This window comes from Methylibium sp. (genome assembly GCF_965279545.1).
GTDB lineage: Bacteria > Pseudomonadota > Gammaproteobacteria > Burkholderiales > Burkholderiaceae_C > Methylibium.
The window spans coordinates 1,296,879-1,408,125 of sequence record NZ_OZ257250.1 but is presented as its reverse complement, the minus strand read 5'-3'; the positions used below and the strand labels follow the sequence as shown (position 1 = coordinate 1,408,125).

At 67.8% G+C, this 111,247-nt stretch carries 106 protein-coding genes and 1 tRNA gene (2 of these 107 only partly in view); 56 read left to right on the top strand and 51 right to left on the bottom strand.

The genetic code is table 11. The features are described 5' to 3' along the window. On the bottom strand, positions 1-342 hold the 5' portion of the coding sequence (locus ACQY9S_RS06550) for a Csu type fimbrial protein (RefSeq protein WP_428424079.1). Its footprint begins 189 nt before the window's first position; only the first 342 of its 531 coding nucleotides appear in the window; the start codon lies at positions 340-342; its stop codon lies off the left edge, out of view. Between the two features lie 209 nt (positions 343-551). Between ACQY9S_RS06550 and ACQY9S_RS06545 the strand changes: the two genes are divergently transcribed. Continuing rightward, the gene (locus ACQY9S_RS06545) at positions 552-1,100 is read left to right on the top strand and encodes a hypothetical protein (protein WP_428424077.1); all 549 of its coding nucleotides are present in this window, start codon (positions 552-554) and stop codon (positions 1,098-1,100) included. Between the two features lie 465 nt (positions 1,101-1,565). On the opposite strand, the gene ACQY9S_RS06540 is transcribed toward ACQY9S_RS06545, so the two are convergent. Further along, a complete protein-coding gene (locus ACQY9S_RS06540) occupies positions 1,566-1,940 on the bottom strand; it encodes a hypothetical protein (RefSeq protein WP_428424075.1) in 375 nt (124 codons plus the stop codon). A gap of 384 nt (positions 1,941-2,324) precedes the next feature. On the opposite strand from ACQY9S_RS06540, the gene ACQY9S_RS06535 reads away from it, so the two are divergent. After that, complete coding sequence (locus ACQY9S_RS06535) at positions 2,325-2,777, top strand: cupin domain-containing protein (protein ID WP_428424073.1); 453 nt, start codon at positions 2,325-2,327, stop codon at positions 2,775-2,777. 57 nt (positions 2,778-2,834) lie between these two features. Here the strand turns inward: ACQY9S_RS06535 and ACQY9S_RS06530 are convergent, their stop codons facing one another. Then, complete coding sequence (locus ACQY9S_RS06530) at positions 2,835-3,818, bottom strand: MDR family oxidoreductase (RefSeq protein WP_428424071.1); 984 nt, start codon at positions 3,816-3,818, stop codon at positions 2,835-2,837. A 234-nt stretch (positions 3,819-4,052) separates the two neighbouring features. Here ACQY9S_RS06530 and ACQY9S_RS06525 point away from each other — a divergent pair, with 234 nt between their 5' ends. Next, positions 4,053-4,268, top strand: coding sequence for a hypothetical protein (locus ACQY9S_RS06525; RefSeq protein WP_428424069.1), 216 nt, complete (start codon positions 4,053-4,055; stop codon positions 4,266-4,268). Between the two features lie 37 nt (positions 4,269-4,305). Here the strand turns inward: ACQY9S_RS06525 and ACQY9S_RS06520 are convergent, their stop codons facing one another. The 4 genes from ACQY9S_RS06520 to ACQY9S_RS06505 form a co-directional block, all read right to left on the bottom strand. Beyond that, a complete protein-coding gene (locus ACQY9S_RS06520; protein WP_428424067.1) occupies positions 4,306-4,581 on the bottom strand; it encodes a hypothetical protein in 276 nt (91 codons plus the stop codon). Between the two features lie 144 nt (positions 4,582-4,725). Further along, positions 4,726-5,082, bottom strand: coding sequence for a DUF2237 family protein (locus ACQY9S_RS06515; protein ID WP_428424065.1), 357 nt, complete (start codon positions 5,080-5,082; stop codon positions 4,726-4,728). An 8-nt stretch (positions 5,083-5,090) separates the two neighbouring features. Beyond that, positions 5,091-6,008, bottom strand: coding sequence for an SPFH domain-containing protein (locus ACQY9S_RS06510; RefSeq protein WP_428424063.1), 918 nt, complete (start codon positions 6,006-6,008; stop codon positions 5,091-5,093). 24 nt (positions 6,009-6,032) lie between these two features. Next, entirely contained in the window at positions 6,033-6,461 is a 429-nt protein-coding gene (locus ACQY9S_RS06505) for an NfeD family protein (RefSeq protein WP_428424061.1), read from the bottom strand. Between the two features lie 161 nt (positions 6,462-6,622). Here ACQY9S_RS06505 and ACQY9S_RS06500 point away from each other — a divergent pair, with 161 nt between their 5' ends. Then, a complete protein-coding gene (locus ACQY9S_RS06500) occupies positions 6,623-8,890 on the top strand; it encodes an Orn/Lys/Arg decarboxylase N-terminal domain-containing protein (protein ID WP_428424059.1) in 2,268 nt (755 codons plus the stop codon). Between the two features lie 207 nt (positions 8,891-9,097). Here the strand turns inward: ACQY9S_RS06500 and glk are convergent, their stop codons facing one another. Continuing rightward, the gene (glk, locus tag ACQY9S_RS06495) at positions 9,098-10,060 is read right to left on the bottom strand and encodes a glucokinase (RefSeq protein ID WP_428424057.1); all 963 of its coding nucleotides are present in this window, start codon (positions 10,058-10,060) and stop codon (positions 9,098-9,100) included. Between the two features lie 131 nt (positions 10,061-10,191). Then, a complete protein-coding gene (fabI, locus tag ACQY9S_RS06490; protein ID WP_428424055.1) occupies positions 10,192-10,986 on the bottom strand; it encodes an enoyl-ACP reductase FabI in 795 nt (264 codons plus the stop codon). Between the two features lie 234 nt (positions 10,987-11,220). Between fabI and rimP the strand changes: the two genes are divergently transcribed. From rimP to ACQY9S_RS06445, 9 genes are all read left to right on the top strand, one after another. Further along, positions 11,221-11,754 (top strand): ribosome maturation factor RimP, encoded by a 534-nt coding sequence (gene rimP / locus ACQY9S_RS06485; protein ID WP_428424053.1) that lies wholly within the window; start codon positions 11,221-11,223, stop codon positions 11,752-11,754. Next, complete coding sequence (gene nusA, locus ACQY9S_RS06480) at positions 11,751-13,229, top strand: transcription termination factor NusA (RefSeq protein ID WP_428424051.1); 1,479 nt, start codon at positions 11,751-11,753, stop codon at positions 13,227-13,229. The genes rimP and nusA overlap by 4 nt, the downstream gene beginning before the upstream one ends. A gap of 61 nt (positions 13,230-13,290) precedes the next feature. Beyond that, complete coding sequence (gene infB / locus ACQY9S_RS06475; RefSeq protein WP_428424049.1) at positions 13,291-16,134, top strand: translation initiation factor IF-2; 2,844 nt, start codon at positions 13,291-13,293, stop codon at positions 16,132-16,134. A gap of 81 nt (positions 16,135-16,215) precedes the next feature. Beyond that, positions 16,216-16,608, top strand: a complete 393-nt coding sequence (gene rbfA, locus ACQY9S_RS06470; RefSeq protein WP_428424047.1) for a 30S ribosome-binding factor RbfA — start codon at positions 16,216-16,218, stop codon at positions 16,606-16,608. 1 nt (position 16,609) lies between these two features. Further along, a complete protein-coding gene (gene truB, locus ACQY9S_RS06465) occupies positions 16,610-17,626 on the top strand; it encodes a tRNA pseudouridine(55) synthase TruB (RefSeq protein WP_428424045.1) in 1,017 nt (338 codons plus the stop codon). Then, on the top strand, positions 17,623-19,455 hold the full coding sequence (gene typA, locus ACQY9S_RS06460; RefSeq protein ID WP_428424043.1) for a translational GTPase TypA: 1,833 nt from the start codon (positions 17,623-17,625) through the stop codon (positions 19,453-19,455). Before truB ends, typA begins: the two co-directional genes overlap by 4 nt. A gap of 16 nt (positions 19,456-19,471) precedes the next feature. After that, on the top strand, positions 19,472-20,362 hold the full coding sequence (locus ACQY9S_RS06455) for a DMT family transporter (protein ID WP_428424041.1): 891 nt from the start codon (positions 19,472-19,474) through the stop codon (positions 20,360-20,362). A gap of 67 nt (positions 20,363-20,429) precedes the next feature. Continuing rightward, positions 20,430-20,669: a hypothetical protein gene (locus ACQY9S_RS06450; RefSeq protein ID WP_428424039.1), complete on the top strand. Its 240-nt coding sequence runs from the start codon at positions 20,430-20,432 to the stop codon at positions 20,667-20,669. Positions 20,670-20,703: 34 nt separating this feature from the next. Continuing rightward, positions 20,704-21,114, top strand: a complete 411-nt coding sequence (locus ACQY9S_RS06445; protein ID WP_428424037.1) for an alpha/beta fold hydrolase — start codon at positions 20,704-20,706, stop codon at positions 21,112-21,114. Here the strand turns inward: ACQY9S_RS06445 and ACQY9S_RS06440 are convergent. Both ACQY9S_RS06440 and ACQY9S_RS06435 read right to left on the bottom strand, forming a co-directional pair. After that, complete coding sequence (locus ACQY9S_RS06440) at positions 21,111-22,085, bottom strand: hypothetical protein (protein ID WP_428424035.1); 975 nt, start codon at positions 22,083-22,085, stop codon at positions 21,111-21,113. The two genes, ACQY9S_RS06445 and ACQY9S_RS06440, sit on opposite strands and share 4 nt — an antisense overlap. Before the next feature lie 10 nt (positions 22,086-22,095). Continuing rightward, positions 22,096-22,518, bottom strand: a complete 423-nt coding sequence (locus tag ACQY9S_RS06435; protein ID WP_428424033.1) for a hypothetical protein — start codon at positions 22,516-22,518, stop codon at positions 22,096-22,098. Positions 22,519-23,060: 542 nt separating this feature from the next. Here ACQY9S_RS06435 and ACQY9S_RS06430 point away from each other — a divergent pair. Both ACQY9S_RS06430 and dusA read left to right on the top strand, forming a co-directional pair. After that, positions 23,061-23,441, top strand: coding sequence for a transposase (locus ACQY9S_RS06430; RefSeq protein ID WP_428425612.1), 381 nt, complete (start codon positions 23,061-23,063; stop codon positions 23,439-23,441). Positions 23,442-23,761: 320 nt separating this feature from the next. Then, complete coding sequence (gene dusA / locus ACQY9S_RS06425) at positions 23,762-24,766, top strand: tRNA dihydrouridine(20/20a) synthase DusA (RefSeq protein WP_428424031.1); 1,005 nt, start codon at positions 23,762-23,764, stop codon at positions 24,764-24,766. 173 nt (positions 24,767-24,939) lie between these two features. Here dusA and ACQY9S_RS06420 read toward each other — a convergent pair whose 3' ends face one another. Both ACQY9S_RS06420 and galE read right to left on the bottom strand, forming a co-directional pair. Further along, positions 24,940-25,869, bottom strand: a complete 930-nt coding sequence (locus ACQY9S_RS06420) for a DMT family transporter (RefSeq protein WP_428425610.1) — start codon at positions 25,867-25,869, stop codon at positions 24,940-24,942. Between the two features lie 26 nt (positions 25,870-25,895). Beyond that, entirely contained in the window at positions 25,896-26,903 is a 1,008-nt protein-coding gene (gene galE, locus ACQY9S_RS06415; RefSeq protein WP_428424029.1) for a UDP-glucose 4-epimerase GalE, read from the bottom strand. Positions 26,904-27,098: 195 nt separating this feature from the next. On the opposite strand from galE, the gene ACQY9S_RS06410 reads away from it, so the two are divergent. Then, complete coding sequence (locus tag ACQY9S_RS06410; RefSeq protein WP_428424027.1) at positions 27,099-28,181, top strand: type II asparaginase; 1,083 nt, start codon at positions 27,099-27,101, stop codon at positions 28,179-28,181. A gap of 46 nt (positions 28,182-28,227) precedes the next feature. Here the strand turns inward: ACQY9S_RS06410 and ACQY9S_RS06405 are convergent, their stop codons facing one another. The 14 genes from ACQY9S_RS06405 to ACQY9S_RS06340 all read right to left on the bottom strand — a co-directional run bounded on the left by ACQY9S_RS06405 (position 28,228) and on the right by ACQY9S_RS06340 (position 45,824). Further along, complete coding sequence (locus ACQY9S_RS06405) at positions 28,228-29,127, bottom strand: HDOD domain-containing protein (RefSeq protein WP_428424025.1); 900 nt, start codon at positions 29,125-29,127, stop codon at positions 28,228-28,230. Positions 29,128-29,329: 202 nt separating this feature from the next. Next, positions 29,330-30,691 (bottom strand): type III glutamate--ammonia ligase, encoded by a 1,362-nt coding sequence (gene glnT, locus ACQY9S_RS06400; protein WP_428424023.1) that lies wholly within the window; start codon positions 30,689-30,691, stop codon positions 29,330-29,332. A 52-nt stretch (positions 30,692-30,743) separates the two neighbouring features. Then, on the bottom strand, positions 30,744-32,024 hold the full coding sequence (gene gabT, locus ACQY9S_RS06395) for a 4-aminobutyrate--2-oxoglutarate transaminase (RefSeq protein ID WP_428424021.1): 1,281 nt from the start codon (positions 32,022-32,024) through the stop codon (positions 30,744-30,746). Between the two features lie 38 nt (positions 32,025-32,062). Continuing rightward, positions 32,063-33,562 carry an aldehyde dehydrogenase gene (locus ACQY9S_RS06390; protein WP_428424019.1) on the bottom strand — a complete coding sequence of 500 codons (1,500 nt, stop codon included), beginning with the start codon at positions 33,560-33,562 and terminating at the stop codon, positions 32,063-32,065. Between the two features lie 78 nt (positions 33,563-33,640). Continuing rightward, positions 33,641-35,050 carry a DUF3138 family protein gene (locus tag ACQY9S_RS06385; RefSeq protein WP_428424017.1) on the bottom strand — a complete coding sequence of 470 codons (1,410 nt, stop codon included), beginning with the start codon at positions 35,048-35,050 and terminating at the stop codon, positions 33,641-33,643. A gap of 51 nt (positions 35,051-35,101) precedes the next feature. Then, entirely contained in the window at positions 35,102-35,965 is an 864-nt protein-coding gene (locus ACQY9S_RS06380; protein WP_428424015.1) for an ABC transporter permease subunit, read from the bottom strand. After that, the gene (locus ACQY9S_RS06375) at positions 35,962-36,930 is read right to left on the bottom strand and encodes an ABC transporter permease subunit (protein ID WP_428424013.1); all 969 of its coding nucleotides are present in this window, start codon (positions 36,928-36,930) and stop codon (positions 35,962-35,964) included. Before ACQY9S_RS06375 ends, ACQY9S_RS06380 begins: the two co-directional genes overlap by 4 nt. Further along, a complete protein-coding gene (locus ACQY9S_RS06370) occupies positions 36,927-38,042 on the bottom strand; it encodes an ABC transporter ATP-binding protein (RefSeq protein WP_428424011.1) in 1,116 nt (371 codons plus the stop codon). The genes ACQY9S_RS06375 and ACQY9S_RS06370 overlap by 4 nt, the downstream gene beginning before the upstream one ends. A 29-nt stretch (positions 38,043-38,071) precedes the next feature. Then, positions 38,072-39,205 (bottom strand): polyamine ABC transporter substrate-binding protein, encoded by a 1,134-nt coding sequence (locus tag ACQY9S_RS06365; RefSeq protein ID WP_428424009.1) that lies wholly within the window; start codon positions 39,203-39,205, stop codon positions 38,072-38,074. Positions 39,206-39,298: 93 nt separating this feature from the next. Beyond that, positions 39,299-40,672, bottom strand: a complete 1,374-nt coding sequence (locus ACQY9S_RS06360) for an aspartate aminotransferase family protein (RefSeq protein WP_428424007.1) — start codon at positions 40,670-40,672, stop codon at positions 39,299-39,301. Between the two features lie 18 nt (positions 40,673-40,690). Beyond that, a complete protein-coding gene (locus tag ACQY9S_RS06355; protein WP_428424005.1) occupies positions 40,691-42,058 on the bottom strand; it encodes a glutamine synthetase family protein in 1,368 nt (455 codons plus the stop codon). Positions 42,059-42,153: 95 nt separating this feature from the next. After that, entirely contained in the window at positions 42,154-42,957 is an 804-nt protein-coding gene (locus tag ACQY9S_RS06350; RefSeq protein WP_428424003.1) for a gamma-glutamyl-gamma-aminobutyrate hydrolase family protein, read from the bottom strand. Positions 42,958-43,096: 139 nt separating this feature from the next. Then, positions 43,097-44,446: an NAD(P)/FAD-dependent oxidoreductase gene (locus ACQY9S_RS06345; RefSeq protein ID WP_428424001.1), complete on the bottom strand. Its 1,350-nt coding sequence runs from the start codon at positions 44,444-44,446 to the stop codon at positions 43,097-43,099. A gap of 70 nt (positions 44,447-44,516) precedes the next feature. Further along, positions 44,517-45,824, bottom strand: a complete 1,308-nt coding sequence (locus ACQY9S_RS06340; protein ID WP_428423999.1) for an aspartate aminotransferase family protein — start codon at positions 45,822-45,824, stop codon at positions 44,517-44,519. Positions 45,825-45,982: 158 nt separating this feature from the next. On the opposite strand from ACQY9S_RS06340, the gene ACQY9S_RS06335 reads away from it, so the two are divergent. The 7 genes from ACQY9S_RS06335 (at position 45,983) to ACQY9S_RS06305 (ending at position 52,208) form a co-directional block, all read left to right on the top strand. Next, entirely contained in the window at positions 45,983-46,474 is a 492-nt protein-coding gene (locus ACQY9S_RS06335) for an Lrp/AsnC family transcriptional regulator (protein WP_428423998.1), read from the top strand. Positions 46,475-46,580: 106 nt separating this feature from the next. Next, positions 46,581-47,603 (top strand): AAA family ATPase, encoded by a 1,023-nt coding sequence (locus ACQY9S_RS06330; protein WP_428423996.1) that lies wholly within the window; start codon positions 46,581-46,583, stop codon positions 47,601-47,603. Between the two features lie 79 nt (positions 47,604-47,682). Continuing rightward, complete coding sequence (locus ACQY9S_RS06325; RefSeq protein ID WP_428423994.1) at positions 47,683-48,531, top strand: DUF58 domain-containing protein; 849 nt, start codon at positions 47,683-47,685, stop codon at positions 48,529-48,531. Between the two features lie 98 nt (positions 48,532-48,629). Further along, positions 48,630-49,535, top strand: a complete 906-nt coding sequence (locus ACQY9S_RS06320; RefSeq protein WP_428423993.1) for a hypothetical protein — start codon at positions 48,630-48,632, stop codon at positions 49,533-49,535. Then, complete coding sequence (locus tag ACQY9S_RS06315) at positions 49,535-50,587, top strand: vWA domain-containing protein (protein ID WP_428423991.1); 1,053 nt, start codon at positions 49,535-49,537, stop codon at positions 50,585-50,587. Before ACQY9S_RS06320 ends, ACQY9S_RS06315 begins: the two co-directional genes overlap by 1 nt. A 53-nt stretch (positions 50,588-50,640) precedes the next feature. Then, complete coding sequence (locus ACQY9S_RS06310) at positions 50,641-51,126, top strand: MxaK protein (protein WP_428423989.1); 486 nt, start codon at positions 50,641-50,643, stop codon at positions 51,124-51,126. Next, the gene (locus ACQY9S_RS06305; RefSeq protein ID WP_428423987.1) at positions 51,123-52,208 is read left to right on the top strand and encodes a vWA domain-containing protein; all 1,086 of its coding nucleotides are present in this window, start codon (positions 51,123-51,125) and stop codon (positions 52,206-52,208) included. The genes ACQY9S_RS06310 and ACQY9S_RS06305 overlap by 4 nt, the downstream gene beginning before the upstream one ends. Here the strand turns inward: ACQY9S_RS06305 and speB are convergent. Beyond that, positions 52,126-53,061: an agmatinase gene (speB, locus tag ACQY9S_RS06300; protein WP_428423985.1), complete on the bottom strand. Its 936-nt coding sequence runs from the start codon at positions 53,059-53,061 to the stop codon at positions 52,126-52,128. The genes ACQY9S_RS06305 and speB overlap by 83 nt on opposite strands. Between speB and ACQY9S_RS06295 the strand changes: the two genes are divergently transcribed. From ACQY9S_RS06295 to ACQY9S_RS06250, 10 genes are all read left to right on the top strand, one after another. Then, complete coding sequence (locus tag ACQY9S_RS06295) at positions 53,060-53,194, top strand: hypothetical protein (protein WP_428423983.1); 135 nt, start codon at positions 53,060-53,062, stop codon at positions 53,192-53,194. The two genes, speB and ACQY9S_RS06295, sit on opposite strands and share 2 nt — an antisense overlap. Before the next feature lie 162 nt (positions 53,195-53,356). Further along, on the top strand, positions 53,357-54,655 hold the full coding sequence (gene aceA, locus ACQY9S_RS06290) for an isocitrate lyase (RefSeq protein WP_428423981.1): 1,299 nt from the start codon (positions 53,357-53,359) through the stop codon (positions 54,653-54,655). A gap of 245 nt (positions 54,656-54,900) precedes the next feature. After that, positions 54,901-56,820, top strand: a complete 1,920-nt coding sequence (gene thrS / locus ACQY9S_RS06285; RefSeq protein WP_428423980.1) for a threonine--tRNA ligase — start codon at positions 54,901-54,903, stop codon at positions 56,818-56,820. 96 nt (positions 56,821-56,916) lie between these two features. Further along, positions 56,917-57,474 (top strand): translation initiation factor IF-3, encoded by a 558-nt coding sequence (gene infC / locus ACQY9S_RS06280; protein WP_428425608.1) that lies wholly within the window; start codon positions 56,917-56,919, stop codon positions 57,472-57,474. A gap of 134 nt (positions 57,475-57,608) precedes the next feature. Further along, a complete protein-coding gene (gene rpmI / locus ACQY9S_RS06275; protein WP_428423978.1) occupies positions 57,609-57,812 on the top strand; it encodes a 50S ribosomal protein L35 in 204 nt (67 codons plus the stop codon). Between the two features lie 46 nt (positions 57,813-57,858). Then, positions 57,859-58,215, top strand: coding sequence for a 50S ribosomal protein L20 (gene rplT, locus ACQY9S_RS06270; RefSeq protein WP_428423976.1), 357 nt, complete (start codon positions 57,859-57,861; stop codon positions 58,213-58,215). Between the two features lie 102 nt (positions 58,216-58,317). Then, on the top strand, positions 58,318-59,355 hold the full coding sequence (gene pheS / locus ACQY9S_RS06265) for a phenylalanine--tRNA ligase subunit alpha (RefSeq protein WP_428423974.1): 1,038 nt from the start codon (positions 58,318-58,320) through the stop codon (positions 59,353-59,355). Between the two features lie 27 nt (positions 59,356-59,382). After that, positions 59,383-61,803, top strand: a complete 2,421-nt coding sequence (gene pheT, locus ACQY9S_RS06260; RefSeq protein ID WP_428423972.1) for a phenylalanine--tRNA ligase subunit beta — start codon at positions 59,383-59,385, stop codon at positions 61,801-61,803. 27 nt (positions 61,804-61,830) lie between these two features. Then, positions 61,831-62,172 carry an integration host factor subunit alpha gene (locus tag ACQY9S_RS06255; protein WP_428423970.1) on the top strand — a complete coding sequence of 114 codons (342 nt, stop codon included), beginning with the start codon at positions 61,831-61,833 and terminating at the stop codon, positions 62,170-62,172. Positions 62,173-62,208: 36 nt separating this feature from the next. Then, entirely contained in the window at positions 62,209-62,676 is a 468-nt protein-coding gene (locus ACQY9S_RS06250) for a MerR family transcriptional regulator (RefSeq protein ID WP_428423968.1), read from the top strand. A 132-nt stretch (positions 62,677-62,808) separates the two neighbouring features. Here ACQY9S_RS06250 and ACQY9S_RS06245 read toward each other — a convergent pair whose 3' ends face one another. Continuing rightward, positions 62,809-63,447, bottom strand: coding sequence for a cation transporter (locus ACQY9S_RS06245; RefSeq protein ID WP_428423966.1), 639 nt, complete (start codon positions 63,445-63,447; stop codon positions 62,809-62,811). A gap of 143 nt (positions 63,448-63,590) precedes the next feature. Here ACQY9S_RS06245 and cadR point away from each other — a divergent pair, with 143 nt between their 5' ends. Continuing rightward, positions 63,591-64,079 (top strand): Cd(II)/Pb(II)-responsive transcriptional regulator, encoded by a 489-nt coding sequence (gene cadR / locus ACQY9S_RS06240; RefSeq protein ID WP_428423964.1) that lies wholly within the window; start codon positions 63,591-63,593, stop codon positions 64,077-64,079. Between the two features lie 99 nt (positions 64,080-64,178). On the opposite strand, the gene ACQY9S_RS06235 is transcribed toward cadR, so the two are convergent. Together ACQY9S_RS06235 and ACQY9S_RS06230 are read right to left on the bottom strand one after the other, a co-directional pair. Then, positions 64,179-64,255, bottom strand: a tRNA-Pro gene (locus ACQY9S_RS06235). Positions 64,256-64,388: 133 nt separating this feature from the next. After that, a complete protein-coding gene (locus ACQY9S_RS06230; RefSeq protein WP_428423962.1) occupies positions 64,389-65,867 on the bottom strand; it encodes a TolC family outer membrane protein in 1,479 nt (492 codons plus the stop codon). A gap of 289 nt (positions 65,868-66,156) precedes the next feature. On the opposite strand from ACQY9S_RS06230, the gene ACQY9S_RS06225 reads away from it, so the two are divergent. Next, positions 66,157-66,834: a transglutaminase-like cysteine peptidase gene (locus ACQY9S_RS06225; RefSeq protein ID WP_428423960.1), complete on the top strand. Its 678-nt coding sequence runs from the start codon at positions 66,157-66,159 to the stop codon at positions 66,832-66,834. Between the two features lie 31 nt (positions 66,835-66,865). Then, positions 66,866-68,785, top strand: a complete 1,920-nt coding sequence (locus ACQY9S_RS06220; protein WP_428423958.1) for a bifunctional diguanylate cyclase/phosphodiesterase — start codon at positions 66,866-66,868, stop codon at positions 68,783-68,785. 70 nt (positions 68,786-68,855) lie between these two features. Here the strand turns inward: ACQY9S_RS06220 and ACQY9S_RS06215 are convergent, their stop codons facing one another. The 4 genes from ACQY9S_RS06215 to ACQY9S_RS06200 form a co-directional block, all read right to left on the bottom strand. After that, positions 68,856-73,229: a tandem-95 repeat protein gene (locus tag ACQY9S_RS06215; protein ID WP_428423956.1), complete on the bottom strand. Its 4,374-nt coding sequence runs from the start codon at positions 73,227-73,229 to the stop codon at positions 68,856-68,858. Between the two features lie 211 nt (positions 73,230-73,440). Next, a complete protein-coding gene (locus ACQY9S_RS06210) occupies positions 73,441-74,877 on the bottom strand; it encodes an HlyD family type I secretion periplasmic adaptor subunit (RefSeq protein ID WP_428423954.1) in 1,437 nt (478 codons plus the stop codon). A 1-nt stretch (position 74,878) separates the two neighbouring features. Then, positions 74,879-77,044, bottom strand: coding sequence for a type I secretion system permease/ATPase (locus ACQY9S_RS06205; RefSeq protein WP_428423952.1), 2,166 nt, complete (start codon positions 77,042-77,044; stop codon positions 74,879-74,881). 16 nt (positions 77,045-77,060) lie between these two features. Then, positions 77,061-77,606 (bottom strand): NUDIX hydrolase, encoded by a 546-nt coding sequence (locus tag ACQY9S_RS06200; protein WP_428423950.1) that lies wholly within the window; start codon positions 77,604-77,606, stop codon positions 77,061-77,063. 122 nt (positions 77,607-77,728) lie between these two features. Here ACQY9S_RS06200 and ACQY9S_RS06195 point away from each other — a divergent pair, with 122 nt between their 5' ends. From ACQY9S_RS06195 to pgeF, 3 genes are read left to right on the top strand one after another with little or no spacing between them, the layout of a single operon-like run. Further along, complete coding sequence (locus tag ACQY9S_RS06195; RefSeq protein ID WP_428423948.1) at positions 77,729-78,427, top strand: fumarylacetoacetate hydrolase family protein; 699 nt, start codon at positions 77,729-77,731, stop codon at positions 78,425-78,427. Between the two features lie 9 nt (positions 78,428-78,436). Beyond that, a complete protein-coding gene (gene maiA / locus ACQY9S_RS06190) occupies positions 78,437-79,078 on the top strand; it encodes a maleylacetoacetate isomerase (protein ID WP_428423946.1) in 642 nt (213 codons plus the stop codon). Between the two features lie 59 nt (positions 79,079-79,137). Continuing rightward, positions 79,138-79,848, top strand: a complete 711-nt coding sequence (gene pgeF / locus ACQY9S_RS06185) for a peptidoglycan editing factor PgeF (protein WP_428425606.1) — start codon at positions 79,138-79,140, stop codon at positions 79,846-79,848. Here the strand turns inward: pgeF and ACQY9S_RS06180 are convergent. Further along, positions 79,762-80,058, bottom strand: coding sequence for a hypothetical protein (locus tag ACQY9S_RS06180; protein WP_428425604.1), 297 nt, complete (start codon positions 80,056-80,058; stop codon positions 79,762-79,764). The two genes, pgeF and ACQY9S_RS06180, sit on opposite strands and share 87 nt — an antisense overlap. 126 nt (positions 80,059-80,184) lie before the next feature. Between ACQY9S_RS06180 and ACQY9S_RS06175 the strand changes: the two genes are divergently transcribed. The 4 genes from ACQY9S_RS06175 (at position 80,185) to ACQY9S_RS06160 (ending at position 84,459) form a co-directional block, all read left to right on the top strand. Next, positions 80,185-81,864 (top strand): PHA/PHB synthase family protein, encoded by a 1,680-nt coding sequence (locus tag ACQY9S_RS06175; protein ID WP_428423944.1) that lies wholly within the window; start codon positions 80,185-80,187, stop codon positions 81,862-81,864. Positions 81,865-81,951: 87 nt separating this feature from the next. Next, positions 81,952-83,133 (top strand): acetyl-CoA C-acetyltransferase, encoded by a 1,182-nt coding sequence (locus tag ACQY9S_RS06170; RefSeq protein WP_428423942.1) that lies wholly within the window; start codon positions 81,952-81,954, stop codon positions 83,131-83,133. Between the two features lie 133 nt (positions 83,134-83,266). Continuing rightward, on the top strand, positions 83,267-84,004 hold the full coding sequence (phbB, locus tag ACQY9S_RS06165) for an acetoacetyl-CoA reductase (protein WP_428423940.1): 738 nt from the start codon (positions 83,267-83,269) through the stop codon (positions 84,002-84,004). A gap of 236 nt (positions 84,005-84,240) precedes the next feature. Next, positions 84,241-84,459: a hypothetical protein gene (locus ACQY9S_RS06160; protein ID WP_428423938.1), complete on the top strand. Its 219-nt coding sequence runs from the start codon at positions 84,241-84,243 to the stop codon at positions 84,457-84,459. A 97-nt stretch (positions 84,460-84,556) separates the two neighbouring features. On the opposite strand, the gene lexA is transcribed toward ACQY9S_RS06160, so the two are convergent. After that, on the bottom strand, positions 84,557-85,234 hold the full coding sequence (gene lexA / locus ACQY9S_RS06155) for a transcriptional repressor LexA (RefSeq protein WP_428423936.1): 678 nt from the start codon (positions 85,232-85,234) through the stop codon (positions 84,557-84,559). Positions 85,235-85,331: 97 nt separating this feature from the next. On the opposite strand from lexA, the gene ACQY9S_RS06150 reads away from it, so the two are divergent. Next, positions 85,332-86,279: an asparaginase gene (locus tag ACQY9S_RS06150; protein WP_428423934.1), complete on the top strand. Its 948-nt coding sequence runs from the start codon at positions 85,332-85,334 to the stop codon at positions 86,277-86,279. A gap of 16 nt (positions 86,280-86,295) precedes the next feature. On the opposite strand, the gene ACQY9S_RS06145 is transcribed toward ACQY9S_RS06150, so the two are convergent. From ACQY9S_RS06145 to ACQY9S_RS06135, 3 genes are read right to left on the bottom strand one after another with little or no spacing between them, the layout of a single operon-like run. Beyond that, positions 86,296-87,267, bottom strand: coding sequence for an NRDE family protein (locus ACQY9S_RS06145; protein WP_428423932.1), 972 nt, complete (start codon positions 87,265-87,267; stop codon positions 86,296-86,298). Beyond that, positions 87,255-87,569, bottom strand: coding sequence for a DUF4936 family protein (locus ACQY9S_RS06140; protein WP_428423930.1), 315 nt, complete (start codon positions 87,567-87,569; stop codon positions 87,255-87,257). The genes ACQY9S_RS06145 and ACQY9S_RS06140 overlap by 13 nt, the downstream gene beginning before the upstream one ends. 8 nt (positions 87,570-87,577) lie before the next feature. Further along, a complete protein-coding gene (locus ACQY9S_RS06135) occupies positions 87,578-88,549 on the bottom strand; it encodes a YgfZ/GcvT domain-containing protein (protein ID WP_428423928.1) in 972 nt (323 codons plus the stop codon). A 44-nt stretch (positions 88,550-88,593) separates the two neighbouring features. Here ACQY9S_RS06135 and mltG point away from each other — a divergent pair, with 44 nt between their 5' ends. From mltG to ACQY9S_RS06090, 9 genes are all read left to right on the top strand, one after another. Beyond that, positions 88,594-89,613 (top strand): endolytic transglycosylase MltG, encoded by a 1,020-nt coding sequence (gene mltG, locus ACQY9S_RS06130; RefSeq protein ID WP_428423926.1) that lies wholly within the window; start codon positions 88,594-88,596, stop codon positions 89,611-89,613. Beyond that, positions 89,610-90,254, top strand: coding sequence for a dTMP kinase (gene tmk, locus ACQY9S_RS06125; RefSeq protein ID WP_428423924.1), 645 nt, complete (start codon positions 89,610-89,612; stop codon positions 90,252-90,254). The genes mltG and tmk overlap by 4 nt, the downstream gene beginning before the upstream one ends. Beyond that, positions 90,251-91,324: a DNA polymerase III subunit delta' gene (gene holB, locus ACQY9S_RS06120; protein ID WP_428423922.1), complete on the top strand. Its 1,074-nt coding sequence runs from the start codon at positions 90,251-90,253 to the stop codon at positions 91,322-91,324. The genes tmk and holB overlap by 4 nt, the downstream gene beginning before the upstream one ends. Beyond that, positions 91,321-91,704 carry a PilZ domain-containing protein gene (locus ACQY9S_RS06115; protein WP_428423920.1) on the top strand — a complete coding sequence of 128 codons (384 nt, stop codon included), beginning with the start codon at positions 91,321-91,323 and terminating at the stop codon, positions 91,702-91,704. The genes holB and ACQY9S_RS06115 overlap by 4 nt, the downstream gene beginning before the upstream one ends. Positions 91,705-91,779: 75 nt before the next feature. Next, positions 91,780-92,595: a TatD family hydrolase gene (locus tag ACQY9S_RS06110; RefSeq protein WP_428423918.1), complete on the top strand. Its 816-nt coding sequence runs from the start codon at positions 91,780-91,782 to the stop codon at positions 92,593-92,595. Further along, positions 92,595-93,230, top strand: coding sequence for an ankyrin repeat domain-containing protein (locus ACQY9S_RS06105; protein ID WP_428423916.1), 636 nt, complete (start codon positions 92,595-92,597; stop codon positions 93,228-93,230). Before ACQY9S_RS06110 ends, ACQY9S_RS06105 begins: the two co-directional genes overlap by 1 nt. Before the next feature lie 170 nt (positions 93,231-93,400). Continuing rightward, positions 93,401-93,649, top strand: a complete 249-nt coding sequence (locus ACQY9S_RS06100; protein WP_428423914.1) for a hypothetical protein — start codon at positions 93,401-93,403, stop codon at positions 93,647-93,649. A gap of 502 nt (positions 93,650-94,151) precedes the next feature. Continuing rightward, complete coding sequence (locus ACQY9S_RS06095; protein ID WP_428423912.1) at positions 94,152-95,615, top strand: methyl-accepting chemotaxis protein; 1,464 nt, start codon at positions 94,152-94,154, stop codon at positions 95,613-95,615. Positions 95,616-95,784: 169 nt separating this feature from the next. Continuing rightward, the gene (locus ACQY9S_RS06090; protein WP_428423910.1) at positions 95,785-96,819 is read left to right on the top strand and encodes a DUF72 domain-containing protein; all 1,035 of its coding nucleotides are present in this window, start codon (positions 95,785-95,787) and stop codon (positions 96,817-96,819) included. Positions 96,820-96,841: 22 nt separating this feature from the next. On the opposite strand, the gene ACQY9S_RS06085 is transcribed toward ACQY9S_RS06090, so the two are convergent. The 3 genes from ACQY9S_RS06085 to ACQY9S_RS06075 form a co-directional block, all read right to left on the bottom strand. Further along, on the bottom strand, positions 96,842-97,933 hold the full coding sequence (locus tag ACQY9S_RS06085; RefSeq protein ID WP_428421182.1) for an IS630 family transposase: 1,092 nt from the start codon (positions 97,931-97,933) through the stop codon (positions 96,842-96,844). 69 nt (positions 97,934-98,002) lie between these two features. Then, entirely contained in the window at positions 98,003-100,444 is a 2,442-nt protein-coding gene (locus ACQY9S_RS06080; protein ID WP_428423908.1) for a penicillin acylase family protein, read from the bottom strand. A gap of 57 nt (positions 100,445-100,501) precedes the next feature. Further along, complete coding sequence (locus tag ACQY9S_RS06075; RefSeq protein WP_428423906.1) at positions 100,502-101,011, bottom strand: DUF1993 domain-containing protein; 510 nt, start codon at positions 101,009-101,011, stop codon at positions 100,502-100,504. 106 nt (positions 101,012-101,117) lie between these two features. Here ACQY9S_RS06075 and ACQY9S_RS06070 point away from each other — a divergent pair, with 106 nt between their 5' ends. Continuing rightward, the gene (locus tag ACQY9S_RS06070) at positions 101,118-102,128 is read left to right on the top strand and encodes a D-2-hydroxyacid dehydrogenase family protein (protein WP_428423904.1); all 1,011 of its coding nucleotides are present in this window, start codon (positions 101,118-101,120) and stop codon (positions 102,126-102,128) included. Beyond that, a complete protein-coding gene (locus ACQY9S_RS06065) occupies positions 102,121-103,371 on the top strand; it encodes an MFS transporter (RefSeq protein ID WP_428423902.1) in 1,251 nt (416 codons plus the stop codon). Before ACQY9S_RS06070 ends, ACQY9S_RS06065 begins: the two co-directional genes overlap by 8 nt. Before the next feature lie 45 nt (positions 103,372-103,416). On the opposite strand, the gene upp is transcribed toward ACQY9S_RS06065, so the two are convergent. From upp to ACQY9S_RS06050, 3 genes are all read right to left on the bottom strand, one after another. After that, positions 103,417-104,046: a uracil phosphoribosyltransferase gene (gene upp, locus ACQY9S_RS06060; RefSeq protein WP_428423900.1), complete on the bottom strand. Its 630-nt coding sequence runs from the start codon at positions 104,044-104,046 to the stop codon at positions 103,417-103,419. 34 nt (positions 104,047-104,080) lie between these two features. Further along, the gene (gene rlmB, locus ACQY9S_RS06055; RefSeq protein ID WP_428423898.1) at positions 104,081-104,821 is read right to left on the bottom strand and encodes a 23S rRNA (guanosine(2251)-2'-O)-methyltransferase RlmB; all 741 of its coding nucleotides are present in this window, start codon (positions 104,819-104,821) and stop codon (positions 104,081-104,083) included. A 93-nt stretch (positions 104,822-104,914) separates the two neighbouring features. Beyond that, a complete protein-coding gene (locus ACQY9S_RS06050; RefSeq protein ID WP_428423896.1) occupies positions 104,915-105,589 on the bottom strand; it encodes an ABC transporter ATP-binding protein in 675 nt (224 codons plus the stop codon). Positions 105,590-105,603: 14 nt separating this feature from the next. On the opposite strand from ACQY9S_RS06050, the gene ACQY9S_RS06045 reads away from it, so the two are divergent. Beyond that, a complete protein-coding gene (locus tag ACQY9S_RS06045) occupies positions 105,604-106,251 on the top strand; it encodes an arylesterase (protein WP_428423894.1) in 648 nt (215 codons plus the stop codon). Between the two features lie 26 nt (positions 106,252-106,277). Here the strand turns inward: ACQY9S_RS06045 and def are convergent, their stop codons facing one another. From def to smc, 5 genes are all read right to left on the bottom strand, one after another. Further along, positions 106,278-106,811 carry a peptide deformylase gene (gene def / locus ACQY9S_RS06040; RefSeq protein ID WP_428423892.1) on the bottom strand — a complete coding sequence of 178 codons (534 nt, stop codon included), beginning with the start codon at positions 106,809-106,811 and terminating at the stop codon, positions 106,278-106,280. 4 nt (positions 106,812-106,815) lie between these two features. Beyond that, positions 106,816-107,439, bottom strand: coding sequence for a hypothetical protein (locus ACQY9S_RS06035; RefSeq protein WP_428423890.1), 624 nt, complete (start codon positions 107,437-107,439; stop codon positions 106,816-106,818). 81 nt (positions 107,440-107,520) lie between these two features. Further along, positions 107,521-109,581 (bottom strand): NAD-dependent DNA ligase LigA, encoded by a 2,061-nt coding sequence (gene ligA, locus ACQY9S_RS06030; protein ID WP_428425602.1) that lies wholly within the window; start codon positions 109,579-109,581, stop codon positions 107,521-107,523. 53 nt (positions 109,582-109,634) lie between these two features. After that, positions 109,635-110,702, bottom strand: a complete 1,068-nt coding sequence (locus tag ACQY9S_RS06025; RefSeq protein WP_428423888.1) for a cell division protein FtsZ — start codon at positions 110,700-110,702, stop codon at positions 109,635-109,637. A gap of 2 nt (positions 110,703-110,704) precedes the next feature. Continuing rightward, positions 110,705-111,247, bottom strand: the 3' portion of a protein-coding gene (gene smc, locus ACQY9S_RS06020; RefSeq protein WP_428423886.1) for a chromosome segregation protein SMC. It continues 2,985 nt past the right edge of the window; the window shows 543 of its 3,528 coding nt (coding positions 2,986-3,528); its start codon lies beyond the right edge, outside the window — the gene reads right to left on this strand; its stop codon occupies positions 110,705-110,707.

Sequence of the window (111,247 nt, the reverse complement as noted above, 5' to 3'; positions counted from 1 at the left end):
CGTGTTGTTGCCGACTGCGGCGGTAGCACTGGTCATCAGGCGATTGGTCACGCTGGCACCTGTACCGGTGCCAGCGTTCAGGCCGACCGAATAGGCCGTGCCCACGGTGCACGTCACGTTGAAGGTTGTCGTGCCGGTGGTCGGTGTCGGCGTCGAGGGCGTGTACGCGCCGAAGGCCAGGGTGGCCGGGGTCGATACCGCGCACGCCTTGAGCACGGTGGCTGTGACCTGAAAGGTCGCCGTGGCGGTCAGCGCATGTGCTGGTTGCAGGTCGAGGGCGGCCAGTGCGGCCACGGCTGCGATCCCGAGGAAGTGGCGGGATGGCAAAGTACGCAAGCGCATGATTTGTCTCCTTTGTTTTCTACGGTGCTTTGCCGGATGGAAGCAATGTCGACACATTGCCCAGAATGAGCCGTGCGAAATTCCTTGCGATTTGTCGTTCTGTTGACAATTCGACGCAAACTGTGAACTAGCGCCGGTATCGCTTGCGTGGTACCCGCAGCCTGTCTCGCGGTTCGCATCTGGCCGGCGACCGCTATCTCGGGGACATCATGACCACTGCAAAAAAGGACAAGGTGCATGGCACCGCCCCGGAGGGAAACAAGGCCTTCACCGGGGCCGAGTTGCTGGCGGTGTTCTCAGCCGTTGTTGCCGGTGGGAAGTCCGCACAGGAAGCCGTGAAGCTGATCGCTCCGCTGATCAAGGGGGATGTGACGCTGCTGGTTCAGGTGCTGCGCGGCGGGACGAAGGACGGCAACCATCAGGTGAGTTTTCGGTTGACGAACCCGACGGCGCACGGCGTCTACCTGCAGCGTGTTTCTCTCGTGTCTCCGGAGAGCGTGCCCGTTGCTGTCATGCAGTACCAGTCCGGACAGATCGGTCTGGGCGGTGGGGCGGGGCATCTCGTTGCCTTGACGCTTCCGGGCTTCATCGAGCCGGGGGCCAGTCTCGATATCCGGTGCCTGTTCGATGCCGCCGAGACCAGGAAGCGGATATTCAACAAGGGCTTCGGCAAGATCAAGTTCACCTGCGACGCGATGACGGCGATGGACCCGTCCGACACCGTCGTCGGCTTTCTGATCAGAGAAGAAGCGCTGTGAGCGTCTCGATCCTTCGGCCGCTCACCGTGGGGAAACATCTGCCGCACGTGGACCGGTCTGCGCGGAGACGACGGGCCGGTGGTGGCGATCACCGACGTGTGCGACCAGGCGCGAGCGTGGACTGACGCGCCTCTCTCGCCCTGCCAGGACGACCCTGACGGGTTCTGCGAGCGCCGACGTAAACAGCACCCGCCGCTGCGGCAATGGCGATGCGCCAGACCGGCAACCGATATCGACAGCGAATCGCAACGGGAAGCCTGCAGCGCCTTGCGCTTCATGTGCGTCCACGCTGGCTGATTCCTGCGGCGTAGAAGTCTCACCGCAAGCCGTCAGGCCGGAGAGCATGGCAACTGCAAGCAGCAGGACCAATGCAAGCCACAACTGGGGGCGTGATCTCATGGTTTTGTCCTTCGCTCGACCGCTGCGAGGCAACGCGAGCATGGCCGCACATCGGGCCGGCTGAGGTCAACTGCGTGCAATTGCGCAAAGGTCGTGGATCAGTTCGTCCACCGTACATCGCCCGACGCCATGGTTTTTCGCCATCTGACTTGGCGACGGGCAGATCACCATCTGCGCGTGAACTGAAGCGGACAGATACTGACCCAAAGCGACCGCGTCCAATGCACAGCGGAGGTGAAGCTCCTCCCACCTGTCCGGCTCTCGCTCCTCTTGTTTGATGTGAAGCAGTGCCTTTGCAATGGCAAACTGCGCCGCTTCCTTCATCTCCCGCCCGGATTGATCCGGATCTTTGCCTGTCAACGGTTCTCTCGCCACAACCGCCCTTTCGAAGAGCCGGGTGAAGAGTGAGCGGGGTCGGGTGTCGTGTGTCAAAGCGGTCATGGCTTGCATCCTCTTCGGTGAGCACGCCAAGAGGTGTGCTGGACGGGTAGGGCACGTAGACAGCCTAATGCGCGCAACGCAAATAAAAAGGGCCCGCACGCGCAAAGCGCGCCGGACCTACGCCGCCACGGCATGTCCTCCTACGATGGGGCTGACGACGTCCATTGATATCCCCCTCCAGTCGGATGCTGGGCCGTTGTCAAAGCGGAAAACCACCCCGAACGGCGCGGGAAATTTGCCCTGCTTTCGAGGCTGCCTCGAAAAAATCAGCGCAGGCAGAACGCACCGGCTACCGCGGGCAAAGTTCCCTGTGGAAATGGTCTGCTGTCATGTTCAATGACGATGGCAATTGACCTGTCAACCAATCAGAAGGAGATATTTCAGATGACCACCTATCATTTCGATGATCACGCCATTCACTGGAATCGCTTTGGCGACTTCGTTCCCGGTTTTCACTACACCATCCTCGATGTGGACGAGAAAAGCCGGGTCGTCGACGTGCTGTTCAGGTTGCCTGCCAACGAGCAAATCGTTCTGCACCGTCATCGGGTTCTCAACCACACCTTCGTCGTACAGGGGGAACACCGACTTTATGAATCCGATGGCGGCCTGCGTGAGACCCGGTTGACAGGGAGCTACACCGTCTCACCCGCCAGCGAAAAACCCCATCGGGAAGGGGGTGGAGAACAGGATGCCATCGTCTTCTTCAGTATTCGGCCCAGTGATGACGAAGTGCTCTACGAACTCCTCGATGACGCACTCAATCCGATCGGAACGATCACCTTCCAGACGCTGGTGGAGCTCTATCAGGCTCAGCGGGCGAGTACCCCGGGCTGAGAGCGGTTTCGCAGGCAAGCCTCTGACCGCCTTCGCAACATCGTCCGGAATCTCTCGTCAACGGTTCACGTCGATCACCACGCGCCCGCGCACCTTGCCCGACAGGATGTCATGAGCCGCGGGGATAGCCTGCTGGAGTCCGAGGACCTGCGTCACCGCATCGAGTTTTTCCACGTCGAGATCGCGGGCCAGCCGCTCCCAGGCCTCGGCCCGCAGGTCGTACGGGGCCATGACCGAGTCGATACCGCACAGCGTGATGTTGCGCAAGATGAACGGCAGCACGGAGGTGGGGAAGTCCAGGTCCTGCGCGAGACCGCAGGCCGCCACCGTGCCGCGGTACCTGATCGAGGCGCACACGTTGGCGAGGGTCGCACTGCCGACGGTATCGATCGCCCCGGCCCATTTCTCCTCCCCTAGCATTTCGCCGGGGCTGGCCAGCGCCGCCCGGTCGAGGATCTGGTTCGCCCCGAGTCGCTTGAGGAAAGCCGCCTCTTCGAGCCGGCCCGTCGAAGCCGCGACATCGAACCCCAGCTTGGCCAGCACGGCGATGGAAATCGTGCCCACGCCGCCGGCGGCGCCGGTGACGAGGATCGGCCCCTGGTCCGGCCGCACGCCGTGCCGCTCGAGTGCCAGCACGCAGAGCATCGCGGTGTAGCCAGCCGTGCCGATGGCCATCGCGTTCAGGGTGGAGAACTGGCGCGGCACCGGGATGAGCCATTCACTCCTGACGCGCGCCTTCTGGGCCAGACCGCCCCAGTGGCTGTCGCCAAGGCCGTAGCCGTTGATCAGCACCTTGTCGCCCGGCTTGAAGCGTGGGTTCGTGCTCGACTCCACCGTACCGGACAGGTCGATCCCGGGCACCATCGGCCAGCTTCGCACCACCGGGAACCGCCCGGTGATCGCCAGCCCGTCCTTGTAGTTGATGGTGGAGTATTCGACCGATACGAGGACATCGCCTGGCGGCAAGCTGTCCTCGGAGAGGTCTCTCACTTCGGACAGGACGGCGGTATCGGTCTTCTGCAGGAAAACAGCGCGAAACATGGGGACTCCTCCGGTAGCGGAAAGCGGCCAAGGCAAGGCTTCTCGAACTGAAGCCGTGGCTTGCGGACAGGGCCGAACTATCTACGCTCATGCCTGTATTCGAGGTCTTGCGTGACCCCGTGCGCCTGATCCGCGGATGAGTGGAGGACTCCCCGTCGAAGATGCTACTACCCTGGGCCATCCTGTCCAGCGGGAGTAAGCTCACAAGCTGTTGCAATCAACGGGGTGCTTCAGATGGCTTCGTACAGTTCAGGTCCACGCCGGCCTCCCGCCAAGCCGATACGCCCGCTGTCATCGCTGGCGGTCGATCTCGACTTGAGTGATCCGGAGCCGAGCGACGAGGGTGACTGGATCGATTCGACCTTCGAGCTGCGCAGCGGCTTGACGGTGATCGAGCACCCGATCGACACGCTGCCGGGCGAGTTGCAGGACGCCTTCAAGAAGCGCTGAGTCGCGGGCCGCGCAGGCACGCGACCCTGCGGTGGCGTCAGCAGCGGCGGTCGGAGTTCCGCCGCTGGGTCCTGCGCTGATCGGCCGCGGCCACGCCACGGGGCCGACGCTCGCGATCCACCGTCTGCTGAATCAGCACTTCCAGCTGATCGCTGGCCAGGCTGTCCAGCGGTCGCTCGCACACGTCGAGCCCGCATTTCAGATCGAACGACGAAGCCAGCCAGCCGCTGGCTTCCGTCTCGCTGCCGCCGGCGACGGACGGCTCGGAGGAAGACTCGCCCGCACCGAACGGGCGAGACTTGGCGTTTGACAACGACATCGATACCTCCAGTGGCGCAGGCGACAGCCGGCGATGGGCAAGCTTCGTCGATCTGCGTCGCCAGCGCGTCCCGACGGTGGGGTGGCTCCGATGGGGGAGCCGGGCCGTTGCCGGGTTGCCGACGCGAGCCTGCGTGCGTCACAGGGCGTGGGCTTGGAGCTGCTCCAGCTTCACGAAGGCGAGCGCGCGCTCGTGGGTGCTCTCCAGCACCACGGGCGGCGCGACCCCGGCTTCCAGGGCCTCTTTCCAGCGCAGTGCACACAGGCACCAGCGGTCGCCCGGTTTCAGGCCGGCAAAGCGCCATTGCGGCCGGGGCGTGACGAGGTCGTTGCCGCGTTCGCGCGAGAACGCGAGGAAGGCGGCCGTGACGCGGGTACAGATCACGTGCGTGCCGCTGTCCTCTGCGGTGGTGTTGCAGCAGCCGTCGCGGGAATAGCCGGTCAGGGGGTCGAAGGAGCAGGCGCGCAGCGCGTCGCCGAGCACGTTCAGCGCCATCGGGCCGTTCACTTCGCGGGCACACCCTTGTTGAGCAGGGCCATCGCGGTGCCGATCAGCGCCGAGACCTCGCTCATGTTGCCGGGCACGATCATGGTGTTGTTCTTCTGTGCGAGCTGGCTGTAGGCCTCGACCGCGCGCTCGGCCACCTTCAGCTGCACGGCCTGCTCGCCGCCGGGCTCGCGGATCGCCGCGGCAATCTGGCGGATCGCGCCTGCCGTGGCTTCGGCCACCGCCGTGATGGCCGCGGCTTCGCCCAGGGCGTTGTTGATCTCGGCCTGCTTCTCGCCCTCGGAGCGGGCGATGAAGGCCTCGCGCTCGCCGGTGGCGATGTTGATCTGCTCCTGGCGCCGGCCCTCGGAGGCGGCGATCAGCGCGCGCTTCTCGCGCTCGGCGGTGATCTGCGCCTGCATCGCATGCAGGATCGCGGCCGGCGGCGTCAGGTCCTTGATCTCGTAGCGCAGCACCTTGACGCCCCAGTTCAGCGCCGCCTCGTCGAGTGCGTTGACAACGGCGGCGTTGATGGCATTGCGCTCCTCGAAGGTCTTGTCGAGTTCCATCTTGCCGATCACGCTGCGCAAGGTGGTCTGCGCCAGCTGGGTGATCGCGACGATGTAGTTCGAGGCGCCGTAGCTGGCGCGCATCGGATCGGTGACCTGGAAGTACAGGATGCCGTCGACCGTGAGCTGGGTGTTGTCGCGGGTGATGCAGACCTGGCTCGGCACGTCCAGCGGGATCTCCTTCAGCGAGTGCCGGTAGGCGAGCCGGTCGACGAAAGGCACGAGGAAGTTCAGGCCGGGCACCAGCGTGGTGTGGTACTTGCCGAGCCGCTCGACGACCCAGGCGCTTTGTTGTGGTACGACCTTGATCGAGCGGGCGATGAAGATGGCGGCGATGAAGAAAAGGACGATGGCGACAAATTCCATGGAGTGTCTCGGGAAAGGGCTGTTTCAGCGGACCAGCAGCAGGCGGCTGCCATCGATGGCATGGATGACGTGCTCGCCGGGAGCGGGCGCGCCGTCGCCGGCGTAGCGCACACTCCACTGCGCGCCGCGGTAGTGAACGGTGGCCGAGCCGTCGGTCTGCCATTCGCTCACGTGCACGCGCTCGCCGATGTCGAGGTTCACGTCGCGGTTGGCGCCGGCCGGCGTTGCCGGCGGTTGGCGCAGGCGCCGCAGGTGCCAGGCGATCACCGCGCCGCCACCGACCAGCGCCGCAGCGAGCAACTGGGCGCTGAAGCCGAGGCCGGCGTGCGCGGCGAGGGCCGCGGCCCCGAGCCCCAGCGCGAGCATCAGCAGGTAGAAGGTGCCGGTGGTGAGTTCAGCGGCGATCAGCGCGCCGCTCGCGATCCACCACCAGGTGGCGGCACTCCAGTCCATCGGGGGCTCCTTGGTGCGGGCTTGCGCCTGATGAAGATGTTGCGTTCAGTGTACGACGCGGGTTTTCACGCCCGGGGACATCAGGGGCGCACGGGTGAAGCCCTAAACTCCGCGCTTCCTTGAGCGGGGTGGTCCCGCCAGCGCCCGCCGGAGGCTCCGAGATGCTGCATTTTCGTTTTCCCATCGTCATCATCGACGAGGACTTCCGCTCGGAGAACACCTCGGGTCTGGGCATCCGCGCGCTGGCCGACGCCATCGTGAAAGAGGGCTTCGAGATCCTCGGCGTCACGAGCTACGGCGACCTGAGCCAGTTCGCGCAGCAGCAAAGCCGCGCCAGCGCCTTCATCCTGTCGATCGACGACAACGAGTTCACGCACGACGGCCCCGAACTCGCGCCGGCGGTCGTGAACCTGCGCCAGTTCATTCGCGAGATCCGCCGCAAGAACCTCGAGATCCCGATCTACCTGTACGGCGAGACGCGCACCTCGCAGCACCTGCCCAACGACGTGCTGCGCGAGCTGCACGGCTTCATCCACATGTTCGAGGACACGCCGGAGTTCGTGGCGCGCCACATCATCCGCGAGGCCAAGAGCTACCTCGACGGGTTGGCGCCGCCGTTCTTCAAGGCGCTGGTCGACTATGCGCAGGACGGCTCCTACTCCTGGCACTGCCCCGGCCACAGCGGTGGCGTGGCCTTCCTGAAGAGCCCGGTCGGGCAGATGTTCCACCAGTTCTTCGGCGAGAACATGCTGCGCGCCGACGTCTGCAACTCGGTCGACGAGCTCGGCCAGCTGCTCGACCATACCGGCCCGGTGGCGCAGAGCGAGCGCAACGCGGCGCGCATCTTCAACGCTGACCACTGCTTCTTCGTCACCAACGGCACCAGCACCAGCAACAAGATCGTCTGGCACCACACGGTGGCGCCGGACGACGTGGTGGTGGTGGACCGCAACTGCCACAAGTCCATCCTGCACGCGATCATCATGACCGGCGCGGTGCCGGTCTTCCTGCCGCCGACGCGCAACCACCTCGGCATCATCGGCCCGATCCCGAAGGCCGAATTCGAGCCGGCGGCGATCCGCAAGCGCATCGCCGCCAACCCGCTGCTCGCGCACGTGGACCCGGCGACCGTCAAGCCGCGCATCCTCACGCTCACGCAGAGCACCTACGACGGCGTGCTCTACAACACCGAGACCGTCAAGGGCCTGCTCGACGGCTGGATCGACACGCTGCATTTCGACGAGGCCTGGCTGCCGCACGCGGCCTTCCACAAGTTCTACGGCAGCTACCACGCCATGGGCAAGAGCCGCCCGCGGCCGAAGGAGGCGGTGGTCTACGCGACGCAATCGACCCACAAGCTGCTGGCCGGCCTCAGCCAGGCCTCGCAGGTGCTGGTGCAGGACGCGCAGAACACCAGGCTCGACAGGCACCTGTTCAACGAGGCCTACCTGATGCACACGTCGACCTCGCCGCAGTACGCGATCATCGCGAGCTGCGACGTGGCCGCCGCGATGATGGAGCCGCCCGGCGGCACCGCGCTGGTGGAGGAGAGCATCCAGGAGGCACTCGACTTCCGCCGCGCGATGCGCAAGGTCGACAAGGAGTTCGGCAAGGACTGGTGGTTCAAGGTCTGGGGCCCGGACAAGCTGGCCGAGGACGGCATCGGCAAGCCCGAGGACTGGATGATCAAGGCCGACGCCAAGTGGCACGGCTTCGGTCCGCTGGCCGAAGGCTTCAACATGCTCGACCCGATCAAGTCGACCATCGTGACGCCGGGGCTGGACGTGGCCGGCAAGTTCGCCAAGACCGGCATCCCGGCCTCCATCGTCACCAAGTTCCTGGCCGAGCACGGCGTGATCGTCGAGAAGACCGGGCTGTACTCGTTCTTCATCATGTTCACGATCGGCATCACCAAGGGCCGCTGGAACACGATGGTAACGGCGCTGCAGCAGTTCAAGGACGACTACGACAAGAACGCGCCGCTGTGGCGCATCCTGCCGGAGTTCTGCGCCCAGCATCCGCGCTACGAGCGCCTGGGCCTGCGCGACCTCGCACAGAGCATCCACGAGGCCTACGTGAAGGGCGACATCGCGCGACTCACGACCGAGATGTACCTGTCCGACCTGCAGCCGGCGATGAAGCCCAGCGAAGCCTACGCCCACATTGCGCACCGCAAGACCGAGCGGGTCGAGATCGAGGCGCTCGAAGGGCGCATCACGACCTCGCTGCTGACGCCTTATCCGCCGGGCATTCCGCTGCTGATCCCGGGCGAGCGCTTCAACAAGAAGATCGTCGACTACCTGCGTTTCACGCGCGACTTCAATCACCGCTTTCCCGGCTTCGACACCGACGTGCACGGTCTGGTCGAAGTCGAGATCGAAGGCGACGGTGGGCCGCGGCGCTACTACGTCGACTGCGTGCGCGACTGAGCCCCGCCACCGGCGGTGCGAAGCCGGGCCGTCGGGCATCCGGACCGGGACGACGCCTGGCCGTTCGCTGCGCGTCATGGTGCAGAACCATGCGCTCCAATTGCTGACGATGGATCGCGATCCCGGCGCTCTCGCCGGCGGGGCAGCGCGTCGCGGCAGCGGGGCTCGTGGATCCGCCGCGCGGCTGGGCCTTTGCCGGCCGCCGGCTCACAGGAGCGCGCGCGATGCGCCGAGCAGCGCCGGCGAGGTCGGGCTCTGGATGACGAACACCGGGATGGCGGCCAGATAGGGAGCGAAGCGGCCCTTCGCTTCGAAGCGCGCACGGAAGTCGGACCGTTCGAGCGCATCGGCGATCTGCGGCACGATGCCGCCGCCGACATAGATCCCGCCGCGCGCCCCGAGCGTCAGCGCGAGATTGCCGGCCACACAGCCGAGGAAGCCGAAGAACATCTCCAAGGCCTCGACGCTGTGGGCATCATGGGCCGCGATGGCACTTCGGGTGACGAGTGCGCCGGTGAGGCCGGCCGGTGCGGGCTTGCCATCGAGCCGACAGAGCGTCTCGACCAGCGAGACCAGCCCCGGTCCCGACACGGCCCGCTCCGCGGAGGCGTGGCCGAAGCGCCGGTGCAGCGCCAGCAGCACCGCGTTCTCGCGCTCGGTGGTCGGGCTCAGCGTCACGTGGCCGCCTTCGCCCTGCAGCGGCACCCAGCGGTCCAGGCCGGGCACGGGCAGCAGGCCGGAAACACCGAGCCCGGTGCCCGGCCCCACCAGGCCGATCGGGGTTTCGGGCACGGCCGCAACGCCCCCCACCTGGCGCAGCTGGTCCGGCGCCAGGACCGGCAGGGCCAGCGCGAGCGCGGTGAAGTCGTTGACCACCTCCAGCCGCGCGAAGCCCAGTGCACGCCGCAACCCGGCGATCGAAAACGACCAGGCGTGGTTCGTCATCTGCACCCGGTCCCCGGTGATGGGGTTGGCGATGCCGATGGCACACCAGGGCGGGGCCGTCCGCTGCAGATCGGCGAGGTAGCGGCGCAGCGCCAGCTCGAGCGAGGGGTGGTCGCGCACGGGATAGCTGCGCACATCGGTCAGCGGCGCGTCGGCGTCGTCCTGCCAGGCGAAGCGGGCATTCGTGCCGCCGATGTCGGCCAGCAGACGGGCGGCTTTTTCCACGGAGGCTAGTGTGCACGCCACCCGGGACATTTCGCCGTGCCGCTGCGGGGTGCGGGTCGCCATCCGCCGCACGGGTGCCTCCGGCCGTCGGCGGGCAGGTGCGTGCCCGAGGCGCCGACGCGCTGGCCGGGTCAGCCTTCGCTCAGCGCGGCACCACCGCCCATCACCCGGCTGAAGCCGGCATCGACATAGGTGATCTCGGCCGTCACGCCGGCCGCCAGGTCACTGAGAAGGAAGGCCGCGACGTTGCCGACGTCGTCGATCGTGACGTTGCGCCGCAGCGGCGCATTGCTCTCGACCAGCTCCAGGATCTTGCCGAAGCCCTTGATGCCCGAGGCGGCCAGCGTCTTGATCGGGCCGGCCGAGATGCCGTTGACGCGCACGCCCCTGGGGCCGAGGCTACCTGCCAGGTAGCGCACGCTGGCTTCGAGCGACGCCTTGGCCAGACCCATGGTGTTGTAGTTCGGCACCACGCGTTCGGCGCCGAGGTAGGTCAGCGTCAACAGGGCGGCCTGCGGCGCCAGCAGCGGCGCGGCGGCCTTGGCCATCGCCGGGAAACTGTAGGACGAGATGTCGTGAGCGATGCGGAAGGCCTCGCGACTCAGGCCGTCGAGAAAATCACCCGCGATCGCCTCGCGGGGCGCGAAACCGATCGAATGGACGAAGCCGTCGAACTGGGGCCAGGTTTCCCCGAGCTGCTTGAACATCGCCTCGATCTGGGCATCGTCGGCCACGTCGCAGTCGAAGAGGAGCGTGGAGTCGAACTCCCTCGCGAAGTCGGTGGTCCGCTCCTTGAAACGTTCGCCGACATAGCTGAACGCCAGCTCGGCGCCCTCGCGCCGGCAGGCGCGGGCGATGCCGTAGGCGATCGAGCGGTTGGACAGCAGTCCGGTGATCAGCAGCCGCTTGCCGGCAAGAAAGCCCATGTCGTGTCTCCATCCGCACTGTTTTCAGCCTGAAATTCTGGCACGGCGCGGTGCCTCCGGAGCGCTCTTGACACCCCAGTCTCTTGTCGGTACTGCGTGCTCCAGCTACAATCGACCCTCGCTAGACCAGATTTCGCTAAACAGAAATTGGGCCGGAGACTCCAGCCCTTTTTTTTTGCTCGATTCTTTTTTGCAGTCCATTGGAGCGGGTTTCACCCCAGGGTCGTCCAGACGATGAGTTGGCAGGCAGCCGTTGAAAAGACCGTGACCGGTTTCGGTTACGAGTTGGTGGAATGCGAGCGCAGCTCGCAGGGGCTGCTGCGTGTGTTCATCGACCGTGTTCCGGGGCAGGCCTACGACAGCGGTGCGGGCGACTTCGTGACGGTCGAGGACTGCGAGAAGGTGACGCGCCAGTTGCAGTATGTGCTCGAGGTCGAGGGTTGCGACTACACGCGGCTCGAGGTCTCGTCGCCCGGCCTGGACCGGCCCCTGAAGAAACCGGCCGACTACGCACGTTTCGCCGGCGAGCGCATCGACATCACGCTGAAGCTGGCCTTCCAGGGACGCAAGAAATACCAGGGCGTGGTGGCCGCCGCCGGCGACGCGTGGGAGCTTCATTTCAACGACGGCAAGGACGATCAGGTCTTGGGATTCACGCTCGAGGAAGTCCGCGAAGCCCGGCTGGTGCCGGTCGTGGATTTCAAGGGCCGCAAGGGCAAGGAGCAAGCCGAGCCCGCGGCACAGGTACCCGGAGGTTACGAACAATGAACCGCGATCTGTTGGACTTTGTGGATGCAATCGCTCGCGAGAAGAGCGTGGAGCGCGACGTGGTGTTCGAGGCCGTCGAGGCGGCGCTCGCCTCGGCGAGCAAGAAGCTGCAGGGCGGCGAGGTCGACATTCGCGTCTCGGTGGACCGCGACACGGGCGAATACGAAACCTTCCGCCGCTGGCTGGTCGTGCCCGACAGCGCCGGCCTGCAGAACCCGGATGCCGAGGAGTTGCTGACCGACGCGCGCGACCGCCTCGAGGACATCGAGGAGGGCGACTACATCGAAGAGGCGATCGAATCGGTGTCGATCGGCCGCATCGGTGCGCAGGCCGCCAAGCAGGTGATCCTGCAAAAGGTGCGCGATGCCGAGCGCGAGCAGCTGCTCAACGACTTCCTGTCGCGCGGCGACAAGATCTTCGTCGGCACCGTCAAGCGCCTCGACAAGGGCGACCTGATCGTCGAGAGCGGCCGCGTCGAAGGGCGCCTGAAGCGCAGCGAGCTGATCGCCAAGGAGAACCTGCGCACCGGCGACCGCGTGCGGGCTTACATCACCGAGGTCGATACCACGCAGCGCGGCCCGCAGATCCTGCTGTCGCGCAGCGCGCCGGGCTTCATGATCGAGCTGTTCCGTCACGAAGTGCCGGAGATCGAGCAGGGCCTGCTCGAGATCAAGAGCTGCGCCCGCGATGCCGGTTCGCGCGCCAAGATCGCCGTGCTGTCGCATGACAAGCGGGTCGACCCGATCGGCACCTGCGTCGGTGTGCGCGGTTCGCGCGTCAACGCCGTCACCAACGAGCTCGCCGGCGAGCGTGTCGACATCGTGCTGTGGTCGGCCGACCCGGCCCAGTTCGTGATCGGTGCGCTGGCGCCGGCCAACGTGCAGTCGATCGTGGTCGACGAGGAAAAGCACGCCATGGACGTGGTGGTCGACGAGGAGAACCTCGCCATCGCCATCGGCCGCGGCGGCCAGAACGTGCGGCTCGCCTCCGAACTCACCGGCTGGCGCATCAACATCATGAGCGCCGAGGAGTCGCAGGACAAGCAGGCCGTCGAGTCGGAGTCGATCCGCAAGCTGTTCGTCGACAAGCTCGACGTCGATGCCGAAGTGGCCGACATCCTGATCGCCGAAGGCTTCACCAGCCTCGAAGAGGTGGCCTACGTGCCGCTGCAGGAAATGCTGGAAATGGACGCTTTCGACGAGGACACCGTCCACGAGCTGCGCACGCGGGCCAAGGATGCGCTGCTGACGATGGAGATTGCCCAGGAAGAGAAGCTCGAGCGCGTTTCGCAGGACCTGCGCGACCTCGACGGGCTGAGCCCCGAGCTGATCGCCAAGCTGACCGAAAGCGGCATCCACACGCGCGACGATCTCGCCGACCTGGCGGTCGACGAGTTGACCGAGCTGACGGGGGTCGCGGAAGACGATGCGAAGGCGCTGATCATGAAGGCGCGCGAACACTGGTTCACCGCCTGAGTCGCCACCTGCACTGCACTTCGCCCCACCGTTCGCACCGATACACCAAGGACACTCCACAATGGCTGTGACTACCGTCGCACAGTTTGCCGCCGAGCTGAATCGCCCGGCCGCGGCGCTGCTCGAGCAGCTTCACTCCGCCGGCGTCGCCAAGGCGTCGACGGACGACGCGCTGACCGAAGCCGACAAGGAGCGTCTGCTCGATTTCCTGCGCTCATCGCACGGGACCGGCAGCGCCGAGCGCAAGAAGATCACGCTGACGAAGAAGTCGACCACCGAGATCAAACAGGCCGACGCTTCGGGCAAGGCACGCACGATCCAGGTCGAGGTGCGCAAGAAGCGCACCTTCGTCAAGCGCGACGACGCGCCGGCGACGCCTGAAGAGGTGGAGGTTTCCGCGCCCGTGATCGACGAGGTCGAGCTGCAGAAGCGCGAGGAGGAAGCCAGCCGCCAGGCCGAGCTGCTGCGCCGCCAGGAGGACGATCTGGCCGAGAAGCGCCGCGTGCGCGAAGCACAGGAACAGGCCGAACGCGAGGCGGCCGAAGCGCGCCAGCGCGCCGCTGCCGAAGCGGCCGCTGCCGCGCTCGCCGCGGCGGCCGCCGAAGCGCCCGCCAAGAAGGTTGAAGCCCCTGTCGCGAACGACAAGCCGCCGGTGACCGTGGCAGCGCCCGCGGCGCCGGCCGAAGCGCCGAAGCCCGCCCTGCGCGTGGTCAAGGCGGCCGACATCGAGGCCGAAGAGAAGCAGAAGGCCGCCGACCTTGCCAAGCGCCGCAAGGCGGCCGAAGACGAAGCCTCGGCGATCCGCGCGATGATGAACGCGCCGAAGAAGGTGCTCGTCGCGAAGAAGCCCGAGGAGCCGAAGCCGGCCGAAGGCATCAAGGGCACGATCCACAAGCCCACGGCCAAGCCGGGTGTTGCCGCGGCGCCAGGTGCGCCGGGGGCTGCCAAGCCGGGCGACAAGAAGTCGGTCAAGTCCGAGAAACTGTCGTCGAGCTGGGCCGATGACGCCGCGAAGAAGCGCGCCGCGCTGCGCGGCGGTGGTGCCCGCCCGGACAACAGCCGCGGCGGCTGGAAGGCGCCGCGCGGCGGCCGACGCGGTGGCGACCGGGGCGACAGCCCGTCGAGCTTCAGCGCGCCGGTCGAGGCCCAGGTCTACGAAGTGCACGTCCCCGAGACCATCAGCGTGGCCGACCTGGCGCACAAGATGTCGGTCAAGGCCTCCGAAGTCATCAAGCAGCTCATGAAGCTCGGTCAGATGGTCACCATCAACCAGCAGCTGGACCAGGAGACCGCGATGATCCTGGTCGAGGAAATGGGCCACAAGGCCTTCACGGCCAAGCTCGACGACCCGGATGCCTTCCTCGAGGAGGACGTGGAGGTGACCGACGTGCCGCTGGAGCCGCGCGCTCCGGTGGTCACGGTGATGGGCCACGTCGACCACGGCAAGACCTCGCTGCTCGACTACATCCGCACCACGCGCGTGGCGGCGGGCGAGGCCGGTGGCATCACGCAGCACATCGGCGCCTATCACGTCCAAACGCCGCGCGGCATGATCACCTTCCTCGACACGCCGGGCCATGAGGCCTTCACGGCGATGCGAGCGCGTGGCGCCAAGGCCACCGACCTGGTGATCCTGGTCGTCGCGGCCGACGACGGCGTGATGCCGCAGACCAAGGAAGCGATCCACCACGCCAAGGCGGCCGAGGTGCCGCTGATCGTGGCGATCAACAAGATCGACAAGCCGGGCAGCAACCTCGAGCGCGTGCGCAGCGAGCTGATTGCCGAGCAGGTCGTGCCCGAGGACTTCGGCGGCGAGTCGCCGTTCGTGTCGGTGTCGGCCAAGACCGGGCAGGGCATCGACGAGCTGCTCGAGCAGGTGCTGCTGCAGGCCGAAGTGCTGGAGCTCAAGGCCCAGGTCGCCGCGCCCGCCAAGGGCCTGGTGATCGAGGCCCAGCTCGACAAGGGCCGCGGCCCGGTCGCGACGGTGCTGGTGCAGTCGGGCACGCTCAAGCGCGGCGACGTCGTGCTGGCCGGCTCGACCTACGGCCGCGTGCGCGCGATGCTCGACGAGAACGGCAAGGCCACCACCGAAGCCGGCCCGTCGATCCCGGTCGAGATCCAGGGCCTGACCGAGGTGCCGCAGGCGGGCGACGAGTTCATGGTGTTGTCCGACGAGCGGCGCGCGCGCGAAATCGCCACCTTCCGCTCCGGCAAGTACCGCGACGTGAAGCTGTCCAAGCAGCAGGCCGCCAAGCTCGAGAACATGTTCGAGAACATGGGCCAGGGCGAGGTGCAGACGCTGCCGCTCATCATCAAGGCCGACGTGCAGGGTTCGCAGGAGGCGCTCGCCGCCTCCTTGCTCAAGCTCAGCACGGCCGAAGTCAAGGTGCAGATCGTGCACGCGGCGGTCGGCGGCATCAGCGAGAGCGACGTCAACCTGGCCATCGCCTCCAAGGCCGTCATCATCGGCTTCAACATCCGCGCCGATGCCGGGGCACGCAAGCTGGCCGAGGGCAACTCAGTCGACCTGCGCTACTACAGCATCATTTACGACGCGGTCGACGAGATCAAGCTGGCGATGACCGGCATGCTGGCGCCGGAGCAGAGGGAAGAGCTGATCGGCACCGCCGAGATCCGCACCGTGTTCGTGGCCTCGAAGATCGGCACCGTGGCCGGCTCGATGGTTACCTCCGGCATCGTGCGCCGCAACGCGCGCTTTCGCCTGCTGCGCGAGAACGTGGTCGTCTACAGCGGCGAGATCGAATCGGTGCGCCGCATGAAGGACGACGTGCGCGAGGTCGCGACCGGCTTCGAGTGCGGCATCAAGCTGAAGAACTACAACGACATCAAAGAGGGCGACCAGTTGGAAGTCTTCGAGATCAAGGAAGTCGCCCGAGCGCTGTAAAGCGGAGTTGGCCTCGTGCACAGACCCCGCCCTCGAAAGTCGGCGGGGTTTGTGCTTGAAGGGGCGGTCCAGGAGCAAAGCATGAAGCACAAGCGCGCCATTCCCAACCGCAGCCTGCGCGTGGCCGACCAGATCCAGCGCGACGTGGCCGAGCTCATCCGCGACCTGAAGGACCCGCGTGTCGGCATGGTCACGGTGCAGGCGGTCGAGGTCACGCCCGACTACGCGCACGCCAAGATCTTCTTCTCGGTGCTGATCGGCAGCCCCGAGGACTGCGCGGCGGCGCTGAACGAGGCCGCGGGTTTCCTGCGCAACGGTCTGTTCAAGCGCCTGCAGATCCACACCGTGCCGACGCTGCATTTCCAGTTCGACCGCACCACCGAGCGCGCCGCCGACCTGAACGCGCTGATCCACCAGGCCAACGCCACGCGGGCGAAGGACGCCGACGATCAACCCGGCACCCAGGAGGACTGACGTGCACCCGGCCCCGTTGACTCGCCCGCCACGCCGTGCGCCGCACGACGTGCGCGAGCCCCGCCCGCCGCGCCGCGCCCTGCACGGCGTGCTGCTGCTCGACAAGCCGCTGGGCTGGTCGAGCAACGACGCGCTGCAGAAGGTCAAGGGCATGCTGCGGGCCGAGAAGGCGGGCCACACCGGCACCCTCGATCCGCTGGCGAGCGGCCTGCTGCCACTGTGCTTCGGCGCGGCCACCAAGTTCTCGCAGGCCAGCCTGGACGCCGACAAGACCTACCGCGCGACGCTCAAGCTCGGCGTCACCCGCGTCGGGGGCGACGGCGAAGGCAAGGTGCTCGAAACGCGCCCGGTGCACTTCGACGAAGCCGCGCTGCACGCCGCCTGTGCCGCCCTCACGGGCGAGACGCTGCAGCTGCCGCCGATGCATTCGGCACTGAAGCACGAAGGCAAGGCGCTGTACGAATACGCCCGCGCCGGCGTCGAGATCGACCGCACGCCGCGCCGCGTCACGGTTCATCGGCTGGTCATCCTGCGCTGGCAGGCTGACGAGCTCGACATCGAGGTCACCGTCAGCAAGGGCACCTACGTTCGCACGCTCGCCGAAGACCTGGGCGCCGCGCTCGGCTGCGGCGCGCACTTGAGTGCGCTGCGCCGCACCGCCAGCGGGCCGGTGAGCCTGGACGACGCCATCACGATCGACGCGCTGCAGGCGCTCGAGCCCGGGCAGCGCGAGCAGCGCCTTCTGCCGCCCGATGTGCTGCTGGCCGACTGGCCGGCGGTGCCGCTGGCCGCCGACGAGGCCGCACGCTTCCTGTCCGGCCTGCGCCGGCGTGTCGAGACCGGCGACTGCACCGCCGTGCGCGTGTACGGGCCCGCCGACGTCTTCCTCGGCAGTGCGCACGTGACGGCCGGCGAACTGATCCCGGGGCGGCTGCTGAGCCCACCCGAAGTGCAGGCGCTGAGCCAGGCCGCAAGCGCCGCACCCTCCACCGAATCCAAGCAAGTGAGCACGACATGACGACCAGTACCAATGCCCGCCAGATCCGCAACGTCGCGATCATCGCGCACGTCGACCACGGCAAGACCACGCTCGTGGACCAGCTGCTGCGCCAGAGCGGCACCTTCCGCGAGAACGAGAAGGTCGCCGAGCGCGTGATGGACAGCAACGACATCGAGAAGGAACGCGGCATCACGATCCTGTCGAAGAACTGCGCGGTCGAGTGGAAGGGCACCCACATCAACATCGTCGACACGCCCGGACACGCCGACTTCGGCGGCGAAGTCGAGCGCGTGCTGTCGATGGTCGACAGCGTGCTGCTGCTCGTCGATGCGGTCGAGGGCCCGATGCCCCAGACCCGCTTCGTCACCAAGAAGGCGCTGGCGCTGGGTCTCAAGCCCATCGTCGTCATCAACAAGGTCGACCGCCACGGCGCGCGCGCCGACTACGTGATCAACGCGACCTTCGACCTGTTCGACAAGCTCGGTGCCACCGAGGAGCAGCTCGACTTCCCGATCGTCTACGCCTCGGGCCTGAACGGCTGGGCCACGCTGACGCCGGGCGAGGTCGGCACCGACCTGGCGCCGCTGTTCGACGCGATCCTGCAGCACGTGCCGCCGCACGAGGGCGACCCCGAAGGTCCGCTGCAGCTGCAGATCTGCTCGCTCGACTACTCGACCTTCGTCGGGCGCATCGGCATCGGTCGCATCAACCAGGGCACGCTCAAGCCGATGCAGGACGTGGCGGTGTTCTCCGGCGAGGACAGCATCCCGTTCAAGGCACGCGTCAACCAGGTGCTGAAGTTCGAAGGCCTGGAGCGCAAACAGGCCGCCGAGGCCGGGCCGGGTGACATCGTGCTGATCAACGGCATCGAGGACATCGGCATCGGCGTCACTCTGACCGACATCGACGACCCGGTGCCGCTGCCGATGCTGGAGGTGGACGAGCCGACGCTGACGATGAACTTCTGCGTCAACAATTCGCCGCTGGCCGGCCGTGAGGGCAAGTTCGTCACCAGCCGCCAGATCCGCGACCGTCTCGACCGCGAGCTGCAGAGCAACGTGGCGCTGCGCGTGAAGGACACCGACGAGGACGGCATCTTCGAGGTCTCGGGCCGCGGCGAACTGCACCTGACCATCCTGCTGGAGAACATGCGCCGCGAGGGCTACGAGCTCGCGGTGAGCAAGCCGCGCGTGGTGTTCCACGAGGTCGACGGCGAGCGCCAGGAGCCGATGGAGCTGGTCACCGCCGACGTCGAAGAGCAGCACCAGGGCGGCGTGATGCAGGCGCTCGGCCTGCGCAAGGGCGATCTCGTGAACATGGAGCCGGACGGTATGGGCCGCGTGCGGCTCGAGTACCGCATTCCGGCGCGCGGGCTGATCGGCTTCTCGAACGAGTTCATGAACCTGACCCGCGGCACCGGGCTCATCAGCAACATCTTCGACGGCTACGAGGCCTACAAGGGCGAGCTCGAAGGCCGCAAGAACGGCGTGCTGATCAGCCAGGACGACGGCGAGATCGTGACCTATGCGCTCGGCAAGCTCGACGACCGGGGCCGCATGTTCGTCAAGGCCGGCGACCCGGTCTACGAAGGCATGCTGGTCGGCATCCACTCGCGCGACAACGACCTGGTGGTCAATGCGGTGCGCGCCAAGCAGCTCACCAACTTCCGGGTCAGTGGCAAGGAAGACGCGATCAAGATCACGCCGCCGATCATCCTGTCGCTCGAGTACGCGGTCGAGTTCATCGCCGACGACGAACTGGTCGAGATCACGCCCAAGTCGATCCGGCTGCGCAAGCGCCACCTGAAGGAGCACGACCGCAAGCGCGCCTCGCGCGAGGCGGCCTGATGCACCGTCAGGACCGATGACGCACGGGCGCGCGGTCACGCTGATGATCGTGGTGACGCTCCTGTGGAGCATCGCCGGCGTCGTCACCCGCCAGCTCGACGCGGCGCGCAGCTTCGAGGTCACGTTCTGGCGCAGCCTGTTCAACGCGCTGGCGCTGGCCGTGGCGCTGAGCGCGATGCGCGGGGCGGCGTTGTGGCGCGGCCTGCTGCGCGCGCCGTGGCCGGTGTGGGTGTCGGGCCTGTGCTGGGCGGTGATGTTCACCGCCTTCATGGTGGCGATCACGCTGACCACGGTGGCCAATGTGCTGGTCACGATGGCGATCGGCCCGCTGATCACCGCGCTGTTCGCGCGGCTCTTCCTGCACCACCGGCTGCCCGCGCGCACCTGGGCGGCGATCGCGGTCGGCGGCCTCGGCATCGCCTGGATGTTCGGCCAGGAGGCGGCGGGTGCCGGCATGTCGCTGGCCGGCACGCTGGCCGCGTTCGCGGTGCCGCTGGCCGCGGCGGCCAACTGGACCGTGCTGCAGCACACCGGCCGTGGCTCCGGTGATCCCGACGAACCGGCCCTGCAGGACATGCTGCCGGCCGTGCTGATCGGGGCGTTGATCTCGGCCGCGGTGACGCTGCCGTTCGCCTGGCCGCTGCAGGCCTCCGGCCACGACCTCGGCCTGCTCTGGATGCTGGGGGCGGTGCAGCTCGCGATCCCTTGCCTGCTGGTGGTGCGCCTGACGCGCGAGCTGCCGGCGCCGGAGATTGCGCTGCTCGGCCTGCTCGAGGTCCTGTTCGGCGTGACCTGGGCCTGGCTGGGGGCCGGCGAGCAGCCGGGGGCGAACACGCTGACCGGCGGCGCGCTGGTGCTCGGCGCGCTGGTGGTCAACGAGGCGCTGGCCTTGCGGCGCCGGCGCTGAAACCCCCGAGCCCCCGCATCGCACTGTGCTGCTAGGCTGGGGGCCCGCAAGGCAGAGGAGGCCACCGATGCAGAAACCCGCACGTTTCCTGGTGTTGATCGAGTCGGGCGGCGCGATGCTGGCGCGGCTGTTCGATGCCGAGCGGCGGCAGCACGCCGAGTTCGACGGTTCGTCGGAAGAGGTGGCGGTCATGACCGCCGGGCTGACGCCCACGCACGACGCCGCGGCGACGGACTGGGACGCGGCGCTGGCCGGACACAACCGCAACGAGCGCCGCGCCGCGCAGGTCTACGCGCTCGACGTCTGAGCCGGGGCGGCCGCTCACGCACCGGGGCCATGCCATGCAAGTGAAGGCGGGTGACGTCAGCCTCGAGGTCGAAATCCACGGGCCGGCGCACGCGGAGCCCCTGCTGCTGATCATGGGCCTGGGCATGCAGCTGATCGCTTGGCGCGAAGGCTTGGTCGAGCAGCTGGTGGCGCGCGGCTTTCGCGTGATCCGCTTCGACAACCGCGACGTCGGCCTGTCTCGGCATTTCGACCACCTCGGCACGCCCAACGTGCTGTGGCAGGGCCTGCGCCATTGCGTGCGCCTGCCGGTGCGCTCGGCCTACACGCTGCGCGAGATGGCGCTGGACTCGGTGGCGCTGCTGGACGCGCTGGGCATCGCCCGGGCGCATGTGTGCGGCGCCTCGATGGGCGGCAGATCGTACGCTGTGATGACTCGGAAGGCTGCCTGCCGCCCAACTTTCTAGGGGGCTACGAACTTCTCAGCGTCGCCGCTTTCTATAGCAGACAGCATTCGGTGATACATAGACAAAATATCGTCGTTCTTCTTCACATCACCGCCAGCCATTTCTTGCAAAGCGCGCTCGAATCTATCTGCATAGCAACTCGGCCCCGTGATGCATAGAAGCGCTAGGTCGGGATCCCCAGCATCGCACGTTAAGCCCAGACCGCAAGGCAGAAGGTAGTAGGCGGCAATGATGGCTGGACCTTCGTTGACGTAGTACTTTTCGCCGTCAAAGTAGGCATAGATCCCGTGATCGTCCTTCGATAAAGAGAGTCTGAGATTGATATCGCTTATGACTATGGGGTCCGCTGTCTCCAAGATTTTCTTTGTTTGCGCCAATCGTGAAGCAACTGTACCGCTCCGGCTCACCTCAATAAACTGATTGACCTCGCTCATCAGCACGTCCGGCCCTTCTTTCTGGCTCATTAGCGCCCTCCGCGAGTAGGCGCTGTACTCGTCTTCGGTAAACTGCGCACATTTGGCCTGCAGAAGATTGAATGCTGCGATTGCCTTGGTGTGGTTTTCAGCAGGAAGCCCTGCTAGATTGGGCTGCCCCTGGGCAAGGAGATCAGTCGAAGCTACGATGGAGGCGCACAAGTCCACAAGAGCACTGGCATAAAAGCGCCCACCGATCTCCGGGTGCTGCCAAGAATCTAGGACGAGTGCTCGCCCGTTTCCCGGAGAACGAAATTTGGCGAGCAACTGCCTTCGTGCGTCGCTCTCTGTCGCGATGACAGGTGAGCGACTTGCGGTGGGTGCCTCCTTGCCCGACGCCCCCCTCACGTTAGACGCTCGAACTGGTACGTGCATGACCTCTGCTGGCCTCGGTACGATGACCGGCGAGTCAGCGGTTTGAGACTGATATCCGGCTATCAGCGCAAACCCGATCACCATTGCAGCCAGCAAAGCTGGTTTCCACTTCATGTCAGCCATACGAGCCCGTTCAACCGTTGGAGATGCATGATGCCTTTGGATTCGGTGCGGTCAAGGAGTTTGGTGCAGGATTGTCGAATAGTTTAACCGATGACGTCGAGTAACCGGGGTTGATCACCCAGACCTCTGAAGCGCCGTCCGCGTACGTCACTTTGAAGCCAGTATACCGTTTGGTATCTATCAAAATACTTATGCCACCGTAAGCGGCTTGGTACATGCCGAATAACCCTCTCGCCACGACTGTATTGAACACATCTGTGGCGGCAAGCCATCTGTCTAGAGTGTCACTTTTGGAAGTGGTTGATTTCGTAGCGGAACTGACCGCAGGGTTGGAGCATATATTGCTCAATTTGATCGCGGTGTATTTGGCATTTTCGATCGCGACACCGAGACTGTTCCACGAACCTGTTGGCATAGTGCTGGGAGATTCCATAAATCCTTGATCCCAACTTCCACCTCCCCATTGAATAGACGTTCCTGTAATCAGCACAGGCTGAAGAACTACACTACCTGATTGAATTTTCGTTTTGGGTATCCAGGTATGTACTGCGGCGCCCGCGGGGGAAGTTAAGGATAAAAAAAGAAGTAGCGTTGCTGGCAGCCTAGGATTTGACAATTTGGTGGCGAAAATTGATCGATAAACTATCGGGAAGAGTGCGCTGAAATTGAGAGGAAGCATTGATATTGTCAAAATTAACTCCTTTTATCTGAGTTGCGATTGCATTTCTTTGATATCGAGAATGGAGTTCACCACAGTACTGGCGTCCGAGGTTGGCAGTCCCTCTTTGTGAGGTTTGTTTGTCAGGAATCAGCAAGAAATACCATATTCTTGGGGGTGATTATTTATCGATTTAGGGATTGCAATTTTTCTTCCGGCGATTGTGACTTTGATAATTTCTTAACGGATTTTCTTATGGGAGGTTATGAATAACAGGAACTACAGTGCTGGCTGAGGCGGCACGCGGCCTGTGACGCATCGGCGCCATCCGCCTTCGGTCCTCGCGCTGGCCAGAAGGTGCTGACTGCGCAGGGCACGATGCCCATGGGACGGAGTTCAATCAGACGCTGTGCACCGACATCAACGGGTTCAGCCTGCACGCCGCCGTACCTGGCGGCACCGACGACCGCCAAGCGCTGGAACAACTGTGCCGCTATATCACCCGCCCGGCACTGGCCAACGAACGCGTGCAATGCAACGCCGCCGGACACGTCGTGCTGAAGAAGCTGAAGATGCCCTGGCACGACGGCACCACGCACCTAGTGATGATCATCGAGAAGGTCCTCACGCATCTAGATCTGCAGGTGCGTGCACCGCCGCGCGCCCCCGCCTGTGGGTGGGCGCTGCAAGGGGCCTGACCATGCCGACCGATCACTGCTCAAGCGGCCCGGCACTCGGGGGTACGGGAATCGGCCGCGCCGGAGCTTTCTGGGACAGGTCGAAGCGCCATGATCGTCAGGATTGACCCGTGGGCGACTCCAATGACCTGCGCATTTCGGCGGGCCATCGACACCTATTCGGCCCCTCCCGCGACTCCGGGTGGCAGCATCAAACCAGCTGAGCGCCGCGGCCCGGGGGCCATAGGCGAAAATATGAGCGTTTGGACTTCCTACCCACTGGCCGCTGTTCGCCGACCGCATCGAGCAGGCGGCGAGCCGGGCTCGCGGATAATTCGGGGATGACGAATTCGTCCCTTATGGCGCTGTCGCCGTGGCGGCTGTCGGTGGCGCCGATGATGGACTGGACCGACCGGCACTGCCGCCACTTCCATCGCCTGATGACCCGGCACACGCGCCTCTACACCGAGATGGTGACCACGGGCGCCTTGCTGCATGGTGACGTGCCGCGCCACCTGGACTTCGGGGTCGAGGAGCATCCGGTCGCGCTGCAACTCGGCGGCAGCGAACCGGAGGACCTGGCGGCCTGCGCCAGGCTCGGCGAGCGCTGGGGCTACGACGAGATCAATCTGAACTGCGGCTGTCCCAGCGAGCGGGTCCAGCGCGGTGCCTTCGGCGCCTGCCTGATGGCCGAGCCGCGGCTGGTGGCTGATGGCGTGAAGGCGATGCGCGACGCGGTGGGCATTCCCGTGACGGTGAAGCACCGCATCGGCATCGACCGGACCGAGAGCTACGACTTCGTGCGCGACTTCGTCGGCACCGTCGCCGCCGCGGGCTGCGAGGTCTTCATCGTGCACGCGCGCAATGCCTGGCTCAAGGGCCTGAGCCCGAAGGAGAACCGCGAGCTGCCGCCGTTGCGCCACGAGTGGGTGTACCGGCTCAAGCGCGACTTCCCGGCGCTGACGATCGTGTTGAACGGCGGCGTCACGACGAACGAGCAGATCGCCGAACACCTGGCGCAGGTCGACGGTGTGATGCTCGGGCGCGAGGCCTATCACCACCCGTGGCTGATGGCCGACTGGGACGCGCACTTCTTCGGCGAGGCACCGCAGGGCCATGACCGTGCCGACATCGAGGCCGCGATGGTGCGCTACATGGAGCACCAGCTGCAGCAGGGCGAGCCGTGGTCGCACGTGTCGCGCCACATGCTGGGCCTGTGGAACGGCACGCCCGGCGCGCGCCGCTGGCGCCAGGTGTGGTCGGACCACCGGCTCAAGGGTGAGCCGCCGGCCCGGGTGTCGGCGCAGGCGCGCCGCAGGCCGGTCGAGGTGGCGATCGAGGCTTGAGAGGCACCGCTTCGTTGCACCCGTTCGTGAGCGTGGGGTCGCCGAGGTTCGAACACAGCGACCCGTCCCAGCGCCGAGCTTTGCCGTTCGACCCTCTGGACAAGACACCGAACACTGCAACGAGCCCCGGCCCGAGCTTCAATCTGCGTTCGAATGCAATGCCGCATCAGGCGTCAGGACGCCACGGGGCGCTGCGCCGGCCAGGTGGCGAGCACCACGCCGGCCAACGCGAGCGCGAATGCCGCGAGCTGTGCAGCGCTGAAATGCTCGCCGAGCAGCAGCACGCCGACCGCCGCCGCGCTGATCGGCAGCAGCACCGTGAAGACGCCGGCCGACGAGGCCGACACATGCTTGAGCCCGGTCATCCACAGCCAGACCGTGACCATGCTGGCAGCGAGCGCGTAGAACAGCAGCAGCACCCAGGTGCCGGGCGCAACGCTCGCGAAGTCGAAGCGCAGGGCCTGCCACAACCCGAACGGCGTCACGATCAGCAGCCCCCACAGGTTGACCAGCGCACTGATGCGGCGCGCGCTCAGCTGGCCAGTGAGCTTCTTGCCGATCACCACGTACAGCGCTTCGCAGAACACGGCACCGAGCAGCAGCGCATTGCCGAGCAGCGAGCTGCCGTCGCCGGCCGCGCTGTGCTTGCCGAGCGACACCAGCGCGATGCCGGCCACCGCGCAGGCGATGCCGCCCGTCACGCGCGGGGCGATGCGCTCGCGCAGGCCGATCCACGAGAGCAGCGCCACCATGGCGGGGATCGCCGCCATGATCACGCCCGCTGCCAGCGCCGAGCTCAGCGCCACGCCGTACAGCATGCACACCGAGAACAGGAAGTTGCCGAAGAAGGATTCGAGAAACAACAACCAGCGGTCGCGCCGGCTCAGTGGCGGCTCCATCGCCGCACGGCGCACCCAGTGCGCCATCGCGATGGCGGCGATGCCGAAGCGCAGCCAGGCCAGCAGGAAGACCGGGAAGGCCAGCACCAGCAGCTTGGACAGGCCGACATAGCTGCCCACCAGCGCCATGCTGCCGGCAAGACTGGCGTAGGCCCACCACGGGGCGTTCGCAGAGTGCCCGGGCGGGCGCGGATCGGCCGCCACACCGGCGGTGCGGCGCGGATCAGGACTCACGCTGCCGGCGCAGCGCGGTGGCACTGCCAGCGCCAGGCGTCGGCACACATCTGCGCAAGGTCGCGTCGGGTGCGCCAGCCGAGCACCCGGGCGGCGAGCGAGGGGTCGGCCCAGTAGGCCGGCACGTCGCCGGGACGCCGGCCGACGATGCGGTAGGGGATAGGCCGGCCGCTCGCCGCGGCGAAGGCCGCCACCACCTCCAGCACCGAGATGCCCAGGCCGGTGCCGAGGTTCAAGGTCAGCAGGCCGCTTTCCCGGGCCAGATGATCCAGCGCTGCGACATGGCCTTCGGCCAGGTCCATCACGTGGATGTAGTCGCGCTGGCCGGTGCCGTCGGGCGTCGGGTAGTCGCCGCCGAACACCTGCAGATCGGGCCGCTGGCCGGCGGCAACCTGGGCCACGTAGGGCATCAGGTTGTTGGGGATGCCGGACGGGTCCTCGCCGATCAGGCCGCTCTCGTGGGCGCCGACCGGGTTGAAGTAGCGCAGCCGCGCCACCCGCCAGTGCGGCTCGGCCTGCACCAGGTCGGCCAGCATCTGCTCGACCATCGCCTTGCTCCAGCCATAGGGACTGGCCGGCGCGAACGGGCAGTCCTCGGGGATCGGCACCACGGCCGGATCGCCGTAGACGGTGGCCGAGGACGAGAACACGAAGCGGTGCACGCCGGCGCGCGTCATCGCATCGAGCAGCGTCAACGTGCCGGCGACATTGTTGTCGTAGTAGGCCAGCGGCTTTTGCACCGATTCGCCCACAGCCTTCAGCGCGGCGAAGTGGATCACGGCGTCGATGGGGTACGCGGCGAACACGCGGTCGAGCAGCGCCGCATCGCGCACGTCGCCTTCGACGAATGGCGGCCGTTTGCCGCACAGCGGCGTCAGGCGGTCCAGCACCTCGCGCTGGCTGTTGCCGAGGTTGTCGAGGATGAGGAAATCATGACCGGCGTTCGCCAGGGCCACGCTGGTGTGCGAACCGATGAAACCGGTACCGCCGGTCACGAGTATCAATTGCTGCTCCCTGTCGTGGTGCTCTGCGCGTGGGCGCGGAGGCCGGCGCGCCGGCCGCTGCGATCATTGTGCCGGGCTGCCGCTGAGTGAAGATGTTGCGCAGATGTAGCAAGAGTCGGGCGAGGGCACACCGCTTGCTAAACCACCGGGTGCCGCGCAAGCTTCGCACGGCTTTCCTCCACTTCGGGAGTCCCCATGAAACACTTCTTCGACCTTGGCGCTACCTTGCGCGGGCTGGCGTTGCTGGTGATGATCGGCATCGCCGGGCCCGCGATGGCGCAGACTGCCACGAAGCCGCAGGTGGTGGTGCTCGCCACCGGCGGCACGATCGCCGGGGCCGGTGCCGCGGCCACCAACAGCGCCTCCTACCAGGCGGCCAAGGTGCCGGTCGACAAGCTGATCGCCGGTGTGCCGGAGCTGGCCGATGTGGCCCAGGTGCGCGGCGAGCAGGTGTTCCAGATCGCCTCCGAGAGCTTCACCAACGAGAAGCTGGTGCAGCTCGGCAAGCGGGTCTCGCAGCTCGTGCGCGACCCGGCGGTCAGCGGCATTGTCATCACCCACGGCACCGACACGCTGGAGGAGACCGCCTTCTTCCTCAACCTGGTGATCCGCAGCGACAAGCCGGTGGTGGTGGTGGGCTCGATGCGGCCCGGCACGGCGATGTCGGCCGACGGCATGCTCAACCTCTACAACGCGGTGGTCGTGGCCGCCGATCCGGCATCGCGCGGCAAGGGCGTGCTGGTGGTCATGAACGACGAGATCCACTCGGGGCGCGACGTGGCCAAGCGCATCAACATCAAGACCAACGCCTTCTCCAGCCAGTGGGGCCCTCTCGGCATGGCCGTCGAAGGCAAGACCTACTGGTTTCGCCTGCCTGCGAAGCGCCACACCGTGAACAGCGAGTTCGACATCGACGGCATCGAGACGCTGCCCGAGGTGCACATCGTCTACGGCTACGGCAACATGACCACCGAGCTCTACGACGCCGCGCTGCGCGCAGGTGCGAAGGCCGTGATCAACGCCGGCACCGGCAATGGCTCGGTGCCCAACTACGCGGTCGAGAAGCTCAGGAGCGTGCGCAGCCAGGGCGTGCAGGTGATCCGCTCCTCGCGCATCGCCGACGGCTTCGTGATCCGCAACGCCGAACAGCCCGACGACAAATACGACTGGGTCGTCGCGCACGACCTGAATCCGCAGAAGGCCAAGATCCTGGCGGCCGTGGCGCTGACGCGCGGTGCGACCTCACAGGATCTGCAGCGGATCTTCTGGGAATACTGAGACGAGCTCCCCGATCGGGCACAGCGGCGGTTGCCGCCCGTGCCGTTCAGACGGCAGCGGCGGCCGGCTCTGGGCACTGGATGCCGGCGACCTCGCTGCTCGCCAGCACGTCGGCCCGCCGCAGCAGGCCGGCCAGCGGCAGCGCGCTGGCCGCCAGGCCGCCGGGCGACGCCGCGGATTCGGCCACCGCGGTCAGCGTGGGCGTGATGCGCCAGGTGGCGGCCACCTTGCCGAACAAGGCGTCGCAGCGCAGCTGCAGGGCGGTGGAAAAGGCCTCGCTGAGGGCCGGGACAGGCAAAGAGACGTGCTGGTGCGGTGGCGGTGCGCTCTCGGCCGCTGGCAGGAACAGGCCGCTGCGGTCGAGTTCCCGCAGTGCCACGGTCCAGCCGCTGTTGTGCATCAGACCGGCCAGATAGCCCTCGAAGGCGCTGATGCCATCGGCGCACGCCAGCGCACTGCAATGCTGCGCCTTGGATTCGGAGTGCTCCCACAGCCGGGTGCCGGTGCGTGCGAACAGGCCGTCGCCCGAGGTCTCGAACAGCGGACGGAGCACCACGTGCGCGATCGCGGTGTTCAGGCCGACGACACCGAGCCGGCCCAGGGCCTGCGGCAGGTCCAGGCGTTCGTCGCGTCCACCGTAGGCGGCGTTGCGCGCCATGCGCAGCACTTCGGCGGTGAGCACGAGGTCACGGCCGACCTGCTGAGCCAGTGCGCCCAGCGCCAGGTCGTCACGGCGCAGCATCGCCATCAGCTGCGGGATCACGGCCCGGGCTCGCGGCATCAGGTCGGTCGGGGCGCCGGGCCGCACCAGCAGTTCGTCGATGACCCGCAGCGCGCGCTGCTCGATCTCGGCGGGCACCGGACGGCCGGCGTTCAGGCCTTGCCCCAGCAGCCAGGGCAGCAGTGGCAGCGGCGTCACACCGAAGGCGACCGACGGCGATGGCATTGCAGCGATCTGCGGACGCGCAGCCGCCGGCCTCGCCACTTCGGCGGTTGGCTGGGGCAGTCCGTCACGTCCTCGCAGTGCTCGCTGGAACCATCCCACCGTGTTCCTCCACTGGTAGTGCTCGCTGGATATCGGCGTGGGGCGGGCTGGCTTGAGCCCGGAGCGCACCACCCGCCTGTAGCGGACGAACGCGCACCAGGTATCAGAACATCGCGCCGTAGCGCGCGTGCTCCCAGTCGCTGACGTGGCGTGCGTACTCGATCCACTCGGCGCGCTTGAGCCGCACGAACTCGCGGTGCAGCGTGTCGCCGAGTGCGCCGCGCAGCAGCTCGCTGGCTTCGAAGGCGTCGACCGCCTCGCCCAGGCTCTGCGGCAGCAGCGCGATGCCGCGCGCACGGATCTCGGCCGGGCTCAGTGCGAACAGATCGTCGGTACAGGCCGGGCCGGGGTCCAGTTCCCGGTCGATGCCGTCCAGCCCCGCCGCGATCAACGCCGCGGTCGCCAGATAGGGGTTGGCCGAGGCGTCGGGCACGCGCCACTCGAAGCGACCGCCGAGCGTGCGCACCAGCGCCGTGCGGTTGTTCGGGCCCTGCGCCACACAGGCGGGCGCCCACGTGGTGCCGGACAGCGACTCGCCGACCACGAGGCGCTTGTAGCTGTTGACCGTGGGCGCCGCCAGCGCGCACAGCGCGGCACCGTGCGCCAGCACGCCGGCGACGAAGTGGCGCGCGAGCCGGGACAGGGGCTCGCCCGCGCCCGCGCCATCGAACAGGCAGCGCGCGCCCTCCCACAGCGACACGTGGAAATGCAGGCCGCTGCCCGGCTGGTTGGCAAAGGGCTTGGGCATCATCGAGAACACGCAGCCCTGCTGCTCGGCGAGCGCGTGCGCCGCCATCTTGAACAGCATCACGTGGTCGGCGCTGCGCAGCGCCTCGTCGTGCCGGAAGTTCAGCTCGTACTGGCCGTGGGCGTCCTCGTGGTCGATCTGCAGCACTTCGAGACCACTGCTCTCGAGCGCGCCGCGCAGCGCCTGCAGGAAGCCCTGTTGGCGTGGCAGGCTCTTGAGGTCGTAGCTCGGTTTGTCGAGCCGGTCGCCGTCGTCGGCCGGCACGTAGCGGCTGCCTTCGCGCCTGAGCAGGAAGAACTCGGGCTCGATGCCGGTCCGCAGCGTCCAGCCCCGCCCGGCGAGGCGGGCGGTGGCGCGCTTGAGCACCTGGCGCGGGCAGGCGTCGAAGGCCGTGCCGTCGACGAAGCCGTCGCCGACGATGCGCGCGACGCCCGGCATCCACGGCAGCGCCTTCAGCGTGGCGGCATCGCCGCGGGCAAAGTATTCGGCACGCGGGCCGGTGCGCGGCAGCCCGGTGCCCCAGATCGACGGGCCGGCGAAACCGGCGCCGTCGGTGAGCACGGCTTCCAACTGGTGCAGCGGCACGAGCTTGCCCTTGGCGACGCCATGCAGATCGGTGAACTGCACCAGCAGCGTGTGCACGCCCTCGGCGGCGAGCGACTCGCCCGCCGTTCGGGCGAACACGGCGAGCGACTCGCCCGCCGTTTGAGCGAACACGGCGAGCGACCCGTCCGACATCCGGGGGAGCGACGCCGGCGACGCCGGGGCCTCAGCCACGGGCCGCCGCCTTCAGTGCATCGCTCAGGATGCCGAGCGCCTCGCCGAACACCGCATGTTCGATGGTCAGCGGGAACAGGAAGCGCAGCACGTTGCCGTCGACGCCGCAGCTCAGCAGGATCAGGTGGCGGCGCAGTGCCTCGGCCTGCACGCGTTTGCTCATGCCGGCATCCGGCGCCTGCGTCTTGGGGTGCCGGAACTCGACCGCCACCATCGCGCCGAGCCCGCGCACGTCGGCGATCTGCGGCACCTTGCCGCGCAGGCCGTTGAGCAGGGTCTTCAGCTCATCGCCGAGGTGCTGTCCGCGCTCGGGCAGCCGCTCCTCGAGCATCACCTCGATCACCGCAAGGGCCGCCGCGATGGCCAGCGGGTTGCCCGCGTAGGTGCCGCCCAGGCCGCCCGGAGCCGGCGCGTCCATGATCGCGGCCCTGCCGGTCACGGCCGACAGCGGCAGGCCGGCGGCCAGGCTCTTGGCGCTGACCAGCAGGTCGGGCAGCACGTCGAAGTGCTGCATCGCGAACATCTTGCCGGTGCGGCCGAAGCCGGTCTGCACCTCGTCGGCGATCAGCACGATGCCGTGCTCGTCGCACAGCTTGCGCAGCCACTTCACGGCCTCGGCCTGGATCACGTTGAAGCCGCCTTCGCCCTGCACCGGCTCGAACACGATGGCAGCGACACGGCCCGGTTCGATGTCGGCCTTGAAGATTTGGTCGACGGCCTTCTTCACGTCGTCGAGCGCAACGCCGTGGGCAGGGAAGGGCACGTGGTAGATCTCGGGCGGGAAGGGCCCGAAGCCCGCCTTGTAGGGCTGCACCTTGCCGGTCAGCGCGACGGCGAACAGCGAGCGGCCATGGAAGGCGCCGCCGAAAGCGATGACACCGCCGCGCTGCGTGTGGGCGCGCGCGATCTTGACGGCGTTCTCGATCGCCTCGGCGCCGGTCGAGAAGAAGGCCGTCTTCTTCGCGTGCTTGCCCGGTGTCATCGCGTTGAGCTTCTCCGCCAGCGCGATGTAGCTCTCGTAGGGCACGACCTGGTAGCAGCTGTGGGTGAAGCGCTGCAGTTGCGCCTCGACGGCGGCCACGACCTTCGGGTGGCGGTGGCCGGTGTTGAGCACCGCGATGCCGCCGGCGAAGTCGATGTAGCGCTGGCCCTGCACGTCCCACAGCAGGGCGTTCTCGGCGCGGTCCGCGAAGAAGCCGGCCATCACGCCCACGCCGCGCGGCGTGGCCGCGGCCTTGCGGGCCATCAGTTGTTCGTTGAGCGAGATCTTCATGCTCGTCTCTTCCTTTCCGGCGGTGCCGCCGGACGCGTTCAGGCCGCTTCGATGCGCAGCCAGGTCGTCTTCAGTTCGGTGTACTTGTCGAAGGCGTGCAGCGACTTGTCGCGGCCGTTGCCGCTCTGCTTGAAGCCACCGAACGGCACGGTGATGTCGTCCTCGTCGTACTGGTTCACGTGCACGGTGCCGGCGCGCAGCGCCGCGGCGACACGGTGCGCACGGTCGATGTGCGAGCTCCACACGCTGGCCTGCAGGCCGTAGGGCGAGTCGTTGGCGAGGCGGATCGCCTCGGCCTCGTCCTTGAACCGGATGATGGACAGCACCGGGCCGAAGATCTCCTCGCGGGCGATCTTCATGTCGTTGCGCACACCGTCGAAGACCGTGGGCTCGACGTAGTAGCCGCCGCTGTCGGTGCGCGCCTGCGTGCCGCCGGCCAGCACCGTGGCCCCTTCGGTGCGGCCGGCGTCGATGTAGCCCATGACCGTGCGCAGCTGGCCGTCGTCGACCAGCGCGCCCATCACGGTCTTGGCGTCCAGCGGATCGGCGGGGCGGTATTGCGGCGCCTCGGCGGCGACGCGCTTCGCGAAGTCGTCGGCGATGCTCTCGTGCACCAGCAGCCGCGAGGGCGCGTTGCAGCTCTCGCCCTGGTTGAAGAACATGCTGCCAGCCACGGTGGCGGCGCAGCGGTCGAGGTCGTCGAAGTCGGGGAACACGAGGAAGGCGCTCTTGCCGCCGAGTTCGTTGTAGACGCGCTTGAGGTTGCTGCGCCCGGCGTATTCGAGCATCTTGCGGCCCACGCGGGTGGAGCCGGTGAAGCCGATCGCGTCGACCTGCGGGTGCAGCGCCAGCGCCTCGCCGGCTTCGTGGCCGTAGCCCGGCACGACGTTGAACACGCCGGGCGGCAGGCCGGCGGCCAGCGCCAGCTCCGCCAGCCGCAGCGCGGTCAGCGGGCTCTTCTCGCTGGGCTTGAGCACCACCGAGTTGCCGGCCGCGAGTGCAGGCCCGAGCTTCCAGGCGGCCATGATCATCGGGTAGTTCCAGGGCACGATCGCGCCGATCACGCCCATCGCCTCGCGCCGGATCAGCGCCAGCGCCCCCGGCCCGGTCGGTGCGATCTCGTCGTAGACCTTGTCGATGGCTTCCGCGTACCAGGCGATGCAGCGCGCGGTGGAGGGCACGTCGACGCTGAGCGAATGCTGGATGGGCTTGCCCATGTCCAGGGTTTCGAGCAGCGCCAGCTCTTCCTTGGCGGCGAGGATCTTCTCGGCGAAGGCCTGCAGGATACGCTTGCGCACCGCGGGCGGTTTCTTCGCCCAGCGGCCGTCGTCGAAGGCGGTGCGGGCGGCCGCGACGGCGGCATCGATGTCGGCGGCTTGGCCACGGACGACGCGACCGAGCACCCGGCCGTCGATCGGGGAGACACAGTCGAACGCCTCGCCGGCCAGCGCCGGCCGGCGTTCGCCGTCGACGAATGCGCGCCCGTCGATCTTCAACGTGGCGGCCCGTGCGTGCCAGTCGGTGGTGGCAATGCTCATGGAGCCTCCTTCAGGTGCGAGCGGTTGGCAGAACTCGCGCAGCGGTGGGCAAGTGTCGCCGCACCGCCTTGGCCCCGTTCAGAAGCTCACCACCACCGCTGCACCGAGCAACTGGTTGGTCTTGCGGTACTCGCCAGTGCGGACGTCGAGGAAGACCGGCGCGTTCGCGTGGTCGATGCGGTATTCGGCCTTCAGGACGGTGTTCCCGTTGAGCGCGTAGCCCATGCCGAACGAGATGGCCGCGCGGTTGACGCCCTTCTCGCCGTCGGGTTGCACCCAGGTGCCGCTGCCACCGTCGAAGGCGAAGCCCGGGCCGATGCCGTTGCGGTCGTCGCTGAAGGCGAAGCCGAGCAGGCCGCCGCCGTTCTTGTCGTTCTTGATGTAGTCGCCGCGCACGATGCCTTCGAGGCGTGGCGTGAGCTTGTAGGCGGCGAGTGCCGACACGCCGTACCAGCGCGCATCGCGCAACTCGCCGGTGGTCGGGTCGGCCGTGACCGCCGCGCGCGTCTGCTGCCCGTAGCTGAGCTGGCCCTGAAGGGTCCAGTCGCCGCGGATGAAGTAGCCGTCGACCTCGAACAGGTTGACCGCGGTGTTGCCGGTGTCGTAGGGATCGGTCGTGATCGGATTCACGTCGTCGCTGCGGAAGTTTGCCAGCTTGCCGTGCACGCCGGCGAAGCCGAAGCCCTGGTACTCGCCCTTGGAGTAGTCCGCGCGATAGACCAGCGCCGAGCCTTTCTCGCCCTGCGGATTCTTGGTCGCGTTGACCTGGGCCAGCATGGCCTTGACGATCCACTTGCCGCGCGTGATCTCGACGCCGGCGCCGGTGTAGGCGGTCGGCAGCGTGAAGTCGTACAGCAGGTTGTGGGTGATCAGCTTGTTGAGTGTGGGCTGCTGGTATTCGTAGCCCGACCAGTCGGGCACCTGGCCGGCGATGAGCCGCGTCTGCAGGTCGGTCAGCGGCACCGAAACCGAGGCCTCCTGAACGATCGAGTTGCCGTCGAACACGGCACCGACGCCGCGGTTCGGCGTCAGCGTCAGGTGCCAGCGCGTGCCACTGTCGGTTTCCTTCAGGAAATCGATCGACACGGCGCCGAAGTAGGAGTTGTCGTAGTTGTAGCCGTCGTCTTCCACCTTGTTCAGGAACTGGAAGCCGGCGCGGTTCTGGCGCTGGTTGTAGATGTAGGTCGGGTCGACGTAGCCGCTGATCTTCAGGCCTTTCAAGCCGGCGGCCTCGATGTTGTCTTCGAGCGCCTCGGTCTTGACCGCGACGCGGTTGAACTCCTGCGCCTGCTCCGGCGTCATGCCCCATTGCGCCGCAGCAGGGGCTGCCTGCTTGGCCTCGGCGGCCTTGAGCTTGCTCTCGAGCTCGGTCACCCGATCCTTCAGGGCCTGGAATTCCTTGAGCAGGTCGGCATTGCTCTGCGCCCGTGCGGCGGGAAACGCAGCGGCCAGGGCCAGGGCGAGCGCAGTGGTGTGCCAGTTCTTCATCGAGCGGGACTCCTCTTGACGGTGGTTCGGTTTCGGTGGACGAGCAGGGATTCAGCCGCCGGCACGCTGCGCCTGCGCCATGGCCCGGCTGCGCTCGCGCTCGGCGCGGGCGATCAGGTAGCTGGCCGTGAGGACACCGATCGAGACGACGGCGATGATCACGGCCGCCATCGCGTTGACGCTCGGGTTCACGCCCAGCCGTGCGCGCGAAAAGATCACCAGCGGCATCGTGGTCGCGCCCGGGCCCGACAGAAAGGCCGACAGCACCACGTCGTCGAGCGAGATCGTGAAGGTGAGCAGCCAGGCCGACACCAGCGACTGGGCGATCATCGGCAGCGTCACGAGGGCAAACACCTGGGCCGGCCGCGCGCCGAGATCCATCGCGGCTTCCTCGAGCTGCGGATTGAGCTCCTGCAGCCGCGCCTGCACGACGACGGTGGCATACGCCATGCCGAGCAGCAGGTGCCCCAGCCAGATGGTCAGCATGCCGCGCTCCGGAAAGCCGAGCGCGCGCTGCACCGACACCAGCATCAGCAGCAGCGACAGGCCGACGATCACCTCGGGCATCACGAGCGGTGCGCTGACCATGCCGCCGAACAGCATGCGACCCCGAAAGCGCGTGTACTTGACGAGCGCGAAGGCCGCCAGCGTGCCCAGCACCACCGAGCCGCAGGCGGTGAAGAACGCGATCTTCAGACTCAACCACAGGCCGACGATCATCTCGCGGTCGGTGGCGAGCTTGGCGTACCACTTCAGCGTGAAGCCGGCCCAGACGCTGGGCAGCGGCGAATCGTTGAAGGAATAGATGACCAGCGCGACGATCGGAAGGTACAGGAAGAAATAGCCCGCGCCGAGCCAGCCGCGCGCGAACAGCCGCGTGAAGCCGGGGCCGAAGAAGGTGTGGTGGCCGCTCATCGCCGGGCCTCCTGGGCCTGCGCCTGGTAGCGGTTGAAGATCGCCAGCGGCACGATGATCAACAGGATCATCGCGACCGCGACGGTCGAGGCCATCGGCCAGTCGTTGTTGCTGAAGAACTCGTCCCACAGCACGCGGCCGATCATCAGCGTCTGCGGCCCGCCGAGCAGTTCGGGGATCACGAACTCGCCGACGCAGGGGATGAACACCAGCATCGAGCCGGCGATGATGCCGGCCTTCGACAGCGGCACGGTGATCTTCCAGAACGCGGTGGCCGGCGTGGCGCCCAGGTCGGTGGCCGCCTCCAGCAGGCGCAGGTCCATCTTCGACAGGTTGGCGTAGAGCGGCAGGATCATGAACGGCAGGTAGGTGTAGACCATGCCGATCACCAGCGAGAACGGCGTGTTCATAAACTTGCCGAGCGCGGGAATCACGCCGCCGGCCAGCAGCAGGTGGTCGAGCTTCAAGGCGATCAGCGCCTCGGCGACCCAGCCGCTCTCGCCGAGCAAGGCCTTCCAGGCGTACACGCGCAGCAGGAACGAGGTCCAGAACGGCAGCATCACCAGCATCAGCAACGCCGGTTGTCGCGTCGCCTTGGCGCGCGCCATGAAATAGGCGAAGGGGTAGCCGATCATCAGGCACAGCACCGTGGTGATCGCGGCGTACTTCAGGCTGGACAGGTAGGTCGCGAAGTAGAGTTCGTCCTGCGTGATGAAGACGTAGTTGCTGAACTTCAGCGCGAGGTTCATCACCCCGTCGTTGAACGTCAGCAAGTCCTTGAAGTGAACGTTCTCCATCTCGGAGACGCTGATCTTCATGACGATCAGGAACGGGAACAGGAAGAACACCAGCAGCCAGACATAGGGGATGCCGATGACTGTGCGCCGGCCGGTCGCCAGTCCGGCGAGACGGGCCACGAGCGGCCCCGTCCGTGCACGCGCCAGCAGGTCGCGGCGGGCGCTCATAGCGTCAGCACCACTTGCGACGACGGCGTCCACGAGGCCCAGGCGGCGTCGCCCCAGCTCAGCTGCTCGTCGCGGTGCCGCTGCACGTTGCTCTGGCTCACCTTCAGCACCGCGCCGCTGTCGAGCTGCAGGTGGTAGACGGTGAAGGCACCGAAGTAGGACAGGTCCTTCACGGTACCGCGCACGCGGTTGTGCGGCCCGGCCGGCTCGTCGCGGCCGAGGCCGATCTTCTCGGGCCGCACCGCGACGCTGACCGTCATGCCCTCGGTGCCCGTGATGCCGTGACCCACCAGATGGCTGCAATCCTTGCACGAGATCACCACGTGGTCGGGGTGATCCTCGACGAGCGTGCCGTCCATCAGGTTCACGTTGCCGATGAAGTCGGCGACGAAGCGCGTCGCCGGCGTCTCGTAGATGTCGCTCGGCGCGCCGACCTGCAGTACCTTGCCCTCGCTCATCACCGCGATGCGCGAGGCCATCGTCATCGCCTCTTCCTGATCGTGCGTGACCATCACGCAGGTCACGCCGACCTCCTCGATGATGTTGACCAGCTCGATCTGCGTCTCCTCGCGCAGCTTTTTGTCGAGCGCGCCGAGCGGCTCGTCGAGCAGCAGCAGCTTGGGCCGCTTGGCCAGGCTGCGCGCCAGCGCCACGCGCTGCTGCTGGCCGCCCGAGAGCTGGTGCGGCTTGCGCCTGGCGTACTTGCCGAGTTGCACCAGCTTGAGCATCGCCTCGACCCGCTGCACGATCTCGTCCTTCGCCATGCCGTCGCGCCTCAGACCGAAGGCGATGTTGTCCCACACCGTGAGGTGCGGGAACAGCGCATACGACTGGAACATCATGTTGATGGGCCGCTCGTAGGGCGGCATGTCCGCGAGATCCTGGCCGTTGAGCACGATGCGCCCGGAGGTCGGCGTCTCGAACCCCGCCAGCATCCGCAACAGCGTGGTCTTGCCACAGCCCGACGAACCGAGCAGCGCGAAGATCTCGCCCTGCTCGATGTCGATGCTGACGTGGTTGACGGCGACCGCGCCGCCACCGAAGTCCTTCACCACGTCCTGGATCTGCAGGTAGGCGCTGGCGGCCGTCGCGCCGCCGTTGTCGTTCGCCATCGTGCTCTTCCTCCCGAGTGCGCGAGCGATCACAGACCGGTCTTGAAGGACGTGTAGAGCCTCGTCATCGTTCGCCGGATGTCGCTGCCGATGCCGTCGGGCGCCGCCATCTTCTTCAGGTCGGCCTCGTTGAGGAAGACCGTCGGGTTGTTCGCGATCTCGGGTTTGACGAACTTCTTCGATTCCTTGTTGGGGTTGGCGTAGAAGACCTTGTTGGTCAGGCTGGCATCCACCTCGGGACGCAGGATGTAGTTGATGAACTTGTGCGCGTTGCCCGGGTGCGGGGCGTCCGACGGAATCACCATCACGTCGAAGAACAGGATGCCGCCGGTCTTGGGGATCAGGGCTTCGATCTTCTGGCCGGTCTTGCCGTCGATCGCACGCTGCTTGGCGATGTTGATGTCGCCCGACCACCCGAGCGCCAGGCAGATCGAGCCGTTCGCCATGTCGTTGATGTAGCCGGACGAGCTGAACAGCGTGACATAGGGGCGCACGCTCTTGAGCAGCGGGGCGACGCCGGCAAAGTCAGCCTGGTTCTTGCTGTAGGCCGGCTTGCCCAGGTAGTGCAGGGCGGCGGGGATGACCTCGGTCGCGGAGTCGAGCATGCTCACGCCGCAGCTCTTGAGCTTGGAGATGTACTCCGGCTTGAAGACGAGGTCCCAGGCGTTTTCGGGCATCGGCATGCCGCCGAGCGCTGCCTTGACCTTGTCGACGTTGATGCCGACGGTGGTATAGCCCCACAGCCAGTTCACCTGGTACTGGTTGCCCGGATCGAGCTTGCCGAGTTGCTCGAGCAGCGCCGGATCGAGGTTCTTGAAGTTGGGCAGCTGCGACTTGTCGAGCTTTTGCAGCAGGCCGCCGTCGGCCTGCAACTTGGCCCAGTAGGACGACGGCACGACCACGTCGTAGCCGGTCTTGCCGGCCACCAGCTTGGCATGGACGATCTCGTTGTTGTCGAAGTTGTCGTAGCGGACCTTGATGCCGGTTTCCTTCTCGAAGTTGGCGATCGTGTCTTCGGCGATGTAGTCGGACCAGTTGTAGACGTTGAGGACCTTCTCCTCCGCTTGTGCGTGGGCGGGGCCCGCCAGAAGGCTGCAGGCGAAAGCAACGCTGGCGAGAACGCCCAAGGCACCGACCGCACGGCGCGACGACAACAGCTTCATATGGAATCCTCCGGGTTGAGACCAAGACAAAAGGTAAGAACGCAACGCCCTAACGCACAGCTTCCCCGAGACGACGACCCCCAGGCAATTCGGTCAGACCCAGCCCCTGGACCTGACGTCAGCCCAGGTCAGGTCCAGGCATCGCCGGATCAGCAGCATCATCTCGTCGATCTGGTCGCGGGTCATCACCAGCGGTGGCGCGATGATCATTCTGTCGCCAACGGCGCGCATGATCAGGCCGTTGCCGAAGCAGTGCCCGCGGCAGACCATGCCGACCTCCAGTTCGGATGCAAATGGCGTGCCGCTCGCCCTGTCCTTGGCCAGCACGACCGCGCCCATCAACCCGCAGGTCTCGGCGTCGCCGACCAGCGGATGGGCCTTGAGCGCCTCGAAGTGCTGGGCCAGGTAGGGGCCGAGGTCGTCGCGCACCCTCTCGACCAGCCGGTCGCGCTGGATCAGCCGGATGTTGGCCAGCGCCACCGCGCAGGCCACCGGGTGACCGCTGTAGGTGTAGCCGTGGTTGAACTCGCCGCCCTGTTCGATCAGCACCTTCGCGATGCGCTCGCCGACCATCACGCCACCCAGCGGGATGTAGCCCGAGGTCACGCCCTTGGCGAAGGTCATCAGATCGGGGCGGGTGCCCATCGTCTCGCAGCCCCACCAGTGGCCGGTGCGCCCGAAGCCGCAGATCACCTCGTCGGACACCAGCAGGACGTCGTATTTGTCGCAGATCGCCTGGACGGCCGGCCAGTAGGTGGCCGGCGGGATGATCACGCCGCCGGCGCCCTGGACCGGCTCGCCGATGAAGGCGGCGACCCGCTCCGGGCCGACTTCGAGGATCTTCGTTTCCAGCCAGCCGGCCGCTTTCAGGCCGAAGTCGTCGCGGCTCATGCCGCGACCCAGCTCGTACCAGTAGGGCTGCTCGATGTGCGTGATGTCGGGAATCGGCAGCCCGCCCTGCGCATGCATGCCGCTCATGCCGCCGAGCGAGGCGCCCGCCATCGTCGAGCCGTGGTAGGCGTTGTTGCGGCTGATGATCACCTTGCGCTCGGGCCGGCCCAGCACGTCCCAGTAGCGGCGCACCATGCGCACCACGGTGTCGTTGCCCTCGGAGCCGGAGCCCGAGAAGAACACGTGCTTGAACTGCGGCGGCGTCACTTCGCTCAGCAGTTCCGCCAGCTCGATCGCCGGCTTTGTTGCGGTCTGGAAGAAGGCGTTGTAGAAGGGCAGCTGCTTGAGCTGGGCGGTGGTGGCGTCGATCAGCTCCTGCCGGCCGTAGCCGACGTTGACGCACCACAGTCCGCTCATCGCGTCGAGGATCTTGTGGCCCTCGCTGTCCCAGAGGTAGATGTTCTCGGCCCGCTCGATGATGCGCGAGCCCTTCTTCGCCAGCGCGTCGAAGTCGGTGAAGGGGTGGAGGAAGTGCGCCGCATCGGCGGCCTGCCAGTCTTGCGTGGTTCGGCTCATGTCGTTCGCTTCGCTCGGTCAGACGTGCAGGAGGAGGTGCTCCCGCTCCCAGGGCGAGATCACCTTCATGAACTCGGCGTACTCGATCTCCTTGACCTCGGTGTAGACGGTGACGAAGGATTCGCCCAGCACCTCGGCCAGGTCCTTCTCGGCGCGCAGCAGCTCGAGCGCCTCGCCCAGGCTGCGCGGCAGCTGGAAGTCGCCCAGGTAGGCGTCGCCCTTGCATTCCGGCGAGGGCTCGATGCGGTGTTTGATGCCGAGGTAGCCGCAGGCCAGTGTGGCCGCGAGCGCGGCATAGGGGTTGGCGTCGGCGCCGATGACGCGGTTCTCGATGCGCCGGGCTGCGGGAGTGGCCACCGGCGAGCGAATGCCCACGGTGCGGTTGTCGGTGCCCCACTGGATGTTGATCGGCGCGGCGTTCGAGCGCACCAGGCGGCGGTAGCTGTTCACGTAGGGGGCGAACAGCGCCATGGCCGCCGGCACGTACTTCTGCAGGCCGCCGATGTACCAGTAGAACTCCTGGCTCGGCGTGCCGTCCTCGTTGCTGAAGATGTTGCGGCCGCTGGCCTTGCTGACCAGGCTCTGGTGGATGTGCATCGCGCTGCCCGGCTCGCCGGCGATCGGCTTGGCCATGAAGGTGGCGAACATGTTGTGGCGCATCGCCGCCTCGCGCAGCGTGCGTTTGAAGAAGAACACCTCGTCGGCCAGGCCCAGCGGGTGGGCGTGGAAGAAGTTGATCTCCATCTGCCCGGCGCCGACCTCGTGGATCAGCGTGTCGACGTTGAGCTCCATCTTCTCGCAGTAGTCGTACACGTCCTCGAACAGCGGGTCGAACTCGTTGACCGCGTCGATCGAGTAGGCCTGGCGCGAGGTCTCGGAACGGCCGCTGCGGCCGATCGGCGCCTTCAGCGGCACATCGGGATCGGTGTTGCGCGCCACCAGGTAGAACTCCAGCTCGGGTGCGACCACCGGGTCCCAGCCCTCGGCGTCGAACAGTTCGCACACGCGGCGCAGCACCGAGCGCGGCGCGAACGGCACCAGCTTGCCGTTGCGGTCGAAGCAGTCGTGGATGACCTGCGCCGTGGGGTCGGTGGCCCAGGGCACGATGCGCACGGTGCTCGGGTCGGGCCGCAGGTGCATGTCCTGGTCGGTCGGGCTGATGACGTCGTAGTACGGGCCCTCCTCGGGAAACTCGCCGGTCACGCCCATCGCCACCACCGCCTCGGGCAGCCGCATGCCGCGGTCCTCGGTGAATTTTTCGCGCGGCAGGATCTTGCCGCGCGCCACGCCGGTGAGGTCGGGCACGAGGCACTCGATCTCCGTCACGCGGCGCTCGTTGAGCCAATGTTCGAGGTCGCTGAAAGTGAAGTTGTCGCGGACCACCATATGTCACCTGTTCGTTCGCTGCGCGCTTTGGGAGGACGGGAAGCGGCGCGCCATCGCATCGAGCCCCGCCGGCAGGCCGGGGCCTGGCAGGGACCCTAGGGCACGCGAGGGCGCTCGCGGACGGTTTCGCGGTTGAGTTCGCGGAAGCTGCGGCAGGCGTCGCCGAAGGCGCGCAACAGCTTCATCGAGACGGGGTTGTCGCGTGCCTTCCACTCGGGATGCCACTGCACGCCGAGGTTGAAGCCGGGTGCCGACGGCAGGCTGAAGGCCTCGACGATGCCGTCGGGGGCCCGTGCTTCGACACGCAAGCCGGCCGCGAGCCGGTTGACGCCCTGGCCGTGCAGGCTGTTGACCTTGAAGTCCGCGCTGCCGAGCAGGGTCTCGAGCAGGCCGCCGGGCTGCACCGTCACGGCATGGGCGGGGCCGTACTGCGCATCCACCGGTTGGGCATCGTCGGAGCGGTGGTCCATCATGTGCGGGCGCTCCCGCACCGCCTGGTGCAGCGTGCCGCCGAGGGCCACGTTGGTCTCCTGGAAGCCGCGGCACACCGCGAACAGCGGGACCCCGCGCTCGAGCGCCCGGGGAATCAGGGGCAGGGTCCAGTCGTCGCGCACGGTATCGAGCGGCAGGCTCGGGTCGTGCACCACCTCGTCGAAATGGCGCGGGTGCACGTTGCTCGGCGAACCGGTGAGGAAAACGCCGTCGGCGAGATCCAGCAATTCGTCGATCTCATGGGGCTGCGCCGATGGCACCACCAATGGCAGGCAGCCTGCGAGGCGGACCGCATCGATGTATTTCTGGCCCGCGATGTGGAAGGGGTGCAGGCCGACGATGCGGTTGCAGGCCGGCACCAGCACGACCGGGCGCGCCGGGGAGCGGGGGGAGGCAGGGCGGTTCATGCAGCGGTTTGCGCCGGAGCGCAGGCGGTGCGCGCAGTGCGCCGTGGGTGCACGGAATGTGCAAGCAGCATGCCATGGCCGCGCACGGTGCGGGCGCAGATCGGGCGGATCGACAAATCGACGGGGGTCGGGCCGCGGCTCACAGCGCATCCCTGAGGCGGTAGTACGCCATGCCCAGCACGAGTGCCGGTGTGCGCAGCAGCCGGCCGCCCGGAAAGGTGCGGTGCTTCAGGCGCGCGAAGGTGTCGAAGCGCGAGGCATCGCCTGCCATCGCCTCCGCCACGAGCTTGCCTGCCAGACCGGTGAGTGCGAGGCCATGGCCCGAGAAGCCCTGCAGGTAGTAGACGTTCGATGCACCGGCTGCCATACCGCTTGCACCGCGAGCAGGCAGCCGCCCGAAATCGGGCGCCCGGTTCAGCGAGATGTCGACGAAGCCGCCCCAGGCGTAGTCGATCCGGGTGTCCGCGAGCTGCGCAAACGTGGCGGCCATGCGCTGCTGCATGCCTGCGGCCAGGTGCATCGGCGTGACGGTGCTGTAGCTGACACGGCCGCCGTAGAGCAACCGGGAGTCGGCGGTGGGACGGAAGTAGTCGAGCACGAAATTGGTGTCGCACACGGCCGAGCGCGAGGGGATCAGCGCATCGCACAGCGCAGGGTCCAGCGGTTCGGAGCAGACGATGTAGGTGCCGACCGGCATGATGCGCGCGCTCAGGCCGGGCGCGATCTGCGGCGCCAGTTCCTGCAGGTAGACATTGCCGGCCAGCAGCACCTGCTGCGCCCGCACGCTGCCGCGGGCGGTGCGCACGAGGCTGGACATGCCGGGTGTCGCGGCCTGCTCCAGCGCGGTGGCGGCCGAGTTTTCGTACACGCGCACGCCGAGCGAGCGCGCGGCACGGGCCAGACCGAGGCTGTACTTCAGCGGATGCAGGTGGCCGGAGCGCGCGTCGTGCAGGCCGCTGTGGAAGCGCGGGCTCGCGATCCACTGCGGGAGTTCGTCCGGCGCGATCCACCGCAGGGGGTAGCCGTAGACGTTCTCGATGCGCTCGTGCCAGGCCCGCAGTTCGTGCGCCTTGCGGGCATTGACCGCGAGGCCCAGGTAGCCGTCCTGCCAGTCGCAGTCGATCGCGAAGCGCCGGCAGCGCTCACGGATCAGGTCCAGCGCCTCGATCGACATGGCCCAGACGCGCCGCGCTTCGGTCAGCCCGAGCTGGGATTCGATTTCCGACTGGTCGCAGGCGAGGCCGTGGATCGCCTGGCCGCCATTGCGGCCGGAGGCGCCCCAGCCGATCTGCCGCGCCTCGAGCAGGGCGACGCTGAAGCCGCGGTCGGCCAGTTCGATCGCCGCCGACAGGCCAGCCAGCCCGCCCCCCACGATCACGACGTCGGCCGTGATGTCCTCCTGCAGCGCCGGCAAATCCGCCTCACGCGGCGCCGTGGCCACGTAGTACGAATCTCGCGTGAGATCCTGATCGGCGCGAAGGAGGCTCATAAGCTAGACGCTAGGCAGTGCTCTCGGTGAGTGTGAATGAAAGAGCCGGACGTGGCGACAACAAGAACGCTCAGGCGACCCGCTTCAGCGCATCGGCGAGCGTGCCGACGATCTGGTCGACCTGCTTCTTGCCGATGATCAGCGGCGGCGACAACGCCACGGTGTCGCCGGTGGTGCGGATCAGCACGCCGCGCTCCCAGCAGTCGAGGAAGATGTCGAAGGCGCGCTTGCCGGGCGAGCCCTCGATGGGCGCCAGCTCGATGCCGCCCACCAGCCCGATGTTGCGGATGTCGATCACATGCGGCAGGCCCTTCAGGCTGTGCAGCGCGTCGGCGAAGTAGGGCTCCATCTCGGCGGCGCGGGTCAGCAGGCCTTCGTCGGCATAGGTGTCGAGGGTGCCGAGCGCCGCCGCGCAGGCCAGCGGATGGCCCGAGTAGGTGTAGCCGTGGAAGAACTCGATCAGGTGCTCCGGGCCGTCCATGAACACATCGTGGATGTGCTGTTTCGCGAACACCGCGCCCATCGGCACGCAGCCGTTGGTCAGGCCCTTGGCGACCGTCATCAGGTCCGGCGTGACCTTGAAGCGCTGCGCCGCAAACGGCGCGCCGGTGCGGCCGAAACCCGTGATCACCTCGTCGAAGATCAGCAGGATGCCGTGCCTGTCGCAGATCGCGCGCAGGCGCTCCAGATAGCCCTGGGGCGGCAGCAGCACGCCGGTCGAGCCGGCGACCGGCTCGACGATCACCGCGGCGATGGTGCTGGCGTCGTGCAGCGCGACCAGTCGCTCCAGGTCGTCGGCCAGGTCCGCGCCGTGCAGCGGCTGGCCGACCGAGAACGCGTTGCGCGCCGGGTCATGGGTGTGGCGGATGTGGTCGACGCCGGTCAGCAGCGAACCGAACATCTTGCGGTTGGCGACCATGCCGCCGACCGAGATGCCGCCGAAGTTGACGCCGTGGTAGCCGCGTTCGCGCCCGATCAGCCGGGTGCGCGAACCTTCGCCGCGGGCGCGGTGGTAGGCGATCGCCATCTTCAGCGCGGTCTCGACCGACTCCGAGCCCGAGTTGGTGTAGAAGACCTTGTTCAGGCCCGCCGGCGTGAGCCCGACCAGGCGTTCCGCCAGCTCGAAGGCCTTCGGGTGAGCCATGTTGAAGGGCGGCGCGAAGTCCAGTTCCTGCGCCTGCGCGCAAATCGCTTCGACGATCTTCGGGCGGGCGTGGCCGGCGTTGACGCACCACAGCCCGGCGATACCGTCGAGCACTTCACGCCCTTCCGGTGTCCAGAAATGCATGCCCGAAGCCTTGGCCAGCAGCCGTGGCGCCTTCTTGAACTGCCGGTTGGCGGTGAAGGGCATCCAGTAGGCGTCGAGATCTGTGGTCATGAAACCGGTCCTTCCGAGCGCGGGCCGCGCGGCCCCAGCGCAATCATCATGGAGCTTCAGTCTAGTCTTCGGGGGGCGCAATGTGCTTGCGCAATCGCCCGGGGTGAACCCCTGTCGTTCGCATAAAATTCGAACATGCGGGCGAATTTCTGAACAAGATGGCAATCAAGACAGATCGCAAGCAATCCGATGCGCAGCTCGACGCCGTCGACCGGGCCATCCTGCGCGAACTGCAGACTGACGGCCGGGTCTCGAATCTGGAGCTGGCTCAACGCGTGCACCTGTCGCCGTCGGCCTGCCTGCGGCGGGTCAAGCAGCTCGAGGATTCGGGCGTGATCGCCAGCTACGTGGCGCTGGTCAACCCCCGGGCGGTCGCCCAGCCGGGCACCAGCTACACCATCGTCAACCTCGAACGGCTGACCACGGTGGCGATCGAGGCCTTCGAGCATGCCGTGCAGGAGGTGCCAAGCATCCTCGACTGCTTCTACGTCGCCGGCACGAACGACTATCTGATCCGCTTCACCTACAAGGACGCGGACGACCTGGAGCGCTTCCACACCCAGGTGCTGATGCGCCTGCCCGGCGTGCTGCGCTCGAACTCGATGCTGGTGCTGCGCACGGTCAAGAAGACGACCGCTCTGCAGGTCTGAACTGCTCCGTCGCGGAGCACCACGGGGAAGCCCGCAGCTTGTGCTGCCCCGGCGGCTTTGTCATGCTGCCTTTCAGCGGGCCGGTCCGAGCCCGAAAAGGGGACCCATGGAGTTGAACGACGCGCTGCTGGCCGACTGGCGCAGCCGAGCGCTGCAGCTGGAGTCGCTGGCGGCGCGCGCCGTGATCGGACAGCAACGCGCGCTGCGCCTGATCACGACTGCCGTGTTCGCCCGCGGTCACGTGCTGCTGCAGGGAGACGTGGGTGTCGGCAAGACGACGCTGCTGCGCAGCGTGGCGCACCTGATCGGCGGCGCCTTCGGACGCACCGAGGGCACGATCGACCTGATGCCGAACGATCTGGTCTATCACACGCACATCAGCAGCGAAGGGCGTCCGCAGGTCGACCCGGGGCCGCTGACGCAGCACGGCGAAGAACTGGCCATCTTCTTCTTCAACGAGATCAACCGCGCCCGCCCGCAGGTGCATGCGCTGCTGCTGCGGGTGATGGCCGAGCGCAGCCTGGTGGCCTTCAACCGGGAATACCGGTTCCCGCATTTGCTGGTGTTTGCCGACCGCAACCGTGTCGAGCGCGAGGAGACCTTCGAGATCTCGTCCGCGGCGCGCGACCGCTTCATGATGGAGATCACCATCGACGCGCCGGCCAGTGACGAGGACCGCCGCGCGCTGATGTTCGACCCGCGCTTCCACGACACCGATGCGCTGATCGGCGAGTTGCCGGCCGGCATGCTGCCCTACCGCGAACTGCCGGCAGTGGCGGCGGCTGTCCAGCGTGGCGTGCAGGCGTCGGAGGCGTTGCGCGACTACGCCTTGCACTTGTGGCGCGCCACCGCCGCGCCGGCCGACTACGGCGTGGTGCTGGAAGAAGCCGACACACGGGACCTGATGCTGGCCGGCGCCAGCCCGCGCGGCATGAGCCTGATGCTGCGTGCCGCGCGCACCGCGGCCTGGCTGGACGGGCGCAGTTACGCGACGCCGGAGGATCTGCGCGCCGTGTTCTTCGAGACGATCGCGCACCGCCTGTGCCTGCAGCCGGTGTACGAACTACGGCGCACCGAGATCATCGAAGCCCTCATGGAGGGCATCGTTTCGAAGGTGGCTGCGCCGTGAGTCTGAACGGGTGCGGTTTTCCGGCGGCATGCCTGGCGCCGGGCCGGGCAAGGTCGCCAGCGGGGGTGGGAGCAGGTTCATGAAGCTGCCCGAGGTGCGCGAATTCCACTACCGCGTGCGGCACGGCGTTGCCGGTCATGTGCCGGGTGCGCACCGCAGCCGTCGCGGCGAGGCCGGCCTGGAGTTCCGTGGGCATGTGCCGCTGACCCATGCGCCCGACACCCGCCGCATCGATGTGCACGCGAGCCTGCGCGACGCCTTCGGCCAGTGGCAGGTGCGCGTGTTCAGCGAGCGCAAGGCGGTGCCGGTGGTGGTGGTCGCCGATCTCTCGGCATCGATGGGATACCGCGGTGCTCACCGCAAGCTCGACGTGCTGGCCGACTTCACCGAGGCGGCCGCGCAGTCGGCGTGGCGCTCGGGTGACTCCTTCGGTTTCGTCGGCTGCGACGACGCGCTGCGGCACGACTGGCTGCTGCCGCCGACGCGCCGGCGCGGCCTCGGCGGCTTGCTGGCACAAGGTTTGCGCCGACTCGAGCCGCACGGCTCGGCACGCGGTCTGAGCCAGGCCGCACGCGTGTTGCCGCACCGCCGAGCGCTCGTCTTCCTGGTGTCCGACTTCCACCTGCCGACCGCCGAACTCGACGCCTTGCTGGGCGGGCTGGCCCACCATGAAGTGGTGCCGGTGCTGCTGTGGGATCGCCACGAGTTCGACCCGCCGCGCAACGGCATCACGCAACTGATCGACCCCGAAAGCGGCAGCCAGCGCCTGGTGTGGATGCGGCCGGCGCTGCGCGAGCGCTGGCAGGCGGCCCAGGCCGAGCGGCGCGCGGCGCTGCAGGCCCTGTTTCACCGGCACCGGCTGGACCCGCTCGTGCTGGACGATGGCTACCGGGCCGATGCGGTGAGCGCGCATTTCGTGCAGGGCTAGCAATGGAACTCCTGCGCGCTCGAAGTAGCGATCGATCTTCTGGACGCGCGCTGCGGTTTTTGGCGCTCGCAACGAACGCGTCGTGCAGGGGGCTGCGGGTGTGCGCATGCTTGGGCGTGCTGATGTGGAGCGGCATCGGTACGGCCGGCGCCGAGGAGGATCCCGCGCCGATCGTCGCGCAAGTCAGCGACCCGCGGGCTTTCGGTCATCTGGTGGGCGACATGCTCACGAGAACGATCGTGCTCGACGTGCCGGATCGGCTGAGGCTGGACGAGGCTTCGCTGCCGAGCACCGGGCGGATCGGCCAGTCCTTCGAACTGCGGCGCGTGGAGCGAAGCTGGCTGCCCACGCTGACGGGCCGGCGCTACACGCTGGTGCTCGACTACCAGGTGTTCCGCGCACCGCGCGAGCCGAGCGTGCTCGATCTGCCATCGTTCACCTTGCATTTCGCTGGCACGCCGCGCGCCGAGGAACTGCGCATTGACTTTGCCCCGGTCGGCATGACACCGCTCGCGCCGGTCGAAGCGCCCTTGCGTGCCGGGTTGGGCAACCTGCGCCCGGATGCGCCGCCACCGCGGGTGGACACTCGTCCCGAGCGACTGCGCCTGGGCCTGTATGCGCTGCTGGCGCTGTTGCCGCTGGGCCACCTGGCGATGGTCTATCTCGGCTGGCCGTGGTGGCAGCGCCGGCACCGACCGTTCGCGCGCGCGCGCCGCCGGATGCAGGAACTGCCGGTCACGGGACCGACCGGCGAGTGGCTGGAGGCCTGGCGCGCGCTGCACGTGGCCCTGGATGCCACGGCGAACCGCGTGCTGCATGCCGGCGCCGTCGACCGCTTCGTCGCCGAACGGCCGGCCTACGCGGCGTTGCGCGGTGACCTGGCGCTGTTCTTCGAACGTTCGGAGCGGTTCTTCTTCGGGGGGCAGATACCGATCGAGGCCGACCGGCTCTGGTTGCGTGAGTTCTGCCAGCGCTGCTTCGATGCCGAGCGGGGAGCGGGCTGATGACCATCGGCTGGCTCGCGTGGGCGCACCCGGCCTGGCTGCTGCTGTTGCCGCTGGCCTTGCTGCCCTTGCTGCGCGACGGTCGCGCGGCGCAGACGCACTCGTGGCTCGCGCTGCTGCCGCCGGACCGCGCCTCGGTGCTGCTGCAGTGGCTGCTGCGCGCGGTCGGTGCGCTCGCCGTTGCCAGCATCGTGCTCGGCATGGCCGGCCTGTATCGGGCCGAGTACGAGATCGAGCGTGTCGGCCAGGGTGCCGAAATCGCGCTGCTGCTCGACCGCAGCCGCAGCATGGACGAGCGCTTCGCCAGCAGTTCGACCTCGGCCGGCGGCCCGACGCCGGGCTCGGCCGCCTGGTACGCATACAACCAGCAGGACAGCGGCGTGTGGGTCACCAAGGGACAAGCGGCGCGCAAGCTGCTGGGTGAGTTCGCGGCCCAACGACAGGAGGATCGCTTCGCGATGGCGGTGTTCAGCACCGTCCCGATGCGGGTGCTCGACTTCACCCAGAAAACCGACGTGGTGCAGGCAGCCATCGCGGCCAGCGAGATCGGCCGGGGTCTGGGCGAAACCGACATCGCGGCGGCGCTGCTGGAAGGCCTGAGCTTTTTCGACAACCGCCCCTACACCGGTTCGCGCATCGTGTTGCTGGTGTCCGATGGCGGCGACCACATTGACCCGGGCGTGCGCCAGACCATCGTCGATCGGCTGCGGGAACAACGGGTGTCGCTCTACTGGATCTATATCCGTTCAGCGCGAAGCCCGGGCCTGAGCGCGAATGCCGGCGATGCGCCGGGTGCGGCAGACACCGTGCCGGAAGTCTTCCTGCATCGCTTTTTCCAGTCGACGGGCGCGCCTTACCGGGCCTACGAGGCGGAGAACCCGGAGGCGCTGAAGCGCGCGATCGCCGATGTCGGGCGGCTCGAGAACCTGCCCATCACCTACCGCGACCTGGTGCCGCGCCGCGACCTGACGGCCCATGCCTATGCGCTGGCGCTGCTGGCGATCCTGCTGCTGCTGGCCAGCCGCTGGACGGAGGGCAGGGCATGGCGCTGATGACGCCGCGTTCGCGTCTGCGACTCTCTTGGGGCGCCCTGGCCCTGCTTGCCATGGCTGCCGCCCTCGACGGCTGGCGTCTGCGTGACAAGGCGCGCGACAACGCTGGCATCGCTGCCGGCGTGGCCGAGCGACCCGCGCCGACAGCCCGTGCAGAGCTGCGTTTTGCGCATGCCAGCGGCCTGGTCCGGCGAGGCGATCGTGAGGCTGCGATCGATGCCTACCGGGTGCTGCAGGACGACAGTGCGCTCGGCCAGGCGGCCCGCTACAACGCCGCCAACCAGCTGCTGATGCAGGCGCTGGTGCTGCGTGACTCGAGGCTGCCCGGCCAGGCGCTGCCGCTGATCGAGCTGGCCAAGGCCGGCTACCGGGATGTGCTGCGCCTGAATCCGGACCAGTGGGACGCACGTTACAACCTGGAGCGCGCCCAGCGATTGCAGCCCGACCCCGATGACGCCGAAGCCGACGCGACCGGCCCGCCGGAGAACGCCGAGCGTGCAGCGACGACGATGCGTGGTGTCTCGCGGGGCCTGCCATGAACGTCGGCCCCTTGCGCTCGCGGTGGCAGGCGCTGTGGCAGGCTTTGAGGGTCGGCAGGGCGCGGGCCTGGCTGACGGTGGCCGCCCTCGCGCTGGCAGTGACTTTCGTGTCGCCACACCTCACCTGGCCGCAAGCGCAGAGCGATCTGGTGATCGTGCTGGACGTGACGCAGAGCATGGAGGTGGCCGATCAGCAGCACGACGGTCAGGCCGTGACCCGGCTGGCGCAGGTCAAGCGGGCGCTGGGCACGGTGCTGCGCGAGCTGCCCTGTGGCAGCCGCGTCGGCTGGGGGCTGTTCACCGAGTACCGGTCCTTCCTGCTGATGGTCCCGGTCGAGGTGTGCGAGAACCAGCGGGAACTGCTGGCGGTGCTGTCGAACATCGATGGCCGCATGGCCTGGACCGGCAACAGCGAGATCGCCAAGGGCCTCTACAGCGGCCTGAAGATCGTCAAGGCCTTGCCCACGAAACCGGCGCTGGTCTTCGTCACGGATGGCCAGGAAGCGCCGCCGGTGAACCCGCAGTACCGGCCCAGCGACGAAGGGGTGGTGCGTGTCGCGCCCGGGCTGGTGGTCGGCGTGGGGGGGCTGCTGCCGGTGCGCATTCCGAAGCACGACCTGCAAGGCCGGTCCTACGGCTACTGGGGCGCCGACGAGGTCATGCAACTCGACCCGCGCAGCTATGGCCGAGGGGGCAGTGTGGCGGGAGAGCAGATGGTCGATGACGGCAGCGAGCGGCCCGGTGCCCTGGTCGGTGCCACGCCCGGCAGCGAACACCTGTCTTCCTTGCGCGAGCCTTATCTGCAACTGCTGGCGGGCGAGACGGGCCTGATGTACCAGCGGCTGACGACGCCCCGGGCCTTGCAGGCCGCGATGACCAGTGAGCGACTCGTGCACCCGGTCCCTTCGCGGATGGATCTGCGCTGGGTCTTCGGGCTGCTCGGCCTGATCGCGCTGGTGGGGATCTACCTGCCCCGCAATGCCTTTGCCGGAGCGCGGCTCACGCGGGCTGCGCGACGTGGCCGTGCGCGATCCGGCCGCAAAGATAGGTCCACACGAAGCTCGCCGCGGCCTGGCTCGTGAGTTCGGCGTGGTCATAGGGCGGGGCGACCTCCACGCAGTCCATGCCGACGAAATCGAGATCGGCCAGCTCCTCGAGCAGGGACAGCACCTGGTTCGTCGTCATGCCGCCGGGCTCGGGCGTGCCGGTGCCGGGTGCGAAGGCCGGATCCAGGCAGTCGATGTCGAGGCTCAGATACAGCGGCGGATGGCCATGTGCAGCCAGTCGCTCACGGATGGCGTCGGTCATCGGTGCGAGTTGGGCCGGGCTTTCCAGTCCGCGCAGTCGCCGCGCATCGAAAATCTGCCCGCCCTGCTTGCGCACATAGTCGCGTGCCTCGCGCACGCCCGCGGAGCGGATGCCGATCTGGGTGAAGCACGCCGGGATCACCAGGCCTTCCTGCATCGCCTCGTACACCCAGGTGCCATGGCCGCTCGGCTCGCCGAAGTGGTCTTCCCAGGTGTCGCAATGCGCATCGAAGTGAATCACCGCGAGTGGCCGACCCAGCCAGGCCCTGTAGGCGCGCAGCAGCGGCAGCGTGATCGAGTGGTCGCCACCGATCCATGCCATGTGGTGCGCACGGATCATGCGGTCCACATGCGGTGCCATCGCCGCGCGCATGCCTTCGAGGCTGGTGTTGGGCAGCGGCAGGTCACCGAGGTCGGTCAGCCACTGCACCGGACTGGTATCGAAGTGCGGATGGATACCGTCGCACAGCATGTGGCTCGCCTCGCGGACCGCACGCGGACCGAAGCGTGCGCCTGGCCGGTTGGTGACTGCGCCGTCCCAGGCCACTCCGGCCACCGCGTAGGGGCACGCGGTGTCTTGGGGCACCTTGAGAAAGGCATTGTTGGAGAGGAAGGCGAAGCTGCTCATGACCTGCATGATGCCCGCGGCAGCGGCGACACATCGCGACGTCCTGGAGCCCAATATTTTTCATCAGGCAGGACAAGAATTTCTTAATATGAAATCAATGAATGCTGCAGTGCCGCAGAATTTTTCATGGTGACAAAGGTCATTTCACATGCGGAAATGTAGTCGCCAAGCCATTGTTTTTAAACAGATTTATATTTAGTCTTATATAAGATACAAGTCTTGGCTCGCGAACTCGCCGCGATTACGCTAGAGCCATCGTTTCACCGATTCTTCCTCTTCAACTCCGGAGTTCGACATGACCCAGCTCACCCGTGAACAGCAAGCCGCCGCCCTCGAGAAGGACTGGGCCGAGAACCCACGCTGGAAAGGCATCCAGCGTGGTTACACCGCTGCCGACGTGGTGCGCCTGCGCGGTTCGCTGTCTGTCGAGCACACGCTGGCCAAGCGCGGCGCCGAGAAGCTGTGGAATCTGATCAACACCGAGCCCTTCGTCAACTCGCTGGGCGCGCTGACCGGCAACCAGGCCATGCAGCAGGTCAAGGCCGGGCTGAAGGCCATCTACCTGTCGGGCTGGCAGGTCGCCGGTGACGCCAACAGCAATGGCGAGATGTACCCCGACCAGTCGCTGTACTCGGTGGACTCGGTGCCCAAGGTCGTCAAGAAGATCAATGCCACGTTCGCACGCGCCGACCAGATCCAGTGGAGCGAAGGCAAGAACGACGTCGACTACTTCGCGCCCATCGTGGCCGATGCCGAAGCCGGCTTCGGCGGTGTGCTGAACGCCTTCGAATTGATGAAGGCCATGATCGAAGCCGGCGCCGCCGGCGTGCATTTCGAAGACCAGCTCGCCGCTGCCAAGAAGTGCGGCCACATGGGTGGCAAGGTGCTGGTGCCGACGCGCGAAGCCGTTGCCAAGCTGGTGGCTGCGCGTCTGGCCGCCGACGTGAGCGGCGTGCCGACCGTGCTGTTGGCCCGCACCGATGCGGAAGCCGGCGACCTGGTGACCAGCGACATCGACGACAACGACAAGCCCTTCTGCACCGGCGAGCGCACCGTCGAGGGCTTCTATCGCACCCGCAATGGTCTCGAGCAGGCGGTCAGCCGTGGTCTGGCGTACGCACCGTACGCCGACTTGATCTGGTGCGAGACCGGCAAGCCCGATCTGGCGTTCGCGAAGGCCTTCGCCGACGCGATCCATGCCAAGTTCCCGGGCAAGTTGCTGGCCTACAACTGCTCGCCGTCCTTCAACTGGAAGAAGAACCTCGACGACGCGACGATCGCCAAGTTCCAGCGCGAACTGGGCGCGATGGGCTACAAGTACCAGTTCATCACGCTGGCCGGTTTCCACAGCCTGAACTATTCGATGTTCAACCTGGCCTACGGCTACGCGCGCAACAACATGAGCGCGTTCGTCGAATTGCAGGAGGCCGAGTTCGCTGCAGCGGAGAAGGGCTTCACCGCGGTGAAGCACCAACGCGAGGTGGGCACCGGCTACTTCGATGCCGTGACGACGACGATCGAGAAGGACGCCTCGACCGGCGCCTTGAAGGGGTCGACCGAGAACGAGCAGTTCTTCGACGGCACGCACCACTGATCGTTTGCACTGGCCGGCCTGCCGGCCGCACCCGAGCCCGACGGCCCTGCGCCGCCGGGCTTTTTCACGGCTGCACGATAGAATCGAAGTCCATCGAACAAGAGCGAGAAAGGCAGTACGGGTTATGACACCGCGAACTACAAGCTGCTCCGACAAGCTTGCCCTGATCGCGGCGTGAACGCATTCGTCTGTGTGTCTCCAAGCGCGGTCGTCACCGCGCTTTTTCGTTTTTGAAGGTTCAGAACATGATTGCCATCCAGTTGCCCGACGGTTCGCGGCGTGAGTTTCCCGGGCCGGTCACCGTGGCCGAGGTTGCTGCGTCGATCGGCAGCGGCCTGGCCAAGGCGGCTCTGGGCGGACGGGTGGGGCAAGGCGGCGCGGCGAAACTCGTCGACACGAGCTATCGCATCGAACACGACACCGCCCTGGCGATCGTCACCGACAAGGACGCGGACGGGCTCGACCTCATCCGTCACTCGACGGCCCACCTCCTGGCCTATGCGGTCAAGGAGCTGTTTCCCGATGCGCAGGTCACGATCGGGCCGGTGATCGAAAACGGCTTCTACTACGACTTCTCGTACAAGCGCCCTTTCACGCCCGAAGACCTTGTGGCGATCGAAACAAAGATGAACGAGCTCAGCAAGCGCGACGAGAAAGTCGAACGCCGCGTGCTGCCGCGCGACGAGGCCGTCGCGCATTTCAAGTCCATCGGCGAGGCCTACAAGGCCGAGATCATTGCCAGCATCCCGCCCGGCGAGGACGTGTCGCTGTACCGTGAAGGCGCATTCGAGGACCTGTGCCGCGGGCCGCACGTGCCGAGCACCGGCAAACTCAAGCACTTCAAGCTGATGAAGGTCGCCGGCGCCTACTGGCGCGGCGATCATCGCAACGAGATGCTACAGCGCATCTACGGCACGGCCTGGGCCACCAAGGACGAGTTGCAGCAGTACCTGCACATGCTCGAGGAGGCCGAGAAACGCGACCACCGCAAGCTCGGGCGCGAACTCGACCTGTTCCACGTCGACGAGCACGCGCCGGGCCTGGTGTTCTGGCACCCGAAGGGCTGGACGGTCTGGCAGCAGGTCGAGCAGTACATGCGCGCGGTCTACCGCGACAACGGCTACCTCGAGGTCAAGGGGCCGCAACTTCTCGACCAGGGCCTGTGGGAGAAAACCGGTCACTGGGACAAGTACCGCGAGAACATGTTCGTCACGGAATCGGAGAAACGCGACTACGCGCTCAAGCCGATGAACTGCCCCGGCCACATCCTGATCTACAAGCAGGGCATCAAGAGCTACCGTGACCTGCCGCTGCGCTACGGCGAATTCGGCCAGTGCCACCGCAACGAGCCGACCGGCGGCCTGCACGGCATCATGCGGGTGCGCGGCTTCACGCAGGACGACGGTCACATCTTCTGCACCGAAGACCAGATCCTCGACGAATGCACCGCCTTCACCGCGCTGCTGCAAAAGGTCTATGCCGACTTCGGCTTCACGAACATCATCTACAAGGTCGCGACCCGGCCCGACAAGCGCATCGGCTCGGATGCGCTGTGGGACAAGGCCGAATTCGCGCTGATGGAAAGTCTGCGTCGCTCGGGCTGCGAATTTGCCGTGTCACCGGGCGAAGGCGCGTTCTACGGCCCGAAGATCGAATACACGCTGAAAGACGCCATCGGCCGCGAGTGGCAGTGCGGCACGATCCAGGTCGACCCGAACATGCCGCAGCGACTGGGGGCCGAGTACGTCACCGAGTCGGGCGAGCGGGCGACGCCGATGATGCTGCACCGTGCCATCGTCGGCAGCCTCGAGCGTTTCATCGGTATCCTGATCGAACAGCATGCCGGCGCCATGCCTGCATGGCTGGCGCCGACGCAGGTCGTGGTGCTCAATATCACCGACGGCCAGGCCGACTACGCCGCAGAAATTGCGAAAACGCTGCAAAAACAAGGAGTTAGAGCAGGCGTCGATTTGCGCAACGAGAAAATCACGTATAAAATCCGTGAGCATTCCATGCAAAAGCTTCCGTACATCCTTGTCGTTGGCGACAAGGAGAAGGCTGCGGAGGCCGTTGCGGTGCGCGCCAGGGGCAACCAGGACCTCGGCGTGATGCCTCTAGATGCCTTTTCCCAGAGGATCGCTAGTGACATCGCCCACAAGGTGTGATGCGGGAGTTCGTTGGTCCCGTCCATGCCTTGGTAGTCCCGGCGCGCGTGTGTTCGATGTGGAGCCTGAGCGCTGGAACGCACAGGGCTCGAAAGGATTCTGACCATCGCTAATTTCTTTGATCGTCGCACTCGCAACGACGAACGCAAGCACCGGCTGAACCGGGAAATCATGGCGCCCGAAGTGCGCCTGAACGGGCCCGAGAACGAGCCGTTGGGCGTCGTCAGCATCCAGGAGGCCTTGCGCCTGGCTGGTGAGGCCGACGTTGACCTGGTGGAGATCTCTGCAACGGCCGACCCCCCGGTCTGCCGCCTGATGGACTACGGCAAGTTCAAGTACGCGGAGCAGAAAAAGGCCGCGGAAGCCAAGGCAAAGCAGCACGTCATCGATATCAAGGAAGTGAAATTCCGGCCCGGTACGGACGAAGGCGATTACGCGATCAAGATGCGCAACCTGCGTCGCTTCCTCGAAGAGGGTGACAAGGGCAAGGTGACCTTGCGGTACCGGGGCCGCGAGATCACGCACCAGGACATCGGCATGCGGCTGCTCGAACGCATCCGCGATGAACTCGCCGATGTCTCCGTGGTCGAGAACATGCCCAAGCTCGAGGGGCGCCAGATGATCATGGTGCTGGGCCCGAAGAGGAAGAAGTGACCGTTCGATAGAACGGAGTTTCGAGTTCACCATTGCTGCGGTCTGGTCGCCGCAGCGATGGCACAAGTGACCGACAGGCCCCAAGTCCGCGAGTGGTTCGCGGCGCCTGCGGGAACAACCTAGAAGGAGCAGTCATGCCCAAGATGAAGACCAAGAAAAGCGCTGCCAAGCGTTTCCGTGTCCGCCCGGGCGGCACCGTCAAGCGGGGGCACGCGTTCAAGCGCCACATCCTCACCAAGAAGAGCACCAAGAACAAGCGCCACCTGCGTGGTACGGCGACGGTGCACGAGACCAACATGGGCCACATGGCCCAGATGCTGCCGTTCGCTGGCCTTTGAGCCGCGCACGCCCAGGTCTCAGATCGATTCTTGAAGGAGTAGAAACATGCCTCGCGTCAAACGTGGTGTAACAGCCCGCGCACGTCACAAGAAGGTCCTGGAGCTCGCCAAGGGCTACCGCGGCCGTCGCAAGAACGTCTATCGCATCGCCAAGCAGGCGGTGATGAAGGCGGGCCAGTACGCCTACCGTGACCGCCGCAACCGCAAGCGCGTCTTCCGTCGCCTGTGGATCGCCCGCATCAATGCGGCTTCGCGCAGCCACGGCATCACCTACAGCCGCTTCATGGCCGGCATCAAGAAGGCCGCGATCGACATCGATCGCAAGATGCTCGCGGAGTTGGCGGTCAACGATCCGGCCGCTTTCGGCAGCATCGTCGAGAAGGTGAAGGCCCAACTCGCCTGATCGGTGTCGGGCCTCGCAGGCCCGATGCGCACTGCAGGGGCCGAGGCGCAAGCGTCGGCCCCTTGCTTTTTCAGCGTCACCTCATCCGCAAGACAGATCCTGATGGAAGCATTCAGTCAACTGGTGCAAAGGGCGGCGCAGGCCTTTGCCGAGGCAAGCACCCCCGCCGAACTCGAAGACGCGAAAGCGGTCTTTCTGGGCAAGGGTGGCGAGCTGACGGCCCGGATGAAGCAGCTCGCGAACCTGCCGGTCGATGAGAAGAAGGCTCGCGGCGCCGAGATCAACGCCGCCAAGCAGCAGGTCGAGGCGGCACTGCATGCGCGCCGTCAGGCACTGGCCGATGCCGAACTGGCGCAGCAACTGCGTGCCGAGTCGCTCGACGTCACGCTGCCAGGGCGGCGGCGCGGCAGCGGCGGCTTGCACCCGATCACCCGCGCGATGGAGCGCATCGAAGCCATTTTCGGCTCGATGGGCTTCGAAGTCGCCGACGGTCCCGAGATCGAGACGGACTGGTTCAATTTCACCGCGCTCAACACGCCGGCCGACCACCCGGCGCGTTCGATGCACGACACCTTCTATGTCGAAGGCGGTCAGGTGCTGCGCACCCACACCAGCCCGATGCAGATCCGCCACGCGGTGCGGCATGTCAAGGCGCACCGCGCGGCGCTCGACGCCGGCCTGCCGATGCCCGAGATCCGCGTGATCGCCCCCGGCCGCACCTACCGCGTCGACAGCGACGCGACGCACTCGCCGATGTTCCACCAGGTCGAAGGCCTGTGGGTCGGCGAGAACATCAGCTTCAAGGACCTGAAGTCGGTCTACGTCGGCTTCATCCAGGCCTTCTTCGAAACGCGGGACCTGCAGATCCGCTTCCGGCCCAGCTACTTCCCGTTCACCGAACCGAGCGCCGAGATCGACATGATGTTCGGCAGCGGCCCGCTGAAGGGGCGGTGGCTCGAGGTCTCCGGCTCGGGGCAGGTGCACCCGCAGGTGATCCGCAACATGGGGCTCGACCCGGAGCGCTACATCGGCTTCGCCTTCGGCTCGGGCATCGACCGGCTGGCGATGCTGCGCTACGGCGTCAGCGACCTGCGGCTGTTCTTCGACGGCGACCTGCGCTTCCTGTCGCAGTTCAAGTGATCCAGCCTCCTCAACGACACAGGTCTCATGCAATTTCCTGAATCCTGGTTGCGCGAGTTCTGCAACCCGCCGCTGTCGACCGCCGCGCTGGCGGACACGCTGACCATGGCCGGCCTCGAAGTCGAGGACCTGCGCCCGGTCGCGCCGCCGTTCGACAAGGTGGTGGTGGCGAAAGTGCTTGCGGTCGAAAAGCATCCCAACGCCGACCGGCTCAACGTCTGCCGGGTCGATGTCGGCGCCGAGGCGCCGCTGTCCATCGTCTGCGGCGCGCCGAACGTGCGCGCCGGCATCAAGGTGCCCTGCGCGCTGGTGGGCGCGGAGCTGCCGCCAGCCGAGGTGGGCGGCGCGCCGTTCCAGATCAAGCTCGGTCAGCTGCGTGGCGTCGAGAGCCAGGGCATGCTGTGCTCGGCGCGCGAGCTCAAGCTGTCGGAAGACCATGGCGGCCTGCTGGTTCTCGCCGACGACGCTCCGGTGGGCGCCAGCATCCGCACCCATTTGCAGCTCGACGACACGCTGTTCACGCTCAAGCTCACGCCCAACCTGGCGCATTGCCTCAGTGTCTACGGCATCGCGCGCGAGGTGTCGGCGCTGACCGGCGCGCCTCTGAAGCTGCCGTCCTTCCCGCCGGTGCCGGCGACTCACGATGCGAAGCTGCCGGTGCGCATCGAGGCCTCCGATCTGTGCGGCCGCTTCTCGGGCCGCATCGTGCGCGGCGTGGACCCCCAGGCGTCCACGCCGGCCTGGATGGTCGAACGCCTGGCGCGCTGCGGCCAGCGCTCGGTGAGCGCGCTGGTCGACATCTCGAACTACGTGATGTTCGAGTTCGGCCGTCCTTCGCACATCTTCGATCTCGACAAGATCCACGGCGGCCTGCAGGTTCGCTGGGGCCGCCCCGGCGAACGGCTCGAACTGCTCAACGGCAGCACCATCGAGGTCGACGCCGCCGTGGGCGTGATCGCCGACGAGCTGCAGGTCGAATCACTCGCCGGCATCATGGGCGGGCAGGCCACCGCGGTGAGCGACAACACCCGCAACGTGTACGTCGAGGCGGCGTTCTGGTGGCCGCAGGCCGTCGCCGGTCGCTCGCGCCGCTACAACTTCGGCACCGATGCCGGACACCGCTTCGAGCGCGGCGTCGATCCGGCGCAGACGGTCGAGCACATCGAACGCATCACGCAGCTGATCCTCGACGTCTGCGGCGGCGAGGCCGGCCCGATGGACGATCAGACTCTCGGGCTGCCCGAGCGCGCGCCGGTGTCGATGCGTGTCGATCGTGCCAGCCGCGTGATCGGCATGCCGGTCACGCAGGCCCAATGCGTCGGCGTGTTCCAGCGCCTCGAGCTGGGCTGCAGAGAGGAGGACGGGCGGGTCACCGTCAGGCCGCCGAGCTGGCGCTTCGACCTGCAGATCGAGGAAGACCTGATCGAAGAGGTCATCCGTGTCCTCGGCTACTCGATGCTGCCCGACACGCCGCCGCTGGCGCCCGTGACGCCGCGCGCGCTGTCGGAAGCACGACGCGGCATGCACACGCTGCGCCACGCCATGGCCAGGCTGGACTATCAGGAGACGGTGAACTTCAGTTTCGTCGAGGAGCGCTGGGAGCATGACTTCGCCGGCAACGCCGGGCCGATACGCCTGCTGAATCCGATCGCGGCGCCGCTGGCGGTGATGCGCTCGAGCCTGATCGGCAGCCTGGTCAACGTGCTGCGCTTCAACCTCGCCCGCAAGGCAGCGCGCGTGCGCGTGTTCGAGATCGGCCGCGTGTTCCTGCGCGACGCGAGCGTGAGCGACAGCGACACCAGCGTGGCGGGTGTGGCTCAACCCCTGCGACTCGGCGGCTTGGCCTATGGACCCAGCGATGAACTGCAGTGGGGCGCCAGCGATCGCGCCATCGATTTCTTCGATGTCAAGGGCGATGTCGAAGCCTTGCTCGTGCCGCGCCAACCGCGTTTCGTCGCGGCCGAGCACCCGGCGCTGCATCCCGGGCGCAGTGCTCGCATCGAACTCGACGGCCGGGCCGTCGGCTGGGTCGGCGAGCTGCACCCGCGCTGGCGGCAAGCCTATGAGCTGCCGCAGGCCGCGGTCGTGTTCGAACTGGATGCCCAGGCGCTCACCGAAACCCGCTTGCCGTTCTATGCACCGATCCCGAAGCAGCAGGCGGCGGTCCGCGACATCGCATTGATCGTCGGCGAGTCCGTCACCCACGAAGCGCTGATGCAGGCGATCTCGGCCGCGCCGACCGGTGGCGTGGTGCGCAATGCCCGCCTGTTCGATGTCTACCGCCCCAAGACGCCGAGTGCCGACCTGAGGACACACGAGCGCAGCCTCGCTGTGCGCCTGGAACTGCTCGACGAGCAAGGCACGCTGACCGACGAGCGCATCGACGCGGCGGTCAAAACCGTGCTCGACGCGCTTTCCACACGCCTGGGCACGCGCCTGCGCGCCTGACCGACGCCATTACGGAAGAATCCGACCATGGACCGCGTGCTGCTGCCGACCCTCGAAACACCGACCCTGACCAAGGCCGAGCTCGCCGAGTTGCTGTTCGAGCGACTGGGGCTGAACAAGCGCGAGTCCAAGGATATGGTCGAGGCCTTTTTCGAACTCATCCACGGCCAACTGGTCGAGGGCCACGACGTCAAGCTTTCGGGCTTCGGCAATTTCCAGATCCGGCGCAAGGCCCCTCGGCCGGGCCGCAACCCGCGCACCGGGGAGGCGATCCCGATCAAGGCCCGCAATGTGGTGACGTTCCATGCGAGCCACAAACTCAAGGGCGTCGTGCAAGGCGACATACCGAGTGGAGAAGAGTTCGAGTAAAGTCTGAGGTAATACGCCACAGGCCCTTGATTTCCAATGGAAAAAGCGCTGCCGCCGATCCCAGCCAAGCGGTATTTCACGATCGGTGAAGTGAGCGAGCTGTGCGGGGTCAAGCCCTATGTGCTGCGCTATTGGGAGCAGGAGTTCACTCAGCTCAAACCCATGAAGCGGCGCGGCAACCGCCGCTACTACCAGCACCACGAAGTGTTGCTGATCCGCCGCATCCGCGGACTGCTCTACGAGCAGGGCTTCACCATCAGCGGCGCTCGCAACCGTCTGTCGGAAGCCGGCGTGCGCGCCGTGCTGGCAGCCGAGGCAGCCCAGCAGCCCAACGAACTCGACGATGGTGGGCTGCCGGCCGAGGTCACCGAAGAAGAAGCGATGGAAGCGGCTGCGGTGGCACCGACTGCCGCCGTCGCCCTGGTACGCGTCAACGGAGGGCCACCGACGCTGGCGATGATGCGAGACGAACTCGTCTCGATCCGCCAGCTGTTGATACCGTGATGGCGGCAGCGCTGCCCGGACCGCGCTGAGTATTCGGCTGCGCGAGCCCGTCTGCTCGATGAAGACGGAGCGGCTTGGCGGGGGTGGAGCAGCGTCGGCAGATGAGGTCTGAAGTGCTCCATGTCTCGGGCTTCAGCTGTGCGCTGTGGCGGGGGTGGTTTGCATTTCGGAGCGTGCCTGTGCGATCACGGAGCGCGCCGCAGTCAAGCCGAGCATGCCCATCACCGCTGCCACCGCCAGGTCGGGCCAGCCCGAGCCGGTGCTTGATACGCCGAGCGCAGCCGCCATCACAGCGAGATTGCCGATCGCGTCGTTGCGGCTGCACAGCCAGACCGAGCGCATGTTCGCGTCGCCTTCGCGCCAAGCGTAGAGCATGACGGCGACCGAGACGTTCGCCACCAGGGCGAGGGCACCGATCACCTCCATCGTTACTGGTTCGGGCACGGTCCCGGCTGCTGCGCTCCACACCGCCTTGCCCAGCACCAAGGTCCCGTAGGCGCCCATCGTGACGCCCTTGAACAGCGCCGCGCGAGCGCGCCAGGTGGCGGCCATGCCGAGCACGAGCAGCGAGATGCCGTAGTTGGTCGCGTCGCCGAAGAAGTCGACCGCGTCGGCCAGCAGCGAGACCGAGCCGGCATGAAGGCCGCCTGCCAATTCGACGCCGAACATGGCTGCGTTGATGAACAGCGCGGCCCAGAGAACGCGGCGGTAGCGCCTGGATCGAGCGGCGGCTGGTGGAGCGCAGCCGTGGCTGCAGCAGGAATCGCTCATGACGGATTTTCGAGCATCGATGAGGGCATTTAAAACCCTGCAGCCACTCCAGAGTCAAGCGCCTACGATCTCCCCGTGCGCCATGGCGGTCATCGCTTTCCGGCGCCGGCAGCCCCGTGGGCTGATCAGGAGGGCCTCGCAACATGAAAATCGGTGAACTGGCCAAGGCGGCGCAGACCCAGGTCGAAACGATCCGCTACTACGAACACGAGGGGCTGCTGCCGCAGGCTCCACGCACGGACGGCAACTACCGCATCTACGGTCCTGGACATGTCGAGCGCTTGGCCTTCATCCGCCGCTGTCGCTCGCTGGACATGACGCTGGACGAGATCCGCGTGCTGTTGCGGTTCAAGGATGCGCCGCGCGAAGACTGCGGCGAGGTCAACGCACTGCTCGATGAGCACATCGGGCATGTCGCGCAGCGCGTGCGCGAGCTCAAGGCGCTGGAGAAGCATCTGCGGGAACTTCGCGCGCAATGCCAATCGGCGAGGGTGGGCGAGGCCTGCGGGATCCTGCGGCAGCTCAGTCACGACTTGCCCGACCCCGGCGCGCCGCGCCGCCAGCGGCCGACGGCGCACGCGCATGTGGGCACGGTGCACGACAGGCCTAGCGCTCGCGTGCGCAGGGCATGATTGCCCCAGCGCGTCGGTGCAGTACCACAGCAAGGATTCTCGGCGCCCAGAAAGTCGAACGGGCCGGCCCCTTGTGAGAGCCAACCCGTTTGAATCTATTGGTCGGGACGGCGGGATTCGAACTCGCGACCCCTTGCACCCCATGCAAGTGCGCTACCAGGCTGCGCTACGCCCCGACAAGCCGCGCAGTATATCCCAGCATGCCTCTGAGGCCGAGGCTCTTCGCCTCAGCCGGGCCCCGAACTCCCGCAGGACTGAAGCCTCTCGGCCGGTTGATCGCCGCAGTATGCCGGCGACTTCGGGTTGCACTCAGCGCGAAGCAGGCGTCTTGGGAGCAGGTGCGGTGCTCGGGGTGCCGGGACGCGCTTCTGCCAGTGCCTTCGCGCGTGCGTCGAGCTCGCTGCGCGGCGTCGTGACGAGTGGTGTGTCGACAATGGGGCAGCGGGCGGCAGCGTCCTCGCCGGCACGCCAGTCACCGTCCGGCAAGGCGCCGGTGTCGATGCGCGACAGGCCCAGTGCAGCCGTCAGCTTGTTGGTCGCAGCGTGCGTGCGCACATAGGCGATGCGCAGTTCGTGTTCCGCGTTGGCATAGGCGCGCCGCGAGGTGTAGACCTCGTTCTCGGCGTTCAGCAGGTCGAGCAGGCTGCGTTGCCCGATCTCGAACTGCTGGCGGTAGGCGTCGCGTGCATGCTCGATTGCCGTGACGTTGCGCTCCAGGTAGCGCAGCTGTTCGACGAGCTTGCCGGTGTCGTTGAAGGCGATCGCGGCGGTCTGGCGCGTATCGCGGCAAGCGCGATCACGCAGGTCGGCCGCCTGGGTGACGAGGTCGGCGAATTGCCGCACCCGGGCCTGGTCGGAGCCGCCGTTGAAGAGGTTCCAGCTCAGCACCACTTCGGCCGCAGCTTCACGCTGCTGGTCCTGCAGGCCGTTGAGGTTGTGGCCCTCGTTGCCGCGTGCACGCGCCTCGATCCGCGGCTGGAAGGCACTGCGCTGGCCTTCCGATTGCGACCTCAGGGCGCGCAGGCTCTCCACCGCAGCGGAGACGCTCGCGTTGCGCAGGGTCGCCTGCGTCTGCGCGTCGGTTGCGGTGGCGGGCAGCCCCTGGGTCAACCCCGCACCGAGCACCGCCTGCGCGGGCGGTGCTTCGCCGACCACGCGCTGGTAGCGGGCCACCACGTCATGCAGGTTGGAGACTTCGGTGGACAGATTCGTCTCGGCCAGTGCAAGCCGCGCGGCTGCCTGCTCGACGTCGACGCCGCGCCCGACACCGGCCTTGAAGCGGTTCTGGATCTGGTCGTGCGAGAGCTTGTGCTGCACATAGTTGTCTTCGGCCAGCTGCACCAGGCGGCGAAAGCGCAGCACATCGTAGTAGGCGCGGCTCGCTTCGAGCGCGGTCTGTTCGGTGGCATCGACGAACTCGAAGTAGCGGCTGCTGCGCGCGTGGCCGAGGCGGCTGACCTCGGTCTGCGTCAGGCGGCCGTCCCACAGCAGCTGCGTCAGGCTCACGCCCACGCCGGTGCGCGACAGGTTCTGGTCTTTCGGGATGCGCGAGTCGATGCTGTCGCGCGAGCGCCCGACATCGGCGCTCAGGTCCACGCGCGGATAGTAGGCACCCCGTGCCACGTCGATCTCGTTGCCGGCGGCGCGGTACGCATTGAAGCGGGCAGTGACCTCGGGGTTGGTCTGGATGGCCTTCTGGGCGGCGGCCTTCAAGGGGTCGTCGGTCTGCGCGAGAACGCTCGACGCACCGAGCAACAAGGCGAGGGTCAGCGTATGAGGAACAGTCATGGAGTGGGATCCGATTCGAAACAGGACAGGGCGCTCACCCTCCAACAGCGTGGTTTGGGCGGCGCGGATGTTCTCACGGCCTTTATCGGCAACTCCTCCCTGATCTGCGGGCCGCACTGCCCTCGAGCGCTCGATGGTGGCGGGCCGCGTGACTTTCGCAACAGCCGAAGCCGCGACGAGTCGTCGGCCGCGCCGCCGGTTTGCCGGTCAGACGCTCAAGTGCGCACTGCGGATGGCCGAAAACTGCTCGATGGCTCCGAGCGCAACCGCGTCCCCTATTGCCCTGCGGATGCCTGCACCCGCCGGCAGCCGACCCTCGTGGTGGGGGGCACTGCTGGCGCATCTGGTGGTCGTGGTGTTGCTGTTGCAGCTCGTGGCACCGTGGGCGTGGGATCGCGACCGCATGCTGGCCACGGCGCAGCGCTACGGTCCCGATGCAGTCGCCGGCGTGCGCGTGCTGCAGTCGACGATCGCCGCAACGCAGTCGCTGCCCGAGACAGCGCGCCTGCAGGCCTTCAACCGGCTGTTCAACGAGCGCATCGTCTTCGCCGAAGACATCGACACCGTGGGCCAGGTGGACCAATGGGCCAGTCCGCTGGAACTGCTGGCGCGCGGCGCGGGCGATTGCGAGGACTTCGCGATCGCCAAGTACTTTTCGCTGATCGCGGCCGGGGTGCCGCCGGCGAAGCTGAGAATGGTCTACGTGCGAGCCCAACTCGGCGCCAGCGTGCGAGCCCACATGGTGCTGGCCTACTACGCCGAGCCGACGGCCGAGCCGCTGATTCTTGACAACCTGGTGACCGAGATCCGCCCGGCTTCGGCGCGCCGCGATCTCAGTCCCGTCTTCAGCTTCAACGCCGAAGGGCTGTGGCAGGGCACCGGCGCGCAAACGGCTGGCGACCCGGTGGCGCGGCTGTCGCGCTGGCGCGAGGTGCTGGCGAAGGCGCATGCAGAGGGTTTTGTATGAGCAAGACGCAAATCATCCCGAGGGATCTCCGATGTCACTGATCCGACAACTCTGGCTGCTGCTGCTCGCCACGATCGTGGTGGGCGTGCTGGGCAGTGCGCTGGTCACCGTCGGCTCGGCGCGCGGCTATCTGGAAACCCAGCTGCGACTGAAGAACAGTGACAACGCGCAGGCACTGGCCCTGAGCTTGTCGCAACAGAGTGGCGACCTGGCGCTGGCCGAGTTGGCCATCAGTGCGCAGTTCGACACTGGGTTTTATGAACGCATCAGTCTGCTGGGGCCGGAAGGCCGGATCCTGGTCGAGCGCCGTGCCGAGTCCGTGCCGGCGCCGGTGCCGGCCTGGTTCGCGAACCTCGTGCCGATCGCGTCGACGCCCGGCGTGGCCCAGGTGTCCGATGGCTGGCGGTCGCTGGGTACGCTGGAAGTGGTCAGCGCCTCGAGTTTCGCGCTCGCCGATCTGTGGCGCGGCAGCGCGCAGTCGGCCGGCTGGTTGACGTTGATCGGGCTGCTGGCCTGTGCGCTCGGCTCGCTGGTGCTGCGACGCATCCGCGCGCCGCTGCAGGCCACCGTCGAACAGGCGCGCGCGATCGTCGAGCGCCGTTTCGTGACCGTGCAGGAGCCGCGCGTGCCCGAGCTGCGCCAGCTCAGCCGCGCGATGAATGCCATGGTGCAGCGGTTGCAAGCCATTTTCGGCGAGCAGGGTGCCCAGCTCGAAGCACTGCGCCAGCAGGCACAGACCGACCCGCTCACCGGGCTGGTCAACCGCGCCCACTTCCTGGCCCAGTTGAGCTCGATGCTGGCGCGTGAAGACACACCGCGCGCAGGCGGTCTGCTGCTGCTGCGGGTGCGCGACCTGGCCGGCGTCAACCGCGCAGCGGGACACGCCGCGGCGGACGCGCTGCTGCAGACGCTGGCGCTGACCCTACGTGGCGCATCCGCCGCCAGCGCGGCGCCGCTGGCCGGACGTCTGAACGGTGCCGACTTCGCCATGCTGATGGGCGAGACCGATGCCAGAGCCATGGCCGCCGGCTTGCACGCCACCGTGAAGACGGCGCTCAAGCCCTGGGCCGGGGTGAGCATCGCCATCGGTGCCGTCTCCTGGCGTGCCGGCGAGAGCGTTGCGAAGCTCATGCAGGCGGCCGACGCGGCGCTGGTAAGAGCCGAAACGCAAGACGGCTTCGGGCTCGCGGTCGATGACCCACCGGAGGACGCGGGGCTCGAGTCGGCGCTGGGCGAAAGCGGCTGGCGCCAGTTGCTGTGGCAGGCGCTGGAGCGTGGCGATGCCCGGCTCGGCAGCTACCCAGTGATCGGCCGCGACGGCCGCCTGTTGCACCTGGAATGCCCGCTGCGGCTGCGGCTGCACGAGGGCGGCTCCTTCGAGCCCGCAGCCCGCTGGCTGCCCTGGGCGCTGCGCAGCCAGTTCAGCACGCGGACCGACCTGATCGCGGTCACGCTGGCGCTGGAGCAGATCGCGCTCGATGGCCAGTCGCGCGGTGTCAACATCGCCACTGATTCTCTGAACGACAGCGGCTTCCTGGCCGAGTTGCGCAGCCTCGTGGGCTCGCGTGCGCAGGCCGCAGGCTCGCTGTGGCTGGAAGTCGCCGAGCGTGCTGCCGTCGAGCAGTTGGCGGTGCTGAGGGACCTGGGGCGGCAACTGCGGCCCCTGGGTGTCAAGCTCGGGCTCGAGCATGCGGGCGAGCGCCTGGCGCGCATCGACCGTCTGTACGAGGCCGGTCTTGACTTCGTAAAGCTCGACAGTTCGCTGGTCACCGGCATCGCCCAGGACAGCGCCCGTGCGGACTTCGTGCGTGGGCTGGCGTGGACGCTGCACGGCCTCGAGGTGCAGGTGCTGGCCGAAGGAGTGGCCGACGCGGCGGACGCACAGGCGCTGTGGGCCTGTGGGCTGGACGGGATCACGGGCCCCTGGGCCAGCGCACAAGCCCCGAACTGAGGTCATGGAACTCCCGGCCACGGCGGCGTAACGCAACCACCCCCGCGGGGGGCACCACCGGCGGTGCGGGTCAGGGCCCGTCGGTCACCAGCTTGCTGCGCGTCAGCAGTTCCTGAATGATCTGGTTGTCGGTCGCTGCCGACCCCAGGCTGAGTGCACTGCGCAGGTCCACCCCCTGCAGCGTGATGCGCTGGTCTTCGCTGGCCGCCGCGTAGGCACCATCGCTGAACCCGCCGGACGAGCTGATGTGGATGATGGTGCTGCCCGGCGTGGAACTCGTGTCGAAGTCGAGATAGCTCTGCAGATTGCCGGGGTTGACGCCGACATGGTTGGCACCGATCAGCAGATCCCGCAGGTCCAGCGAGTCGCCGCCCGCGGACACGGGGGCCACGTTGAAATCGGTGATGGTGTCCCTGGCCGGCGCACCTGCGGCACCCCGGTCGGCCAGCGTCCAGGCGAAGGTGTCGGCGCCGGTGCCGCCCGCCAGCGCGTCGTTGCCGGCCTCGCCGCTCAGGGTGTCGTTGCCGGCGTTGCCGATCAGAAGGTCGGCGTTCGCCGTGCCGTCGAGCGTGTCGTTCCCCGCGCCGCCGGCGAGCAGGCTGCTGCCGTTGACGATGTTCAGGTATTGAGTGGTCGAATGGCTTTCGTCCCCCACGGTGTTCGTCGCATTGAAAGCGAGCAGTGCCGAACCGCTTGCGGTGCCGGTGACGGACAGGGCATCGAGGTTCCAGCCCGTCAGGTCGATCGTGCTGTCGCTGCCGGTGGACGTGACGGTGTGGCCAGCCGTGCCGTCGCTGATCGCCATGCCGGCATTCAAGCCCGACACCGACAGCGCGGTGTAGTTGCCCGCCGAGAGCGTGAGCCTGGTTGCATCGCCATCGTTGGCAACTGCCAGGTCGTGATACCCCGCCTCGACCGACCGGATCGCGGCCACCTGGTCGGCCGTGAGCACGTGGTTGTAGATGCGCACGTCGTCGAGGTCGGCCTTCAGGAAGCGGTTGTCCGCCAGGTCGGTTCCAGCGGCGTCGTTGGCGAAATTGTTGGTCGCACCGAACCCGGCGAGGCGGTTCAGCGTCGCGTTGAATGCGGCGTCATTGGGGGAACCGCTGGCTTCGAGCACGCCATCGACAAAGACGTTGACGAGCTTGGTCCCGGCATCGCGCGTGATCGACACCTGGTGCCAGGTGTCGTCGTTGATGCTCGTCGTGCTGTAGACACCGTTCACGTTGCCGATGCCGAAACCGATCTTCCCCGCGGAGTTGATCGCGCCCCACTGGATGTCGTTCCCGCCGCCGTTGTGCTCGCTGGCGATGACGGCAGGCGAATCCCAACCGGCTGCGTTGCCGGCTCCGGTCTGCGTCGTCTTGATCCAGAAGCTCAGCGAGCCCGTGCCCATCAGCGGCGCCGTGGTGGCAGCGCCCAGCGCGATGAAGCTGCCCGTGCCGTCGAAGTGCAGGGCGGTCGCGGAGGTGCCGGAGTGGCCAGCGACCCAGGTGGGCGGCGTCAGCGGGCTGGGTGTGGAGTCGGTGAGCGTCCCGGTGCGTCCGTTGTACTGGTCGACCGTCGATGCCGCCGCGCCTTCGTCGAAAGTCCAGCGTCCGACCGGCGTCACGCTCAGCGTCGGCGTTGCGGCGTTGTTCACCGGCGTCACGGTGACGTCGACGTGGGCCGTTTCGATGGCCCCCCCCGAGACCACGGTGTACGTGAAGCTCGTGGGCGGGCCGTTGCCGGTGTTGTAGCCGGCAGTGGGCGTGAACAGCAGCTTGCCGTCGGCCTGCAGCAGCACCGAGCCGTTCGCCACCGCCAGCGACCCGCCGACGGCGATGCCCAGGCCGTTGATCCCGGTCACGGTGTGGTCGGGGTTGGAGAACGTGTCGTTGGCATTCACGTCGATCACGACAGGCTGGTTCTCGAACGTCGTGGCTGCGTCCGCCAGGACGTCGGCGGTGGGCGCGACGCTGATGCCGACGGTGCTCAGCACCGCGGGCACCAGCCCGTCTGAGGTGCTCAGCGACAGTTGTGCCGCACCGTTGAAGTCGGCCGCAGCCAGATAGCTGGCGCCTTCGAGGGCGAGGTTGATGGTCGCCGGCGAGCCGGTGACGCTGACGACGCCGGTGCCGTTGCCGGTCACGGAAACACCGGCCATCGAGCCCAGCGAGAAGCTGCCGTTGGACACGCTGATGGTCGTCGTCAGCGACGGGCTGTCGATGTCGGCGACGCTCAGCGCATTGCCGTTGGCGGCCGAGAACACCAGCGGCGTGTCTTCGCTGCCCGCTTGCGACGAGGGCGCCGTGTTCACGGGAGCGTCGTCGCCTGGCAGCACGATCACCGGAATCGTGACGTTGCTGGAAGCGGTATCGCCATTGGCCGCCTCGCGGCTGGTGGCGGTGACCGCAAGGTCGAAACTGCCGCTGAACTGGAGCGGCGGCGTGATGACCAGCCGATCGAGCGCCCAGTCCGTGACGGTCGCGTCCGTGTGGCCGGCCGTCGCGGTGAAGTTGTGAATGCCGTCCGAAAGCGTGGCGCCGACCGGGATCTGGCCGATGGTGACCACCGAAATCGCTTCCGAACCGTCGCTGTCGGTCAAGGCCACGGCGATCGGTGGCAGGCTGATCGGGCTGTCTTCGACGCCGGTGCCCGTCAACGGGTAGTAGCCGCCACCCTGGCTGCCGACCAGAGCGCCGTGCGGCGCGCCGACGGCATCGAGTGCCTCGAGGCTGGGGACCAGCGTGAAGTTGCTGCTGTCGAACACGACCGGCGGCGCGCCGTCCACTTCGAGCGTGAGTTCCGCGTAGCCGGGACCATCCCCGTTGTAGAAGATGAAATCGATCGTGTAGTAGCCCGAGCCGGCCGGCACGAACGGCGCGGCTTCATACGGGCCCGGGACATTGAATCCTTCCTGGAAGATCGTCACGCCCCCGAGGACCATGGACACGGTGTCGTCCCGGGTGCCGGTGAAGGTGTAGCTGTGCCCGGCTTCGAGGTACACCAGACCGCTGATCCGGTAGGCTTGGTCCTGGACGATGTCCGGGATCGTGTAGGCGTTCCCGATCGTGACGTCCGTCGGGACCAGGCCGGCGAGCGACGCGGCGAGCGACGTCGGGTCTTCAGCGCTGAGCGGGTCGATCGTCGGCGCATCGTCGTAGCGCTTGAACGTCCCGCCTTCGACGGCGCCCGGCAACTGGTCGTAGAGCTGTCCGCCGGTGAGGCCGATCTCGATCCGCGGCGCGTCGGCCACCGGGGTGACCGCGATCGGCACGGTGGCAACGATGGGCGCTGCCCCGCCGTCGCTGGTCCCGACAGTCAGCACGTCCGGACCGCTGTAGTTGCCTGCGGGCTGGTAGCCGAGGCCATCCAGCGCTGCGTTGATCTGGTCTGCCGTGCCTGACAGCGTGAGCGAGCCACTGCCGTTGCCGGTGATCGTCGCGCCGCTGCCGGCCGCGGCGCTCAGGCTGCCGTGGCCGACGGTCAAGGTCGTGGTCAGCGTCCCGCCGTCGATGTCGGTGACGCTGATCGCGTTGCCAGCAGCGATCGAGAACACGTGGGCGGTGTCCTCAGGCATGGCCTGAGTCGCGGGCAGGATCTGCGCCGGAGCATCGTTGACCGGAGTGACCGTGATCGCCGCCATGGCAGGAGCCGACACCGCGCCGTCCGAATCGGTGACCGTGAACTGCACATCGACGCTGCCATGGAAGTCCGGCGCCGGCACGAACACCAGCGAGGCCGCCTGGGCCGCCGTCAGTGGGCTGCCGGGCACGACCGGGGTGCTGCCGTCGGCCAGGAACAGCTGGCCTTGCGCAGCGGACGGCAGGATGGTCACGGTGACGATCGGCGCCGCGCCGTCCTCGGGGTCGGTGCCCGACAGGTTCAGCGAGATCGGGCCGCCATCTTCGGGGCCACGGGCCGGCGTCACCACGGCCGCGGGCGCCTGATTGGGGCTGGGCGCCGACGGCGGCGCGGCGATGACGCCGAGTTGGCTGGTGTCTTGAATGCTGGCGTCGAAGGGTGGGGGTGTTGCACGGGCCGACGACGGTGCATCGACCGCCAGCGAGCCGCTTCCCACCGCCTCCGAGATGCGGCCGACCCGCAGCGCCGGAGACGCTTCACCGCCGCTGGCCGTTGCGCCGGCGGCCGTGGCCGCGTCGGGGTTGCCGTCGTTCAAGGCCTGGATCACCCGGTCGATGTCCTCTGGCGCGCCGGCCACCACCGCCCCCGGTGCCCCGACCGGGGCTTCGATCGACGGCCCATCGGCCGCGGTGCTCCAGGTCTGGCCGTCGCCGTTCTGGATCTCCACGATGCTGCTTTGCGCCGTCAGGATCACGTCGCCCTTGTGCACGACATCGCCGACCTGAAGCGGGCGGGTGCTGCCGTCGGGCAGCCGAACGAGGGCGGTGCCCCAGACCGCAGTGACTTTTCCGAGCTGAACGGTGGCGACTACGGGCACGGTGATCCTTTGCTCGCGGCGAGGCCGCAAATCCTGATGTCGAGCATATCGGGCAACGGCTTGCCTTATTCAGCTCGATCGATGCCTGGTCGTGATGCCACGCACGAAATCAGCATCGAAATTGAACTTAAGGTTTTCGGCCGGCTGCCTCAAGCCGTGCCGGCTTGGTGGAACTTCGAAGGGTGGGAAGAGCGGTCGACCGGCTCAACCGTCACCGTTCCGAGAGCGCGTAGGCCTTGCCGCGCAGCACCGGCTTGAGCAGGTAGGACATCACCGTCTTCTTGCCGGTCAGGATGTCGACCTCGGCCGTCATGCCGGGGATGATCGGCAGCTTGTCGCCGAGCTGCGACTGCAGCGTGCGCACCCGCACGACGAAGAACGCATTGCCCTTTTCGTCGACCACGGTGTCGGGACTGATGTTCTCGACCTTGGCGTCGAGACCGCCGTAGATCGAGAAGTCATAGGCCGTGAACTTCACGGTGGCCTGCTGGCCGGGATGAATGAAACCGATGTCGCGCGGGACCACGCGTGCCTCCAGCACCAAGGCATCGTCGAGCGGGACGACCTCGACGATGTCGCGGCCCGACTGCACCACGCCGCCGACGGTGTTGGCCAGCAGGCGCTGCACCCGCCCGCGGACCGGCGACTTGACCTGGGCCTTGTCGACCTTGTCGCTCAACGCGACGCGCCCTTCGGTCAGTGCGTTCATGCGGCCCATCACGTCGGCCAACTCCTTGCGGGCCTCGTTGCGAAAGGCGATCTCGGTCTCCTGGATCTTGCGCTGGGCCTCGCCGACGGCGGCCAGCACGCGTGCGATCTGGGCGCCGGCCTGCTCGACGTCGCCGCGGTATTTGCTCAGGTCGCGCTCGAGCCGCAGGATGTCGACCTCCGAGACCGCGCCGGAGGCCAGCAGCGGGCGGGTCTTCGCCAGTTCCTGCTGCGACAGATCCAGCCCGCGCTCGGCCGATGCGCGGCGCGACCGGGCCTCGTTGAGTTCCTGCTCGCGCTGCATCAGCTGTTGACGGCTGATCGACACGATGGTGGAGAGCTCGGACTGGCGCGATTCGTACAGCCGCCGCTCCTCTTCGAGGATGCGCCGCTCTTCCGGATCGGCGCTCGGCGGCGGTGGCTGGAACGGATTGCCTTCAGCCAAGGCCCGCAGCCGCGCCTGCCGTGCCAGCAGCGCAAAGCTCTGCGCCGCGTTCTCGCGCACACCCGAGGTGGCGCGCGTCTCGTCGATGCGCAGCAGCAGCTGGCCCGCCTCGACCACCTGGCCTTCGCGCACCAGGATCTCGGACACCACTCCGCCGTCGAGCGACTGGATCACCTGCAACTGCCGCGACGGGATCACCTTGCCGTCGCCGCGCGTCACCTCGTCGATCCTGGCCAGTGCTGCCCAGACGAGCAGCAGCGCCACCACGCAGACCGCCGCACGCACGATGGTCTGTGCGCGCTGCGTGCGAGCCCGTGCCAACAGGGCTTCGGGCTGGGCGTCGTAGCCGGCGCTGCCGGCCGGCGCCTGGGGAGCCACCGGGCCGAACACGTGCTTCGTCAGCGGATCGAGCAGCAGACGCAAACGCTCCAGCAGCGCCAGCAGCGCGCGACCGGCGCGCATCAGGCGCAGCGGCGGTGTGTCGTCGGCGCTCATGCTAGGCAGCCCTGGTGATGCGGCCAGCGGCGAGCGCCTGCATGATCTGCTCGCGCGGGCCGTCGGCGACGATCCGGCCCTGGTCGACGACGATCAGCCGCGTCGCCATCGGCAGCAAGGAGGTGCGGTGCGTGACCAGCACCACGGTCTTGCCGCGCGCGAACTCGGTCACGCGCGCCGTCACATGGGCCTCGGTCGCGAAATCCATGGCGCTGGTCGGCTCGTCGAGCAGCAGGAGCGGCGCGTTGTGCAACAGGGCGCGCGCCAGGCCCACGCTCTGGCGCTGCCCCCCCGACAGCGATTCGCCGCGCTCGCCGACCGGCATGTCGAAGCCGCGCGGATGACGGTTGACGAATTCGCCGAGGCCGGCGACCTCGGCCGCCGCCACGATGGCGTCGTCGTCGGCGTAGGGCAGGCCGAAGGCAATGTTCTCGCGCAGGGTGCCGAAGAAGAGCGTCACGTCCTGCGAGACGTAGCCGAGGTTGCGGCGCACGTCGGCCGGGTCGAGCTGGCGCAGGTCGATGCCGTCGAGCAGCACCGCACCGGCGGTCGGTGCGTACAGGCCGAGCATCAGCTTCTCGATCGTGCTCTTGCCCGAGCCGACCTTGCCGATCAAGGCCACCCGCTCGCCGGCGGCGATCTTGAAGCTCACGCCGTCGAGTGCGCTGTCGGAGCGACCCGGGTAGGCGAAATGGACCTCGCGAAACTCGATGTCGCCACGCAGCTCGCGGCGGTGGATGAAGGCGTTGCCGGGCGGTCGCTCGACCGGCTGCGCCATGATCTTCTCCAGCGACTCCAGCGCCGTCACGGCCCCTTGGTACTGCAGCAGCAGCCCGACGATCTGCCCGGCCGGCGCCAGCGCACGGCCGCTCAGCATCGTCGCTGCGATCAGCGCGCCCATCGTCAACTGGCGGTCGCCGATCAGGTAGACGCCGACGACGATCAGCGACACGCTCACCAGCTGCGTCAGCCACGCGGTGGCGGACAGCGCGCCCGAGGACAGGCCGCGCATGCGCATGTTGATGCCCGCCAGGTGGGCATTCGTCTGCTCCCAGCGCGCCTGGATCACGCTTTCAGCGCCCTGGGTCTTGACGGTCTCGATCGCGGTCAGACTCTCGATCAGCGTTGCATTGCGCTGCGCGCCGGCCTGCCACGTGGCCTGCGACAGCTCGTGCAGCCGGTGCTGCAGGATGTAGCCGATCACCACGATCAGCACGAAGGCAAGCACCACGGGGATCGCCAGCCATGGCGACAGCCAGACCATCACGCCCACGAACAGCAGTGCGAAGGGCAGATCGATCAGCGCCGTGACGGTGCCCGAAGCGATGAAGTCGCGCACCTGCTCGAAGCCGCGCAGGTTGGATGCGAAGGAGCCCACCGCGGCAGGACGGTGGGACAGCTGCATGCCGAGCACGCGCTCCATCAGGGTGGCCGAGATCTGCACGTCGATGCGTGCGCTGGCCTCGTCGACGAAATGGCTGCGCAGCATGCGCATGAAGAGGTCGGCACTGATGACGATCAGCACGCCGATCGCCAGCGCCCACAGCGTCTCCTGCGCATGGTTCGGCACCACGCGGTCGTAGACGTTCATCGAGAACAGCGGGAAGGCGATCGCGAACAGGTTGATCAGCAGCGCGGCCCACAGCACGTCGCGGTAGACGTGGCGCTGCGCCAGCACCGCGCTCCAGAACCAGTGGCCGGCGCGCGTGGGGCGCACTTCGGGCGTGCGCTCGTCGAAGCGGAACTGCGGCCGCACGAACAGCGTCACGCCGCTGTAACGCGCCGCCAGTTCGTCGGCGCTCAAGCCCACGGCGCCAGCGCCGGTCTCGGGCAGCAGCACCCGCCAGGCGCCGGCTTCGTCGCGCCCCAGCAGCACGCAGGCGCGCTCGCCGTGCAGCACGGCGATGGCCGGCAGCGTGGCGGGATCGATGGCGTCGAGTGCCACCCGTTGCAGACGGGCGGTCATTGCCGCGCGGCTCGCGGCGCGCTCGGCCAGTGCCAGCGTCAGCCGGCCGTCGACCAGCGGCAGGCCGGCCGACAGCGAGGCGCGGGACGCGGCCACTCCGTGCAGGCGGCAGACTTCCAGCAGGCAGTCCAGCAGCGGGTCGGGGTGGATCAGGTCTTCGCGCAGGCGGGTCGTGGGAGCGGAGGAGGGCAGCGGGGTCATCGGGGCATGAGTGTGCTCATGCGATATCGGCACAATGCAGCCCGAATTGACCTCGGACACGGTCGGCGAAATAGCGTCGCAGCGTTTCGGCCGTCGTTCGGAAGGCCAGTTGCTCCCAGGGAATCTCGGCTTCGTGGAACAGCGCGACCTCGAGCGACTCGACGCCCGGCGCGAAATCGAGGTTCTGCAGCTGCGCCCGGTAGAAGAAGTGCACCTGGCCGACGCGCACCACGTTCAGCACCGAAAACAGGCCCTGGAGCGTGACACGGGCGCCGGCTTCCTCGTCGGTCTCGCGCAGCGCGCCTTGCTCGAGGGTCTCGCCGAGCTCCATGAAACCGGCCGGCAGCGTCCACAGGCCGTGGCGCGGCTCGATCGCTCGCCGGCACAACAGAACCTGCTCACCCCAGACCGGCAGCGTGCCGACCACGTTCAACGGGTTCTCGTAGTGGATGGCCTCGCAGACCGTGCAGACCGCGCGTTCGCGGCTGTCGTCCGCCGGGATGCGGTATTCGATGGCACCGCCACAAGCTTTGCAATGCTGGAAGCTGCGCACAAGGAACATGGCCGGCGAGTGTACCGGCGCGTGCGGAGAACGAGCGCCATGCCGGGTGAAGCTCGAGGCCGCGTGGCATCATCTTCAGAGATTCACGCCGCATCTCTGCGACCATGACGACCATGACGACCATGAATCACGTGATTGCCCCGCCCACCACGCCCAGCATCGCCGTGCACGGCAAAAGCGAGCGTTTCCCGGTGCGCCGCATCTACTGTGTCGGACGCAACTACGCCGAGCACGCGATCGAGATGGGCGGCACCGGCCGTGAAGCGCCGTTCTTCTTCATGAAGCCGGCCGACGCGGTGCTGCCGGTCGAGGCCGGCGCGATCGGCGCGATGCCCTATCCCAGTCTGACGAAGAACCTGCACCACGAAGTCGAGCTGGTGGTGGCGATCGGGCAGGGCGGACGCGACATCCCGGCCGCCGAGGCGCTGCGCCATGTGTGGGGTTACGCGGTCGGTCTCGACATGACCCGGCGCGATCTGCAGAACGACATGAAGAAGGCCGGTCGCCCCTGGGACATCGGCAAGGGCTTCGAGGCCTCTGCGCCCATCGGGCCGCTCACGCCGGCGGCGCAGGTGCCCGGCATCCACCGCGCGCCGATCGTGCTCGACGTCAATGGCACGGTGCGCCAGGTCAGTCACATCGACCGCATGATCTGGAGCGTGGCCGAGATCATCGAACACCTGTCGGCCGCCTGGACGCTGGCGCCCGGCGACCTGATCTACACCGGCACGCCGGAGGGCGTCGCAGCGGTCGTGGCCGGCGATCTGCTCGAGGCCCGCGTCGAAGGCCTGGAGCCGCTGCGCGTGCGCATCACCGACTGAGCGATCGCCGTGGAGCTGTACAGCTACTTTCGCTCCTCCGCGGCGTTTCGCGTGCGCATCGCACTGGCGCTGAAAGGGCTGGCCTTCGACTACCGCGCCGTGCACCTCGGCAGGAACGAGCACCTGGCCGATGCCTATGGTGCCGTGTCGAGCGCCCGGCTGGTGCCGCAACTGGTCGACGGCGAAGCCTCGATCAGCCAGTCGCTGGCGATCATCGAATACCTCGACGAGGTGTATCCGCAGCCCTCCCTGCTGCCGGGCACCGCGCTGGACCGTGCGCGCATCCGCTCGCTGGCGCTGGATGTCGCCTGCGAGATTCACCCGCTGAACAACCTGCGCGTGCTGCGCTACCTGGTGCGCGACCTGCAGGTGGGCGAGGAGCCCAAGAACGCCTGGTACCGGCACTGGGTTGCCCAGGGGCTGGGCGTGGTCGAGCAGCGCCTCGTGCGGGAACCGCAGACGGGACGCTTCTGCCACGGCGATGCGCCGACCCTGGCCGACTGCGTGCTGGTGCCGCAGATCTTCAATGCACAGCGCTTCGGCTGCCCGCTCGACCATGTACCGACGGTGATGCGGGTGTTCGAGGCCTGCATGGCGCAGGAGGCGTTCCAGCGCGCCCAGCCCTCGTCCTGCCCGGACTTCGAGGCGTGAAGGCTGCGCTCGCCGGCGCCCTGAAGCCCCGCTTCGCGGGGGAGCGCGTCGGCGCGCTGATGAGCACGCGCAGCGGCGGTGTCAGCGAAGGCGTGTATGCCAGCCTCAACCTCGGCAGCGCCGTCGGTGACGATCCGCAGGCGGTGGCCGAGAACCGGGCACGCTTCGCTGCGGCGCTCGGCGCCACGCCCGTCTTCCTGCGGCAGGTGCATGGCGTGCGAGCGGTTCGTCTGCCGCTCGCCGAGGTGCCGGACGCGCCACCCGAGGCCGATGCCAGCTGGACGACCGAGCCCGGGGTGGCCTGCGTGATCCAGGTAGCGGACTGTCTGCCAGTGCTGTTCGCCGCGCCCGGTGCGCGCGGCGTGGCCGGCGCCCATGCCGGCTGGCGCGGCCTGTCGGCCGGTGTGCTGGAGGCCACCGTGCAGGCGCTGTGCGAAGCCGCTGCCTGCGCTCCCGGCGAGTTGGAAGCCTGGCTCGGCCCCTGCATCGGACCGCGGCAGTTCGAAGTCGGCGCCGATGTGTTGGCCGGCTTCGGCGTGGCGCCCCACGCCGCTCATCCGCGATTCGTACCGCTGCCCTCGGGCAAATGGCTGGCCGATCTGCCCGGCCTGGCGCGCGACCGGCTGGCGGCGCTCGGCCTCAACCGCGTCAGTGGCGGTGCCTGGTGCACCGTCGAGGACGCATCACGGTTCTTTTCGTTCCGCCGTGACCGACCCGTCCACGGCAACAGCGGGCGCATGGCCGCCGCCGTGTGGATCGAGCGGTCGTGAAGCCGCCGCCGCGGCGGCCTGTGCCTCGGCCCGCCGGCGGGCCTTGCGGCGGGCAGGTGTGCTCAACAGGTAGATCACCAGCGCCATCGGCCCCAGCCCGTAGAGAAAGAACGTGATCAGCGCGCCGAGCACGCTGCCCTGGCTGTGAGTGGCCTCCGCCACGGCCATCATCAGGGCCACGTAGAGCCAGGCAATCGCAACCAAGTACATTGGATTCAGTTCTGCGCAAGGGTGAGCAGGATAATGGTTCAGTGCGGCACGCAACGACAAGGGGTTCAACGAAACCCTGCGGGTGGCCGACCATCGACGGCGAGTGGCTGATACACGAGGAGACAGATGAATACAGGCGCAACCGGTTGGGGCGGCGTCGCCCCGGGCATGGACTTCGCCCAGTCTGCTCAGCAATTGGCCGAGGGTTGGACCCAGGCGCTGAAGGGCATGACCGGCGTGCAACTCCCGGCCGATGCCTTGCCGGCGCTGCAATCGAGCTACGTGAGCGAGGCAGCCGCGCTGTGGAACCAGGCGACCCAGGGCGCCGACAAGGCGCTGCCGGCCGACCGTCGTTTCGCAGCCAAGGACTGGTTGTCCAACCCGGCGGCCGCCTTCACGGCGGGCATGTACATGCTGAACGCCCGCACGCTGCTGCAACTGGCCGACCAGGTGCAGGCTGACGAGAAGACCCGCCAGCGCATCCGCTTCGCGGTGCAGCAGTGGATCGATGCGGTCTCGCCGGCCAATTACCTGGCACTGAACCCGGAAGCGCAGCGCAAGGCGCTCGACTCGCAGGGGGAAAGCATCACGCAGGGCCTGCAGCACCTCTGGCACGACGTGCGCCAGGGGCATCTGTCGCAGACCGACGAGAGCCTGTTCGAAGTCGGCCGCAACGTGGCGACGACCGAGGGCTCGGTGGTGTTCGAGAACGAGCTGTTCCAGCTGGTCGAATACAAGCCGTTGACGGCGAAGGTGCACGAGCGGCCGCTGCTGATCGTGCCGCCGTGCATCAACAAGTTCTACATCATGGACTTGCAGCCCGAGAACTCGCTGGTGCGCTACGCGGTGAGCCAGGGCCACCGCGTGTTCATGCTCAGCTGGGTCAATGCCGACGAAAGCCTCGAGCACAAGACCTGGGACGACTACATCGAGGACGCGGTCATCCGCGCGATCCGCGAGGTGCAGGCGATCGCGAAGCAGGAACAGATCAACGCGGTGGGCTTCTGCATCGGCGGCACCTTGCTGGCAACCGCGCTGGCCGTGCTGGCGGCGCGCGGCGACGAGCCGGCGGCGAGCCTGACCCTGCTGACCAGCTTTCTCGATTTCACCGACACCGGCGTGCTCGATCTGTTCGTCGACGAGCAGATGGTGCGCATGCGCGAGATGGCGCTCGGACAGGGCGGCTTGCTCAAGGGCAAGGAACTGGCCGCAACCTTCAGCTTCCTGCGGCCGAACGATCTGGTCTGGAACTACGTGGTCGGCAACTACCTGAAGGGCGAGACGCCGCCGCCTTTCGACTTGCTGTACTGGAACTCCGACAGCACCAACCTGCCGGGTCCGATGTACTGCTGGTATTTGCGCCACACCTACCTCGAGAACAACCTCGTCAAGCCGGGCAAGCTCACGGTATGCGGTCAGCCGCTCGATCTGCGCAAGGTGAAGCTGCCGACCTTCATCTACGCCTCGCGCGAAGACCATATCGTGCCGTGGCAGAGCGCCTACGCGTCCGTCGAGGTGTTGCCGGGCAAGAAGCAGTTCGTGCTGGGCGCGTCCGGCCACATCGCGGGTGTCATCAACCCGCCGGCGAAGAACAAGCGCTGCCACTGGATCAACACGCGGCTGCCGAAGACGGCCGACGCCTGGTTCGAGGGAGCCACCGAGCATCCCGGCAGCTGGTGGCCGGCCTGGGCCGATTGGCTGGGGCCGCTGGGGGGCAAACTGGTCCCCGCACCGAAGACGCCCGGCGACCGGACCCACAAGGTCATTGAACCCGCGCCGGGGCGCTACGTCAAAGTCAAGGCCTGACGGTCTCGGCGCCGCCTGCACGAACATACCCTCAACCCATCGCCGCGGAATCGCTCATCCCCGGTCACACCCGCAAGGAGACTTCTCATGACCACCGACATCGTGATCGTCAGCGCCGCTCGCACCGCCGTGGGCAAGTTCGGCGGCGCGCTCGCCAAGACCCCTGCACCGGAACTCGGCGCCGCCGTGATCCAGGCGCTGCTGACGCGCAGCGGCTTGACCGGCGAGCAGATCAGCGAAGTGATCCTCGGCCAGGTGCTCACCGCCGGCAGCGGCCAGAACCCGGCGCGTCAGTCCGTCATCAAGGCCGGTCTGCCGCAAAGCGTGCCCGCGATGACCATCAACAAGGTCTGCGGCTCGGGCCTGAAGGCCGTGATGCTGGCAGCGCAGGCCATTCGCGATGGCGATGCCGAGATCGTGATCGCTGGAGGGCAAGAGAGCATGAGCCTGGCACCGCACGTGCTGCCGGGTTCGCGCGACGGTCAGCGCATGGGGGACTGGAAGCTGGTCGATTCGATGATCGTCGACGGCCTGTGGGACGTCTACAACCAGTACCACATGGGCATCACCGCCGAGAACGTGGCCAAGAAGTACGGCATCACCCGCGAACAGCAGGACGCGCTGGCGCTGGCGTCCCAGCAAAAGGCCGCGGCGGCGCAAGACGCCGGGAAGTTCAAGGACGAGATCGTTCCGTTCAGCATCGCCCAGAGGAAGGGCGACCCGATCGTGTTCGCGGCCGACGAGTTCATCAACCGAAAGACCAACGCCGAAGTGCTCGCCGGTCTGCGCCCGGCCTTCGACAAGGCGGGCGGTGTCACCGCGGGCAATGCCTCGGGTCTGAACGACGGCGCCGCGGCCGTGCTCGTGATGAGTGCCAAGAAGGCCGACCAACTGGGCCTGAAGCCGCTGGCGCGCATCGCTTCCTACGCGAGCGCCGGCATCGACCCGGCCCTGATGGGCATGGGCCCGGTGCCGGCCAGCAAGCGTGCGCTCGAGCGCGCAGGCTGGAAGCCGGCGGATCTGGACCTGCTGGAAATCAACGAGGCGTTCGCCGCCCAGGCCTGTGCGGTGCACAACGAGATGGGTTGGGACACGAGCAAGGTCAACGTCAATGGCGGAGCGATCGCGATCGGCCACCCGATCGGTGCGTCCGGTTGCCGCATCCTGGTCACCCTGCTGCACGAGATGCAGCGCCGCGGCGGCAAGCGGGGCATCGCCTCGCTGTGCATCGGCGGCGGCATGGGTGTTGCATTGACCGTGGAGCGCTGAGTGGTCGCGCCCCCAAGGCGGGGCACATCCAACAAGACATAAGGGTGAGCCCGCATCGGGCGAATACCCTTGACCCGTTGCGACCGGCACGCGACGCTAGATCGGCCATCGCAAACTACAGAGGAGCACAACAATGAGCAAGAAAGTCGCATACGTCACGGGGGGCATGGGCGGCATCGGCACCGCGATCTGCCAGCGTTTGCACAAGGATGGTTTCACCGTCGTGGCCGGCTGTGGCCCGAGCCGCGACTTCAAGAAGTGGCTCGACGAGCAGGCAGCCCTCGATTTCACCTTCCATGCCTCGGTCGGCAATGTGGCCGAATGGGAGTCGACGGTCGAAGCCTTCAAGGAGGTCAAAGCCCAGCACGGTCCGGTCAGCGTGCTGGTCAACAACGCCGGCATCACACGCGACGGCATGTTCCGCAAGATGACCCGCGAGGACTGGAGCGCGGTGATCAGCACCAACCTCGACAGCCTGTTCAACGTCACCAAGCAGGTCATCGACGAGATGACCGACGCCGGGTGGGGCCGCATCATCAACATCAGCTCGGTGAACGGCGAGAAGGGCCAGTTCGGGCAGACCAACTACTCGGCGGCCAAGGCCGGCATGCACGGCTTCACGATGGCGCTGGCGCAGGAAGTGGCGAGCAAGGGCGTGACCGTCAACACCGTGAGCCCGGGCTACATCGGCACGGAAATGGTCCGCGCGATCCGCCAGGATGTGCTCGACAAGATCGTGGCGACCATTCCCGTCAAGCGGCTCGGCACACCCGAAGACATCGCCTCGATGGTGTCGTGGGTGGCCTCGGAAGAATCGGGCTTTGCCACTGGCGCCGATTTCTCGGTGAACGGCGGCCTGCACATGGGCTGACGCCTGGAACGAGCCGGGCGGTCTGTCCGGCTCTCGAGCGTCAGTCCACGGGGGCCGTCAGTGACTGGCGTTCGATCCGAGGTGTATTCCGTGGCTAGACACGCCGCTCTTCGAGAGCCGCAAGGCTCTCGAGCGCAGCGCACACTTCCGCGAACGAGCCCCCGATCGCGGCACGCCGCTGATCCTCGGGGTCCAGCGTCATCCAGAACCGCCTGGCCGCACGCCGTGCACCATGGATGCCCGCGGTGCACGGGAGTTGTGCCCTGAACGGCGTCACCGGCTGCGATCTCTGCGATCTGCCGACGGGCCTGCTTCTGGATGCTGGCGGCCTGAGAACGAGTGCCGGCACCGCCGCGGGCGCGGGTGCCTGGAAGGCCGTCTGCCACCAGCGCTTCAAGGGGTTCCACAAGATCATGACCATGGTGAATCTCCAAACGGAAGTTCAGCAGGATTGACGTCGATCGGTCCGGCCTGCGGGATAACACGCCGTGCGGCGCGCATGCCCACCACCTGCAGGGGACCAGAGGGTTCAGCGGTGTGCCATGGCCTGCCTCACATCAGCAGGGTGTTGCGGATCAGCCCGACGGCCAGGCCCTCGATCTCGAACTCGCCGCTCTCCGCCGTGACGACGATGGGTTGGAAGTCCGGGTTCTCCGGCAGCAGCTCGATCGTTCCGCGCACGCGCCGGAAGCGCTTGACCGTGACTTCATCGCCCAGCCGGGCGACGACGATCTGGCCGTTCTTGGCGTCCTTGGCTTTCTGCACCGCGAGCAGGTCGCCGTCGAGGATGCCCGCGTCGCGCATGCTCATGCCGCGCACCTTGAGCAGGTAGTCGGGGCGGCGCGGGAACATGCTGGCCTCGACCGCATAGGTCTGGTCGATGTGTTCCTGGGCCAGGATCGGGCTGCCGGCCGCGACGCGCCCGACCAGCGGCAGCATCAGCTGCGACAGACTCGGCAGCGGCAGTGAGAACTGCTTGTTGCGCAGCTGGTTGAGCGAGCGCAATGTGTCAGACTTCAAACGGATGCCGCGCGAAGTGCCGCCTACCAGTTCGATCACGCCCTTGCGGGCGAGGGCCTGCAGATGCTCTTCGGCGGCATTGGCGGAACGAAAGCCCAGTTCGGCCGCGATCTCGGCACGCGTCGGTGGCGAGCCGGTGCGCTCGATCGAGGTCTGCACCAGATCGAGAATCTGTTGCTGCCGGGCGGTGAGTTTGGGGGCGTCGTCCATGCGGGGCTCCTGCGGATGTCCGAAGCGCAGGGCTCAAACCGGCCTCGCGCACTGAATTTTTATCCAGTCACTGTATTTTTATCCAGCTTCTCGGAAAATGCAAAGCCCAGACACCGCAACCGTGGCGTGCACCGTGATCCTGGCGACCGGCGGCACGATCGCCGGCACCGCCGCCGCGGCCACCGACAGCCTCGGCTACACCGCGGCCCAGTTGAGCGTCGAGCAGGTGCTGGCAGCGGTGCCGGCGCTGGGCGGGCTGCCGATCGAAGCCGAGCAGGTGGCCCAGATCGACAGCAAGGACATGGACTTCGAGGTGTGGCGCAGGCTCGCCCATCGCGTTGCGCACCACCTCGCGCGCCCCGAGGTGGGTGGCGTCGTGGTCACGCACGGTACCGACACGCTCGAGGAAACGGCCTATCTGTTGCAACGCGTGCTGGCGCCGGCCAAGCCGGTGGTGCTGACCGGCGCGATGCGGCCGGCCACCGCGCTGCTGGCCGACGGACCGCAGAACCTGCTCGACGCGGTCATGTTGGCACGTGTGCCGGGCGCTGCGGGCGTGTGCGCCGTGCTGGCGGGCGCCGTGTACGGCGCCTTCGATGTCCGCAAGCAGCACACCTACCGGCTCGATGCCTTCGGTGGCGGCGATGCCGGTCCGATCGGCCACCTCGAGAACGGTGGTTTGCGCCGCCTGCGCGACTGGCCGCAGGGCGTGCCGGTCGGCATCGCGGTACTCGACGCGCCGTGGCCCCGTGTCGAGATCGTGGGCAGCCACGCCGGTGCATCGGGTGCGGTGGTCGATGCCCTCTTGCTGACCCAAGGTGTCGACGGCTTGATTGCCGCCGGCACCGGCAACGGCACGCTGCATCATGCGCTGGAAGCGGCACTGCTGCGTGCACAGGCCGCGGGTGTCGCCGTGCGCCGCTGCACGCGGGTCGCCGAAGGCGCTGTCCTGCCGAGCGGCAAGGCGGCCTTGCCGATCAGCGGCGCGCCGACGCCGCTGCAGGCCCGCATCGACTTGATGCTCGAGTTGATGGCGCGTACCTGAGCGGCGCGCGCCGACTTCAACTGCGCGCTGGCTTGATTGGTTTGATCACGCCACGCGCACGGGTGCGCTTGACCGCCGTCCCCTCGATCGAATGCGGCGCAGCGGCGGGACCTTCGACGGCACTTTCGGACACCAACTCCGCCGCCGCGGCAGGGATCTGCCCGGCGCCGCTGTAGCGCGGCGGCCAGTCGAGCAGTCGCGAATGGCGCAGCAGCGCAACGCCCGGGCCGACGGCGTAGCTGCGCTCGAACACATGGGTGACGAGCTGGCGCTTCACGCGCTCGGTGAGCACCAGGGTCGAGCAGCGCGTGCCATAACGCCCGTCCGTCGTGCGGATGAAGGCGGCAGAGAGTTGACGCTCGAGGTCGTGAGGGATGCCGGTCGACGGGAGTTCAGCATCGGCGGCCAGGCTCCGGTCGATCAGCGCATCGAACAGGCGGCCGGCCAGCACATCGACCGGTTCGTTCGCCCTCAGGCCCGCGAGCGCCGCCTTCACCCGTGTCTTCAGCTGCGTGACCTTGGGCCAGGGCGTGTCCAGCCCGGCATTCGACAGGCCGTAGAGCCCGCGTTCGATGCGGCGGGGCAGGGCGGTCGTGCTGCTGGCCCACAGGCATTCGCCGCGCGCGAAGTCGGCCGCGATCAGGTTGAAGCCGTTGTAGCCCGACAGCGCGACCTGCGTCCAGAAGCGATCGAGCGGCTGTTCGCCACGCAGCCAATGAGCCACCAGCCCGCCGCGCGACGGCGCCGTCGGGTCCTGCTTCACCGGCGCGCGCACATTGGTCACCAGGGCCAGCCGGCCTGCCGCGGTCAGGCCCAGCCAGGTGCCACCGGCCTGCAGGTCGCGGCCACCGAGGATGTCGGGGCCGCCGCCCTCCGGTGCCCACCAGGCCAGGCGTGCGGTCGGGCGATCGAAGAACTCGTCGCGATTCGAGGCGAGCACCAGCGGAAAGCGCCGGTCCTGGTCGAGTGCCAGTGCTACGAGGCACATGCGATGAAGTGTTCGGCGTGTCGTGGCCCGGCAATCCAGGGCGCGAGGACCTGTGCAGCGCGCTCGATGTCGGCGGCGATCGCCGCGACATCCGGGTTCGGTGGCAGACCGTAGGCCTCCATCCAGGTGTGCAGGCCGTCGCGCCCGTCGGGCCGGCGCATCAGCCGGGCGGCGAGGCCGGCATGCGTCACGCACAGGCCGGCCTGCATGCGCCCCACGGCCGCAGCCAGCGTGTGCTCATGCGCTTCCCGGACGCGGTAGTAGATGAACAGCTCCTGCCGCCCGGGCAGCGCAGCGCGCATGGCCGGTCTCAGGCCGTGGCTTCGCGCGGTACCGCGTAAGGCATTGCCAGTGGCTGCAGCACGGCGCCGTCATTGGCGCCCAGGTGCAGGCTGCCATCGTCGAGGGCGGCCAGCTTCAGTTCGATCAGCGCGTCCCAGCCCCCCTCGGGCGCCGGTGCCGCGAGCGCGATGAGGCCGCTGGGTTGCGCGGCGTCACCGCTCCAGAAGATCTCCTGGCCGGGCTGCGTCGCGACCTCGGTGTGGACCAGCATGGCGCGCCGCTTGATCGTGCCGCGGTACTGGCTGCGCGCGACGATTTCCTGGCCGGGGTAGCAGCCCTTCTGGAAATTCACGCCACCGACCAGTTCGTAGTTCAGCATCTGCGGCACGAAGGCTTCGACCGTGGCCGCCACGATGGGAGCAACGCCGCTGCGCACCTCGAGCCAGTCCCAGCGGTCCGGCGCGAGCGCGGGCAGGGCGGCCAGCACTGCTTCGGCGTCCGCCACCGGTCCAGCCCACAGCCAGCGTGCCTGTCCGGCGCCGTCGGGCAGGCGCACCACAGCCGCCGTACCGAGTTCATGTTTCGACCAGACCGCCGCTTTCGCCGCGTCGGGCAGCGCCTGCGCCAGCCAGGCGATGGCACTGGAACCCACCAGGCCCAGCTGCGCCGCATCCTCGCCGCCTTCGCTCAGTTGCGCCTTGGCACGCAGCACGAACATGCGCAGCCGCTTCAGCGTCGCCGGCAGCACGTCGGCACGGCAGCTGAGCCAGATCTCGTCGCGACTGCGCTTGAAGGCGACGAAGCTCGCGAGCATGCGGCCCTTCGGCGAGCAGTAGGCCGCCAGCCGGGCCTCGCCGAGGGCCAGCCCGGTCATGTCGTTGGTGAGCTGGCCATGCAGGAAGCTGGCCGCGTCTGCACCGCTGACGCGGATCACGCCGCTGTGCACGAGGCGCGTGGCGCCATCCGCCGCAGAGGAACTGGAGGGAAGGGTATGTGGCATGGGCTGATTATCATCAGCGCCGACACGGAAGGCCTGCACGGACAATGAAGCGCGTACTCAAGCGAGGGCTGTTCCTGCTGCTGGTGCTGGTGCTGGTGCTCGCCGTGGCGGGCCTGGCCGGCTGGTGGCTGGCGCGGCCATTGACGCTGGCGTCACCCAGTGTCGAGTTGTCGGTCGAGCCCGGTACCTCGCCGCGCGAGATCGCCCAGGGCTGGGTCGATGCCGGCGTGCGAACGCCGCCGGTGCTGCTCTACGAATGGTTCCGCTGGTCGGGGCAGGCGCGCAAGATCCGTGCGGGCAGCTACGAGATCGGACCCGGCGCCACGCCGCTGGATCTGCTGAACAAGATGGTGCGCGGCGACGAAGCCCAGGCCACGGTGCGCCTGATCGAAGGCTGGACTTTCCGGCAGTTCCGCGCTGAGCTCGCGAAGGCCGAGGCGCTCAAGCCCGTCACGGCCGCCATGAGCGATGCCGAACTGATGGCGGCTCTGGGCTCGCCGGGCCGCTCGCCGGAAGGCTGGTTCTTTCCCGACACCTACGCCTACAGCAAGGGTGCCAGCGACCTGGCGGTGCTGCAGCGCGCGCATCGCGCGATGCAGCGTCGCCTCGAGGCCGCATGGGCCGAACGTGCGCCCGACACGCTGCTCAAGACCCCCGAAGAGGTGCTCACACTGGCCTCCATCGTCGAGAAGGAAACCGGCCAGGCGGCCGACCGTGGCATGGTGGCGGGCGTGTTCCTGAACCGCTTGCGCATCGGCATGCCGCTGCAGACCGACCCGAGCGTGATCTACGGGCTCGGCGAGGCCTTCAACGGCAACCTGCGCAAGCGCGATCTGCAGGCCGACACCCCCTACAACACCTATGTCCGCCCCGGTCTGACGCCGACGCCGATCGCGATGCCGGGCAAGGCTTCGTTGCTCGCCGCCGTGCGGCCGGCGCCCACCAGGGCGCTCTATTTCGTGGCGCGCGGCGACGGCAGCAGCGAGTTCAGCGACACCCTCGCCGACCATAATCGGGCCGTGAACCGATACCAGCGCGGCACTGTCCGCAGCCCCCCGCCATGAGTGCGCCCCGTGTGCCGCCGTCGGGGCGTTTCGTCAGCTTCGAGGGCATCGACGGTGCGGGCAAATCGAGCCATCTCGATGCGGTCGCCGAGCGCTGGCGCCAGCGCGGTCTCGACGTCGTGCGCACCCGCGAACCCGGCGGGACGCCGCTGGCCGAATCGCTGCGTGAGCTGGTGCTGCACCAGAGCATGGATCCGCTGACCGAAGCGTTGCTGATCTTCGCGGCGCGGCGTGACCACCTGCAGCAGTGCATCGAGCCCGCTCTGGCCCGCGGCGCCGTCGTGCTGTGTGACCGTTTCACCGATGCCACTTTCGCCTACCAGGGGGCGGGACGCGGTTTCGACCCGGCGGTGCTGACCACGCTGGAGGCCTGGGTGCAGCACGGGCCGCACGGCCTGCGCCAGCCCGACCTGACGCTGTGGTTCGATCTGGACCCGGCGGTCGCCGCGCAGCGCGTGGTCGCGGCGCGCGCGCCCGACCGCTTCGAGCAGCAGGACGAGGCTTTCTTCCGTCGTGTGCGGGACGGCTATCGCGCGCGTTTCGAAACGCAGCCGCGGCGCTTTGCGCGCATCGATGCCGCGCAGTCGCGCGATCAGGTGGCCGTGCAGATCGCTGCGGTGCTGGCGGAGCGGGGTTGGTGAGCACGGCGCCCACCGACGGGCTGCTGCCCTGGCTCGAGGCGCCGCTGGCGCAGGCCCTGCACGGCACGCGCGGACATGCCTTGCTGTTGCACGGCATGCAGGGCGTCGGCCAGTTCGAACTGGCCCTGGCGGTTGCCGCCGCGTGGCTCTGCGAAGGCGATGCATCGTTGCGTGCCGACGGCCGCGCCTGCGGCGGCTGCGTGGCCTGCCGCCTGATCGCCGCACGCACCCACCCGGACCTGTTGGTCCTGATTCCCGAAGCCTTGCAGGAGTCATTGGGGTGGAGCGGCTCAGACGAACCCGGTGACGCGGACGGCGGCAAGGGCAAGGCGAAACCCAGCCGGGAGATCAAGGTCGAGGCGGTGCGGGCGGCGGTGAGCTTCGCGCAGCAGACCTCGTCGCGCGGTGGCGCCAAGGTGACGGTGATCTACCCGGCCGAGCGCATGAATCCGGCCAGCGCCAACACGCTGCTCAAGACACTGGAGGAGCCGCCGGGGCGCGCGCGTTTCGTGCTCGCCAGCGCCGCGCCGCAGCGACTGCTGCCCACGGTGCGCAGTCGCTGCCAGACGCTGCGCGTGCCGCTGCCGTCAGCAGACGCCGCCACCGGCTGGCTCGCTTCCAAACAGGCCGCCCAGCCTGAGGTGCTGCTGGCGGCCGCCGGCGGGCAACCTCTGGAGGCCCACGAAAGACTGGTGCTGGGGATCGATGCGCAGGCCTGGCTGCGTCTGCCCCGCGAGGTGCTGGCAGGGCAAGCGGCGACGCTGACCGCCTGGCCTCTGCCGATCGTGATCGACGCCTTGCAGAAGCTTTGTCACGATGCGCTGTCGGTCGCCGTGGGTGCGCTGCCGCGCTATTTCCCGCCGGGCAGCCTGCCCCCCGGGGGCGATGTGGCTCGACTCACCGCCTGCGCCCGCGACTTGCGCGGCGCCGCGCGCCACGCCGAACACCCCTGGAACGCCGGGCTCGGCGTCGAGGCCCTGGTGCTGCAAGTTCGCAAGGCGCTGCAGCCGGCCACGGAAGGTGCTGCGCCGCACGCGCAACGCCCTGCATTCGCTACACTGAAGTCATGAACGAACCGAACGTCCGGGGGCCTGCAAGCGCTGCCAGCAGCGCGCGCCCGAGCGTGATCCAGCTCGTGTTCCGCGAGAAGGGCGCGCTGTACGCGGCCTACATTCCGCTGTTCGCCGAGGGGGGCTTGTTCGTTCCGACCACCCGCGAGTACCGGCTCGGCGAAGACATCTACCTGCTGTTGTCGCTGCCCGACGACCCGCAGCGCTACCCGGTGGCCGGCAAGATCGGCTGGGTCACGCCGGCCAATGCTTCCGGAGGACGCACCCAGGGGGTCGGCGTGCGCTTCCCGACCGACGAGAAGACCCGCCTGCTCAAGGTCAAGATCGAAGAGATCCTGGGCACCTCGATTTCCTCGGCCAAGCCGACGCAGACCATCTGAGTCCGGCCGGGCCGCCGCCGTGCTCTGCGGTATCGCGGCATCCTTGATTGCCCCTTTCTCGCGAGCCCGTCCGCGATGTTCGTCGACTCCCATTGCCACCTGAGCTTCCCTGAACTGCAGGCCGAACTGCCTGCGATCCGCGCAGCGATGGAACGCGAGCGGGTCGATCGGGCCCTGTGCATCTGCACCACGCTCGAAGAGTTCGACACCGTTCACGCGCTGGCGCTGGCGTACGACAACTTCTGGTGCAGCGTCGGCGTGCATCCCGACAACGAGGGCGTGCACGAGCCGAGCGTCGCCGACCTGCTGGCCCTGGCGGCGCGCCCGCGCGTGGTCGCGATCGGCGAGACCGGACTCGACTACTACCGCCTCGGCGAACGGACCGTCGCCGACATGGCCTGGCAGCGCGAACGCTTTCGCGTCCATATCCGGGCAGCGCGCGAGAGCCGGCTTCCACTGATCATCCACACCCGCAGCGCGAGCGACGACACGCTGGCGATCCTGCGCGAAGAGGGCGGCGACACAGGGAAGGGCGGAGTCACCGGCGTCTTCCATTGCTTCACCGAAACCCGCGCGGTCGCGCGCCAGGCGCTCGAACTCGGCTTCATGATTTCCTTCTCGGGCATCCTGACCTTCAAGAATGCAGCCGAGTTGCGCGAGGTGGCGCGTGAAGTTCCCCTGGACCAGTGCCTGATCGAGACCGACAGCCCCTACCTCGCGCCGGCACCGCACCGGGGCAAGACCAACAACCCCTCCTACGTGCCGCTGGTGGCAGCCCAACTCGCGCAGATCAAGGGCTGCTCGGTCGAAACCGTGGCCGAAGTGACCAGCCGCAATTTCGAGCGCCTGTTCGGCCCGAGCGTGCACCGGAAGAGCGAAAAGTCAACGTGATGAACAACATGAAAAATATCTTCTATGTTGTTGCTCTGTTGGCATTTTCTTCGGCCAATGCTGGCTCTTACGACGATTTCTTCCGCGCCGTGATCCGTGATGACAGCGCCGTGATCCTGGACCTGGTCTCGCGCGGCTTCGACCCCAATGCGCCCGACGCCAACGGTCAGCCCGCCATCATTCGCGCGCTGTTCGCCGACGCCGCCGGCGCGGCCCTGACCCTGGCAAGGTTGCCCGGCACCAATGCGAACGCACGCAACAAGGCCGGTGAAACGCCGCTGATGATTGCTGCCCTGAAGGGACAGCCCGAGGTGGCGCGCGTGCTGATCGAGCGTGGCGCCGACGTCGACCTCACCGGATGGACGCCATTGCACTACGCGGCCGCCGGCAACTCGCTGCCGGTGCTGCAACTGCTGCTGCAGCGCGGCGCCCAAGTCGACGCCAGGGCACCCAACGGGCGCACGGCGCTGATGCTGGCGTCGCTGCACGCCAGCGAGGAGCTTGTCGATGCCCTGCTCGCTGCAGGCGCCGACCCAGGCGCCAGGGAGCGCAACGGCCTGTCGGCGGCTGATCTCGCAAAAAGCAGCGGCCGCGAGCACCTTGCCCGCCGTCTGGCGGCACTGCCGGCCCGTTGATAGCTCGTTTGGGGCAAGTTGCGGCGCTGGCGTCGGCAGCCGCATGCGGCCGATGCCCGACAGCTTGTCATCCTAATTCCGACATTCCGTTTGGCGGTGGGACGACTACGACTGAGCGATGGGGCTGCCTACATTGGGATCATCGCAACGCAGTCCACACGAGGTACAGCATGCTTCCCATCCAGATTCCGTCGAACCCGTTCGCTTTGTTGATGGACCCGGAGGCCGTTGTCCAGGCCATGGAGCGCTCCGACCGCTTGAACCGCCTGCAGCGACGCATTTGCCGCCCGCTGGACAAGCCCATGCTGTCGCCCGGTGAAAACGCCGGCGAGGCCGCCACGTTCGATCGCGAGGTCGAAGCGGAGCCGGAGTTGGAGCCCATCATCACCACGTCGGGCTACGGGGATCTGATAGGTTGACGCCCCCCAGGGGCTGAGCGTTGGCACGCTCCAGCCCCCGGCCTCTTTGCAGCCTTGCGGGTCTGGCGGACGCGGGGCATTCTCGAAATCCTGCTTCCTGGATCGGAAGCGACCAAGGTATCGGCCGTCGAGAAGAGGTGCGGTTTCACGGAACAGGAGGCCTTCAATCGCCTCAATAACCGCGCCAATGTATATTATGTAAAATAATAGGTGAGCGAAGAGGTTGAGTCTGGGCACGTTGAAAGGTCGGAGCTCGTGGGCGAGCGACCCTGTGAACCCTTCGACCGCCAAGCGCGGCCGCGTGCCCTGCCTGTCGCGTGTCGCCGCGGTACCACCGGCCTGCTCGGCCGCTGTCGTTCAAGGTGCGTGGCGTGCCTGTTCTTAAAGTTCCTTCCCGTTCGACCGATATCACTTCGAAGCCGCCCCTGGCGACAGGAGCGAGCCGGCCGGTTCTTGAACTGTCCCGGTGTGCCCGGTCGCACACGCTCAACGAAGCAAAGCCATGTCCACCATACAGTCCGCGTCCGGAAAAGCCTGCAAGGCCGACCTCCTGAATGTCGCTCGCCTGGGCAACCTGGTGATGTACCTCACGCTGTTCGGCGAGGCGGCAGCGGCCCTGGCCATCGGCCAGTACTTCGATGGCGGGACCTTGGCGTTCGTGGGCAGCGCCATCCTGCTGGCCATCGGGAGCGTCGCGTTCTTCACGGCCCGAAGCGGGCTCGCCACCTGTGCGGTTCTGACGGTCTGCAATGTCGCGTTCGTGGCATTGCACATTCAGCTGGGTCGGGGAACCATCGAATTCCACTTCGGCGTCTTCGTGTTGCTCGGCCTGCTGCTCGTGTACAGGGACTGGCGACCGATCGTTCTCGCCGCCGCGCTGTTTGCCGTGCATCACATCGCATTCGATCGCCTGCAGGCGTTGAACTTCGGCGTGTACTGCTCGCCGGAAGCCAACTTTCTGAAGATCGTCATGCACGCTGTCTACGTCGTCGTGCAGACCAGCACTGAGGTCTTTCTCGCCGTCCGGCTCCGGCAGGCGGCGGTGGAAGCGTCGGAGCTGTCGGCCATCGTCAGGAGCGTGGACCGCGACGGCCTGCTGTGCCTCGACGTCTCGGGCGTCGCCGCGAGCACCCCGACGTCCGTGATGCTCAAGGCCGCCATCGTCAAGATGGAGTCGGCCATGGCGGATGTCAGCACCGCCGCCGCCTCGATCGAGGCGGCGTCCTCGGAAATCGCGACCGGCAACATGGACCTGAGCCAACGCACTGAGGAGCAGGCCGCCAACCTGCAGCAGACCGCGGCGTCCATGGAGGAGCTCACGGGAACGGTGAAGAACACCGCCGAGACCGCGGAACATGCCAACCGGCTGGCGGGTTCGGCGTCGTCGGCGGCGGTCGACGGCGGCGACGCCGTGGGCAAGGTGGTGCAGACGATGTCGGAGATCTCGCACTCGTCGAAGCAGATATCCGACATCACCGGGGTCATCGACAGCATCGCTTTCCAGACCAACATCCTCGCGCTCAACGCGGCCGTCGAAGCGGCCCGCGCGGGCGAGCAGGGCCGCGGCTTTGCCGTCGTCGCCTCCGAGGTGCGTCTTCTTGCGCAGCGTTCGGCCGACGCGGCCAAGGAGATCAAGCTGCTGATCGGCGCGAGCGTCGAAAAGGTCGACGCCGGCACGAAGCTCGTCAGCGTTGCGCGAGGCAGCATGGACAACATCGTGAACCAGGCCCGGCAGGTCAGCCAACTGATTGGCGAGATATCGAGCGCCACCAGCCAGCAGACGAAGGGGATCGGCCAGGTGGGAGACGCCGTCGCGCAGCTCGACGGTGTCACCCAACGGAATGCCGCCCTGGTCGAGGAGAGTGCCGCCTCCGCCGAACGCCTGAAGCATCAGGCGGTCCGCCTGAGCGCCGTGGTCAGCCGCTTCCTGCTCTCGCCGCGGCAGGAGCGGCCGCAAGCCGCCTGAACCCGGGATCGGCCGATCGACCGGGAAGCGACGACGTTCCGGTCGTCGCGGCCAGTGCGTGGATGCGACGGCGACCCGGCGTCCGCGACGGGCAGCCCGCCCCGGCGCCCTCTCCCGCCGACCGGCCACGAGGCTCCCCGGGCAGACGCCTGCGCCGATACTCGCTGCCGTGAGCTCCTCTCATCCGGATCTGTTTGGCGAAGAAGAGGCGTCGGCGCCCGACGCCACCCGCCGTGGGCGCCGCAGCACGGCACCGGTCCAGGCGGCCGAAGTCGCCGGGCCATTGAAGCGGCTGGCGGTCGATCTCGGGCCCCTCGTTCGCTTCGGCACGTCGTCCTGGTACTTCCCGGGCTGGGAAGGGCTGGTGTTTCGCGGCCGCCACTCCGAGAGCACCTTGTCCAGGCACGGCCTGGCCGCCTATGCGCAGCACCCGCTGCTGCGGACGGTCAGCCTCGATCGCAGCTTCTACCGGCCGCTGCCCGCCGCCAGCTATGCCGCGCTGGCGGCCCAGGTGCCCGACGACTTCCGCTTCGTCGTCAAGGCGACGGCCGCGGTGACCGATGCGTCGGTCCGGCAACCCGGCAGCGGCGCGCCTGGGCAGCCGAATCCGCTGTTCCTGGACCCCGCCACCACCTTGGAGACGGTGTTGCGGCCGGCGGTCGACGGGCTCGGCCACAAGCTGGGCGTGCTGCTGTTCCAGCTGTCGCCCCTGCCCACCGGCTGGCTGCTGTCGCCGCCGGAGCGGCTGCCGCAGGCGCTGGACCGCTTGTTCACCGCCTTGGCGCGCTCCGATCGGGGCCCGGGCCTGCTGGCGATCGAACTGCGCGACCCTGAACTGCTGACCCCTGAGCTGGCGGCGCTGCTGAAGTCGCACGGCGTGCGCTACTGCGTGGGTCTGCACGACAGGATGCCGCCGCTCGACGCGCAGCTGCCGATGCTGCGCGCGACCTGGCCCGGCCCGCTGGTGTGCCGATGGAGCCTGCAGCGGGGGCTGCGGTACCAGCAGGCCAAGGCGAGGTTCGAGCCCTTCGGCGCCCTCGCCGCACCCGACCCGGCCACGCGGGAGGCCCTGGCGCGGCTGATCGCCGCCACCGTGCGCGCCGGGCAGCCGGTGTTTGCCACGATCAACAACAAGGCCGAAGGCAGCGCGCCCTTGTCGGTCCTGGCACTGGCGGAGGCTGTCGCGGCGCTGGCCCAGCTGTGAGCAACCTCTTGGAACTCGACACCTAGTGTCCTGTCCCGTTAATTCGCCCGCACAGGCGGGCGAGCTTGTCTAGGATGGATTCGGCAGTCGCTGTCCATGTGAACGGTTTGCAGGACTGGTTGTAGTTCTGGACGAAGCGATCGATCTTGTCGACCAAGTCCTTGACGCTGGTGAACGAGCCGCGGCGGATCGCGCGGGTCGTGATGATCGAGAAGAAGTGTTCGACTTGGTTGAGCCAACTCGAGTAGGTCGGCACGAAGTGCATGTGCCAGCGCGGGCGCTCGGCGAGCCAGGCGCGCACCTTCGGATGCTTGTGGCTGGCGTAGTTGTCGGCGATGCAATGGACATCGAGTTCGGTGGGCGCGGCCTTGTCGATAGCGCGCAGGAATGCCAGGAACTCTTGATGTCGATGCCGCGGCCGGCATTGAGCCAGCACCTGTCCGCTCATCACGTCCAACGCCGCGAACAGCGTCGTCGTGCCATGGCGAACGTAGTCGTGCGTGACGCCTTCGACATACCCGAAGCCGAGCGGCAGCATCGGCTGCGTGCGCTCCAGCGCTTGGCATTGGCTCTTCTCGTCGACGCACAGCACCAGGGCGTTATCGGGCGGATTCAGGTACAGCCCGACCACATCGCGCAGCTTTTCGATGAAGAACGGGTCTGTCGACAACTTGAACGACTCGACACGATGGGGCTTGAGATTGAACGCTTGCAAGTAGCGTTGAACCGAGCTCTTGCTGATGCCCGTGGCACTGGCCAAGCCGCGCGTGCTCCAGTGCGTGTCGCCGTCGGCGGGCTTGGTGTGCAGCGTAGTCGAGATCAATTCGGCGACGCGTTCATCATCAACCGTGCGCGGGCGACCCGGGCGAAGTTCATCGTACAGGCCCGACAGCCGATGCGCCGCATACCGATCGCGCCACTTCGTGACGGTGCTGCGGTTGATGCCCAGATCACTCGACACACGCAGCGCCGCGGCACCACCTTCACATGCCAAAACGATGCGCGCTCGCAGCGCCAGCGCTGCCGGCAGCGACCGCGAACGCGCAATCGAGACGAGTTCGGCGCGCTCTTCCTCCGTCAGTACGAGCTTGTCCTTCACAGCAACGTTCGGCATGGCAGCATCCCTTCGCAGAATGCCTCAAACCATGCACGGGGCGTGCCTACAAACTATTGGGACAGAACACTAGCGCGGCACCAGCACGAGCAGGCGGCCGGGCCGGCCATCGCCCCACAGCGGCAGGTACTCCACCTTCGCCCAGCGATCGACGAAGTTGCGGTAGTCGGTGCTGAACACGATGCCGCTCTGCCCGCTCGACAGCATGAAGCGGGACCGGTTGCGCGCGCCGAGGTCGTAGAGGGCGCGCAGCCCGGCGCCGTGCTCACCCAGGTAGAGCTCACCGGTGAGGGCGTCGGGCCGCAGGCCGACACGCGCGGCGTTGACGGTGTAGGCATCGCCGCCGACCGGCGTTCTGAGCTCGAACCAGCGCGCGAGCAGCGGCACGCTGCTGAAGGGCCGGTGCTCGAGGCGGGCCATGTGGGCCCGCCCCCAACGCCACTGGCCGACGTCATCGCCCTGGGCAGCCTGCAGTTCGGTCAGCGCGCGGGTGAACGCCGTGTCGACCTGCTGAGCGCAGGTCTCGACCGCCGGCGTGCCGAGGTCGTCGCACCAGCTCGTGTCGTTGCGGTCCAGCACGCCTTCGAGGGCCTCGCGGAAACTGCGCTTGCCCAGCTGATCGTCGAACAGCCTGGCGCCCAGGTCGTCGGCGAACACCCCCCGCGTCAGCTGCCGCACCCAGGCCGTGAAGATCAGCGGCGCCGCCCGTTCGGCGGCCATCGTGCCTTCGAAACCTTCCAGCTCGCGCTGCGCGGCAGGCGCCAGCGGGTGTTCGGATTGAGCCCGCCGCAGGAAAGGCAGCAGGCGCTGCGTGGCGGTCGAAAGCAGGTCTGCCTGGATCGACGAGAGGCTCTCGATGCTGTGCAACGGCCGGCCCGCCAGCAGGCGCTCGATGCGTTGCTGCCGGTAGGGCGGCGCCCATTCGCTGGTGATGAAGTGCGGATACTGCGGCCCGTGGATGCGCTGGTTCGCGGTGGCGATCCAGCCGCGCGCCGGGTCGCGTTCGCGCGGCGTGGCCGTCGGTGACAGCGTGCCGGCCCAGTCGTACCGGGCATCCCAGCCGGGCGCCGGCACCAGGCCCTTGAGATCGTTGTCCGGCCGCCGCAGCGGCACGCGGCCGGCCGAAACGAAGGCGATCTGCTGGGCGTCGGCCACCACCATGTTCTGCATCGGCGCCACGTACTGCGTCGACGCGGCGATGAATTCGTCGACCGAACCGGCAAGGTCGAAGGCCATCCCTGCCGCCAGGGTGTCCGAGGCGTCGAGGTCGAGCGCGGTCCAGCGCAGCGCGATCGCATAGCGCGGCACGGGACCAGCCCCCGTCAGGCCCCGGGTCGCCGCTGCCGCGTCCGACAGCACGGGTCCGTGTCGTGTCTGCCGCGCGGTGAAGTGCACGTCGTCCGCGCCCTTGACGCGGATCGTCTCCGGGAAGATCTCGAAATGAGCCCAGCCGTCCGGTGTCTCGTAGCGCTCCGGGTCGTTGGTGTCGATGCGCTCGAGGTAGAGGTCCTGCACGTCGGGCGCCGTGTTCGTGAAGCCCCAGGCCACGCGTTCGTTCTGGCCCAGCACGACCACCGGAAGGCCCGGTATCGTGGCGCCGGCCACCTTGAGGCCCGGCGCCTCGAGCCGCGCAACGTACCACAGCGCCGGCGCGCTGAACTTCAGGTGCGGATCGTTGGCCAGCAGCGGGCTGCCGGTCACGCTGCGCATCCCGGCCACGACCCAGCTGTTCGAGCCGACGCCCTCGACGCCCGATTCGATCTGCCACGGCAGCGCTGCCACCGCATCCGTCGCGTCGGCAACCTGGACAGGCTGGCCGTCGCCGACCTCGAGCTGGCGGTAGAGGGCAGCGTAGTCGGCCGTCGCGAGCGGCCTCTCGCCGGGATAGGGCGGCAGGAGCTGCTGGATGCGCGCGACCGGCATCGACAGCGCCAGGCGCATGCGCAGCAGCTCGGTGCTCCAGTTGCCGCCCAGGTCCCAGGCCATCATGGTCGCCCACGCGAGGCTGTCGACCGGGCTCCAGTCGTCGGGCTGCAGGCCCAGCAGCACGAACTCGGGCGGCCGGGCACGCAGGTGCCCATGCAGGTAGGCGTTGATGCCGGCCGCGTAGGCCGTGAGCATCGCGCGCACGGCCGGGCTGGCCAGTTCCCACTGCGACTGCGCGGTGCGCCGCACCCCCAGGGCACGCAGGAACAGGTCGCTGTCCACTGCGCGCGGACCGAAGGCCTCGGCCAAGCGCCCTGCGCCGATGCGCTTGTGCGTCTCGAGCTGCCACAGCCGGTCCTGCGCATGCACGAAGCCGAGGCCGAACCAGGCATCGTCGATCGACGCGGCGCGGATCGTCGGAACGTCGTGCGCATCGCGCTCGATCTGCAGCCCGGCCCGCAGCCCCTCGACCTGCAGCCGCCCCTCGGTGCGTGGCAGCGCCAGCTGCCGGTACGCGAGCAAGGACACCACCGCGGCCAACGCCATCGCCAGCAGGACCATCAGGCCCCGGAGCAGCCACTTCATGAGGACAGGCTAGCGACTGCCCCCCTGCCCCGCATCGGGGTTCGCACGAGCAGCCGCTCAGCCGCCACGCAGGTAGTCGGCCTTGCCCAGCTCCACACCGTTGTGGCGCAACAGTGCATAGGCGGTGGTGACATGGAAGAAGAAATTCGGCAGCGCGAAGTGCTTCAGGTACTGCTCGCCGGTGAACTGCAGGGGCTCGCGGCCGCGCACCGGCACGCTGATCGGCTTGTCCTCGGTACCGTCGACCTGTCCGGGCGGCACACTCCGGATGTAGGCGATGGTCGCGGCAATGCGTGCCTGCAGCTCGGCAATCCTGGTTTCCGTGTCGTCGAACTTCGGTGCCTCGCCGCCGGCCAGCCGTGCCACACCGAACTTGGCACTGTCGCAGGCGATCTGGATCTGCTTGCCGAGCGACAGCATGTCGGGCGCGAGACGCGACGTCAGCAGCGTGTCGGGATCGAATTTCCTGGCCTGGGCGAGCACCACGGCCTTGTCCAGCCACTTCGACAGGTTGCCGAGCATCGTCAGATAGATCGGCACACTGGCCGTGTACATCGTGATCGCCATGGCGTTCTCCTCGTGAGGAGCGGGATGCTACCGGTAACCCCGGCGGCGCGCATGGCGTGCACAATCGACCGCACGAGGCGACAACAAGGCGGCCGATCTCCTGCCCATGAACATCATCATCCTGGACGACTATCAGGACGCGGTCCGCAAGCTTCCCTGCGCCGCGAAGCTCGAAGGCTACAGCGCCAAGGTCTTCACCAACACCGTCAAGGGCAACGGCCAGCTCTCCGTGCGGCTGCGCGATGCCGACGTGCTGGTGCTGATCCGCGAGCGCACCCAGTTCACGCGAGCGCTGCTCGAGAAGCTGCCGCGCCTGAAGCTGATCTCGCAGACCGGCCGCGTCGGCCCGCACATCGACATCGAGGCCTGCACCCGGTTGGGCATCGCCGTAGCCGAGGGGGCGGGCTCGCCAGTGGCTCCGGCCGAGCTGACCTGGGCGCTGATCCTGGCGGCGATGCGCCGCCTGCCGCAGTACGTGAGCAACCTCAAGCACGGGGCCTGGCAGCAGGCCGGGCTCAAGTCGCAGTCGATGCCGCCCAACTTCGGGCTCGGCATGGTGCTCGGCGGCAAGACGCTCGGCCTGTGGGGCTACGGCCGCATCGGCCAGCTGGTGGCTGGCTACGGCCGTGCCTTCGGCATGAAGGTGGTGGTCTGGGGCAGCGAGACCTCGCGCTACAAGGCGCAGGCCGACGGCTTCGAGGCGGCGCCCTCGCGCGAAGCCTTCTTCGGGTCCTGCGACGTGCTGTCGCTGCACCTGCGGCTGGACAATGCCACCCGCGGGATCGTTAGCTTCGACGACCTGCAGCGCATGAAGCCGACGGCGCTGTTCGTCAACACCGCGCGCGCCGAACTGCTGGAAGAGAACGCGCTGGTCTCCGCGCTGAACCGCGGTCGCCCGGGCATGGCCGCCGTCGACGTGTTCGACAGCGAGCCCATCATGCAGGGCACGCCGCTGCTGCGGCTCGAGAACGCGATCTGCACGCCGCACATCGGCTATGTGGAGCAGGAGAGCTACGAGCAGTACTTCAGCGCCGCGTTCGACAACGTCACCAACTTCATCCAGGGCAAGCCGACCCATATCGTGAATCCCGAGGCCTTGCGGGTCTTGCGTGGATGACGCGCCCGGCACCGACACGGCAAGCGCGGGACTGAGCAGCGAACCCCCCGCACCGGCCGAGAGTGTGCGCGGCGCCCGCTGGGCGCTGCTGTTCGGCAATTTCGTGATCGGCTGCGGCGTGATGGTCGTGGCCGGTTCGCTGAACGACCTGACACGCTCGCTGCAGGTCAGCGTGGCGCTGGGCGGCCAGCTCATCGCCGTTGCCGCCGTGATGATGTGCCTCGGCGCGCCGCTGTTGGCCGCCGCCGCCGGCCGCCTGGACCGGCGACGGCTGCTCGCCTTCACCCTGGTCTGGTACGCACTGGGCCATGCCGCGTCGGCCCTGATGCCGAGCTATGCCGCGCTGCTGCCGGTTCGAGCGCTGTCCATGCTCGGCGCTGCCGTGTTCACGCCGCAGGCCGCGGCTGCGATCGGCTGGCTCGCGCCGGCGGCACAGCGCGGCCGGGCCATCACCTTCATCTTCCTCGGCTGGTCGGTGGCCTCGGTGTTCGGCATGCCGCTGCACAGCTTCATCGGCGAGACGCTCGGCTGGCGCTGGGCTTTCGGCCTCGTCGCCGTGCTGGCCGCGGGCGCGGCCGCATGGGTGTGGGCGGTGATGCCGGACGGTGTGCGCCCGCCGGCGATGAACCTGCGGGCCTGGCGCGAGGTGCTGACGCATCCGGTGCTGATGGCCATCGTGGCGGTCACGGCGCTGTCGGGCGCCGGACAGTTCACCGTGTTCACCTACTTCGCGCCCTACTACAAGCAGGTGCTGGGCGCCGGCGCCACGCAGATCAGCCTGCTGTTCGCCTGGTTCGGCGCCTTCGGGCTCATCGGCAACCTGCTGCTGTCGCGCCATGTCGACCGCATCGGCGCGGCGCGCGCCGTGGCCCTGCTGCTGGGGGCCGTGGCCTTGTCGATGCTGGCCTGGCCGCTGGGAACCGGCTACCTGTCGATGGCCTGCGTGCTGCTGCCCTGGGCGCTGGGCATGTTCTCGGCGAACTCGGCGCAACAGGCGCGACTGGGTCACGCCGCACCCGCGCTGGCACCGGCCCTGATGGCGCTCAACACCTCCGCGATCTACCTCGGTCAGGCGGTCGGCGCGGCCGGCGGCGGCGCGATGGTTGCGGCACAGGCCGATGCAGGCGCCACCGGACCCGGGCTCTACGGCGGACTGCACTGGGTGGGCCTGGCCTGGGTGCTCGCCGCGCTGGCGCTCAGCCGCTGGGCTGCGCGTCGGCTCCGGCGCGATGGCCACGCGTGAGCTGTGCCCCCGGCCGCGGCATGCCGCAGCCACCCCCGTGCGGTCTCAGCCCTTGGTGCCGAAGATCTTGTCGCCGGCGTCGCCGAGGCCGGGAATGATGTAGCCGACCTCGTTGAGGTGGCTGTCGATGGCTGCTGTCCAGCAGCGCACCTCGGGATGGGCGGCGGTCAGCGCCTTGATGCCCTCGGGCGCCGCCACCAGCACCAGCGCGCGGATGTCGCGGCAGCCCTTGCGCCGCAGCAGGTCGACGGTCGCGATCATCGAGCCGGCGGTGGCGAGCATCGGATCGACGATCAGCGCGGTGCGTTCTTCCAGCGAGCCGACCAGGTTCTCGAAATAGTGCTCCGGCTGCAGCGTGTCGTGGTTGCGCGAGAGGCCGACGACGCTGATCTTGGCATTCGGGACCATGTCGAGCACGCCGTCGAGCATGCCCAGCCCGGCACGCAAGATCGGCACGATCGTGACCTTCTTGCCCTTGATCCGGTCGACCGCGGTCGGCCCGCTCCAGCACTCGACGCTCACCTGCTCCAGCGGGAAGTCCGCGGTCGCCTCGTAGGCCAGCAGACGGGCGATCTCGGCGGTGATCTCGCGGAACTTCTTGGTCGAGATGTCGGCGACCCGCAACAGGCCGACCTTGTGCCGGACCAGTGGGTGGGTGACTTCGATGACGGGCATGCCGGACAGTCCATGCAGAGGCAGCAGCGCTGCGTCAGGCCGTGCCGCGCTGCCGCACCGCCTCGTACAGGCAGATGCCGCTCGCCACCGAGACGTTGAGGCTCTCCACCGCCCCGGCCATCGGCAGGCTCACCAGTTCGTCGCAGGTCTTGCGTGTCAGTTGGCGCATGCCCTGCCCTTCGGCGCCGAGCACCAGCGCCAGCGGCTGCTTCAGATCGGCGGCGTAGAGGGTGCGCGGCGCATCGTCGGCGGCACCGACGACCCAGATGTTGCGTTCCTTCAGCTCGCCCAGGGTGCGCGCCAGGTTCGTGACCATGAAGTAAGGCACCGTCTCGGCGGCGCCACTGGCCACCTTGGCCACCGTCGCGTTGATGCCGACGGCATGGTCCTTGGGCGCGATCACCGCGTGGGCGCCGGCGCCGTCGGCCACGCGCAAGCAGGCGCCGAGGTTGTGCGGATCGGTCACCCCGTCGAGCACCAGCAGCAGCGGCGGGCCGTCGACGGTGTCGAGCAGGTCGTCGAGCGATTTCGTCGCCGGCGCCGCCGTGACCTTGGCGACCACACCCTGGTGGCGGTGGTTGCCGGCCAACGCCTGCAGGCGCAGCTCGTCGCTCTCGATCAGGCGCACGCCGGCCTCCTTGGCGCGCTCGACGAACTGGCGCATGCGCGCGTCGCGACGCGTGCCATCGATGTAGAGCTCGACGATCGAGCCGGGGGCCGTTTTGAGGCGGACGGTGACGGCGTGGAAGCCGAACAGGATGCGGGGGGCGGACATCGGGGGATTATCGGGGGGAGGCTTGCCCAGACACGACGCAGCTGTGCCCGCGGGTGCCTTGCTTCGCCACGGCGACCGCGACCGCGACCGCGCTCACGAGTGGCTCAGCTGCCCCGCCTCGATCCTCACCTGCCGGTCGCAGCGCGCCGCGATGCCCTGGTCGTGCGTCACCAGCACCAGCGTCGTGCCCAGCTCGCGGTTGAGTTCGAACATCAGCCCCATCACCTTCTCACCGGTCGCGAAGTCCAGGCTGCCGGTCGGCTCGTCGGCCAGCAGCACGGCGGGCTTGACGACGAAGGCCCGCGCCAGCGCCACGCGCTGCTGTTCGCCGCCCGACAGCAGCTTCGGGTAGTGGCCCAAGCGCTCGGCCAGGCCCACGCGCGCCAGCATCTCGGTCGCGGCGGCCCGGGCGTCGCTGCGGCCCTGCAGCTCCAGCGGCAGCATCACGTTCTCCAGCGCGGTGAGGTTGCCCATCAACTGGAAACTCTGGAAAACGAAGCCCACGTGCGCCGCGCGCACCGCAGCGCGGGCGTCCTCGTCGAGTCGAAAGAGGTCGGTGCCGGCCAGCCTGACGGTGCCCTCGGTCGGCGTGTCGAGCCCGGCGATGATCGCCAGCAAGGTGCTCTTGCCCGAGCCCGACGCTCCGACGATGGCCACCGATTCCTGCGCCGCGAGCGAGAAGTCGATATCGTGGAGGATGGTCAGCTCGCCACTGGAGTCCTGCACACGCTTCGTGACGTGCTCGACGGCGATGATCGCTTCGGTCATTGAGGAGGGTTCGGATGACGGTGAGTCGCAGGGACTGTATCAAGGGGCTTGCGGCGTTGCTGTCCGCGGGGCTTGTGGCCGGGGCGGTGCGGGCACAGACCGCCAGGCCGGTGGTGCTGGTGGTCGGCGACAGCCTGTCGGCCGAATACGGCTTGCAGCGCGGCAGCGGCTGGGTGGCGCTGCTGGAGAAGAAGCTCGCTCAGGAAAGGCTCGCGGCCACGGTCGTCAACGCCAGCGTCAGCGGCGACACCACCGCGGGCGGTCGCTCGCGGCTGCCGGCCCTGCTGGGACAGCACAGGCCGTCCGTCGTGATCGTCGAGCTGGGCGGCAACGACGCGCTGCGCGGCCTGCCGCTCGCCATGACCGAGCGCAACCTCGCCGAGATGGCGCACACCGCGAAGGCGGCCGGTGCCAGGGTGCTGCTGATCGGCATGCAGGTGCCGCCGAACTACGGCCGCCAGTACAACGATGACTTCGCCGCGCTGTTCGGCAAGGTCGCCAAGGCCGAGGGCACCGCGCTGCTGCCGTTCCTGCTGAAGGGCGTCGGCGACGCGCCGAACGCAACCGAACTGTTCCAGCCCGACCGCATCCATCCGAAGGAGGCGGCCCACCCGATCATCCTGGGCAATGTGTGGCCGCTGCTGCGGCCGCTGCTGAAGTAGCGCGGGCTCTCGCCCGGCCTGCCGTATCAGTCGTCCGCCGCATCCAGCCCGGGGAACAGCACCTCGGTGTAGCCGAATTTGCTGAAGTCGCGCACCCGCATCGGGTAGAGCACGCCGGCCAGGTGGTCGCATTCGTGCTGCACGACGCGGGCATGGAAGCCCTCGGCCTCGCGGTCGATCGGCTGCCCCCGCGGGTCGAAGCCGGTGTAGCGGATGCGCTGCCAGCGTGGCACGACGCCGCGCAGACCGGGTACCGACAGGCATCCCTCCCAACCGTCCTCCTGCTCGTCGGACAGAGGCGTGATCACCGGATTGATCAGCACCGTGCGCGGCACCGGTGGGGCGTCCGGATAGCGCTCGCTGCTCGTGAAACCGAAGATCACCAGCTGCAGGTCGACGCCGATCTGCGGCGCGGCGAGGCCGGCGCCGTTGGCAGCCTCCATGGTGTCGAACATGTCGGCGACGAGCGCGTGCAACTCGGGCGTGTCGAACTCGCGCACCGGCTGCGCGACGCGCAGCAGGCGGGGATCGCCCATCTTCAGGATGGTGTGGAGGGCCATCGGGTCAGCGGATGAAGTCGATGCGCCGCAGGTTGGACAGCAACTCGCGGTAGGGGCCGAGGTCGTTCTTGCCGTAGAGGTTGTAGTCGTTCAGCCTGGTCGCCAGCTTCTGGCCGTTGGTCAGCGTCAGCGTCACGCTGCCGTCCCAGGGCTGCTCGATCTCCACCGCCACGATGCGCTCGAACTGCACGCTCTGGCCATTGCTCAGCGGCAGTGCCGCCCCGGCCACCTCGGCCCCGGGCGCGAGGGCGACCACGCTGCCGTCCTTGTGGGTCACGGCCAGGCCCTTGAAGTCGTGCGCCTTCAGGCCGGCGAGCACTTCCGCCGGCGAGCGCGCCACCGAAGCCGCCGCCGCCCCGTTCGCGCTCGCGCTCGCGCCGGTGAGCACCGCGCCCGGACTGCTCTGGGTGGCAACCGCCTGGGGGGTCGTCGCCCCGACAGGCTCGACCGACTTGCCGGCGGTCGACGCGCCCGCGTCAGGCTTGGCGCCGGACTTGGCACCGATCAGCCCCGACTGCGACAGGATCGCCACCAGGCCGCCGACGGCAGTGATGGTGCCGGCCAGCGCCGTGAGCAGGCCTGGCATGGTGCTCCACCAGCTCTTGCCGGAAGTCTCGGGTTCGGCCATGGTGGCTCCTTCGTCACCCCACCGCACGGGCAGGTATGGCGGGAATGATGCACGCGCGGCCGGTCCAGCGTCCAGCGTGGTTCAAGGGAGCAGGGCCCGCAAGGCGGCCTCGTCGATCACGGCGACACCCAGCGACCGTGCCTTCTCCAGCTTGCTGCCGGCCTCTTCGCCGGCCACCACGTAGTCGGTCTTCTTGGACACCGACCCGGCCACTTTGCCACCGGCGGCTTCGATCAGTTCCTTCGCTGCATCGCGGCTCAGGCTCGGCAGCGTGCCGGTCAGCACGAAGGTCTTGCCGGCCAGCGGCTTGGGGCTGCGGTCCGCTTCGCCGTCGTGCTCGTCCCAGGCGATGCCGGCGGCGCGCAGCTGCTCCACCACCTCGCGGTTGTGCGGCTGGTCGAAGAAGGTGCGGATGCTCTGCGCCACCACCGGGCCGACGTCGTTGACTTCGAGCAGTTGCTCGACGCTCGCCTCCATCACGCGGTCGAGTGCGCCGAAGTGGCGGGCCAGGTCCTTGGCCGTGGCCTCGCCAACATGCCGGATGCCCAGCGAGAACAGGAAACGCGCCAGCGTCGTGCGCTTGCTCTTCTCCAGCGCGGTGACCAGGTTGGTCGCGCTCTTGTCGGCCATGCGCTCCAGCGCAGCCAGGTTCGCGATGCCGAGCTTGTACAGGTCGGGCAGCGTTCGAACGATGCCGGCGTCGACCAGTTGTTCGACCAGCTTGTCGCCCAGGCCCTCGACGTCCATTGCACGGCGGCCGGCGAAATGCAGCATCGCCTGCTTGCGCTGCGCCGGGCAGAACAGGCCGCCCGAACAACGCCAGTCGACCTCGCCCTCCTCGCGTGCGATGTCGCTGCCGCAGACCGGGCATTTGCCGCCGAGACGCTGGTAGAGGTCGAAGCGCTCGCTGGCGGCGCTGCGCTTGCCGGGGATGACACCGACGACCTCGGGGATCACGTCGCCGGCGCGGCGCACGATCACGGTGTCGCCGATGCGCACATCCTTGCGGTCGATCTCGTCCTGATTGTGCAGCGTCGCGTTGCTGACCGTCGTGCCGCCGACGAAGACCGGCTCCAGCCTGGCGACCGGCGTCATCTTGCCGGTGCGCCCGACCTGCACCTCGATGCCGAGCAGCGTGGTCGTCTTCTCCTGCGCCGGGTACTTGTGCGCGACGGCCCAGCGCGGCTCGCGGGACTTGAAGCCGAGCTGCTGCTGCCAGTCGCGCCGGTCGACCTTGTAGACCACGCCGTCGATGTCGAACGGCAGCGCATCGCGGCGCGCGGCGATGCGCTGGTGGAAGGCGACCAGGCCGGCGGCACCCTGCACCACCGCTGCGTCTTCGTTGACCGGCAGCCCGGCGTGGCGCAGCGCCTGCAGCAGTTCGCTCTGCGTCGCCGGCAGCGGCCAGCCGTCGACTTCGCCCAGGCCGTAGGCGAAGAAGCTGAGCGGCCGCTTGGCCGCGATGCCGGCGTCGAGCTGCCGCACCACGCCGGCGGCGGCATTGCGCGGGTTCACGAAGGTCTTCTCGTTCTTGGCGCCCTGCGCGATCAGCTCGCGCTGGCGTTCGTTCAAGGCCTCGAAGTCGTCGCGGCGCATGAAGACTTCACCGCGCACCTCCAGCACCGCCGCGTCGATGCCGCGCAGCCGCTTCGGCAGGCCGGCGATCGTGCGCACGGTGTGCGTCACGTCTTCGCCGGTCTCGCCGTCGCCGCGGGTCGCGGCCTGCACCAGCGCGCCGCGTTCGTAGCGCAGGCTGATCGCCAGGCCGTCGAACTTGAGCTCGGCGGTGTAGTCGACCGGCGGCGCGGCCTCGCCCAGCGCCAGCAGCTTGCGCACGCGCTGGTCGAAGGCCTCGGCGCCGGCCGGGCTGGTGTCGGTCTCGGTGTGGATCGACAGCATCGGCACCGCGTGCCGCACCGGTTGCAGCCCTTCGAGCACCGCGCCGAGCACGCGCTGGGTCGGCGAGTCCGGCGTGCGCAGCTCGGGGTGCGCGGCCTCGATCGCCTGCAGCGCCTGGAACAGGCGATCGTATTCGGCGTCCGGAATCTCCGGCGCGTCGAGCACGTAGTAGCGGTGGGCGTGGTGCTGCAGCTCGGCGCGCAGCTGGGCGGCCTGGCGGGCGGGGTCGTCCGGCGGGGTCATGGTCTCGAAGTCGATGCGGTCGGTGCGCAAGCCGGCTCGCGCGGGCCTTGTCGCTAACTGAACAGCCGCCTGGCGGCCGGCGAGCCGGCGGCGAGGTCGCGCTCGGCCAGCGCGGCGTACAGGGTCTCGAGCGCCTGTCCGATCGATGCGAACGCGGCCGGCTGCAGCGGCTGGCCGCCGTCGTCGTACATCGCGGCGTCGAGCTCGGCCGACAGCGCCTGGCCTGCCGCGCACCAGGCCTCGAACGGAGCAGCGTCGGCCGCCGTCTGCGGCACGTCGAAGGACAGCGTCAGCTCCCGCACCGCGGCCTGGCTGGGTTCGTCGGCCAGCGCGGCCTGCGGGTCGAACTGCAGCGTCAGCACCGGCGGCGCTGCGTCCTCTGCGCTGGCCAGCACGAGGCGGCCCGGCAGCACGCCGACCATGAAGCCATGGCGCGCCGCGTGCTGCTGCACATAGCCGAGCGACCACGCCGCGGCGCGCGACACCAGCCGCAGCGCCAGTTGCGCATCGTGCTGGCCGGCAAAGGCGTCGAGTTCGCGCGCGCGGGCGACCACGTCGAGCATGTCGGGAAAGTCGGGCAGCGCGCCCAGCGGTTCGGCGAAGGCCTGCACCTTCTGCACGAACTCGGAATACTCGATCTCGTTGAGCGCGCCGCTGCGGTTGGCCAGCTGCACGCCGGCCTGGAACTCGCCGTAGCGCTGACCGGGAGCCGGCATCTCCCACTCGCCGGTTTCGGCATTCAGGCCTTCGACCAGCAGCGGCTTGCTGCCGGCCCGCCGCGCCGGTGGCAGGTGGGCGATCGCGGTCTCGCCGCTGACCGGGCTGTCGACCGTCAGCGTGGCGATCGCGTCGATCAATGCGTCCAGGCGCGGGACGCCGGCGCGCCGCACCAGCGTCGGTTCGAGGCGCGGCGGTGCGGAGTCTTCGTCCTCGGCAACGACCGGCTCCTCGGTCTGTACCGTCGTTTCCGGCGCAAAGGTCGGCTCCTGCAGCGCCGCCGCCAGCGGCTCCTGCGGCACGCGCTTGACCTCGTTGCGCCGCGCCTGCCAGGTGCCGTGGGCGACGACGGCGGCGAGCACGAGCCCGCCCAGGATCGCGAGAGAGAGCTGAAGCGTGCTCATGGTCAAGCCGCCTCGGCCATCGAGACGGCCGCATCCATGTCGACCGCAACGATGCGCGAGACGCCCTGCTCCTGCATCGTCACGCCGATCAGCTGCTCGGCCATTTCCATCGCGATCTTGTTGTGCGAGATGAACAGGAACTGGGTGTTCTGCGCCATGCTCTTCACGAGCTTGGCGTAGCGCTCGGTGTTCGCGTCGTCGAGCGGGGCGTCCACCTCGTCGAGCAGGCAGAACGGCGCCGGGTTCAACTGGAAGATCGCGAACACCAGCGCGATCGCGGTCAGTGCCTTCTCGCCGCCCGACAGCAGGTGGATGGTGGAATTCTTCTTGCCGGGCGGCTGGGCCATCACCTGCACGCCGGCGTCGAGGATCTCGTCGCCGGTCATCACCAGCCGGGCGTTGCCGCCGCCGAACAGCTCCGGGAACATGCGCCCGAAATGCTCGTTGACGGTGTCGAAAGTGCCCTTGAGCAGGTCGCGGGTCTCGAGGTCGATCTTGTGGATCGCGTCTTCGAGCGTGGTCATCGCTTCGATCAGATCGGCCGA

Bases quoted from the DNA above. Each gene is read 5' to 3' on its own strand.
- ACQY9S_RS06450 (WP_428424039.1), top strand. From the start codon at position 20,430: ATGCAGAAACCCGCACGTTTCCTGGTGTTGATCGAGTCGGGCGGCGCG.
- upp (WP_428423900.1), bottom strand. From the start codon at position 104,046: ATGCCCGTCATCGAAGTCACCCACCCACTGGTCCGGCACAAGGTCGGC.
- ACQY9S_RS06530 (WP_428424071.1), bottom strand. From the start codon at position 3,818: ATGTTTCGCGCTGTTTTCCTGCAGAAGACCGATACCGCCGTCCTGTCC.
- ACQY9S_RS06230 (WP_428423962.1), bottom strand. From the start codon at position 65,867: ATGACTGTTCCTCATACGCTGACCCTCGCCTTGTTGCTCGGTGCGTCG.
- ACQY9S_RS06045 (WP_428423894.1), top strand. From the start codon at position 105,604: ATGACGGTGAGTCGCAGGGACTGTATCAAGGGGCTTGCGGCGTTGCTG.
- ACQY9S_RS06315 (WP_428423991.1), top strand. From the start codon at position 49,535: ATGACCATCGGCTGGCTCGCGTGGGCGCACCCGGCCTGGCTGCTGCTG.
- ACQY9S_RS06525 (WP_428424069.1), top strand. From the start codon at position 4,053: ATGGCTTCGTACAGTTCAGGTCCACGCCGGCCTCCCGCCAAGCCGATA.
- typA (WP_428424043.1), top strand. From the start codon at position 17,623: ATGACGACCAGTACCAATGCCCGCCAGATCCGCAACGTCGCGATCATC.
- cadR (WP_428423964.1), top strand. From the start codon at position 63,591: ATGAAAATCGGTGAACTGGCCAAGGCGGCGCAGACCCAGGTCGAAACG.
- mltG (WP_428423926.1), top strand. From the start codon at position 88,594: ATGAAGCGCGTACTCAAGCGAGGGCTGTTCCTGCTGCTGGTGCTGGTG.
- fabI (WP_428424055.1), bottom strand. From the start codon at position 10,986: ATGGGCTTTCTTGCCGGCAAGCGGCTGCTGATCACCGGACTGCTGTCC.
- ACQY9S_RS06440 (WP_428424035.1), bottom strand. From the start codon at position 22,085: ATGGCTGACATGAAGTGGAAACCAGCTTTGCTGGCTGCAATGGTGATC.
- ACQY9S_RS06365 (WP_428424009.1), bottom strand. From the start codon at position 39,205: ATGAAGCTGTTGTCGTCGCGCCGTGCGGTCGGTGCCTTGGGCGTTCTC.
- pgeF (WP_428425606.1), top strand. From the start codon at position 79,138: ATGAGCACGCGCAGCGGCGGTGTCAGCGAAGGCGTGTATGCCAGCCTC.
- phbB (WP_428423940.1), top strand. From the start codon at position 83,267: ATGAGCAAGAAAGTCGCATACGTCACGGGGGGCATGGGCGGCATCGGC.
- ACQY9S_RS06195 (WP_428423948.1), top strand. From the start codon at position 77,729: ATGAATCACGTGATTGCCCCGCCCACCACGCCCAGCATCGCCGTGCAC.
- ACQY9S_RS06095 (WP_428423912.1), top strand. From the start codon at position 94,152: ATGTCCACCATACAGTCCGCGTCCGGAAAAGCCTGCAAGGCCGACCTC.
- rpmI (WP_428423978.1), top strand. From the start codon at position 57,609: ATGCCCAAGATGAAGACCAAGAAAAGCGCTGCCAAGCGTTTCCGTGTC.
- ACQY9S_RS06535 (WP_428424073.1), top strand. From the start codon at position 2,325: ATGACCACCTATCATTTCGATGATCACGCCATTCACTGGAATCGCTTT.
- ACQY9S_RS06505 (WP_428424061.1), bottom strand. From the start codon at position 6,461: ATGGACTGGAGTGCCGCCACCTGGTGGTGGATCGCGAGCGGCGCGCTG.
- ACQY9S_RS06500 (WP_428424059.1), top strand. From the start codon at position 6,623: ATGCTGCATTTTCGTTTTCCCATCGTCATCATCGACGAGGACTTCCGC.
- ACQY9S_RS06390 (WP_428424019.1), bottom strand. From the start codon at position 33,562: ATGAGCATTGCCACCACCGACTGGCACGCACGGGCCGCCACGTTGAAG.
- ACQY9S_RS06360 (WP_428424007.1), bottom strand. From the start codon at position 40,672: ATGAGCCGAACCACGCAAGACTGGCAGGCCGCCGATGCGGCGCACTTC.
- ACQY9S_RS06245 (WP_428423966.1), bottom strand. From the start codon at position 63,447: ATGAGCGATTCCTGCTGCAGCCACGGCTGCGCTCCACCAGCCGCCGCT.
- pheS (WP_428423974.1), top strand. From the start codon at position 58,318: ATGGAAGCATTCAGTCAACTGGTGCAAAGGGCGGCGCAGGCCTTTGCC.
- ACQY9S_RS06340 (WP_428423999.1), bottom strand. From the start codon at position 45,824: ATGACCACAGATCTCGACGCCTACTGGATGCCCTTCACCGCCAACCGG.
- ACQY9S_RS06025 (WP_428423888.1), bottom strand. From the start codon at position 110,702: ATGAGCACGCTTCAGCTCTCTCTCGCGATCCTGGGCGGGCTCGTGCTC.
- ACQY9S_RS06375 (WP_428424013.1), bottom strand. From the start codon at position 36,930: ATGAGCGCCCGCCGCGACCTGCTGGCGCGTGCACGGACGGGGCCGCTC.
- rplT (WP_428423976.1), top strand. From the start codon at position 57,859: ATGCCTCGCGTCAAACGTGGTGTAACAGCCCGCGCACGTCACAAGAAG.
- ACQY9S_RS06435 (WP_428424033.1), bottom strand. From the start codon at position 22,518: ATGGAATCTCCCAGCACTATGCCAACAGGTTCGTGGAACAGTCTCGGT.
- ACQY9S_RS06370 (WP_428424011.1), bottom strand. From the start codon at position 38,042: ATGGCGAACGACAACGGCGGCGCGACGGCCGCCAGCGCCTACCTGCAG.
- ACQY9S_RS06035 (WP_428423890.1), bottom strand. From the start codon at position 107,439: ATGGCCGAACCCGAGACTTCCGGCAAGAGCTGGTGGAGCACCATGCCA.
- ACQY9S_RS06250 (WP_428423968.1), top strand. From the start codon at position 62,209: ATGGAAAAAGCGCTGCCGCCGATCCCAGCCAAGCGGTATTTCACGATC.
- ACQY9S_RS06180 (WP_428425604.1), bottom strand. From the start codon at position 80,058: ATGTACTTGGTTGCGATTGCCTGGCTCTACGTGGCCCTGATGATGGCC.
- dusA (WP_428424031.1), top strand. From the start codon at position 23,762: ATGACGAATTCGTCCCTTATGGCGCTGTCGCCGTGGCGGCTGTCGGTG.
- ACQY9S_RS06170 (WP_428423942.1), top strand. From the start codon at position 81,952: ATGACCACCGACATCGTGATCGTCAGCGCCGCTCGCACCGCCGTGGGC.
- ACQY9S_RS06140 (WP_428423930.1), bottom strand. From the start codon at position 87,569: ATGCGCGCTGCGCTGCCCGGGCGGCAGGAGCTGTTCATCTACTACCGC.
- ACQY9S_RS06345 (WP_428424001.1), bottom strand. From the start codon at position 44,446: ATGAGCCTCCTTCGCGCCGATCAGGATCTCACGCGAGATTCGTACTAC.
- ACQY9S_RS06380 (WP_428424015.1), bottom strand. From the start codon at position 35,965: ATGAGCGGCCACCACACCTTCTTCGGCCCCGGCTTCACGCGGCTGTTC.
- def (WP_428423892.1), bottom strand. From the start codon at position 106,811: ATGGCCCTCCACACCATCCTGAAGATGGGCGATCCCCGCCTGCTGCGC.
- ACQY9S_RS06115 (WP_428423920.1), top strand. From the start codon at position 91,321: ATGAACGAACCGAACGTCCGGGGGCCTGCAAGCGCTGCCAGCAGCGCG.
- ACQY9S_RS06385 (WP_428424017.1), bottom strand. From the start codon at position 35,050: ATGAAGAACTGGCACACCACTGCGCTCGCCCTGGCCCTGGCCGCTGCG.
- ACQY9S_RS06515 (WP_428424065.1), bottom strand. From the start codon at position 5,082: ATGGCGCTGAACGTGCTCGGCGACGCGCTGCGCGCCTGCTCCTTCGAC.
- ACQY9S_RS06050 (WP_428423896.1), bottom strand. From the start codon at position 105,589: ATGACCGAAGCGATCATCGCCGTCGAGCACGTCACGAAGCGTGTGCAG.
- ACQY9S_RS06080 (WP_428423908.1), bottom strand. From the start codon at position 100,444: ATGAAGTGGCTGCTCCGGGGCCTGATGGTCCTGCTGGCGATGGCGTTG.
- ACQY9S_RS06210 (WP_428423954.1), bottom strand. From the start codon at position 74,877: ATGAGCGCCGACGACACACCGCCGCTGCGCCTGATGCGCGCCGGTCGC.
- ACQY9S_RS06445 (WP_428424037.1), top strand. From the start codon at position 20,704: ATGCAAGTGAAGGCGGGTGACGTCAGCCTCGAGGTCGAAATCCACGGG.
- speB (WP_428423985.1), bottom strand. From the start codon at position 53,061: ATGAGCAGCTTCGCCTTCCTCTCCAACAATGCCTTTCTCAAGGTGCCC.
- lexA (WP_428423936.1), bottom strand. From the start codon at position 85,234: ATGGACGACGCCCCCAAACTCACCGCCCGGCAGCAACAGATTCTCGAT.
- thrS (WP_428423980.1), top strand. From the start codon at position 54,901: ATGATTGCCATCCAGTTGCCCGACGGTTCGCGGCGTGAGTTTCCCGGG.
- ACQY9S_RS06100 (WP_428423914.1), top strand. From the start codon at position 93,401: ATGCTTCCCATCCAGATTCCGTCGAACCCGTTCGCTTTGTTGATGGAC.
- ACQY9S_RS06410 (WP_428424027.1), top strand. From the start codon at position 27,099: ATGAAACACTTCTTCGACCTTGGCGCTACCTTGCGCGGGCTGGCGTTG.
- ACQY9S_RS06135 (WP_428423928.1), bottom strand. From the start codon at position 88,549: ATGCCACATACCCTTCCCTCCAGTTCCTCTGCGGCGGATGGCGCCACG.
- rlmB (WP_428423898.1), bottom strand. From the start codon at position 104,821: ATGTCCGCCCCCCGCATCCTGTTCGGCTTCCACGCCGTCACCGTCCGC.
- ACQY9S_RS06110 (WP_428423918.1), top strand. From the start codon at position 91,780: ATGTTCGTCGACTCCCATTGCCACCTGAGCTTCCCTGAACTGCAGGCC.
- ACQY9S_RS06405 (WP_428424025.1), bottom strand. From the start codon at position 29,127: ATGCCATCGCCGTCGGTCGCCTTCGGTGTGACGCCGCTGCCACTGCTG.
- ACQY9S_RS06150 (WP_428423934.1), top strand. From the start codon at position 85,332: ATGCAAAGCCCAGACACCGCAACCGTGGCGTGCACCGTGATCCTGGCG.
- ACQY9S_RS06295 (WP_428423983.1), top strand. From the start codon at position 53,060: ATGACCTGCATGATGCCCGCGGCAGCGGCGACACATCGCGACGTCCTG.
- ACQY9S_RS06145 (WP_428423932.1), bottom strand. From the start codon at position 87,267: ATGTGCCTCGTAGCACTGGCACTCGACCAGGACCGGCGCTTTCCGCTG.
- gabT (WP_428424021.1), bottom strand. From the start codon at position 32,024: ATGAAGATCTCGCTCAACGAACAACTGATGGCCCGCAAGGCCGCGGCC.
- aceA (WP_428423981.1), top strand. From the start codon at position 53,357: ATGACCCAGCTCACCCGTGAACAGCAAGCCGCCGCCCTCGAGAAGGAC.
- ACQY9S_RS06350 (WP_428424003.1), bottom strand. From the start codon at position 42,957: ATGAACCGCCCTGCCTCCCCCCGCTCCCCGGCGCGCCCGGTCGTGCTG.
- rimP (WP_428424053.1), top strand. From the start codon at position 11,221: ATGAGTTGGCAGGCAGCCGTTGAAAAGACCGTGACCGGTTTCGGTTAC.
- ACQY9S_RS06305 (WP_428423987.1), top strand. From the start codon at position 51,123: ATGAACGTCGGCCCCTTGCGCTCGCGGTGGCAGGCGCTGTGGCAGGCT.
- ACQY9S_RS06355 (WP_428424005.1), bottom strand. From the start codon at position 42,058: ATGGTGGTCCGCGACAACTTCACTTTCAGCGACCTCGAACATTGGCTC.
- ACQY9S_RS06455 (WP_428424041.1), top strand. From the start codon at position 19,472: ATGACGCACGGGCGCGCGGTCACGCTGATGATCGTGGTGACGCTCCTG.
- ACQY9S_RS06330 (WP_428423996.1), top strand. From the start codon at position 46,581: ATGGAGTTGAACGACGCGCTGCTGGCCGACTGGCGCAGCCGAGCGCTG.
- ACQY9S_RS06225 (WP_428423960.1), top strand. From the start codon at position 66,157: ATGCCTGCACCCGCCGGCAGCCGACCCTCGTGGTGGGGGGCACTGCTG.
- ACQY9S_RS06540 (WP_428424075.1), bottom strand. From the start codon at position 1,940: ATGACCGCTTTGACACACGACACCCGACCCCGCTCACTCTTCACCCGG.
- ACQY9S_RS06200 (WP_428423950.1), bottom strand. From the start codon at position 77,606: ATGTTCCTTGTGCGCAGCTTCCAGCATTGCAAAGCTTGTGGCGGTGCC.
- ACQY9S_RS06085 (WP_428421182.1), bottom strand. From the start codon at position 97,933: ATGCCGAACGTTGCTGTGAAGGACAAGCTCGTACTGACGGAGGAAGAG.
- ligA (WP_428425602.1), bottom strand. From the start codon at position 109,581: ATGACCCCGCCGGACGACCCCGCCCGCCAGGCCGCCCAGCTGCGCGCC.
- rbfA (WP_428424047.1), top strand. From the start codon at position 16,216: ATGAAGCACAAGCGCGCCATTCCCAACCGCAGCCTGCGCGTGGCCGAC.
- ACQY9S_RS06335 (WP_428423998.1), top strand. From the start codon at position 45,983: ATGGCAATCAAGACAGATCGCAAGCAATCCGATGCGCAGCTCGACGCC.
- ACQY9S_RS06205 (WP_428423952.1), bottom strand. From the start codon at position 77,044: ATGACCCCGCTGCCCTCCTCCGCTCCCACGACCCGCCTGCGCGAAGAC.
- ACQY9S_RS06105 (WP_428423916.1), top strand. From the start codon at position 92,595: ATGAACAACATGAAAAATATCTTCTATGTTGTTGCTCTGTTGGCATTT.
- ACQY9S_RS06325 (WP_428423994.1), top strand. From the start codon at position 47,683: ATGAAGCTGCCCGAGGTGCGCGAATTCCACTACCGCGTGCGGCACGGC.
- ACQY9S_RS06545 (WP_428424077.1), top strand. From the start codon at position 552: ATGACCACTGCAAAAAAGGACAAGGTGCATGGCACCGCCCCGGAGGGA.
- ACQY9S_RS06255 (WP_428423970.1), top strand. From the start codon at position 61,831: ATGGACCGCGTGCTGCTGCCGACCCTCGAAACACCGACCCTGACCAAG.
- ACQY9S_RS06075 (WP_428423906.1), bottom strand. From the start codon at position 101,011: ATGGCGATCACGATGTACACGGCCAGTGTGCCGATCTATCTGACGATG.
- ACQY9S_RS06160 (WP_428423938.1), top strand. From the start codon at position 84,241: ATGCCCGCGGTGCACGGGAGTTGTGCCCTGAACGGCGTCACCGGCTGC.
- infB (WP_428424049.1), top strand. From the start codon at position 13,291: ATGGCTGTGACTACCGTCGCACAGTTTGCCGCCGAGCTGAATCGCCCG.
- ACQY9S_RS06510 (WP_428424063.1), bottom strand. From the start codon at position 6,008: ATGGAATTTGTCGCCATCGTCCTTTTCTTCATCGCCGCCATCTTCATC.
- ACQY9S_RS06175 (WP_428423944.1), top strand. From the start codon at position 80,185: ATGAATACAGGCGCAACCGGTTGGGGCGGCGTCGCCCCGGGCATGGAC.
- nusA (WP_428424051.1), top strand. From the start codon at position 11,751: ATGAACCGCGATCTGTTGGACTTTGTGGATGCAATCGCTCGCGAGAAG.
- pheT (WP_428423972.1), top strand. From the start codon at position 59,383: ATGCAATTTCCTGAATCCTGGTTGCGCGAGTTCTGCAACCCGCCGCTG.
- ACQY9S_RS06310 (WP_428423989.1), top strand. From the start codon at position 50,641: ATGGCTGCCGCCCTCGACGGCTGGCGTCTGCGTGACAAGGCGCGCGAC.
- tmk (WP_428423924.1), top strand. From the start codon at position 89,610: ATGAGTGCGCCCCGTGTGCCGCCGTCGGGGCGTTTCGTCAGCTTCGAG.
- ACQY9S_RS06220 (WP_428423958.1), top strand. From the start codon at position 66,866: ATGTCACTGATCCGACAACTCTGGCTGCTGCTGCTCGCCACGATCGTG.
- ACQY9S_RS06070 (WP_428423904.1), top strand. From the start codon at position 101,118: ATGAACATCATCATCCTGGACGACTATCAGGACGCGGTCCGCAAGCTT.